Raw genomic sequence first — 115343 nt, 5'->3', positions numbered from 1 at the left:
GCGGATTGACGACCAGCAAGTTTTTCTCGGTCCTGCTTGGCTTTTTAATCGCTTCTGCTAAAATAGCCCGAATTTTAGAAATCTGGACGGCTATTAGCCCGGTGAAGTATGCAGGCATTTGAGTATTTACAACAAAGTGGTTTATTGGCTGAGTATGGCGATATCAGCGCTGATATTGAGCAAAACCGGGTGGCGCTTTCGCACTATCTGCAAACGGCAACGGGCCCGGTTAGCTGGCATTTTCAGGTGCCGGAACTGGGCGAAGGGGGCGCGTGCAGCTTGTTTGGTCACCTGGCTGCGGAGCCCTATAGGCTGGCGCCTATCCTGGGTGGCGAAACCCCGGTCAATGCGCTGGCACTTAGCAAACTCAGTGCTATTGCCAGCTATTATCAGCAGCATAGCAACCAGGACTGGTTTGGTATTTACCAGGCCCGCGCCAATACTGATGGTGAGCAGGTACTGGTTAAACTGGCTTATTATGGCGCGGCATCGCGGGCTGAGTTTCCGCTGAACAGCGAGTTTGCCCAAATCAGCAACAATAGTACGGTGGGCCTAACCGGTCAGGGCCGGGTTATCAATAGTGTGCCTGAATATTTAGCGGCTGGCGGCGAGTATTACACCTGCGATCCGAAAGTGCAGGCCGAAGCATGTTTGCCTCTGTTTGACCAATCAGGCAAAATAGCCGGTATTGTCGATGCTGAACATTTTCAGCAAGCTATTTTTACGCCTGCTGCCATGGCGTTACTGGTAGCGGTGTGCTTGGTAGTGCCGGATTATTTGCCCTAACAAGTTACCCTAGCAAGTAGGCTGTCGGCTTACTTTTATTGCAACACTATATAATCAGGTAGAACCTTATGTTTTCTCAGTTACAAACGGTTGCCACTGACCCCATTCTTGGCCTGATGGCCGAATACAAAGCCGATCCTAATCCGAACAAGGTTGATTTGGGCGTAGGGGTATATAAAGACGAGCAGGGTCATACCGCAGTACTCAAGTGTGTAAAAGAAGCTGAAGCCTTACGTTTACGCCAGGAAGACAGCAAAACCTACATTGGTATGGCGGGGGATCTGAATTTCAATACCCATATAGAAAAACTGGCATTCGGGCCTGCGCATCAGGTGTTGCTGGCAAATCGGGTAACAACCGCTCATACCCCAGGCGGCACAGGTGCATTGCGGGTAGCGGCAGAGTTTATTAAAAGAGCCAACCCTGACGCCACCATCTGGGTAACTACTCCTACCTGGGCTAATCATATTTCGTTATTTCAGGCGGCGGGTTTAAAAGTTAAAGAATACGCCTACTACGACTATGCCACCAAAGGCCTGCAAACCGAGCAAATGTTTGCCGATTTAAATACCATTTCTGCCGGTGATGTCGTGTTGGTGCATGCTTGTTGTCATAATCCCAGCGGTATGGATTTAACCTTTGAACAATGGCAGCGTTTTACTGCCATAGCCATCGAACGTGGTTTTACCCCACTGGTCGACATGGCGTATCAGGGCTTCGGCAGTGGTCTGGACGAAGACGCCGCCGGTCTGCGCTATCTGGCTGATCATGTACCGGAGTTGTTGCTATGCAGCTCCTGTTCTAAAAACTTTGGCTTATACCGTGAGCGTATTGGAGCCATTAGCATCGTAGCAACTGATAGTAAAGTGGCTGAAATTGCCCGGGTTAATTTACTCAGTGTGGTACGTAGTATTTATTCAATGCCGCCGGCCCATGGCGCTATTATCGTTGGCCATATTCTGGATAGTCAGGAACTCACCACATTATGGCATCAGGAGCTGGCTGACATGCGCAACCGGATCAATGACTACCGGCAGCTGATCATTGATAAACTGGCGGCAGAAGGCGTTACAGACGATTTCAGTTTTATTAGCCGTCAGCATGGAATGTTCAGTTTTCTGGGGATCACTAAAGCACAAATAGACCGCTTAAAAGCTGAGTTTAGTGTTTATATGGTGGGTTCAAGCCGGATCAGCATTTCCGGCTTAAACCATAACAATATTGATTATTTCGCCCGTTCTGTTGCCACTGTGCTGAAAGGTTGAACATCGCTGCCTGGCAAGGTTTGGACGTAAAACCTTGTTCTGGTTAAGTGATATAAGCCTTATTAAACCGTCATTTTCGCTTAAATGGCGGTTTTTTTATTTTAGCAGACTGCTAAACAGTTGCCGGAACTTTGCCATTTTCGGCGCAATAATCACCTGACAGTAACCTTGTTGGGGGTTTTGCAAAAAATAACCCTGATGATAATCTTCAGCCGGATAAAAAGTGCTGGCCGGGCTTATCTCCGTCACTATCGGTTTGGCAAACCGCTGCTCGGCGGTTAATTCGTCAATGATGGCCTTTACCGTATCGGCCTGTTGTTGGTTATGGGTAAACACGACTGAGCGATACTGGGTACCAACATCGTTGCCCTGCCGATTAAGCTGGGTGGGGTCGTGTAACACGAAAAAAATCTGGCAAAGCTGCTCAAAGCTGATATGTTGCGGGTTAAACCGAACCTGCACCACTTCCGCATGGCCGGTAGACCCGGTACAAATACTGCGATAATCAGGATTATCGGTGTGCCCCCCCATATAACCGCTGAGTGCTTGCTCTACGCCTTGTATTTGGTTCAGTGCGGATTCCAGACACCAGAAACAGCCGGCGCCAAAAGTGGCAATCTCAATGCTCATTGGTACTCCGTTAAGTTTGATTACGATATTACCGATCGGGATGTCTAAGCATAACGTAATAAGTACCACAGCGGTTTGCTAATCAGGAAAGCTTTTTATGACGGTGGCAGTAATTGGTGCCGGTATGGCCGGGGCAGCAGCAGCCAAAACGCTCACTATGGCGGGTTGGCAGGTAGATGTTTTTGATAAAGGGCGCTCTGCTGGCGGCAGAATGAGTTCTAAACGCGTTGCCGGACATTATCTGGATTTAGGCGCTCAGTACTTTACTGCTCGCAGTGAATCATTTAACGAACAGGTTGGTCAGTGGCTATCTAATGGGCTGGTCAGTAAATGGCCGGCCGTCTGTTATCGGCATGAGCAAGGCCAGCTGTTGCAGTCATCTGATAGCACCGTTCGTCTGGTCGGCAATCCATCGATGCAGGCACCGGTAAAAGCACTGCTGGCAGATATTCCCGTGCTGTTAAATTGCCGGATAAGCCGGCTGCACTATGCTGCTGACAAAAATGCTGCTGACAAAAATGGTACTGACAACGTTGCTAATAAAAATGCTCAGTCAGATTCTGGCTGGTATCTGTTTGACCAGCACAACAAACGTTTTGGCCCTTATACGGCACTGATATTAGCGTTGCCACCGGTGCAGCTACATACCTTATTGGCAACTGCCGCTGCGCCGGATGGCTTGGGATACCGTGAGATTATACCGATAATGAACCAGTTGCAGGCCCAGGCCCAGGCTTTACTGCCATGTTGGGCGGTAAATCTGCAGCTGGCCAGACCGCTGACAACCGATGCCGATGCCATTTTTGTCAAAGAAGGTAATATCAGCTGGCTGGCGCGACAAAACACTAAACCAGGTAGAGATCACATGGTGGAAAACTGGTTAGTACATTTTAGTCCGCAGTGTTCAATTCTGCATTTAGAAGCACAGCCAGCCCAGGTGGCGGCGCTGGCTAAAGCCGAAATGGAGCTGATTTTTGACCAGCAGCTTAATGTCATCGATACACTAAGCCATCGATGGCTGTACGCGCAGATTAATCCCGCTGTTACTCAGAGTACGCCTGATTATCATGCGGGGCTAAAGCTGGCTTTTGCCGGCGACTGGTTAAAAGGTGGCCGGATTGAGAACGCCTGGTTAAGCGGCGTGGCTGCAGCAAAGGAGATTATGACCCATGGCTGAAAATATTCTGATTATTGGTGCCGGCAGTGGTATTGGCGTTGGGCTGGTGCAACATTACTGTAATCAGGGCCATCAGGTGCAGGCAATTAGCCGTCAGCCTTGTCCTGTTTCGATGGAAAGGGCTGACGTTAGCTGGCTGTCGCCTGCCGACGATCAAACCGATGTTACAGAGGGCGTAAGCGAGCAAGCGGTTCATAAGGTGGTTGCTGAGGCGCTTACCGCTGAACCTGCGATTATTTTTATTTGCCAGGGCTGGTTGCATGATAATCAGCATGGTCCGGAGAAAACCCTGCGTCAGCTGAACGCTGTGCAAATGCATAAAAGTTTTGACATTAACGTGTTGCAACCCGCTTTATATTTAAAAGCGTTATTCAGCTACTTAACCAGACAACCTCAGGTGAAAGTGCTGGTGCTAAGTGCTAAGGTCGGGAGCATCACAGATAACGAGTTAGGGGGCTGGTACAGCTATCGGCTAACTAAAGCTGCGGTTAATATGCTGGTGAAAACCAGCAGTATTGAAGTTAGCCGTTATAATAAAACGGCCACTGTGGTGAGTTTACATCCTGGTACTACCAACACGGCGCTATCAGCACCATTTCAGGCCAATGTCCCGTCCGGACAGCTGCAAAGCACTGCGGCCACTGCCGAGCGGCTGGCGGCAGTGGCATCAGGCTTAACCCCCCAGCTCAGCGGTAAACTGCTGAACTGGGATGGGACTGTTTTACCGTTTTAATATTTACTTCGACCCTACCTCATCGGCCGCATGCTCATCCGGTGCTTGTTGTTCCAGTCGCGCCAATTCAAGGCTGAGCGCTTTCGGTGAACCGGTGTTGCGGGCCAGAGCAATATAGGTTACCGGCACCACATACAGCGTTAGTAAGGTAGCCAGGGCCACACCGCAAAATATCACCATACCTATTACCATGCGGCTTTCAGAGCCCGGGCCGGTGGCGATAATCAGCGGTAAGCTGCTCATAATCGTGGTAAAGCAGGTCATGGTAATGGGCCGTAAGCGTTGAATCGCCGCCCGGCGGACAGACTCTTCAAATTCGACGCCCGCGTCCCGCAGCTGGTTGGCAAATTCGACAATCAGAATACCATTTTTTGCTACCAGGCCGATCAGCATGACCAGACCAATCTGGCTATAGATATTCAGTGACATATCGAAGAAATACAGGCCGGACAGGGCGCCAACCAACCCCAGTGGTACGGTAATCATTATCACCAGCGGATGAATAAAGCTTTCAAACTGGGCGGCGAGTACCAGATAGGTAATGACCAATGCCAGTAAAAATACCAGTAAGGTTGACTCACCACTTTCCTGAAACAGTTGCGACTCGCCTTTGTAATCAATACCCACCGTATCCTGGATTTCAGTTTGTACAATCGTTTCCAGATATTCTAACGCCTCACCCAGACTGTAGCCGGGTGCCAGACTGGCCGAGATAGTAATAGAGCGCATCCGGTTATAGCGATTCAGGGCAGCCGAGGTTGCTTCTTCGCGCAGGGTAACCAGGTTATCAAGTGGAATTAACTGGCCAGTACTGTCTGAGCGGATAAACACGTCTTTAATGGTGCCTGGCGCCTGGAAATCATCGTCCCAGCCTTCCAGAATAACATCATATTCGCGGCCCCGATCTAAGAAGGTGGTCACCCGTCGGCCACCGAGCATTGCTTCCAGGGCCCGGCCAATTGCGCCAACAGAGATACCAAGATCACCAGCCCGCTCTGTGTTAATTTCTACCAGTATCTGTGGCACCGTTTCTTTATAGTCATGATCCAGCATCAGCAGGTTACGGTTTTCACTTGCCTTATTGATGACGGTATCGCGCCAGCGAGCCAGCTCCTCATAAGTATTGCCCTGCAATACAAACTGCACCGGCCGGCCGCCACCGCCACCGCCGCCTAAACCACTGCGCATAAAGGTAAACGCTCGGACATCGGGCAATTCGTTGATTTTTGCCGCGACCTCTGGCATCAGTTCGGCGGTACGTCGTTTGCCATTATTCCAGTTTTCGGCACCAACAATGGCAATACCACCACTCCCTCCCCAGCCAGGAACCCGGATCAGCAAGCGGTTAAATTCGCCATCTTCGTAATAGGGCAGCAAAATATCTTCAATCAACCGCATATTACGGCTGTTACTCTGATAACTGGCGCCTTCAGCCGGGGTCATCGAGATAAAAAAAGTACCGCGATCTTCGGTCGGTGCCAGTTCGGATGGCAACATTTTAACCAGCTGATAGCTGGCAGCAAAACACAGCACCACCACTACCAACACCGGCCAACGGGTTTGGGTGACCACATCTAGTTGTTTCCGATAGCCGTTTTCCAGCTTGGCGAACCCCTGGTGTAAGGCATGGCCTAATTTAGATTCACGTTTGCGATGGCGTAATAATTTGCTACATAGCATGGGTGACAGGGTCAGGGCAGTTACGCTGGAAAACGCTACAGCAGCGGCAATCGCCAGGGCAAACTCAGTAAAAAGTTTGCCCAGCTGGCCCTGCATAAACACCAGTGGCACAAATACTGAAATTAGTACCAGTGTGGTGGCGATAACCGCAAAACCTACTTCTCTGGCACCGCGATAAGAGGCCAGTAAAGGGTTCTCTCCGGATTCTATTCTACGGTAAATATTCTCCAGCACTACGATAGAGTCATCCACCACCAGACCAATCGCCAGCACCATGGCCAGCAGGGTTAACAAGTTGATTGAAAAGTCCAGCGCAAACAACACCGTTACCGCGGCAACCAGTGCTACCGGTACTGTAATAGCGGGAATAAAAGTGGCTCTGATATTGCCAAGAAACAGGAAGATAACCAACACCACCATGCCCATCGCAATACCAAGGGTGTTATACACTTCTTTAATAGATTCAGCGATAAACAGTGATGAATCGTAGCCTGGTTCTATGGTGGTCCCCTGTGGCAGCTGGGCTTTAATTCGCTCCATTTCGGCGCGGGCGCCCTTAACGACCTCCAGCGTATTGGCTTTAGACTGTTTAATAATGCCGATACCAAGCAGGTTTTTGCCGTCACCGCGAAACTCACTTTCTTCATCTTCTGAGGTGAGCATCACATCAGCGATTTCGCCAAGACGCACCAGATAATTATTGTCGCCCCGTTTAATCACCAGCCGCCGGAAATCCTGTTCTGTTTTATAGGTGCGGATAACTCTTACCGTAAAATCGCGGTCAAATGATTTTATATTACCGGCTGGCAGTTCAACGTTCTCATTACGCAGGACACTTTCAATATCCTGCACCGTAACGCCACGGGCAGCCATTGCATCCCGGTCCAGCCAGACCCGCATGGCATAATCGCGCGAGCCCCCTAATTGAATGCGGGCTACACCATCAACCACCGAAAAGCGTTCAACAATATAACGGTTGGCATAATCGGTCAGTTCCAATGTGGTCATGTTTTCGCTGTTAAGCACAAACCAGGCAATGGTATCTTCGTCGGCATTGGCTTTGGATACTTCAGGGGGATCGGCCTGGTCAGGCAGGTTATTCAGAGCCCGTGACACTCTGTCCCTTACATCATTGGCAGCCGAGTCTATATCGCGTTCAACGTTAAATTCAATGGTAATACTGGAGCGGCCATTACGACTGTTCGAGTTGATACTTTTAATACCCTCAACACCGCTGATTCTGTCTTCCAGCAACTGAGTAATCTTGGTTTCAACAATCTCAGCAGAGGCGCCCGGATAATTAGTATTGATACTGATTATCGGCGAGTCGATGTCTGGAAATTCTCGCAGTGGCAGCATGGTAAAGCAAACAATACCGAACACCACCAGCAGCAAGTTAACAACGGTCGCAAAGACCGGACGCTTTACTGATAAATCTGATAACAGCATTATCGCGCTCCGACCCGGTTAATGACCTGACCAGGTCTCAGCTTCTGAATGCCTTCAACCACAATTTCTTCACCTGCAGAAAGGCCTGCTACGACCTCTACCCAGCCCGGGACCCGCTGACCCACTTCAATTTCACGCTGGCTCACCGTGTTGTCAGCGTTAACCACAAATACAAACTGTTTGTTTTGTTGTGGTATCAATGCGCGTTCAGATATTTGCAACGCCGGCACGTTGGCCAGCTCAACTTTGACATTGAGCAACATACCAGGACGTAAACGCAGATCGCTGTTATCCAGGGTGGCATGTACTCTGACAGAGCGGGTTACCGGGTCCAACCGGGTATCGATAGCGCTGACATCACCTTTAAAATCTACATTGCCGTAGGCAACGTTAGTAACATGCACCGGCATGCCACGTTTAATCTCGGCCAGATAGTGTTCAGCTACACTGAATTCTACTTTCAGGGTATTTAAGTCGTCCAGGGTGGTAAGTACCGTACCCGCATTAACGTAAGCGCCCTGACTGACCTGACGCAGGCCAAGATAGCCGTCAAATGGCGCACGAATTGTTAATTCGTTTAACTGAGCTTTGGCAATATCAAGTTGGGCTAAGGTGGTATTTACCCGGGTTTGTTGCTCATCAAGCAGCGACTGGGCCGTAGCCTGGGTGTTGGCCAGATTCTCCAGCCGCTGCAGCTGCCGGCGCTGGTCAGTTAGTACCGCTGATAACTCGGTTACTCTGGCCAGCTGTTGTACATTATTAAGCCTTGCGATAACGTCGCCGGCTTTAACCTGCTTACCTTCCTGAATGTTTAATTCAATTAAAAAATCACTGGCAGGTGCCACTATTTGCACTGAGTTATTGGCAATGCCACTGCCCAGCGAGGTAATTTGCCGGATTAATGGCTTTACCGATACTTCAGCAGTACTTACAGCAACCGGTGCCCCAGCGCCTCTGCCCGCTGCGGGCTCCTGTTGTTGCTGCCAATACAGATAGCCAAGAAACACTGCTAACGCTATCATGATTACCCAGATGAGACGTGAATGAGTTTTTGTCACAGTGACTCCGCTTACTGCATAAAATACTTAATGCGTATTGTATGTTTTAAATGGTGGAACAGATTATCCGTTATCGCAATCACGGCGGCGTTGGTCGTATTCTGTGGTGCCTCGTGCTGATCCAGTATAACAGTTGCCACAGTATTGACCGTTAAAGCGTAAAAATCAGAGCTTACCATGGGCAACGAGGGTTAAATGGAGCCAATGTTAGTTAGTCAGTCCAGCCATCAGGGGGGAGCCAGATTGTTATTATCCGGCCTTGGCGCCCTGCTGGGCCTGGTAATATTTACGGTGTTATTTGCAGAGCAATTTAATTTGTGGCTGGCATTGGCTTATATTGCCGCCGCAATGGCCATATTTCTGGGTTTTGCTAAGCTGGCAGAGCCAAGGCATTTTCTGAAATGTGATGAGGTCGGCGTTCATTTCTATCATCGTTATGGCAGTTGGTTGCTGCCATGGCACAGTTTTCAGTACTGCGCTGTACCGCAGTTGGAACACCAGGATCTATCCTTTATTGGTTTTAAAGTGACTGATTACGATGCGCTATTGCAACCGTTGCGCTTGCGCCTGGCGGTGCGGTTGATGACAGAGCAACGACCATTATTTTTATCGGCAATAAAACAAGGCTGTGCCGATGGCCAGTGCGCCAGCGAATTATTGGTAGAAAAAGATCTGTTCAGCACCAAGCATCACACTTATAACGGCGTGAAAGCCGTTTTTGGCCAGAGAATGCGTCGTCTGGCGCAAGCCAGTGGCTTTGAAGTATTTGTCAGCAGTTCATTAAGTGCAGAGCAAACGGCAGCGCTATGTCAGCAAATTAATCAGCTGCGCCTGCAAATGATCCAGAATACAGCGACCTAGACACACTGCCGACTGTGTATCATAATAAGCAAAACCTCTTTTTTGGCAGGATGGTGCATGAACAGCTACGATAAAGCATTTTTGGTTAGTGGGCGTAATACCCTGATCCATAAAAATAAAAAACTAGATTTAATCGTCATAAATGACGATAACGATCCGCCGCTGATCATTACCCGGCATGGTGTAAAGATGTTTCAGGAATCGGTACCCGCTAATAAGGTTGAAGCGAAAGAACGTTATATGGAAATTGTTGATATTTCCAGTACTGAAGTATTTGGTGAAACTAAAACACTATTATTTGTCCAGGCGCTTAACAACAAAGAATATAAAGTTGATTATAGTAAATCGGGAACAGATCTATTTATTCGGATCCACCAGGACAATTATATTTAATTATTTCAGCTTCTAAGGCCCTGAAATACAGTAAGGGCTTGCCTTTCTATCCATTTTTTGCTTCATTAGGCATCATACTTTTGTCGTAGTACAAGCAGACAACTTACATGCAATTTACTGAGCACGATAATACAATAAAAATAACGGTGCCGGTCTCGTTAGCGTCCATCAGTGCGGCCGAAATTCAACAGCATTTAATTAATCATGGCTACGAGCGTTGCCTGGTGCTGCAAGATCAACTGACTAATCTGCTGGTCGAATATCAGCAAATCCAGCAAAAAATTAAAGAAAACGTGCTAACAGAGCACAGCAAAGAAATAAGCTACCGTATTGCAGAAAAACGTAATGCTGAGCTCATCTTTGATATCAGTGAAGATAAAATGATGGCAACAGCCATTATTACGGCGGCCTGGGGCGGAGCGCCTGTTTCAGCCAATGAACTGGTTAAAAGTGCTCAGGCAGCAGGTATTGTGTTTGGTTTTAGTAAAGAACAAATCATTAAACTGGTTTCCTATGCCGCAAAAGCCGAGCCTGGCAGCAAGGTTAAACTACTGATCGCACGGGGGCGGGTGATGGTGCCGGGCGCCAACTCCCGCTTTAAGCCGCTACTGGCGGAGATGGAAAGTCGCCGCAACCGGCCGGTGGTTAAAACTGATGAAAAAGCAGATTTGCGCGACTTTGGGGTTATTCCTGCCATCAGAACCGGTGAAGCCATTATGCGGCGTCATCCGCCGACGGCTGGTGTCGCAGGTATGCTGGTTACTGGTGAAATGATTCCGGCCACCCCGGGGTTACCGCTGGAATGGCAACTTGGTGAGGGGGTGGAGCTTGCGCCAACTGACAAAGATTTACTGCTGGCGGCGCGGGATGGATTACCCCGGGTGATCGAAGCCGGTGCCACGGTTGACGAAGTGTTTACTGTTAAAAATGTTGACTTAGCTACCGGTCATATTGTTTTTCGCGGCTCAGTAGTGGTTAATGGCAACGTTAATGAGGGGATGAAAGTCGTTGCCGGCGGTAATATCTTTATTAGGGGCATGGTTGAGGGCACGTTAATTGAGGCAGGCGGTGATATCACTATTAATGGTTCGGTGATTGGCCATCAGCTGGCTCAGGCTGATCAGCAAAGTGAATACAGTACCGAGCTAAAAGCCGCGGGTGATATTCAATGTAATCTGGCGCAGTACAGCCGGATCAGCTGTGGTAGCAATCTTTATGTTAATAAACAACTGATGCACTGCTCAGTGGAGGCCGCCATTGTGTATGCGGGGCCGGAAGATAATCCCAATGGTAAGCTGGTTGGTGGTTATTTTTATCTGGACCAGGGGTTATTCTGTGGCAATCTCGGTGCACCATCAAGCAGCAGCGTGCTGGTAAAATTAAATCGGCAGCTCGACCCCATTATTGAAAAACAAGAGGTACTGCGGGCCAGTGTGGCAATAGAGCGTACCGAAATGGAAGACATACGCCAGCAACTGGAAAAACTGAAAAAAATTGAAGGTAATGCTCAAATTGAGATGCGCCGGCTTGAATTGATAGCAAAATTTGAAGAGCATAAAGAACTGGCAGTATCATTAATTAACGATATTAAAATTCTTGAGGTACAACGGCAGGAAAAGCTGGCTGAACTGCTGATTGTGGTACGCCAACAATTGTTTTCTGCGGTAGAAATTCATTTTGGCAAAGAACTGGTAAAAAGCCGCCGTGAATATGGGCCATCCAAAGTGGTGCTGGTTGACGGTCATCCTGCTATTGAGCCGCTGTAGTAGTGAATACGCGACCAGCGGTAGTCGTGTTGCGGCATAAGGTAGTGCCAATTTCAGCGGTATCTATTAGGCTGTAACAGTGTGGTTTAAGAGATTGTGGTTGTGAAAAGCCTGCTACTTGTATTGTTACTACTGTTTCCTGCTTCGGCGCTGGCCGACTGCAATATGGCATTTCGCTATGGCCTGGTGATAGGCCCGGAACATATCTTGTTCGTGCAGAATACCCGTACCTATGTTCAGATCAATGAAAATCGCCAGCTGTTTGTGGTGGGCGAGTGGGTACAGTTAAATGATGCCGATACCGAGTTGCTTGAACAATACAGCCAGGGGTTACGTAAGTTTGTGCCCGAAATTGTTAGTCTGGCGGTAGATGGGGTTGAGCTAGGGTTATCCAGTATTGAGTCAATGCTATCTGGCCTTGGCAGCAAGTCGCAGCAGGCGGAATGGCAGGCGCTAATTCGCGAAACCACGTTTCAGTTTATGTCGCGTTTCGTGCGTACCGGTGAGTATTTTTATCTGGCGCCGCAGAGCCTGAATGAACTTGACCACTTTTTAAATCGTGAACTGAAACCCCAACTGAACAATTTAGCCCGCCACACGGTAGGCGCGGTATGGGGCGCATTGCGTGATGCGCTGCGCCAGTCTGACAGCAACTTTGAGCGTACTGACAGCCAGGGGCTGGAGTCGGTTGAGCAATTGGTTGATAACATCAGTTTTGGTCTGGATGAAAAGGCTATAGAGCTTGAAGAAAAATCTGCGCTGTTTTGTCAGCGAATGCGCGAGCTCGACGAAATTGAAACCAGCTTGCAACAGCGGATCCCGTTGCTAAGCCAGTATGATGTCGTCACCGAGAAAAACTAGGTTTGTGCTCAACTGCTAGCGCAGTTAAACCACACCGTATTCGTCTCTAAGCGCTGCTGGCATGGCGTTATCTACCTCGTCACTAATTGCATCGAGAGTCTTTTCTGCTTCATCCAGCGAGCTCACTTCAGCCACGTGAAATAACGCCTCACCTTCGTTAACCAGGGGCAAGTTATTGCGGCCGATTACTACGCCGTCAAAGGTAGCGGGGATCGCTACTTCAAAGTCGGAGTAAGGCGAATAAATATGCGCCATAATATCGCCGGTTTTCACCGTTTGTCCCAACGTCACGTAATAGCGGGCAATACCGTCATGTTCCGCTCTTACCCAGCTGCTTTTCTTTGAGAATACCGAGCGATTTTTTGGTGCTTTGGTTTTGCCGCTGAGCATGCCTAAATCCTGCATCACATTGACAATGCCACGCACACCAATTTTAATAGACTGCTCGTCAAAGCGCAGTGCTTCGCCAGCTTCATACAGCAGCAGGGGGATGCCTAAATTGTTGGCGGTGCCACGCATGGTACCATCGCGGCTGGCGGCTTTAATAATCACCGGCGCGTTAAACACCTCGGCCATACGCAGGGCAGTTTTATCTTTGGCACTGGCCCGAACCTGCGGCAAGTTTGCCCGGTGAATCGCACCGGTATGCAAGTCTATGGCGTGAGTACAGCATTTTAGTATTTTATCGGTAAATTGATAGGCCATCCGGCTGCCAAGCGAGCCTTTTTCGCTGCCGGGAAAGCTACGATTTAAATCGCGCCGGTCGGGCAGGTAGCGCGACTGCTGCACAAAACCATAAGTATTAACAATGGGTACTACGATTAAGGTGCCCTTAATCCGGTTGAGCCTGGGTAATTTTAACAACCTCCGACAAATTTCCACGCCGTTGATTTCATCACCATGTAATGCTGCCGTTATCAGCAATACCGGCCCGTCCTGCCGACCGTGGATCACATGCGCGCCGATATTGAGTTCAGTATGGGTATACAACTTGCCAAACGGAATATCCACCACAGCCCGGCTACCTGCGGCAATTCTGTCTGTACCAAGAGTAAACGCTGGGCGGCTTTCCATTAACCCGTTCCTTTTGTTTTGGCTTTGCGCCGGGTTTTATGGTTAGCTACTTTTTTCTCTAAGAAGCTGATAATCAATCCGGCAACATCTTTAGTGGTTGCGGTTTCAATCCCTTCCAGGCCCGGTGAGCTGTTTACTTCCATCACCACCGGACCGTGGTTTGAACGCAGCAAATCCACCCCGGCCACATTTAAGCCCATAGTTTTAGCAGCATGCACTGCGGTGCTGCGCTCTTCCGGGGTTAAGCGCACCACAGTGGCAGAACCACCGCGGTGTAAATTAGAACGAAATTCACCTTCTTTGGCCTGGCGCTTCATCGCGGCAACAATTTTGTCACCCACCACAAAACAGCGTATATCGGCTCCCTTGGCTTCTTTGATGTATTCCTGGACTAAAATATTCGCATTTAGCCCCATAAAGGCCTCTATTACGCTTTCGGCAGCGGTGCGGGTTTCCGCCAGTACGACGCCAATGCCCTGAGTACCTTCCAGCAATTTAATAACCAGTGGCGCGCCGCCTACCATGTCAATTAAATCGGGAATATCACCGGGTTTATCAGCAAAACCGGTAATAGGTAAGCCGATACCTTGACGGGCCAGCAACTGCATCGATCGCAATTTGTCGCGGGCCCGGCCAATGGCTACCGATTCATTTAGTGAATATACGCCCATCATTTCAAACTGGCGCAGCACTGCGGTGCCATAAAACGTAATAGAAGCGCCAATGCGAGGGATCACGGCATCAAAGCCATCTAATACTTGCCCCTTGTAATGAATAGAAGAATTGGTGCGGTTTATGTTCATATAGCACATTAGGGGGTCGATAACCTGAACCTGATGACCCGCAGCTTCGGCTGCAGCAACCAGCCGTTTGGTCGAATATAATTCAGCGTTTCGCGATAGTATCGCAATTTTCATGTACGCTCCGTAACATTAGTGAATTTGTGGCCTGCCAATGCCTTAAAACCAAGCCAGTTAAAAATAAACCATTATTGATCAGGGTGTTAATAACTACGTTATCGGAACTAAGTCATTAGAGCTAAGTCATCAGAAATAAAGAACCCAAGCCTAAAAAGGCAAAAAAACCAATAACATCGGTAACGGTGGTTAAGATAACCGAGCCAGAAAGCGCCGGGTCGATATCCAGCTTTTCAAGCCAAATAGGAATAAATACGCCGGAAATTGCCGCCGCAATAATATTAATGACAATAGCCAGGCCAATTACCCCGCCGATAATCCAGTCTCCAAACCAAAAATAGGTGATAACGGCAATCACCAGCGCCCATAGCACGCCATTAATAGCACCGACTCCGAGCTCTTTGCGAAACAGCATCAGATAGGTTCGTGGTGTTATCTGCTCCAACGCCAAACCGCGAATCATCAGGGTTAGGGTCTGGCTGCCTGCTATACCTCCCATACTGGCAACAATCGGCATCAGCACTGCCAGAGCAACCACTTGTTGCAACGTTGCTTCAAACAGGCCAATGGTCCACGCGGCCAGGAACGCCGTTAGCAAGTTAATGCCCAGCCACAACGCCCGGCGTTTCGCACTGTCAAAAACCGGTGCAAATAAATCCTCTTCTTCGTCCAGACCGGCGGTATGCATAAACTGGCTTTCCAGCGCTCTACGCACGTTTTCCAGCGCTTCACCAATAGATAACCGGCCCAGTAATTTGTCGTCGGTATCGACAACGGCCAGCGCAGTATAACCAGAGCGCGATACAATTTCCGAGCCCTGTTCCAGCTCCATTTCGCCGGTTACCACCGGTGCCTCTTTATCCAGAAAATGTTCTACCGGCAAATGGCTCGGCTGACCCAGCAACGCCGTAGCATGCACCAGCCCGGCATAACGGCCAGTGCGGTCAATGACAAACAACGCATCCTGATACTCGGCGTCATCGGCCAATTTGCGAAACATTCTTATCGCATCACGTACCTTGGCATTTTTATTGATAATCAGTAAATCATGGTCGGCGTAACGACCACACTGATCTTCGCTGTATGTTAATGCTGTTTCTAACCAGCTGCGCTGACTGGCATCAAGTCGTGAGCAGGCATAGGCATAGATACGTTGGGGTAGCTCATCAAGTAACTCAATTAAATCATCAACTTCCATTCCCTCTACCAGAGTGCGAAGTTGTTGCTCATCCAGTTGCTTAAAAATGTTATCCCGGGCGTCTACCCGCATGTAGGTCAGGGCGGCAACCTGATCATCGGGGTGCAAATCAAGCCAGGTGCTAACCCGTTGCTCAACCGGCATGGCCTCCAGTACCAGGGCAATTTCTTCCGGCTCCAGCTGGCTGATTTTTTCAATCAGCGAGCTGCTGTCCTCATCAGTAAAGCTGTCGCGGACAATATCCTCAATATCCAGTAGCGAGTTATCTGCCATTACAAATCCTTATTACCACCAGTTTTTAAACTTAAACCAGAACAAGCCGCCTATTCCCAGTAAGGCCATGGCCAGCAGCGCATAAAAATAACCATGGGGGTTGGCTAATTCCGGTATGTTGACAAAGTTCATCCCGTATAAACCGGCGATAAAGGTCAGCGGAATAAATATGGTGCTAACCATGGTAAGTACTTTCATTCGTTCGTTAATTTGATGCGAGGTGGTCGACATATATCCTTCAACCAAATCACTCAGCTGATCGTAGTATAAATCGGTCATGCTGTGCAGGCGTTCAAATTTTTCGTAAAAATCACGGACATCCGCCGCAGTAAACTGCTGCAATAGCGGGTTTTGTTCTTCATAAAGCGCGTCGGCAAAAATGTCTTTCTGATATGCCAGGTTGCGGTTAATTTTCCGAAGTACCGAACGGTAGCGCATCATCATCGCCATTTGTTCGTCACTGCCCCGTTGCAACATATTGTCTTCAAGCTCGCTCAACACATCCTCAAAGGCAATCAGCTTTTCCAGATAGCTTCCCGATACGGTCAAAATAAGCTGTTTTACCCAATCCGTTACTGCCAGGCTTTGGCCAGCCGTAATTTTCGGGGTAAGTTGCTCCAGCAAGGTAGTGCTATGACAATGCACCAAGCTTATTAAAACCTGCTTAGAGTATAACAAGTTAACCTGAGCACTGCTGCTGTATTCGCTAAAATCCGGGTCGGCGTAACCCCGCATAATCAGTAAGCTGAAATCGGGCTGAGTTTCCAGTTTAGGCGGGTGGCGCTGGCGGCTGAAATCTTCTGCCAGAGTAGGGGCAATAGCAAATCGTCGCAGTACCTGCTGCAGCTCTTCAGAGGTGGCTTCGTTCAGGTTAAGCCACACCCTGGCATCGGCACTGAGCTGGCCGGGTAGCTTGGCAAAGTTCATTTGCTGCCAACTTTGGGTTTCTGGTTCAAAATAATTGAGCAAAATCATATTGTTTATCCAATGCCAGCAGTATGTTCTTCAGGTTGTCAGCATACTAACAAACCACGGTGCCGGGCAAATGACTTACACCGGAAATATTCTGAAATAAAAAATGTTACAGCATAAAAATGCTTGATTTACATTCAGGTGCAAGAATAGACTCAGCAACCAAAAGGCCAAGTGAAAGCTGGAAAAATAAAAAATATGGCACAAGAATACATTTCAGGAATGGGCAAGGATTCGGTTGTACCTGAGGAAATTAAAGGGTGGAATTGGGGGGCCTTCTTACTCAATTGGATATGGGGTATCGGTAACAGCACCTTTATAGCTCTCCTGATGTTGGTGCCACTGGTAAATTTGGTGATGATTTTTGTGCTGGGGGCAAAAGGGAACGAGTGGGCATGGCGAAACCGCACCTGGCGTGATGTAGCGCATTTCAAATCTACGCAGCGAAAATGGCGTAATGCCGGGTTTGTTCTTATCTTTATCATCCTTCCTGTAATGGTCATGCCACTGATGAGCATTATGAAAGGTGAAGCTTATGATTTATCAGTAAAAGCGGTTCAAGCGAATTCGCAGGTAATATCACTGGTGGGGGAGAACCCTGAACCGGGATTCTTTGTTTTGGGCCAAATTACTTACCGTGGAACAGGTGGTAGTGCCAACTTAAATTATTCGATTAAAGGCACAAAATCCGGTGCTGATGTTTATGTTTACGCCACCAGCTCAGCCGACCAATGGCAGCTCAAAGAGCTGCTGGTAATAGACAAAAAAACCGGCGAGCGGGTTATTGTACTGACGCAGTCAGAATAGTTCAGGCCATGCAATAGGTCGTAGCCATTAAAAGTATTAATAGGTAAATTGTATTACCTGCAACCATAGAGAGTTCTTATGAGTGATAATTTATACGCCCCACCACAATCAGAGTTAGTTGAAATAATTGATAATAAATATGCAACTGCCTCCAGGTGGAAAAGGCTCTGGGCATCACTAATCGACACCTTAACGATAATGGTGGTAACCATTCCGGTTATGATTTTAACGGGTGGGTTTGATGGCGTATCGGAAGGCGTAGGCCCATCCTTAAGTTATAACTTGTTAATGGGTGCAATTGGCCTAATCATATTTTTTGCCATTAACACTAATCTGTTAATTAAATCCGGGCAAACTGTCGGGAAATTGGCACTAGGGATTAAAATTGTTGATTTGAATGGCGAGAAACCAACCTTTAACCAACATCTGGTAAAACGATATGCGGTATTTTTTCTGCCAGGTCAAATACCGGTAGTAGGACAGCTTATTTCCATAGCAAACGTTTTATTTATATTTGGCAAACAGAAGCGCTGTGTGCACGACTATATTGCTGGAACCATCGTCGTTGATAGCCAACACAGCGTCAAATAAAAGCTGATTCGCTTCTACGAGCCTTACACCGCTGCCGAGGCAATACCGGCCTTAGCATTTAAATTTGAGGAGAGTAAGATGAAAGATTTATCAGCCAGGCAGTGGCTCTGGACGTTACTGGTTGTAATGCCAGTGACCTTTTACGTTGTTGAGCTTTTTGCTGGTGATGCTCAGCCAAATATATTCTCTGCAATGTCATATATTATTTCTGCCGTTTTGGGTGTGTTATTAGCTTATGGGTTGTTTAGCAAAGGTCTGGTTAAAATCAGACATGTTAACGGTTATAAATTACTAGCGTTCGTTATTATTATGGTGCTTGTTGTATTGCTTGCGCTGCTGGTCAGTTTTATTGGTATAAACCAATTAGGTATCTTAATTTTCAAGACGGTTATTTTAACATTCAGCTCATCAGCGTTTGTGCTGGCCTTTTGCAGTAAGCACAGTGAAATTGAGAACAGGCCGGGCACAGAACGATGAATGATGCATATCAAACTAATACTAAGATTGAGTGGGACTGGGGTAACGGCACTGCCGAGGGCTATACCCGGGAAGTGTTCAGAAAGAAAATAACCAAGACCATAAAAGGTACCGAGGTTACCAGAGATGCCAGTGACAACGATCCTGCCTATCTAATCGAACAATCAGACGGCGACCAGGTTTTAAAGCTGCATTCAGAAATTCGCAAAAGCGTGTAATTGCGTGGAGGCAATTTAACGTTGCCCTGAACACGTTTAGGAGCGTCAGGGCAAAGACATTACCACGCCAATTCAAGCGGGTGTCTAATTGTCTTTTTTGGTGCCAAACTTTTCATGCTCGCCTAAATCGGGCTGCTCACCTTTCATTTTAGCGGCAACTGTTTTAACGCTTTTTACCATGGCATTACTACTACTATCCCAGTGCTCGCCTTTATGAATTTTAATTTCCAGCATGCCGACATTGGGTGAGTTCTTGCCTTGCGGGAACCAGGCTGCCACAAACGAATTCCAGTATTTGTCTACCAGTGTTTTGTTCTGAATAGCGCGGCCAGTGCCGGTAAGAGAAACGAAGGTCTGGCTCTCAGGATCGGCGAAGGCCAGGCATACCTCACTATCGCGCTCCAGCTCCAGCACTTTCTCTGACTCGAGATCGGTATAAAACCATAAGGTGCCGTCATACTCATCCTGCACCAGAACCATCGGGCGGGAGCGCAGTTCGCCACCGTGGTGGGTAGTTAGCATGGCCGTTTTAATGTCTTTGATCAGGTTCCAGATTTTTTGCTTGTGCTCCGGGCTAGACATAGGGTCTCCTTATTATCTGAGATAGCCTGTGCAGGCTTTGAATGTTAAAGGTAAACCGTAGCACAAAAATCATATCTTCGCGGTAAACGCGGCAGCTAAGTAGACAAATCGTATAAAAAAAGCCGGAACAGAGTCCGGCTTTTCAGCATTGTGTTTAGCGCTTAATACTTAGTGAAGCGCACCTGCTCTCAAGGCTTGGCAGCGGCAATATATTCGTCTACCAGTTGCTCTAATACGTCTAACGGCACGGCACCATTACGGAGTACCACATCGTGAAAATCACGAATATCAAAGCTATCGCCCAGCGCCGTTCTGGCTTTTTCGCGCAGCTCCAGCATTTTAATCATGCCAATTTTGTAGGCGGTAGCCTGGCCTGGCATCACAATATAGCGCTCAATGGCTTTGGTGGCATCGGTTACCGAGTTAGGCGTATTCTCTACCAGATAGTCAATAGCTTGTTCGCGGGTCCATTCTTTCGCGTGGATACCGGTATCAACCACTAAGCGACAGGCACGCCATAGCTCCATAGCAAGCCGGCCAAAGTCAGAGTAGGGGTTCTGGTAAAGACCAATGTCTTTAGGCAGCACTTCGCTGTACAGGCCCCAGCCTTCAATGTAAGCGGTGTACCCACCAAAGCGACGAAATTTCGGCATGTCTTCCAGTTCCTGGCCTATGGCCAGCTGCATATGGTGGCCCGGAATACCTTCATGGTAGGCCAACGCCTCTAACTGGTAAGTTGGCATATCCTGCATTTGATACAAGTTAGCGTAGTACACGCCAGGGCGGCTGCCATCCATTGACGGGCGCTGATAAAACGCTTTGCCTGCGCTTTTTTCACGAAAGGGTTCTACCGCTTTTACGATCATATCTGCGCTGGGTTTTACCCGGAATAAATCATCCAGCCGGCCTTTCATATCGTCGATAACCCGGGTGGCTTCCGCCAGATAGGCAGCGCGGCCTTCATCGGTATCGGGGTAGTAGAACTGGGGATCTTCGCGCATAAACACGAAAAATTCTGCCAGGCTGCCATCAAAATTAACTTGTTGCATAATGGCGCGCATTTCATCATGAATGCGGGCAACTTCTTTTAGTCCCAGTTGATGAATTTGCTCGGCGGTTAAATCGGTAGTGGTGATCCGTTCCAGCCGGTGTTTATAAAACGCGGCGCCGTCTGTAAAGCGCCATACACCATCATCGGTAGTGGCTTGTTGCTGCAGGTTTTGCAGATAGCTAATCAGGCTTTGGTATGCCGGGCCAACACTGGTTAGCAAGGCCACATTTGCTTCATCCAGTAACAGTTTCTCTTCACCGTCACTCAGTGCCAGCGCTTGCAGCTTTTTCTTATAATCGGCCAGCAAAGTGCTGTCATCGCCCTGGTTAAAAGGGGCTCCACTTATCACGTTCTGGCTGGCGGTGATGACATGATCAAATACAAATTCGGGGATGATAATGCCTTTTTCAGCACGTTCAGTCAGTTGTTGTTGCAACTGACTGAACAGCAGCGGCACATTATTCAGACGGCTGATATAGGCTTTAGCATCACTAATATCATCAATTTTATGCTGGTTTATCAGCAGTGAAGGCACCAAAGAATGAATGCCATACATCTGATTAACCGGATAACTGTACCAGCGCCATTTGCTGTCATCCAGGCTGTTTTGTAAATCTTGTTTTAGCAGCTGATAACTTAAGGCTGTGTTTGGATCAAGCCTGGTCGGGTCGATTGCCTTTAACAAGTCAAGATGACCACGAACCATAGCAAGTTCAGCCTGATAAGCAGCTTCGCTTAAGTCCTGCCATTTGTCATAGTCGTCTTTAATACCAAGCCGGGTTTGCAGCACCGGATCCTGGCGCACCCGATCCATATAAATTTGTTCAAAAAGCTGATTCGCCTGCTCGTTGACATCAAGCTGGGCTGCTGCTGTTTGCTCAGCACTTTGCCCCGGTTGATTGGTTTTCGGGCCGCAGCCACCAAGCAGCGCCAGGCTGACTGCAAGGGGAATAAGGGCAAGGGCGCGAAACGTTGTTTTTTTCATATTAGGTCCTGTTTTGTTGTCATGAAACGATGCCTCTTATCACGGTTAATCAATGAAAAGTGTAAGCAAGTCATTCAGGTAGCGGGCACCTTTATCGGTAATTTGCCAGTGCTGCTCAGTGCTATGCAATAGCTGCTGACGCACTGCGTTATCAATCGCCAGCTGGATGCTGCTGACGGGCAGGCCGGTATAAGCCGTGAAGTCTGCCTGCGGACAGGGTTCGAGTAAGCGAAACCGGTTCATAAAAAACTCAAAAGGCCGATCTTCTGCCAACACCTGCTCTTTGCTGTCAAGATAACCCCGGCTGATATCCATGTAACCTTTTGGGTGTTTAATTTTAACCGTGCGCAAAATCGTATTGCGACCTGGCAGGGTTATCTTGCCATGGGCACCACAGCCAATGCCCAGATAATCGCCATATCGCCAGTAATTCAGGTTGTGCTGACACTGATGGCCTGGTTTGGCGTAGGCAGATATTTCATATTGCTGATAACCATGATGTTGCAGCAGTGCCAGGCCTTGTTGCTGAATATCCCACAAGGTATCGTCGGCTGGTAATACGGGCGGTCGTGAGGCAAAGGCGGTATTAGGTTCAATGGTTAGCTGATACCAGGATAAATGCGGCGGAGCCAGGTCAATAGCCTGACTTAAATCGGCAAGGGCGCCCGCGATATCCTGTTGTGGCAGACCATGCATTAAATCGAGGTTAAAACTTTGCAGGGGCAGGGCGGCGGCCAATTCAGCCGCCCGGATAGCTTCGTTGCAGTCATGAATACGGCCAAGCGCCTTTAGCTGTGCACTCTGAAAGCTTTGCACGCCAATCGAAAATCTGGTAACACCGGCGGCGACATAGCCGGCGAAGCGCTCGGCCTCAACAGTACCCGGGTTGGCCTCCATCGTGACTTCCATAGTAGCGCTGCATGCCAGGCGCTTTTTAACGCCTTGCAAGATCTGACCTATGCCGTTGGCGGAAAATACGCTGGGCGTGCCCCCCCCAATAAAGATACTGGACACCGTGCGGCCTGCCACCAGCTTCAGATCCTGGTCTAGATCTGCCAGTAAATGCGCGATGTATTCCTGCTCCGGAATACCTTGTTTCACTGCATGGGAATTAAAATCACAATAAGGGCATTTTTGAATGCACCAGGGAATGTGAATATACAGCGACAGCGGCGGTAATTGCAGGCCCACTTAACCTTGCTGCTCTGTTGATAATCGTTGCATTTGCGCGACCAGCTGGCGTAATGCCAAGCCGCGATGACTGATAGCGGCTTTCTGTTCTTTGCTTAGCTCTGCCGCACTGAGGGTGTCGCCGGTGGGTATAAATACCGGATCATAGCCAAAACCAGCGCTACCTTGCACCTGCTCACTGATCGTGCCAGACCAGACACCATGGCACACTAGCGGGGTAGGATCGCTGGCGTGGCGCAAGTAAACCAGCACACAATGAAACTGAGCACTGCGGTTTGCTGGCGGCACCTGCTGCAACGCATGTAATAACTTGCTGATATTTTCCGCGTCGGTGGCGGCTTCCCCGCTGTAGCGTGCTGAATAAATGCCAGGTTCGCCACCAATAGCATCGACCGCCAGGCCGGAATCATCGGCAATCGCGGGTAAACCGGTTGCCAGTGCAGCATGACGCGCCTTTAAGATGGCATTCTCGACAAAGGTCAGGCCGGTTTCATCGGCATCAGTTACCCCCAGCTCCTGCTGTGGTACTACCTGCAACTGATAAGGTGACAGCAGAGCTTGGAGTTCACTAATTTTGCCTTTGTTTGAGCTGGCGAGAACAAGTTTTTGCATATTTTCCGGGCTTAAATTTAAAAGTGAACGGTTTAATCAACAAAAAACGTATGGCTGAACGTCAATTGTTGCTGTTGTTCACCCTGGCCTATATTGATACTGAAATTATAAAGTTGTTCATTCTGATAGGGCACCGTGGCCAGATAATAGACGGCGTCGCCTTCTACCACCTGATTAAACTCCAGTTTGCGCTGGCGGCCAAATAAGTCTTTGGCAATACCATTAATAGCAACCTGTTGTGCCTGCTGGCTTTTACTGTCCAGCACCGAGATATTAATAACACCGTTAAATTTACTACGCTGAATGTCATATTCCACCGCTATTTCCGGCGTTAAAAAGGTCGCTGGTAAAGCAATATAATGCACATCCCAGCTCCCCAGTTGTTTCATTTGCTCAGCGCTGAGCTGTGAGCTGGCCAGTAGGGTGCAGAAACTAAAAAACAGTGCTGAAAAAACTGATATTTTCATCATATTACTCCTGTCGAACAGTTAAACTACCGAGCGGTGGTTCAGCACGCCTGCAATGGCACTCTTGATATGGGCTAAATGCCCCGGAACAGATCACTAAACAGCAAATTTATAAACTGAATGGCAATAATCAGCACGAATACCGATAAATCCAGGCCACCCATCGGCGGAATTACCCGCCTAATGGGTCTTAGCAGCGGGTCTGTCAGTTGATGCATTACCATTTCAATCGGGTTGTTACCCTGGCTGAACCAACTCAATAAGGCGCGAATAATTAAAATCCAGAACACCAGGTTAAGGGTTTCTTTAATCAGCACCAATATGCCGCTAATGAAGGTTGCAGGGATCTGAATGCTGCCAACCAGCACCATCTGTAACACTATAAGTTTAGCTACTGCCACCAAATACGCCAACAACACGGTAGCGGTATCGAGCTTGCCGATACTGGGAATAAGCTTGCGAAGTGGCAACACGACGGGGTTTGTTGCCTTAACAATAAACTGACTAAAAGGGTTATAAAAGTCGGCTCTGGCCAGTTGCAGCCATACTCTGAGAATAACCAGCATTAACAGCAAATTAAAAGCGGTATTTATTAAAAACAGCATGGCCTGCATTATGGGATCTCCGACAGCTTAAATTTGTTGTGCCATTTCTTCAGCACGCTTAATAGCCGCATACATGGCGTCTGCAACCATCTTTTCCAAGCCCTGCTCAGCAAATGTGGTTACCGCTTCATGGGTTGTGCCGCCTTTGGAGGTAACATTGGCGCGCAGCTGCGAAAAGCTTTCATCGCTTTGCAATGCCATCGTTGCCGCACCTAATGCCGTTTTAGCGACCATGGCCTTTGCTTGCTCCGGCGCAAACCCCAGTTTTTCGGCAACCTGCTGCATCGACTGCATAAAATAGAAAAAATAAGCCGGTGAACTGCCGGTTACCGCAATAATATGGTTAATCTGGGTTTCCTGCTCCAGCCAGACATTCATGCCGGTGCCACTGAACATATGATCGACAAAGGCGCGTTCATAGTTGGAACAGCGGCTTGGGAATAAGCCGGTTACACCCTGACCCACCAGAGATGGCGTGTTGGGCATAGCGCGAACCAGCCGCACCTCGCCAAGCCACTGCTCATAGCGTTTTACTTCAATGCCGGCTGCAATAGTAACAAACAGCTTTTCCTGAATTTCAGGTGCGCTTTGCAGCAAATTCTGACAAAGAGCTTCCATCATTTGTGGTTTCACAGCTAATACGATGATATCGGCTTTGCTAACCGCTTCGATGTTATCCAGCGTGGTATTGATACCATAATCTGCTGCCAGTGCCGTCAGCTTAGGCTGGCTGCGGTTGGCTGCGATAATATTGGTGGGCGGATAGCCTGCGTTTACCATGGCAGCGATAACGCAGCGTGCCATATTGCCTGCGCCGATAAAGGCGACGGTGTTGTCATTCATTTCTTTCATAAGTCCTTGCGCCAAAAATTGCGGTGCCTAATCTTATCATAGTTGCGCCGTAATGCAGAGCCAGCGGCCAGTCATCTGACATACCCATCGATAACTCCGTCGCGCCAGGATGCTGTTGTTGCAGGCTTTTTGATAACTGTGCCATGGCTTCAAACGCCCGTTTACTGTCATTTGGTGCCGGAATGGCCATCAGACCACGCAACTGCAGTTGCGGTAGCTTTGCGACGGCGTCAGCCAAACCTGGCAGCTGATCCGGATGAATACCCGCTTTACTGTCTTCGTGACTAATATTAATTTGTAGTAGCACCTGCAGCGGAGGCAGATCGGCAGGACGCTGAGCCGACAATCGCTCAGCGATTTTCAGCCGGTCAATGCTATGGACCCAGCTGGCGTGCTCGGCGATAAGCCGGGTTTTGTTCGATTGCAGTGGGCCAATAAAATGCCACTCAAGCTCTGGTAGCGCAAATAGCGTCGTCGCCTTTGCTTGCAACTCCTGGGGGTAGTTTTCGCCAAACTGGCGCTGGCCAGCCTCATACGCTGCCATTAGCGCAGCAATGGGTTTTGTTTTACTGACGGCTACTAAGCATACATCCGCCGGTTCGCGGCCAAGCTTCTGGCAATTTTCTGTTATGTTGTGATAGGCGGCGTTCAGTTGTTCTGCTATGTTATTCATATTTGTTGGCATGTTGGAGTAGATATTGTCATGGATATTACCGAATTATTAGCGTTTAGTGTTGAACACAAGGCGTCAGACTTACACCTTTCTGCTGGCGTACCGCCACTTATCCGGGTAGATGGTGACGTTCGTAAGCTGAATATCCCCCCCCTCACTCATAAAGAAGTACACGCCTTAGTGTACGAAATTATGACTGATCGGCAACGTAAGGAATACGAAGAAAATCTTGAATCGGATTTTTCATTCGAAGTGCCCAATTTAGCCCGCTTCCGGGTTAATGCGTTTGTGCAAAACCGCGGTGCTTCAGCTGTGTTTCGTACCATCCCCAGTGAAGTTCTTACGTTAGATGATTTGGGCGCGCCTGATATTTTCAAGACCATTTCAGAAAACCCCCGGGGCCTGGTGCTGGTAACCGGACCAACGGGTTCAGGTAAAAGTACCACCCTGGCAGCGATGGTAGATTACATTAACACCACCCGCCATGACCATATTCTGACCATTGAAGACCCGATAGAATTTGTTCACAACAACAAATTATGTTTGTTGAACCAGCGTGAAGTGCATCGCGATACCCATAGTTTCAGCAACGCACTACGTTCAGCATTGCGGGAAGACCCGGATGTGATCCTGGTAGGTGAATTACGGGATTTAGAAACTATCCGCCTGGCGATGACCGCAGCAGAAACCGGTCACCTGGTGTTTGGAACCCTGCACACGACCTCTGCACCGAAAACGATTGACCGGATAATTGACGTATTCCCGGGTGAAGAAAAAGACATGGTGCGTTCAATGTTATCTGAATCGCTCAGAGCCGTTATTTCGCAAACCCTATTGAAGAAAATAGGGGGCGGCCGGATTGCTGCTCATGAAATTATGGTTGGGGTACCGGCTATCCGCAACCTGATCCGGGAAGATAAAATTGCCCAGATGTATTCGGTGATTCAAACCGGTGCGGGCCATGGTATGCAAACGATGGATCAGTGCTTGCTTAACCTGGTAAACCGGGGATTAATTTCGCAAAAAGATGCGCAAGCCAAAGCTCAGGACAAAAACAGCTTTGGTGCGATGGGACGTATGTAGAGCAGTATTTAGGAAACGACGGCATGGAACTGACAGATTTTTTAAGCAAAATGGTCAAAATGGGCGCATCAGATATGTTTGTTACTGCCGGTATGCCGGTAGCAGCAAAAATCAATGGTGAAATGACGCCCATCGATCAGACCCCGTTAACTGATGCCGCCTCGTTGGAGCTGGTGCTCGATGCGATGAATGAAAAGCAGCAGCATGAGTTTAACCACAGCAAAGAGTGTAACTTCGCGATTGCCAATGATGCCGGCCGTTTCAGGATCTCGGCGTTCTGGCAACGGGATCAGGCCGGCATGGTGGTGCGGCGCATTGTGACCACTATTCCTAATGCTGATGAGCTTGGGCTACCTCCGATATTAAAAGACATTATCATGTCAAAACGCGGGCTGGTGCTTTTTGTCGGCGGAACAGGCACCGGTAAATCAACCTCACTGGCGGCGCTGCTGGGCTATCGCAACCGCAATTCAAAAGGCCACATTCTCACTATTGAAGATCCAATTGAGTTTGTGCATGAACATCAGAAAAGCCTGGTTACCCAGCGGGAAGTCGGCATTGATACCGAATCGTTTGAGGCAGCGCTTAAAAGCTCGCTGCGACAGGCTCCAGACGTTATTCTGATTGGTGAGATCCGCAGTCAGGACACCATGGAATATGCGTTGTCGTTTGCCGAAACCGGCCATTTGTGTATTGCGACGTTGCACGCTAATAACGCTAACCAGGCCATTGACCGCATTATGCATTTGGTTCCCAAAGAAATGCATGCCAAGTTGCGTTTTGATTTGTCACTGAACCTGCGCGCGATCGTTGCCCAGCAACTGATACCCACGGCTGATGGTCAGGGCCGGCTGGCGGCAATCGAAGTGTTGTTAAATTCGCCGTTGGTGGCTGATTTAATTGCCCGCGGTGAGGTAGGTGAGATAAAAGCGGTAATGAGTAAATCGCGCGAGCTGGGAATGCAGACATTTGACCAGGCATTATATGACATGTATCAGCGAGGTGACATCAGCTATGCCGATGCCATTCATCATGCCGACTCGCCAAATGATTTACGCCTGATGATTAAGTTGCGTAATAATGAAACTAAAGGTGCGGGGTTCCTCTCAGGAGTTACTTTGGAAGGTTTTGAAAACAAAGACGATAAGTAATACGGTACCTCAACCTTAACTGAGCGCAACGCTGCCATTTTAGCGAGTGCAGGCCGCCTTCAGGCGGCTTGCTGATAGCGTTTATGTAAAATTAATACCCTTTTAATATATGCCTGGGTTTCAGCAAACGGGGGCACGCCTTTATGCCGCCTGACATTGCCAGGTCCGGCGTTGTACGCGGCCAAAGTAAGGGATAAATCACCATTGTATTGTTTCAGTAAACTGGCCAGGTAGGCGCTGCCCCCTTTAATATTCTGCTCCGGTGATAATGGATCTCTGACACCAAGCATTGCCGCCGTATCCGGCATTAATTGCATTAAGCCCATCGCCCCGCGTTTAGACAAGGCCGCAGCCTGAAACGCAGATTCAGCGTGAATAACCGCCCGGATTAACGCAGCATCGAGCTGCTGCTCTGACGCTGCCCGATCAATAATCCGGTTGTAAGATCGGACAAATAATGGTGTTTTATACCAGTTAATTGCCGAGTTTGGATTGCAGGCAAAACAATCGAAATGCAATTGCTGATAAGGCCGGTTAACTGGCTTTCTGTCTGAAAAAAGTGTAGTGCCATCAGCCTGGTTAGATTTGAACACCGCAATGCTGTTGGCGGGCGCAGGGGCTTGCACCGCTTTTGGCACAGTAAGTGGTTGCTGATTAGGGCTGAGTTTCAGCTGACGCTTTGGCTCGTTCTCAGCGGCTGTCTGCTCTCTGGCCACCAGCGGTGCGCTCAGTAGCAGGCAGAGCCAACAAAGCGTTACTACAGTTTGTTGCACGTTGGTATCATCCATCTGGCAGTGAACTGCCAGTAGAGCACTAAGCGGTTTAAATCTCAAGCCGCTTAAGTCTTAAGCGACGTCAATAATAAAACATGGGTTCAGCGTGCTTTATCATGCAACGCCTGCTCTTTTTGCAGTTGCCGGCTCAGATAGGTCAGCAGCAATGCCACTGTCACTAATACCAGCGGCAGGCTGATACTGCGCCACAAGCTGACATTCAGCCCTGGCAACCAGAAAGCGACTGCTACCACCGCTTTATCGGCCAGTTGTGCCGCATAGTAGCTAATCGCGACAAAGGATAGGCCTTCTACCACCTGTTGCAGTTTTAGTTGTAATCTGGCTTTTTTATCCATCGAGACCAGCAATTGCTGGTTTTGCTGTTCCAATTTCAGGTTTATTCGGGTCCGTAATAATTCGGTAGAGCGCCCGAGCCTGGCGCTTAGGGCGGTTTGCCGGGTTTGCACCGATTCACTGGTCCGAAACGCCGGCGTTAACCGACGCTCGGTGAAGTCCTGGAGCGAAATCAGATCGCTGATCGGTGTTTCATCCAGTGCGGTTAGCCGGTCCTGCGTTAGTTGGTAGTAAGCAGAGGTGGCGGCCAGACGCGAACTGGTTTCGGCAATTAAATGCTCGGTTTGCGCGGCCAGCTGAGTGATCTGGTTCAGCAGGCTCTCGTCATTATCATGTTCCTGTTGGATCCGTTGGGTTAAACCGGACAATTGTTGTTCCAGATCGTGCAGTTTTTGCAAAGACTGACGGGCGACCGGCCAGCCAAGTAGTGCTAACTTACGGTAGTTACCAAGATCAAATAAGTGCTGAACCAGCCGACCCAGCCGGGCAGAGCTTAAGCCGTAGTCCACCAGCAACAGCCTGCCAGCACCTTCAGCATGTTTCTGAAAATCCGTCCATATCCGGGCTTTTTGCCCGGCCAGCATACTGCTGATACAGGTTTCATCGTTAAAATAGCGGTTTATTTCGCCTTTCGCGGGTAAGGCGTTAGCAGGCAGTATCGTCAGTTGCACCACCCGAAATACCTGACCTGGTAATTCATCGAACCAGTCACGACTGGGTAAAAAGCTAAGCGGATCATCAAACAGGGCCGGTGCGCTACCTGCTAAAATAAAAGTATAGCTGGAGAATTCACCATGGCGCTCCCAGCGCAGGGTACCGGCAAACAACGGAATATTAAGATCCTGATCAGTTTCGGTTAAATGGGTACCCTGTTGCTCTGCCTGCTGCTGCATCAGCGAAAATTCCAGCTGGCGGGAGGCACTGGCCACGGTAAAGGTAAAATGGCAGAGTCGGCAGGGCGCGCTAAGTGCAGGAAATGTACGCTGGCGTAATTCTTTGTCCAATACATCGCGTAGCGGGTGATTTCTAAGGGTAAGTTTACTCATCATTGGATCCTCAGTCTCAGCAAACCGTAAAGGCAATACGTCGGCTAGCGGTTAATGCATCCATTAGCAATAAGCAGGTCCTGTGCCAGTAAGCCTTGCTGCTATTGCTTATTGTCTGTTAGCTTCCAGTGTTCCCGCTTGTTGTGTCAGCGCTATGACATTGCGGTGGCAAAGTGTTGATATTGTCGTGACGTTTTAACCATGGCGCAGCGGTAAAACGCCTTATCCTGGTAGTGGTGCGCCCAAAAATATGGCAAATTGCTGCAAGATGGGGCAGTGTCAGCTAAAATAACCTTCCTGCGTTTAGCTTTGGTCTGGATTTCTGTTATGGCGCGCGCCCTCGATAAACCCCTGTTATTGGCTATCTGCTGCGTGCTGCTGGCGATGATAACGATCCAAAGCGGAGCGTCGCTTGCTAAGCAGCTCTTTCCGCTGATTGGTCCGGACGGCACCACAGCGCTGCGCCTTGGTTTTTCTGCAATTGTCTTATGGCTGGTGTTCCGGCCATGGCGTGCTATGCCGCGCAGGCATGACTGGCAGGCCATTATTGTTTATGGCCTGTGTTTGGGCGGCATGAATATTCTGTTTTATCTGGCAATTGCCCGCATCCCTCTGGGGATTGGCGTGGCACTGGAATTTACCGGCCCTTTGACGGTTGCGCTGTTGGCGTCACGGCGCAAACGGGATTTATTCTGGGTAGCATGTGCCATCGGCGGCATATTGCTATTGCTCCCTGACATGCGCGGCGCTGACGCGCTGGATCCGGTTGGGGTGATACAGGCACTGGCGGCTGGCGCTTGCTGGGCAGGTTATATCTTATTTGGTAAAAAAACCGGCTCGCAGGCATCCGGTGGTATTACGGTGGCACTGGGCATGACTGTTGCAGCAATGGTTCTGGTGCCTGTCGGGGCAATGACTCAGGGTATGGCGCTGTTGACCTGGCAGGTGCTGCCGCTGGGCTTGCTGGTGGGTATCTTATCCAGTGCTATTCCTTATTCACTGGAAATGGTAGCACTGCGCCATATGACGTCACAAAATTTTAGTGTGTTTATGAGTATGGAGCCGGCAATTGCAGCAATGGCAGGTTTTATTTTTCTCGCGGAATTATTAACACTGTGGCAGTGGCTGGCTATCTTACTGGTTATTGTTGCTTCACTTGGCAGCTCGTTAACTGCCGGCAAGGCCGGGATAGCCTCGCCGGTAATTAAAGAGCACTAATTACATTTTTGGCATAATGACACTGTCCAGCACATGGATAACGCCATTGCTGGTTTTAATGTCGGTAGCAATAACTTCAGCACCGTTGACGTACACTTTACCCATTTTTACTTCAATGGCAACGTCCTGACCCTGCACGGTAGTGGCTGAGTCTAATTTGACAACATCTGCTGCCATCACCTTACCCGCGACCACGTGATAGGTTAATACCTTGGTTAAGGCAGCTTTATCTGCTACCAACGCATTTAAATCAGCAGCGGGTATTTTGGCAAACGCGGCATCGTTAGGAGCGAACACAGTGAACGGGCCTTCTCCTTTGAGTGTTTCAACTAAATCGGCTGCTTTTACGGCGCTAACCAGAGTAGTGAAGTTGCCGGCGGCGACCGAAGTGTCAACAATATCAGCAGATTTTTTATGATTGTGCGCCTGTACAGTCAGCATTAAAGATGCGAGCAACAGCGAACCGGTAAGTACTTGTGAGACTTTCATGATGTTTCCTTCTGTTACAATATTCAGGACAAAGGTGTCGTTGCTATTAACGCGTCAGCCTGCCAAGCCGATCAGTCAGTTCAAAAAAAAGCCCGCGGGTATGCACCAGCGGGCTGCGACAATCTGATCTTTACCTATTGTCAGCCGAGCGCAGATGATGCCTCGCTGACAGCTTCTGGCTGCTGCTGATAGTCACGGGCAAGCAACAGGTACATGGCCGGAACAACATACAGGGTAAACAGTGTGCCTATGGTCATGCCACTGGCAATAACCAGCCCCATAGCATAACGCGATCCGGCACCTGCGCCGGTGGCTATCAGTAACGGGATCATTGCCAGCACCGTCGCTGCCGTTGTCATTAAAATGGGCCGCAAACGAATGGAGGTTGCTTCTTCAATGGCTTCACGTTTACTGCGACCCTCAAGTTGCAACTGGTTAGCAAACTCCACAATTAAAATACCGTGTTTGGCAATTAATCCTACCAGGGTTAACAGGCCCACCTGGGTATAAATGTTAATGCTGGTGGCACCTAAACTGGTAAAAATTAACGCACCACAAACGCTCATCGGTACCGTTACCAGGATAATAATGGCGTTTTTAAACGACTCAAACTGAGCTGCCAGAATTAAAAAAATAACAACCAGTGCAAAAAAGAAGGTCACGACCAGCTGTTGGCCTTCGGCTTTAAATTGCCGGGACTGGCCAGCGTAATCCACGCTAAAACCAGCAGGCATTTCCTCAGCGGCTATCTGGTCCAGCACGGCTAACGCATCACCCAACGGCACGCCCGGACGGGGCACGCCGGATATTTTCACTGCATTAAGCTGCTGAAAACCTCTCAACGCCTGAGGCTGCACCGACTCGGTTAAGGTAACCAGCGCCGACAGTGGCACGAGCTCACCGTCACGATTGCGGGTGTAAAAGTCTTTCAGCTGTTCAGGGTTTAACCGTTCGTTGCGTGCTACCTGCGGAATAACCCGGTAGGAACGGTTGTCGAGTGCAAAACGACCCGCATCCGCACCTGACATTAAACTGCCAAGATCGGCGGCAATTTGCTGCATCGATACTCCCATCAACGCGGCTTTTTCCCGATCAACTTCAACCGTTTGCCGGGGCCGGTTTATTTTTAAATCACTGTCGACAAAAATAAAACGACCGGAAGCCATAGCCTTGCCCAGTATCTGTTGCACCACACTTTCCAGCGCGGCAAACGGCTGGGTAGAGCCGACAATAAACTCAACCGGGGTACCGCCGCCGGGTGATGGCAGAGAAGGGGGGATTAATGCAAAACTATTAATACCGGGCAAATCCGCCATAAAAGGCTGAATATTCTGCTCCAGTACCTGAGCGGTCGTGCGCTCCCGTTTATCCCATGGCGCCAGCACAAAGCCTGCGATAGCATTGTTAGTGCTACCGGTACCGTTAATAATAAAAATATTTTTAATTTCCGGGGCTACTGTACCGAGCTTATTTAATTCACTGGTATTTTTTTCCAGGTAGTCCAGAGTGGCGAAGCTATCGGCCTCGAGAATCGAGAACACAAAACCCTGATCCTCAGGTGGCTCCAGTTCTGCCGGGCTGGTAATAAATAAAAAGTAGCAGGATACCAGCACAATAGCACCAAAGGTTAACACCACCGGCAGATAGTTGAGGGTGCTGTGCAATTGGCGCTGATAGCCGCTGCGCAATGTTTCAAAACGCTGATCAAGCCAGTGCTCTAATGAGTTATCGTTTGGGTTGTTATTATCGTGTGGTTTGAGAATATAAGCACACATCACCGGCGATAACGTCAGGGCGACGATTCCTGATAAAATAACCGACGCCGCCAGAGTGAAAGCAAATTCGACAAATAACACGCCGGTCAGGCCGCCAACAAAGCCGATGGGTAAAAATACCGCCACCAGGGTGGTCGACATGGTAATAATGGGCCAGGCCAGTTCGCGTGCCCCCAATATTGCCGCTTCTGCGCGCGACTTACCTTCTTCAATGTGGCGGTGAATGTTTTCCAGCATAATAATGGCATCGTCAACAACGATGCCTATGGCCAGTACCATTGCCAGCAAAGTCAGTAAGTTGATAGTGAATCCCAGCAGCCACATTAAAAAGAAGGTGCCAATCAACGAAACCGGAATGGCCACTGCAGGAATAATAACGCTACGCATGGAACCTAAAAAGGCATAAATCACCAGAATAACAATGACCAGTGCCAGCACGATAGAGATAACCACTTCATCTATCGCGTTTTCAATATATTCGGTAGAGTCGTACGGAATGTCGGCGTCCAGTCCCTCAGGCAGCTGTGGAATAATATCGCGATCCCAGACTTTTCTGACTTCAGCAATAACATCCAGTGCATTGGCATCCGGTGAAATTTCAATGCCGATAAAGGTTGCAGCCAGGCCGTTAAAGCTGACCGAGCTATTGTAGCTTTCGGCGCCAAGCTCAACCGTGGCCACGTCTTTTAAGCGCACCAGCGCATTGCTGTCTGCGCTAATCACCAAATCAGCAAATTGCTCAGCACTACGTAAATCGGTGGCAGCATTTAAATCAACAGCCACCATCTGGCCTTTGGTGCGGCCAAGTGCCGCCAGCACGTTATTACTGCGCAGTGCATTGCTGATGTCTGAACCGGTAATGCCAAAAGCTGCCATTTTTGCCGAATCAAGCCAGATCCGCATAGCAAAGGTACGGGCACCAAGAATTTCAGCCCGCTGCACACCCGGAATAGTGGCCAATTGTGGCTCAATCACCCGGACGATGTAGTCGGTTATCTGATTATTACCCAGCACCTCAGAATAAAACGATAGGTACATTGCCGCCGTGTCCTGGCCTACCTTCAATGAAATAACTGGGTCGCGGGCATTTTCAGGCAGTTCTGAGCGGACTTTATTAACCTGAGCTGCAATTTGGGTTAGGGCTTCATTCGGCTCGTAATCCAGCCGTAGGTAAGCTTCAACTGTGCTGGAACCGGCGACGGAAGTCGAGACCAGATAATCGATACCCTCAGCTGATGCGATTTCGCGCTCCAGGGGGGTGGTAATGAAGCCCTGAATAAGATCGGCATCTGCACCAACGTATACGGTATTTACCGTGACAACCGCGTTCTGAATTTCTGGAAATTGCCGCACATTCATATCCATGATGGCTCTTAAACCAAGCAGAATAATAAATAAGCTGACGACCGAGGCCAGGATCGGTTTTTTTATAAAGACATCAGTAAAGCGCATGGTAATTGTTCCTTACTGGTTTGCCGGGCTGGGCTTAGGATCTGCGGTCGGCGTTACCTGTTGATTGTCACTAATCTTCACCTGAGCGCCATTGCGAAGCTTCAATAAGCCAGAGGTCGCTACAACATCGCCCGCGTTAAGGCCATCGGTTATTGCAATCAGGTCGCCACGACTCTGGCCGGTGCTGACAAAACGCTGGTGGGCTGTAAGCTTGCCATCTTGGTCGCGGATCAGAAATACCGAATTACCATAGGGATTAAACTGAATGGCGGTTTGCGGTACCAGGGTGACTTCCTGGCTTTGTCCGGCGTCCATCTGTACCCGGGCAAACATTCCCGGCCGTAGTTTATGTTGCGGGTTGGCAAAGGTAGCCTGCACTTCAACACTGCGACTGGATTGGCGTACTGCCGGGGCAATAGCGGTAATTTCGCCACTAAACTGCTGATCGGCCCAGGCATCAACGTTCACATTAAGTTGCTGGCCTGGACTGATGCTGGCCAGTTGTTGTTCCGGCAAGCTGAAATTTAGATAAATAGGATCAAGCGATTGCAATGACACCACATTATCACCAGGAGATACCAGCTGGCCCAGACTTACCTGGCGAATGCCGGTCACGCCATCAAAAGGCGCATGAATGGTTTTCTGGGCAATCCGAGCCAGCTGGGAGGCAACTGCTGCTTTGGCTTGCGCCGCTTCACTCTCCCTTCGTCTTACATCCAGCTCAGAGACACCTTTGTCGCGCAGCAAGGTTTGCAACCGATCTAATTCCAGCTCTGCTAACTGTTGCGCGGCCTTTAAACGCGTAAAATCAGCCTGATCGACGCTGTCGTCCAGGGTTATCAGCAGCTGGCCTTTGCGAACCTCACTGGCGTTGTCAAACTGAATGCTGGTAATGATGCCACTGGCCTCAGTGGAGAGCTCGGCGCTGTTAATCGCAGCGAAGCTGCCGACTGCGCTGACAAAGGGTTGCCACTGTGCCGTCGTGACTTCCGTCGCTGTGATGGTGGCGACAGGCATTGGCATAGTATCAAAATATTGGTTCATATAATGATTAACTACAGCCTTGTAAGCAAAAATGCCACCAAAAATCAGGCCAGCAACGATCAGCATTATCAACATGCGCTTAAACATGGGTTCTCCTTTTAAATTAGCGGGAGTAAGTATAATGACTATCGCAGCCTTTTATTGTGAATTTTAGTAACACTTTATGTGCTGAGTGCGCTAATGCGCGCAGCTATATTAATAATACTCATGTCAAACCTGTCCAGTTTAACGATGTCTGCTGTTGATAGGTCAGTTTTGCTCAATTAAACCGGGTAAGCCGGTTCAAAACGTGATCTGAATCAGGCAAGGTCGTCAATTTTTCGCTATACCTGTAATTAACACCGCGATGACAGACCTAAAAGGAATATTTATTATGACAATGACCCACGTCGCTGAACTGATGACAGCTGATCCTTTGTGTGTGCTGCGTAGTGACCGCTTAAAAGATGCTCATGATTTAATGCGCGGCAAAAACGTGCGGCATATCCCGGTCATTGATAGCAGTGGCGAGCTGGTAGGGATGTTAACCCAGAAAATCATGATCGCCAAAGTCATGTCTTTAATGGCCCAGTACGGTGCAGTAGCACTGGAACGCAAAGAAAAGCAGTTGTTGGTTAGTGAATTAATGGCGACTGATTTTGCCACGGTGACGCCAGAGCAATCGCTGGCTGACGTTGCTGATTTTTTTGTCACCAATCGCCATGGTTGCTTACCGGTGGTCGATAGCGCCAATCGCATTGTCGGAATATTAACCTCATCAGACTTTGTAAGGCTTGCCGCCAGGTTATTAAAAGGACACATTCAGGACTGATACCAGCAAAGCTGATCTTTACCCTGGCTTTTTGCCATATACATTGCTGCATCGGCTTGCCGTAACAAATCGTCGGCTGAAGTGTGGTCACCATTGAACATAACCAGACCGATGCTGCAGCTGCATTGGTGGCTCAGTTTTTGTTCCCGCTCAATAACCAGTGGTTCATTAATCGTTGCCGCGATTTTAGTCGCTACCTGCTCAGTGCGCTGCCGGCAATGTGCTGTTGATTTGCCAATGTCATGCAGTACTACAATAAACTCATCACCACCGAAGCGGGCCACGGTATCAGCTTCCCGCACAACATTACGGATCCGTTCGCCAATCAGTAACAGCACCTGATCACCTGTTTTATGGCCATATAAATCATTGACGGGTTTAAAGTTATCCAGGTCAACGAACATCATGGCACTGTAGCTGTGGTGACGTTTGCTATTTAACATGGCGAACTGCAGCCGCTCTTCCAGCAGCCGGCGGTTTGGTAAACCGGTTAACGCGTCGTAAAATGCCAACCGGCGAATTTTTTCTGAGGATATGCTGCGGCTGATAGCCAGCTCTGCCAGATTACTGTAATTGGCTATTTTCTGACGTTGGCTGGTCGTCGGCTGGCAAGGCTGGTTATGATAAATACCAAAAGTACCGAGAACTTTACCTTCAGCATTTTTTATAGGATGTGACCAGCATGCTGCCAGCTTTGCTCTTTGTGTTAAGTGCAAAAAAGGTTGCCAGTAAGGATGACTGTCAATATTTTCAACAATCACCGGTTCGCCGGTAAAAGCGGCCGTGCCACACGAACCCTGGCCAATACCAATAGCAAGGCCATCAACTTGCTGGTTATAAAAGTCGGGCAGGGAGGGGGCCGCACCATGTTTCAAATATTGACCCGTTTCATCAAGTAATAACACGGAGCAGCGCATTTGCGGGTGCAGCAATTCAATTTGTTGCACCATATCGGTTAAAATTGTAGCCAGACTGGCACCCCGGCTTATCTGGCTTAATATCAGATTCTGTAACTCCAGTTCCTGGGTACGTTCGGAAACTTGTTGCTCTACGGAACTAATGGTTCGGGCATAGCGCTGATTAACCATACTCAGCTCAGCGATCTGCTGGGCCAGTGCGGTAAGTAAGTTTAGCAGCGCTGGCAGTTTTTCTTCTGCCACTATCGGAACTTCTGCTATGGCGCTGAGGTAGTCTTCCTGATCTAATCCAAGCTCGGTTGCTTGCGCTCTGAAAAAAGTTAAGTCGGGTTCGGTCAGAAAAAATTGCCCGATAAACAAATTAGCGACATGCACCTCGTTTATCACCAACGGTGTTGCACAATCGGTTAAACCATTGCGACATTTATAGATCGCATAGTTATTTCCCTGCTGCATTCTGCTGGCTAAGTCGATATCACTTTCATGACAGCGCTGCCGACTGGTTTCATTAACCCGGTGAAACTGAATACAGGCACGTTGCCATTTTGACGAAGCCAGTATTTTACCGTCCAGTCCAACCAGGGCGATGGCAATACCTATTGCCTGCAAAAAATGGTCAAATAATGTATTTAAACGCGAAACATTGATGTCTGCCGCAAGTTTGCTGGCGGCATTGTCGGGGGCTGAGCGCTGCGAATTATTCCAGTCAGCGGCCAGAGGATCAAGCATTTGAATTAAGCTGGATTCTTTAAGCAAATACTTACTGTGTTTATCCATGGAATTTTAATCTTAGCTGCTAAAGTTAAGGTTAACCAGCATTGGCTAATTTTTTCCAATAAAAAACCTCTGACAGGCAGAGGTTTTAACAAAATACCGTATTTACCGCGCCAAGTTTACCTGGCTAGTTAACACCAATTTCTTTTAGCAGTGCAGTGGCGTTATCAACCTGTTGCATCTGCCATAGCATAAAGCGTAAATCTACCTGAATTGACCGGGTATTGGCCGGGTTATAATCCCAATCGGAAATAATAGAATCCAGGGTGCCGTCAAACGCCAGTCCGACAAACTCAGCTTTACTGTTTAATACCGCTGAGCCTGAGTTACCGCCGGTAATATCCAGCGTAGCAAGGTAATTAACCGGTACCGAATTTAATGCTGGCACCAGATAAGGGCCGTAATTTTTGGCGTTAATTGCTGCCAGCTGTTCGGCCGGGGCATTAAATTCACCCTCGCCAGTTGCCTTGGCGGTAATGCCTCGCAACGTAGTAAAGGGTGCCCAGGCATTGCCGTCTTCGTTACCGTGCGCGCGGCCTTTAACATTACCGTACGTTACCCGTAACGTGCTGTTGGCATCCGGGTACACTGCTTGTCCTTTGGACTGCATAAACGCCATTTTTGCCCGCATATAACTGGCATAAGCCTGCTGGATTTTACCTGCCAGCTGCTCTTCCTCCGCTTCCTGTTTTAAATCACTTTTATAAAGCGCAACAGCCGCCATAACAAACGGATCTGCACTCTGGCTGAACTGTGCCGGCTCAGACTCAATTAAAGCGGTACGATTCGTTAACTCAGTTAAACCGGTTTTGGCATACCAGCTATCAATAAGCGCCATCAGCTCGCTTTGGCTCATCTTACTTTTTATACCCAGGGCATTATCAAAGTCTGCATTGCGCTGCTGCTTCGGTAATGCCACATACTTGGTCAGATTATGTAAGTCCAGGGCTTTTTCGACACTGACATCAAAGTTACGCTCCATACCGGCGACATAGGCTTTAAAGCGTGGAATATCCCGCAGCTGGTAACCTGCTTTTCGCTCTGTGTCAGGCTTGGTGCTTTCCTGAGCTAACCGGTACAATGAGCGTGCTACATTCAGCAGGCGCGGCGTGGCATTATTAAGAGCATAATCTGCGCGAGCCTTACGGTGTTGTTCTGCTAACAGCTTATCAATGGTGGTCAGGTCTTTAGCGTAAGCTTTTTTATTGTCTCGGCTGCTGTTAACCCATGCGTTAAGCGCTTTATGCTCAGCTTGTTTGCGCGCTAAGAAGTCGCTTTGTGCAAAACTGTCGAGCATGCCCTGGCGGTTTTTCATATAATTGTTAAGACCTGCAACCCGACTGGCATATTTCAGCTCGGCATCTTTGTTGGTCGAGGTTACCCGGTCAATAATAGCCAGGGTGTCTTTGAACTGCTGCACAGTATTAGGGTAGCTCCACTCGAAAGTTTCACTTACCTCCGATGGCAACCGGTGCCGGTTAGTGCGGCCGGGGTAGCCCAATGCCATCACAAAATCGCCTTCCTGCAGCCCTTCAGCTGCCAGCTTCAGGTAATGATCTGGTTGGTAAGGGACGTTATCGACATGATAATCGGCAGACTTACCTTCCGGGCTTACGTAGGCTCTTAAAAAGCCATAGTCGCCGGTATGACGCGGCCACATCCAGTTATCAGTGTCGCCGCCAAATTTACCAACGCCTTCAGCGGGAGCATGCACCAGACGTACATCTTTAATTTCCAGCTGTTTGATTAAATAATACTCCAGAGAGCCATAATAAGCAGCTACCCGGCAGCGGTGTCCCTCGTCTTGCTCGCACTGTGCTATCAACTGCTTCTGGTTTGTTTCAATCGCATCAATCCGTTGCTTACCGCTAAGTTTGGCTGTTTTGTCATCAATAACCTGGGCCGTCACATTATCTACTGCTTTGGTAACATAAACTCTGCTGCCTGGCGCAGCGGGCACTTCATCAGTCATATTTGCAGCGAGAAAGCCATTGGCCAGCAGGTCGTTATCCGGAGTGGAGTTGTGCGCAATGCTGTTGTAAACACAGTGATGGTTAGTAACCACCAAGCCGTTCGGTGAGATAAATGAGGCAGAACAGCCACCAAGGCTGACAATGGCTGCCATCGGAAACTCGGTAAGCTTAGTCAGGTTGGCCGGGTCAAGTTCTAAGCCGGCAGCTTTTAATTCATCAGCAATATCAGGCAGTTGTTGTGGCATCCACATGCCCTCATCGGCCAGAGCAACACTGCTGGCAAACGCTAGTATCAGTAAAGATTTTTTCATGATTTCTCTTTTATTTTTTTAGCTTTTAAACGCGTATGGTACGCAAGACCCAACTATACTCGTTGCCTGGATACGGCTTGTCAAGATACCGCTAAACCCGGTTGCAGATTTATCCGTTAAGTGTGCTGTTTTATGAGCTAGTTTGCTATTTCAAACGTAACTCTCGAGGTGTTGCTTTGTTCGATGCTTTCGGCAAATTGAGTTAATTCAGATTAAAGTTAACTGAGTCTGATGCCAATTTCGCATTTTATAGCCTACTCTGTACAAGATGATGGTAAAATTAAACTAAAGTAATGGTTTCATTCCGGTAATTACACTTTAAAGCGTTGATAGTGCGCGAGCTTGGGCACAGCGCATAAATAGTTCAGTGAGGTAATAATGAGAAAAAGTCTACTCGTCCTGTCACTTGCAGTTATTCTGGCTCCCGCCGCCGTATCCGCTGACACGTCTATTAATGGTTTTGCCTCAATCAAGGCTGGAATGACAACCGGCAGTGATGAGCAATTGTATGGTTATGACGATACCATTGATTTTAAAAATGAAAGTTTGATTGCCTTGCAGATCAAATCTGATTTAGGTGAAAAGCTGTCCGTAACAGCGCAGCTGCTTGGGCGGGGCCGGGACGATTTTGATGTTGGCTTCGAGTGGGCGTTTATCAGTTATCAGCTCACTGATAATATGACAATTAATGCCGGTAGGCTGCGCACACCATTTTATAAATATTCTGACTTTAAAGACGTCGGCTATGCTTATGATTGGCTGCGGGTGCCACAAGGTGTGTACGGCCTGGGTTTTGACACTATTGAGGGGCTGACGTTTTACCGGACGGCTCAGTTGGGTAGTGTCGACTCAACCTTGCAACTGATTTTTGGTAGCTACGATGGCGACGCCACGCTAAGCGGCAACTCAGTAAACGCCAGCATTGACACTATTACAGGTATCACCTGGGAGCTGGCAAAAGACTCGCTAAGTGCCCGTTTTGCCTATCTTGCCGGTAAAACCAGCATAGATACGGCGCCAGTAACCCTGGCACCGGGTTTTACTGTCGGAAATTTATATCAGGCACTTAACGCCAATGGCCTGACGCCGGTTGTTGAAGCGGTTGATATTGACGACGAAAGCTCTAATTTTATCGGCGTGGGCCTGACTTTTGATGATAGCAACTGGATAGCAGTAGCTGAATTTACCAGAGTTGAAGTCGAAAACAGTTTTATTGCTACTCAGAAAAACTGGTACGCCTCTATTGGCAAACGTTTTAATAGTTTTACTCCTTATATTTCCTATGAACGCGAAAACAATGATGCAGTAGTCAGCATTTATCAGCCCTACAGCAACGTGTTACCTCCACAACTGTTAGTGCCATTGCAGGGGTTGGTAGCAAGCCAGGAACGTGATGCCAGTACCTGGAATGTCGGTTTTCGATATGACTTCCATCCTTCGGCAGCCTTTAAAGCACAGTTCAGTTCAGAAGATCTTCAAACCACAGACCAGCGTAATGGTGTTCTGGCCTTTGGTGTCGACTTGGTTTTTTAAGGAGTCTTTATGTTAAACAGATTAATAGTCACTATGCTTGTCGTTGCCGGCGCGGTTAGTGCGTTGCCAGCTACCGCGGATATTGCCGTTATTGTAAATCCGGCCAACAACTCAACCCTGACAACTGATGAACTGACCCGGCTCTATACCGGTCGCTCATCCGCGTTGAATGCAGTAAACCTGGCAGAGAGTTCGCCACTTCGCAGCCAGTTTGATGAAAAGGGCGTGGGACGGTCCTCTGCTCAGTTAAAAGCGCATTGGTCAAAACTGATATTTACTGGCAAAGGTACGCCTCCGCTTGAATTAGCAACGGAAGCTGCAGTAATTGAGCATGTTACCCAGAACCCGAATGCGATTGGCTATGTTGATGTTGCCAGCGTAACAGATGGAGTTAAAGTTGTCCTGACCCTTAATTAACTATAAGTTAATTAATTCTGGCGCCGGTAAACAGAAGGTTTTTATGAAGAATATGTCGATAGTGATGAAAATCTGGCTGGTAATTGGCCTGGCAGTTATCGCATTCTCAACCGTAGTGGCGGTTAGCGTGTTTTTTACTGCAAAAAATAATGCCACCACCCAGAGTATGCGTGACTATATGTATGAAACGTCGAAGCTGGCGTCTCAGGTTCATTCAGGTTTTAACTCTCTGGATGAATTTTTTACCCAGGCCGTTACTTTATCTGATCCCGATTTACTGGCTACTGCGCAGCAACATAGTACCAAATTGCAGCAGAACCTGAACCGGCTAAAAACGCTTAACCCCACGCAGCAGCAATTTTTGGAAAATTTGCAGCAAGATGCCGGGAACTACGCCAGTCTGGCGGGCGGTATTGCCCAGCAATTTATCGATGGTAACGTAGACTTTTCGAAAATTCAGGCAAGCGTCGCCACGAAGACCGAGCAATTTGAAAGCTTGAACACTCGCTTTGCTCAGTTCGAACAACAGGCCGACGAACGTTTCTCACAAGCTATTGAAGATATGTCTGGCAATATGGAGTTGGCGTTAACCGTTATTTTAGCATTAGGTAGCGTGTTGATTATACTCACTGCTGGCCTGGGACACTTTATTGCCAGCAGGATCAGTAACTCAGCGAAAACACTGGGGCTATCGCTGTCAGAGTTGGCCAGTGGTAAGGGCAATCTGGCCAGTCGATTACCGGTAACCGGCAACGATGAACTTGGCGTGGTGGCTAAGCAATTTAACTTGTTTATTCAGATGTTACAGACCTCTTTTAACGATTTGGCCAAAACAATCGAGCCATTAAATCGCAGCGCCAAAGATCTGGCTTCAGGTATGAGTACCATGGAGAAGATGACTCTGGAACAGTCTGATAATTCTGAAACCGTTAGCCATAGTATGGCGGAGATGCAATTGTCGGTGCAGGATATCAGTCGGTCGGCCAATGATGCGGCCAGCGGGGCGGGTAAAGCAAACGAACTGGCCAAGCTGGGCCTGGATAAAACCAGCCATGCGGTAAAATACTCTCAGGGGTTGTCAGATGAAATAAAGCATGCGCAGGATGTTATTACCGAGCTGGCAGAGAAGACCAAAAATGTCACTGAAATTCTGAAAAGTATCAATGACATTGCGGATCAAACTAATTTGCTGGCATTAAATGCCGCGATAGAAGCGGCCAGAGCCGGTGAGCATGGCAGAGGCTTTTCGGTCGTGGCCGATGAAGTACGCAACTTATCGTCGAAGACGGCCAAATCCGTTACCATGGTGCAGGAAGTATTGCGGCAACTTAACGATAATGTCAGTGGTGCGGTCAGTATTATGAGCCAGGCGGTAAGTAATGCGGAACACTCTGCCAGTCTGGCGGCAGATGCCGGTACGTCGATTGAGCAGATTAATCAGGAAGTTCAGCAAATTAGTATGTTGAACGCACAAATTGCTGCTGCAACGGAAGAGCAAACGATGGTGGCTGAGCAAATCGCCAGTAATACCGCTAAAATGATAGGGTCCTTTGCTCAAACCAAGAGCCTGCAATTGAGTGTGCATGGTATATCCGATGATTTGCGGGTTCTTTCCGAGTCACTGGTGACCGTTAGCTCAAAATTTGAGACTTGATTTTAACGCAACCCAGGTTGCAGTGAGGAAGCACAATGAGTTCATTAATGAGTTCGGTAGACCAGAGAACAAATATTGTTGGTCAAAACCGTCTGGAATTATTGATTTTCCGTTTAACCGGTCAGCAACCTTATGGCATTAACGTATTTAAGGTACGGGAAGTTATCCAGTGTCCACAGTTAACCGATATGCCCGGCGCCAATGCCCATGTCCGGGGTATTGCTCATTTGCGGGGTACGCCGGTAACCGTTATCGATTTAAGTAAAGCGACGGGCGGTAAGGCAATTGAAGATTTAAGTAAAGCCTATATTCTGGTCACAGAATATAACCGCACCACTCAGGGGTTTCTGGTTGGTGGTATTGATCGCATCGTTAATATTAACTGGGAGCAAATTATGCCGCCGCCGAAAGGCGCTGGTCGCAATCACTACCTGACGGCAGTAACTCAGCTGGACGATAAACTGATCCAGATCCTGGATGTCGAAAAAGTATTTGCTGAGATTTCACCGCCTGATGAGGAAGTAAGCGAAACCATTAAGCAACGAAAATCAGAACGCGATCTGTCTAAGCTTACTGTTCTGGTCGCGGATGACTCCGCGGTGGCGCGGAATCAGGTGAAGCGGGCGTTAAGTTCGATTGGTATTAATGTTGAGCTGGTCAATGATGGTCGTCTGGCGCTTAATTGGTTGCTGGCGAAATCTGCAGAGTTGGGCGGCGATATATCCGAGCAGGTACCACTGCTGATTTCGGATATTGAAATGCCTGAGATGGATGGCTATACCCTTACGGCTGAAGTGAAAGCTCATGAGCATCTGAAGAATGTGCATATTGTGTTGCATTCATCGTTAAGCGGGGTATTTAACGAAGCCATGGTGAAAAAGGTAGGGGCCGACCAGTTTATTGCTAAGTTTCACCCGGATGAATTGGCCTCAGCGGTACAGCATTGGATGGCGATAGATTAAAAAACACAGGGAAGTGCCTGGCAACTTAAGCACTTCCCTGATGCATTACGTTTACTTATGGCGCTGTTGCAGTACTTTTACCACATCATTCAGTTCAAGTTTCTGGCTGCGCAGTAAAACCAGCAGGTGAAAAATTAAATCAGCTGCTTCATTCGCCAGCTCTTCTCTATCGCCAGCCATCGCTGCCAGCGCAGACTCTACGCCTTCTTCGCCTACTTTCTGTGCTATTCGTTTTACGCCTTTAGCAAACAGGCTGGCAGTGTAGCTGCTTGCAGGATCGGCGCCTTCGCGGCTTTGGATCACTTGCTCTAAATCATATAAAAAACTGAGCTGAGGACTATTGGCAGTATTGTCATGCCAGCAGGTTTCAGTGCCGACATGGCAAGTAGGCCCCTGGGGCAGGGCCAGCACCAAAATGCTATCGCTATCGCAGTCGCTGGCAATGCTAACCAGCTGCAAAGTATTACCTGAGCTTTCGCCTTTGGTCCACAGCCGCTGCTTGCTGCGACTGTAAAAGGTGACCTGGCCGCTTTGGAATGTGTGTTCAAGTGCTGCCGGGTTCACATAACCCTGCATCAGCACTTTGCCGGAAACGGCGTGCTGCACTATTGCCGGCAGTAACTGGTTTTCGGGCCAGCTAAGTTGATTAATTGTATCTTTGTTCATAAGTAACCTTATTTACGACGTCAGGGCCTGATACTGATACCATCGGCTATTAATTTCGCTTTTAGCGCGGCAATCTCAATAATTGCTTTGTGAAATACACTGGCAGCCAGCGCGCCATCAACATCGGCTTTTTCAAACACGTCACTAAAATGCTGCATGGTACCGGCACCGCCACTGGCAATTAATGGCACCTTACAGATATCCCTGATGCTTTTTAACTGGGCAATATCATACCCCTGACGCACGCCATCCTGATTCATGCAATTGAGCACTATCTCACCGGCACCACGCTGCTGCACTTCCTCTACCCAATCACGGGTAAGCCAGCGGGTTTTCTGAGTGCGGTTTTCATCACCGGTAAACTGGTATACCTGGTACTGACCTGAGGCGACATCAAAAAAGCTGTCGATACCCACCACCACACATTGTTGTCCAAAAATATGATTAAGCTCGCTAATCAATTCCGGCCGGGCCAGGGCAGGGCTGTTAACAGATATTTTATCCGCACCCATTTCCAGGATCTTACCGGCGTCAACCACACTTTTGATCCCGCCAGCGACACAAAACGGAATATCGATTACCTCGGCAATCCGCCGCACCCAGCTTTTATCCACTACCCGGCCATCGCTGGAGGCGGTAATGTCATAAAAAACCAGTTCATCGGCGCCGGCTTCGGCATAGCGCTGAGCCAAAGGCACAATATCACCAATGATTTCATGGTTACGAAACTGCACACCTTTAACCACTTTGCCATCACGTACATCTAAACAGGGGATTAACCGTTTTGCCAGCATGCAATGGCCTCCTTCAGGCTGAATTTACCTTCGAGTAGCGAACGCCCAAGAATAACGCCTGCCACACCACTGCCAATCAATGCTTTGATGTCATTCAACGAACCTATTCCGCCAGAGGCCTGCCATTGTATTTGTGGATAATGTGCCGTAAGTTCACGGTACAATCCGACATTAGAGCCACTTAGCGTGCCATCACGGCTGATATCGGTGCATAACACGTGCCTGGCACCTGCAGCAATATACTGGTCCAGCACCTGTTCCAAGGTAATCGACGATTGTTCAATCCAGCCATGGGAGGGCAGCGTTTTTTCACCCTTGTCGTTAATGGCAACATCAAGGGCCAATACAATATGTTCGCCACCGTACTTACGGATCCAGCTTTGCACCAGCTCTGGCTGACGAATGGCAAGGCTGCCGATAACCACCCGGCCAGCACCCGCATCGAGTAAATCAACCACATCTTGCTCGCTGCGAACGCCGCCACCCACCTGAATATGTAAAGGCGAGGCCGTCATCAGCTCGGTTAACAGTGCCAGCTGTCGTTTACTGGCGTCTTTGGCACCGGATAAATCAACAATATGCAACCAGTCGCTGCCATCCTGAGCATAGTTATTACGTAACGTAAGTGGGCTGAATTGATACTCAGTGGTGCTGTCGTAGCGCCCCTGATAAAGCCTTACTACGGTGCCATCAATTAAATCTATTGCCGGGATAATCACAACTGCCACTCCAGAAAATTCTGTAATAAGCGGGCGCCGGTTTTCCCGGAACGTTCCGGGTGAAACTGGGCGCCTGCTACGTTGTCTTTGCCAATAACCGCTGAAAAATCACTGCCGTAGTGACACAACGCCAGCGAATACTCACTGGGAGCTGCGGCAAAGCTGTGCACAAAATATAAGTAATCGCTGCTGCTAAAGCCCTTTAATATCGGGTGGCTGCTGATGTTATGTAAGGTATTCCAGCCCATATGCGGCAGGCGCAAACCAGCACTTTGCATCGGTAATACCGTCCCTGGGATCAGATCCAGGCAGGGCACGTCACCTTCCATACTATGGCTGGTTAACATTTGCATACCTAAGCAAATCCCCAGCAATGGTTGCTGTAAACCTTGCAGCGTCTCGATAAGTTCGCGATGCTGCAGTTGTGCCATGGCATTATGGGCGGTGCCAACACCGGGCAACACCACCTTGGCGGCGGCTTTAATAACGGCTGCATCACGACTGATGGTGGCGTCAATGCCTAAACGTTTAAACGCAAAATACACTGAGCTGATATTGGCGCAGCCGGTATCAACAATAACCAGTTGCATTACAGCACTCCCTTTGAGCTTGGCAACGCTTCGCCAGATACGGTAATTGCCTGGCGCAACGCCCGGCCAAAGGCTTTAAACAGCCCCTCTACCATATGGTGCTTATTACCACTGGAAACCGACAAGTGCAGGCTGATCAGCATGGCATCGCTGATGGAGCGGAAAAAGTGCGGCACCATTTCCAGATTCAAACCGCCAACACTGCCTTCACCTAAGTCAGCGTCGAATTTAAACAGCGGCCGGCCCGATAAATCGAGGATACATTCGGCCCGGCATTCGTCCATAGGCAACACAAAACCGAAGCGGTTAATTCCCCGTTTATTGCCCAGCGCTTGCTTCAATGCCTGGCCCAGCGCCAGTGCGGTATCTTCAACACTGTGGTGATCATCAATATGTAAATCGCCTTCAACCCTTACCTGCAGCGAAAAGCCACCGTGAGTGGCAATCTGCTCCAGCATATGGTCAAAAAAGCCGACCCCGGTATTAAAACTGTTGTTACCGCTGCTATCCAGATCAACACTGATCTCAATATCGGTTTCGCGGGTAGTCCGGCGTACACTGGCCTGACGTCCCCGGCTTAATAATTGTTTTGCTATGTCAGCCCAGCCCAGGGTTTGCCGATTGTACTGAAACGATGGCAAGCCCATATTGTCGGCCAGTTGCACATCGGTCAAACGGTCGCCAATCACGTAAGAATTGGTAAAATCGATTTTGCCCTGCTGCAGATAGTCTTTAACCAGCCCCAGCTTTGGTTTACGGCAGCTGCAGTTGTCCTGGTCAAAGTGGGGACAAATCAGCACGTCGTCAAAAACAATGCCCTGTGAGGTAAGCAGCTGCATCATTTTGTTGTGCGGCGCATCAAAGGTATCACGGGGAAAGCTTGAGGTACCCAAACCATCCTGGTTGGTTACCATAACCAGTCGGTAGCCCGCAGCCTGCAGCTTCAGCAACGCTGGAACCAAATCAGGTTCATACGCGAGCTTCTCCAGACTGTCGAGTTGTTTGTCGATTGGCGGCTCTTCCACCATGGTGCCGTCGCGGTCAATAAATAATATAGGCTGGCCACTCATGCATGTTCTCTCTTTATTTGCTGATTGGTTAAAAAATACTGCTGCATCGCCGTTGTCAGGCGCTGCATTTCGTCGGGGCTGCCGATTGACACCCTTACCACCTGCGTTAACCCCAGCTGGCTGGATTGATTGCGGATCAAAATATCGGCATCGATCAGCGCGTTGACACAGTCTGCGGCATCTGCCACTTGCAATAACACATAGTTGGCGTTGCTGGGCCACACTTTTAGCACGCCTGGCAGGGTACTGGCCAGCTTGATAAAGTCGCTGCGTAGGGTATTAATTGTCGCCACACTTTGTTTCATTTGGGCAATGCCTGCTGCGGACAGCGCCTGGGCGGCAATTTGCGCTACAGGCTCAGCAATCGGGTAGGGCGCTATCATCTTTCTCAGTGCGTTAATCACATCGGGGTTGGCCAGAGTGAAACCGCAGCGCAGACCGGCCAGACCAAAGGCTTTGGACAGGGTGCGCAGTACCACTAAATGCGGGTAGCGGTTTAATAACGGCGCAACTGAGGCTTCTGGTACAAATTCAATGTAAGCTTCGTCTACCACCACCAGAGCGCTGTTTTTAAAATGCTCCAGCACGGCAATAATTTGTTCGTGCGGGATCACATCACCGGTAGGGTTATTCGGGCTGCAAATAAACACCAGCTTGGGGTTGGTAGCAAAAATGCCATCCAGATCCAGCCGTTCACTGTTTAGTAGCAACACCTTGTTTACTGCAGTCTGGTGACTTTGGGCACTTATCGCATACATGCCATATGTTGGCGGACAGATGGTAATACTATCAGTGTTTGGTTCGCAAAAACTGCGGATCAGAAGCTCAATGCCCTCGTCTGCCCCACGGCTAACCAGCACCTGTTCGCTTTTGACCCCGGCATATGCGGCATAGGCGTTAATTACGGCTTTTGGCTGACATGAAGGATACCGGTTAAAGGTACCGTCAAGTTGATACGCCGGTGCCAACGCGTTTTCATTGGCATTCAGCCAAACGGCGCCACCACTCATACTGCTGCGGGCCGATGCGTAGGGCACCAGATCTTTAACGAGCTTTCTGGCCAGGGTATTTACTGCAGAACCATTTTGCTCTGTCATACGTTATCTCCGCCAATAATTGTGTTTAGCGCTGCTGTCTCGTCTAGTGCTGCCAGGCGCAACCTTACCGCATTGGCATGAGCTTGCAGGCTTTCTGCTTCGGCCAGTGTCACGATTGCCGGGCCGATATTGCGCATGCCGCTGGCCGACAACGTCTGAACCGTATAGCGCCGATAAAAATCAGTTAAAGACAAGCTTGATACAGTTTTACTGTAACCATAAGTCGGCAGCACATGGTTGGTGCCGCTGGCGTAGTCGCCAGCCGACTCTGGTGTCCATTGTCCGACAAAAATACTGGCGGCACTGTCAAACTGGTCTATCAGCGCATCATCATTGGCAGTTTGCACAATTAAGTGCTCTGGTGCATAGGCATTAGTAACCGCCACGGCCTGAGCCAAATCCGCAGTTAAAATATAACGGCTGTGACTCAGCGCGGCTGCAGCAATGTCTTTACGCGGTAACTGCGCCAGTTGCAGTGCTACTTCGGCCTGTACGGTCTCAATAAGTACCATGCTATCGCTGACTAAAATCACTTGCGAGTCCGGGCCATGTTCAGCCTGAGAGAGTAGGTCGGCCGCCACGAAAGCAGGATTAGCACTTTTGTCTGCCAGCACCAACACCTCTGAGGGGCCGGCTGGCATATCAATCATCGCACCTCTGACATCCTGGCTTACCTGTTGTTTTGCCTCGGTAACATAGCGATTGCCCGGGCCAAAAATTTTATCTACCTTGGCTATGCTTTCAGTACCATAGGCCAGGGCAGCTATAGCCTGTGCGCCACCAATAGTATAAATTTCAGTGATACCGCACAGCTCAGCCGCGTACAAAATTTCCGGGGCAATATCATCAGCTGCGGGTTTGCCTGGTGGCGTTACCAGCACTGACCGTGGACATCCCGCCAGTTGCGCGGGCACCCCTAGCATTAAGACGGTAGAGGGCAGCGGGGCACTGCCGCCCGGGATATACAGCCCTACCGCACCGATGGCCCGGCTTTTTAACTGACACTGCACACCGGCGCTGGTTTCTACGCTAATATCCCGTGGTAACTGCGCAGCGTGAAATTTACGAATATTATCATAGGCCAATTCGATGGCAGCTTTGCGTGCAGGTAATAAGGTCGCCAGCACAGCTTGTTTTTTACGCTCACTTAATTGCAACGCATTATTATCTAGACCATCAAACTGCTGGCTATAGGCCCGAAGTGCATTATCACCTTGCTGTCTTACGGTGTTAATAATGGCACGCACCTGCTCAGTTAAACCAGCCGAGTCAGCGAGATCCGGCCGGGCCAATGCCAATAGCTGTTCTTTGGCCGATAACTGTGGCCAGTTAATCAGGGTAGCCGAAGTAGTCGCCATAGAATTTGCCATAGTTACTCCATCATTTTTTCAATCGGCAACACTAAAATAGAGCTGGCGCCCAGTGCTTTTAATTGTTCCATGGTTTCCCAGAACAGGGTTTCGCTGCTTACCACGTGGATCGCTACCATACTGTCGTTGCCAGCCAGTGGCAGCATGGTCGGGTTTTCTGCACCAGGCAGCAAGGCAATCACTTCATCCAGTTTAGTGCGGGGCGCATGCAGCATAATATATTTGCTTTCATTGGCCTGCATTACGCCATTAATTCTCGGCATCAGCTTGGCGATCAGTTTTAGCTGCTTGCTGTCGGTTAACGCTTTACGCTGGATCAGCACAGCCTTACTGCGGTAAATGACATCCACTTCTTTTAAGCCGTTAGCTTCAAGCGTGGCGCCAGTTGACACTAAATCACAGATTGCATCAGCTAAACCAGCGCGGGGGGCCACTTCAACAGAGCCTTTTAAATTAACAACCCGGGCCTGAATACCTTGCTGCTTTAAATAGCGGCCCAGCAGTCTTGGATACGTTGTGGCAATGGTTTTACCGGCAAGTGACGCCGGGCCCTGATATTCATCTTCCTGGGGTATTGCTATTGATAAGCGACAGCCACCAAAATCGAGTCGTTTTAACACGGTGTAGTCGAAACTGTCATTATCCAGCTGCCGTTGCAGCGATTCTTCTTCAAGCACGTTTTCACCGACGATGCCTAAATCACATACACCGTCCATCACCAGGCCCGGGATATCGTCATCACGAACCCGCAGGATATCAATATCCATATTCTCAACATGGGCAATCAGCCGCTGCTCACGCAGGTTGATTTTTAAACCGCAACTGGTAAATAGAGCCTGAGAATCAACCGATAAACGGCCAGATTTCTGCATAGCGATACGTAAACGTTTACTTTCTGTTGCCGGACTCATAATGGTCTCCATGACGATATCTGAAAAAATAAATACATTAATAAACAAAAACCCCGGGCCTGAGCTCGGGGTTTTTGTTACGTTACCACCGGAGCGCCAGACCTCTGCCCTCCGAAATTTCGGACGGCTAGTACCTGTGATGATGGTGCAGCGCGATAACGTTTAGCATTTTTGTCTTTCTTGCGAATTAATATGTTATACAAGTTACCTGTGAAGCGGCAAAAGCGCAAGGGTGCTCAGCAAAATACGAGCAGCGGTGAAAAATCGCAATGATATGATATTTAAGCATTATTATTTGGTTGTTAAAAAAATAAATGAATTTATTTTTTTAATGTTTCGCGGAAACGTGAATTTAAAGGTTAAAATGCGCTCAACTTGTATAGTCAATGCACTGGTAGCTTAAGATATCGCTAGTCAGGCCGATATATAAATTAACGTCAGAGTAACAGGGACTTTTGTCAGGGGGGAATTATGGATGCTTTTATGCCATTTATACCACGTGTACCGGGTACGCCAGTCGATCCTGATCCGAGACAGGTTGTGCCGGTATTTAAAGAAGCCAGGTTAAGTCCGATAAAACAACACGAACAGAAGTTTCTGATCCTGCGCCGCCCGCCACCACGCCGGGGCAACGTGAACGAGCAATATCCTGAGCCCCCCTACACCACACCGGAAGAAGATCAGCATGTTGATAAAGATGGTCATCTGGATATTTTTGTCTGATTTTTTCTGCTGAAAAAGGCATAATAGCGCTCTTTTAACGTGCAGGCGCCGCAGTGACGATCTTGAATTCCAGTATCTACCTACCAAACGATGTATTCGCAAAACTATGACTAGTACTCTGGCCAGGCAGGTACTGGCAGCGTTTGCAGTAAAAGGCAAGCTCGCCAGCAATATCAGTGGTTTTAATCCGCGTGCTGCTCAGCTGCAGATGGCCGAAGCGGTTGCCGCTGCTATTAGCGCTAATTCAACGCTGGTAGTAGAAGCAGGCACCGGCACCGGCAAAACCTATGCTTATCTGGTACCGGCCTTGCTTGCCGGTAAAAAGGTTATCCTGTCGACCGGAACCAAAAACCTGCAGGAGCAATTGTTCTTGCGTGACTTACCAAAAGTGCAACGGGCGCTGGCCAGCCCCATTCATACTGCGCTGTTAAAGGGCCGGGCAAACTATTTATGTTTGTTCCGCTTAGAGCAACATTATAACCATGTTCCGGTACAGGATGAGCAATTAATCCAGGACTTAAGCCTGATCAAAAAATGGTCTGCAGAGACCCAGTCTGGCGATATTGGTGAGCTAAGTTATATTGCGGAAGATTCAAAAGCGCTGCCCTACGTTACCAGTACTACGGACAACTGCCTTGGCAAAGATTGTCCGGTGTATGAAGATTGCCATTTACTGAAAGCCCGCAAAAATGCGCAGGCAGCCGATTTAGTTGTGGTTAACCATCATTTATTCTTTGCCGATCTGGCCTTAAAAGACACTGGCTTTGGTGAGTTGCTGCCGCAAATGGATGTGATTATTTTTGATGAGGCGCATCAACTTCCTGATATCGCCAGTGACTATTTTGGCGAGCAGGTTTCAAGTCGTTTGCTGCTGGATTTATGTCGCGATCTGGAGCTGGCTTGCAAATCAGAGTTACGCGACCATCCGCAATTAGTAAAAGTGGCTGAAAAGCTGGCCAGTTTAGTTCGCGACTGGCGCTTAGTGTTCAGCGCCGAGCCAAGCCGCGGTAACTGGCGCGATTTAGTGCAGCAAACGCCAATGCAAACCGCACTGACCCGGGTTAATGATGCAATGGATATGCTGTATCAGGTATTGAAAGGCAGCCTGGGCCGCAGTGACACGGTAGACAGTGTATTTGAACGGCTGGCGCAGTTGAAAAACCGGTTGTTGAAAATGCAGGATTTACAGCAAACCGGGGTAAGTCTATGGTATGAAACCACTCGGTTGCATGTCAGTTTGCATTTAACCCCGTTAAGTATTGCCGCGCGCTTTAAGGCGATAGTAGCAGCCGACAAGCGGAGCTGGATTTTCACATCTGCCACCTTGTCAGTAAATGAAGGTTTCAGCCACTATACCGCTCAGATGGGACTGGACGATGCGCAAACCCTGCTGCTTGAAAGCCCCTTTGATTACGCCAGTCAGGCCATGCTTTGCCTGCCGCGTTATTTACCCGAACCTCATCAGCAGCAAATGGGGCCAGCGTTACTGGCGTTAGCAGTAAAGCTGATTAAAGCTAACAACGGACGCTGCTTTTTCTTATTTACCAGCCATCGGATGTTGCAGTGGATGGCATCGGCACTTCCTGAGCATATTAGTCAGCCCGTACTGGTGCAGGGCAGCACAGGGAAACGCTTACTGCTGGAGCAGTTTGTGACGCTGGATAATGCCGTGCTGCTCGGCACAGGTAGTTTCTGGGAAGGGGTGGATGTACGCGGAGATACCCTCAGCTGCGTGATTATTGATAAACTGCCGTTTGCATCCCCTGATGACCCGCTGTTGCAGGCGCGCAGCGAAGACTGCCAGCGTCGCGGCTTAGACCCCTTTAGCACCGTGCAGTTGCCACAGGCGGTAATTACCTTAAAGCAGGGAGTAGGGCGGCTGATAAGGGATGTCACCGACCGCGGCGTACTGGTTATTTGTGATAACCGACTGGTAACCCGGCCTTATGGCAGTGTATTTTTGAAAAGCTTACCGCCGATGCGTCGTAGTCGTTCTCTTGATGATGCGGTGGCGTTTTTACAACAAACCAGACAGGAACAATAAGGTGAAGTTACTGGCATTAGATACCTCAACTGAAGCATGTTCAGTGGCACTGCTGCATCAGAACACGATTATTGCCTTGGACGAAGTCTGTCCACAGCAACATAGTAAACGGGTGCTGCCAATGATTGATAGCATCCTGGCAGATGCAGGGCTTAGTTTACATGCGCTGGATGGCATTGTGTTTGGCCGTGGGCCCGGTAGTTTTACCGGTGTCCGGATTGGCGTGTCGGTGGCACAGGGTCTGGCGTTTGGCGCTGATTTACCGGTATACGGTATCTCTACCCTGGCAGCTATGGCCCAGGCTGCGGTGCGGCTATATCAGGCCAGACAAATCGTTGCCGCCATTGATGCCCGGATGGCGGAGGTGTATCTGGCCAGTTTCAGCTGTGACTCTGACGGTGTATTACGGCAATTAAGTGCGGAACAGGCGGTAAAACCAGAACAACTTTCGCCGCTTGGCCTGACGGGAGAGGTGATTGCGGTGGGTACCGGCTGGCAAACCTATGCCAACGCGTTGCAGCAGGCCCAGCAGGCCAGGATTGCCAATGATATTTTGTATCCTTCGGCACAGGATATGCTCAGCCTGGCGCAAATTGCTTATGTGCAAGGGCTCTTTGTCAGTGCTGATCAAGCCGAACCGGTGTATGTAAGGGATGAGGTGAGCTGGAAAAAGCTGCCTGGTCGATAAAGTTCTTGGTTAAACCTGTAAACTGGTTATAATTAAGCCAGTTTGCTTACTATGAAGAAGTTATGAGCCTGACTGTTAATCAAAGCCTGAATGCTCCAGCCAATGTTGCCAGTGTGTTTGCTGGCACAGAGCAGCGTCGTGCACCCTTGCTGGAAGAAAAGCGTGTAGTTACGCCGCAGGGTGACGGTATCAGAGCCAGTCAGCAAGCGATTAACCTGCTTGATAATGAACAAAGAGCTAAGCAAAACAATTTTCAAAACGCTAATTCCAGTCGCGGCCAGCAAGCTGTTGCGGCTTATCAAAGCCAGCAGAATGAGCAGCGCCGCGCCGAGGTTCAGTCATTACTAGGTGTAGATCTTTACGCCTGAGCCAATCCAGTCGCGCTATCGCGCCGTACCTCTCTTATAACTACTTTGTTATCTGCTGCCATGCAGCGATCTTATAAGGATGTATTATGGCTAAAACATGTCTGATAACCGGTGCCAGTTCTGGTATGGGAAAAGCAACCGCGCTGCATTATGCCGCCAATGGCTGGCAAGTATATGCAGTTGCGCGCTCGACCGACAAATTAGCTGAACTGGCTAAAGGTAACAGCCACATTAAGCCGGTAAGTTTAGACGTTACCGACAGCGTTGCGCTGGCAAACTGGACGGCTGGATTACCGGCCGGCCAAAAATTAGATGCGGTAATTCTAAATGCCGGTACCTGTGAATATGTCGAAGTGGCAGATCTTGATCTGGCAGCATTTGAACGTACCTTTGCGGTCAATGTGCAGGGAGTGGTTGCCTGCACCCGCTATCTGCTGCCACTGCTAAATAAAGGCAGTCAACCAACCCTTGCTATTGTCAGTTCGATGTCTCATTTCTTCCCTTTTACCCGCGCCGAGGCTTACGGCGCCAGTAAAGCGGCGGTAGCTTATTTTGCCGAAAGTTTACGGGTTGATCTAACAGATACCGATATCAACGTCTGCTTAATTGAACCAGGCTTTATCGACACCCCGCTTACCCGCAAGAACGAATTTGATATGCCGTTTTTGATGGCACCAGAGGATGCGGCCAAGCGCATTTTCAATGGTATTAACAATAAAAAAACACGGTTACGCTTTCCCCGTCGCTTGAGTTTTCTGTTAAAAACGCTGGGATTACTGCCATACAATCTGCGCAATAAAGTTGCCAGTAAGATGAAACAGCAATGAGTAATGTCAGCTCTTCACAATTGGCTACCGGATATTTAAGCCCGCCTAAGGGTATTCACTGGCGTTCCATTGTTGGTTTCGAGCTGGCATGGCTGGCACTGGTATATTTTCAGAGTTTGGCTATCGTTCCGGCCATTGCTTACGGAATGTATGGCATCTATTGCCTGCCGGTGCGAGCCAGGATGGCGGTGCTGTTTATTGGCCTGGCGGGTGTGGCAACAGACACCCTATTAATGACGATGAATGTTATTTCGTTCAGTGGCAACACATTATTACCCGTCTGGTTTATGTTGATTTGGGTGTTGTTCGCCCTGGCAGCAGTAGAAACCATGGCAGGTTTTTTACGGCCGTGGTGGCTGGGCTTTATTCTGGGCGCCACCGGAGGGCCACTATCTTACCTTGGTGGTGCGGCACTCAGTGGCGGGGTGTTACAGTTCCCACTGGCTCATTGGTCGTTTGTGGTGCTGGTGCTGGTATGGGGTTCCCTTGGGGTGGCATTGGGCTATAGCAGGAGGTTTTATGCACAAGGTATTAGTTAGTTTACTGGCGCTGGGTTTCAGTACCCTGGTGGTAGCCACACCAGATCTGAAAACGATAGGTGAGGGCAGTTATCGCTATTTATTCTGGCAGCTTTACGATGCCAGGCTGGCCAGTACAGATGGTACTTTCAGTGATTATCAGCAAAGCCGGCCATTGATGCTGGAACTGACATACAAGCGGGATATCAGTAAGAAAGAGTTTATAGAAGCCACCGTAGATCAATGGCAGGAGCTTGGTCACAGCACGGAGCAACAACAGCAATCTTGGGCGGCTACTCTGAATGAATTATGGCGTGACGTTGCTGATGGAGACCGGCTGGCAGCGCTGCTGACTGAACAGGGGCAGGTTCGATTTTATTTTAATGGCACCGATATCGGGGTGGTAGAGGACACTGCATTTGCGCCGGCATTTTTTGACATCTGGCTTCATCCTGAGACCACGGCACCAAAATTACGGCGCCAGCTACTGGCAGCAGAGTAACCCGGCCACGTCTGCTGACCGGGTTGGCGAGCTGGCTAATGGGGCTGAGTCTGCTGGATATACTGAATAAGTTTTTTGGCAATAGCAGTATTATCCATAAAGCCATTAAATTCGCTGGCATTTTTGCCATAGGCCATTACCGGGACATCGGCGGCGGTATGGCCGCCGCTGGTCCATCCGGTCAATGATGCTTCACTGATAAACTGCACTATCTGGCCTAGGCCAATTTTTTCGTCTTCATTTTTAAGCGCCGTCAGCAGCAAATGCAGTTGTGCTTTATTCAAACTAAGTCCCGTTAGCTCGGTAAAACGTTTGCTGATGTCCTGCTGGTTTTCGAGTTTTCGCAGCTGCTGTGCGATGGCCCGGCCCGTGGCTTTAACTTTTCGGATGACCTCAGTACGCCATTGATAAACCCCATTGGCACCCAAAGACAAGCCGCCGGTTTCATGATCAGCCGTGATAATGAGTAGCGTATCAGGATTGGCATCGACATAGGCCCTGGCAACCTGAATGGCCTGAGCGAAATCGTGCATTTCTGCCATGGCACAGGCAATGTCATTGTCGTGGCCGCACCAGTCGATCTGGCTGCCTTCAATCATTAACACGAAGCCATTATCTGCGCCTGACAATAGCTGCAACGCTTTATCGGTTAGGGTGGCCAGCATGTTAACCACCTCAGAGTTAAGCGCTGCAGGCAGGGCATCTTCAGAAAGCAAAGCAAGCGCGGGTAATCGGGTTATACTGTCAAGCTGAAGAAAGTTATCAGTGTACTGATAACCGAGCGCGCTAAAACCCTCGATTAAGTTTCGATCTTGCCGCGCAAAATATTTACTGCCACCGCCAATAATCAAATCAGCGACGGGCTTGCCGTCAATCCGGTAATCCAGATACATATCGGCAATATCGTTCATATTGCGCCGACTATTACTGTGCGCCAGAAATGAGGCTGGGGTGGCATGATTCACCTGTGAGCTGGCAACAATGCCATTGGTTTTACCCAGTCTTTTTGCCAACTGCATCATGGTGCCAATAGGTATATGTTGCCGGTTAACAGATATCGCACCATTATAGCTTTTCACTCCCGTAGCCAGGGCCGTTGCGCCTGCCGCCGAATCGGTTACCAGAGTATCGTCATCCGGGTAAGTGCTGGCCATGCCAGTCAGCAAATCGTCAAAAACCGTATTGGCAACCTTTGTCTGGTCAGGTTGATGCTGGTAATAACGGTACGCTGCAACATATGACGGTCCCATACCATCGCCAATCATATAAATAATGTTTTTCGGTGCGGCAATGGCAATCACCGGCAATAAACTTGTTAACGCAAGAGATAAAAAGACTGAACGCATGGTATAAACCTTTATCGTGTTCGATATTAAGCAGAGTGTACGGCAACAGTGTACGTTGACCAAGTGCCTTGCGACAGGCAAACATCATTTTACTTTAAGACTGTCAAATAGGTGTTTTGCTGGACAATTTTCGTCATGGCAGGCTATCTTAGAACGAATACGTAGTATTGTGGTCCAACGAGTGTGATGTATAGCAAGCTGAATAGTGGTAAAAGGAAGCTATGAAAAAAATAATAATAAACATAGTACTGACAGTAGTACTGACAATCGCATTTAGCCTGGCAGCGCAAACACAGGCAACTGAAGCTGATCCGCGGCAAAAATTAAGTGAACTGGCGCTGCATAGTGAGCGCAGTTCAGAGCATATAGCCCGTAATCAATATAGACATCCTGCTGATACCCTGCATTTTTTCGGATTAACACCTCAAATGTCAGTGCTTGAAGTGTGGCCAGGTCGGGGCTGGTATACCGAAATACTGGCACCCTATTTGAAAGAGCAGGGGCAATTCACTATTGCTCAGTTTAGTCGTGATGATGGTACGTTGAAGGACGAGAGAGCAAAATTCTGGGCGCGCTTAAGTGCCGGACTCTCTGAGCGGATTTCTGAACAGCAACAATATTTTGGTGTGGTAAATCAAGTAGAATTCGAACCTCCCTATTTTGAGCCTGCATTAGCCCCCGGCCAATTTGATATGGTGCTGTCGTTTCGTAATGCTCATATCTGGGATGAAAGAGGGCACTTATCTGCTACCTTACAAACCTTGTATGACCTGATTAAACCCGGTGGCGTGCTGGGCTTGGTTGAACACCGTGCAGCAACGTTGTCAGACACCACCAGTGTGGCGGTGGAGGGGTATCTGGACGAAGCTTATGTTATTGCAGCAGCTGAGCAAGTTGGCTTTGAGCTGGCTGAGCGCAGCGAAATTAATGCAAATTTACTTGATACTAAAGACCATCCTAAAGGGGTATATACCCTGCCACCAACTCTGGCACTGGGTAATTATGACCGGGAGCTTTATCAGGCCATTGGTGAGAGCGACAGAATGACGTTGAAGTTTATTAAACCGGCTAATTGATGTTGATTGGCGCCAACTGCAGTAAGCTAATTGTGCAAGACGGGCAATTGTGGGATGATTAGCGCTAGAGTAAATACTCAATATCAGGCTTATTACCCGGCAATAAGATACTAAAAAGTATTGCGGGTAGCCTTATTTATAACTATAAAATAATAACCTTAAAAGAAAGGAGTGGACGGTGGATAAAGTTTGGTTAAAGCGTTACCCGTCAGGTGTGCCCGCAGAAATTGATGCTGATCATTACCCTTCCCTGCTCGATATCTTCACCCAGAGCATTAGCCAGTTTGCTGATAAAACAGCATTTATCAATATGGGTAAAAGCATTAGCTATCGTGAACTGGACAAATTAAGTAAAGCCTTCGCTGCTTATCTGCAAAAAGAGCTTGGCCTGAAAAAAGGCGATGCAGTAGCCATTATGATGCCCAATTTACTGCAGTATCCGATAGTGTTAATGGGTGTACTGCGAGCGGGTTGCACCGTTGTAAATGTTAACCCCCTTTATACACCGCGTGAGTTACAACACCAGCTGTCTGATTCACAAGCAAAAGCGATTGTTATCGTTGAAAATTTTGCTCATACTCTGGCGTCAATTGAAAAACAGGTTGGGCTCGAGCATATTATACTGACTAAAATGGGTGATATGTTGGGGTTGGTGAAAGGCAGTATCGTCAATCTGGTGGTAAAACATATTAAAAAGCTGGTTCCGGCTTACTCCCTGAATAAGACTATTACTTTTAATGACGTGTTGGAAAAAGGCCAGCATTTAAAATATCAGAAGCCGGATATAATCGGTGACGATATCGCCTTTTTACAATACACCGGTGGTACCACCGGTGTATCAAAAGGTGCCATGTTGTCGCATCGTAATATGGTGGCAAACCTGGAACAATGTAGTGCTTTTCTCGATTGCTTTTTAGACAAGGGCAAAGAGCATGTTGTTACCGCGCTGCCGCTGTACCATATCTTCGCATTAACCGCTAATTTCTTTACCTTTTTTAAATATGGCGGCACTAACTTATTGATCACGAACCCGCGTGACATGCCCGCGTTTGTTAAAGAGCTGGCGAAGTTTCCGTTTACCGCTATTACCGGGGTTAATACCTTGTTTAACGGTTTACTGAACACTCCTGGTTTTGCTGAGATAGATTTCAGTCGCTTAAAATTGTCTCTGGGTGGTGGAATGGCGGTGCAACGACCCGTTGCGGAACGTTGGAAAAAAGTCACGAAAACCCGTTTGCTCGAAGGGTACGGTTTAACCGAATGCTGCCCGCTGGTAACGTTGAGTCCATTCGATTTAGACGATTTTAACGGTAGTATTGGTTTGCCTGCGCCGTCAACGTTAATTCGGTTAATTGATGAAGAAGGTAATGATGTCGCTGTTGGTGAGCCGGGCGAAATGCTGGTGCAGGGGCCACAGGTTATGTTGGGATATTTAAACCGCCCTGAAGAAACAGCTAAAACCGTTAAAGATGGCTGGTTGTATACGGGTGATATTGCCACGATGGATGAAGAGGGGTTTTTCTTCATTGTGGATCGTAAAAAAGACATGATTATTGTTTCAGGCTTCAACGTATTTCCGAATGAGATCGAGGAAGTTGTCGCCATGAATGAAAAAGTATTAGAAGTGGCTGCCGTGGGTGTGGCGAACGAAGCCTCGGGAGAAATCGTAAAAGTAGTTATTGTGAAGAAAGATAAATCGCTGACGGAACAGGAAGTGATCACTCACTGCAAACAACATTTAACGGGCTACAAGGTTCCAAAAATGGTAGAGTTCCGGGACGAGTTACCCAAAACCAATGTTGGTAAGATCCTGCGGCGCGAGCTGCGTGATTAACCCAAAACCGGCAGCAGCCGGTTTTGTTTTTTATGAGATGGATAAATGAGTTACCTGATCACTGATAATCGCGCTCTGGCACAATATTGCCAGAATGCTGCGGGCCAGAGTGTGCTGGCTGTTGATTCTGAGTTTATTCGCCAGAGTACGTTGTATCCCAAACTGGGTTTAATTCAGCTATTTGATGGTAAACAGCTGGCGTTGGTTGACCCTCTGACCATTACTGACTGGCAGCCGTTGGCTCAATTGTTTGCCGATGAAACCATCGTTAAAACGTTGCACTCCTGTACTGAGGATTTGGAAGCGCTTGCGACTATTGGTATTAACCATATCCAGCCGTTATTTGATACCCAGCTGGCAGCAGAACTACTGGGTCTGGGTAGTAGTATTGGTTATGCCAGGCTGGTTGAGCAGGCAACCGGTGCTGTGTTGGACAAAAGTGAGTCACGCACCGACTGGCTGGCCCGGCCTCTGGCCGAGAAGCAATTGGAGTATGCCGCAAACGATGTGACTTACCTGCTCCCTCTGTACCAACATCTGCTGACACAGTTTACCGATCCCGCATTGTTGCCGTTACTGCTGGCAGAAGGGCAACAGCTGCAACAACGGCGGGCAAATCCGTTACCAGCACGGTTAAAGTATCTGGAAATTAAGAATGGCACCCTACTGCGTAGCCGGGATTTAGCCGTGCTGCGCGAGTTGGTAGCATGGCGGCTGGAGTATGCTGCCAGTCGTGATCTGGCTCTGGGCCTGGTGATTAAAGACTTTCAAATGCTGGATCTGGCAAAGCGTAAACCAGGCTCGGTTGAAAGTTTATTAAATATCCCCGGGATGACTGGCCGCGATCTGCGCCGCCATGCCAAAACCCTGATTGAACTGATTGAGTTGGCAAAGCAATTACCGCAAGAGAATTGTCCACAGCCATTTTATTATCCTGAGCATTTTCCCGGTGAGAAAGCCGCGCTGGCTGAACTGACCCAGGCTATCAAAAAAACCGCTGCTGAAACCGCTATACCAGCAGCGTTTTTATCGGTCCGGCGCCAACTGCATGAATATTTTAACTGGTGTTGGCGGGTCACTGATCAAGAACGAATGTTACTGCCGGTACCCGAATACTTAACGGGCTGGCGCCGGCAGCTGCTGTTGCCAAAGTTGCCGGTACCGTTACACGTACAGCCGTAGATCAAAAATCTTGTTTAAACGTTGTTGCTAATAAATCAGATCAGTAGAAAAATTTGGTTAATTCAGATAAAAATTTGCAATAAAAAAATCTGATCCTTTTCAGTTTTTAATGGCGTAACCCTTACGCAACTATTAACTGAAGGGTAATAACCATGAAAGGAATACTAAAATTTGCCGTACCGGCTGTTTTAACTTTATCACTTGCGGGTTGTTTTGACAGTGATTCAGAATTGCCAACGCCGGTTCCGCCGCCATCGCCGCCAGTAGTGGATGCCACCTTACGGGTAGTGCATGCCTCATTTGATGCGCCAGCTGTCAATGTCAGTGTTAACGGCGATGTCGTTATTGAAAATCTGGCCTATGGTAACAGCTCGGAGAATTTCAGTTTGCCGCCAGCTGATTATGCAGTCGCGGTCGACGCAATATTGCCGGGTGAAGGTAATACTGCGACAGTGATAGATGTGCCTGAACTGGCCCTTGCCGAAGCAACCAACTACAAAGTCTTTGCCGTTGGCCTGGTGGCCGATGAAACCCTGGCGCCATTGGTAGTCACCTCAGATGTGGCTGAGCTGGCTGATGGCAACGTCCGGTTGCAGGTTGTGCATGCAGCGTCTACTGCCCCTGCGGTAGATATTCATGTCACTGCGCCAGACGCAGAGCTGGGTGCGCCGCTTACCACACTGGCCTTTACTGAATTTACCGACGCACTGGATGTGCCGGCCGGCGATTACCGGGTGCGGATCACCTTACCCGGTACTGACACCGTGGTATTTGACAGCAACACCCTGGAGCTGGCTGGAGGTACTGATTTAGTTGTAGCGGCTATCAACAGCGAGTACTCAGGTGCATCACCGGTATCGCTTATTGCGGTTACACCTGAAGGCGAGGTACTACCTATTCTGGACGATAGTTCAACCTCATCACTGCGGGTGGTGCACAATGTGTCTGACGCACCGGCGGTTGATGTCGTGGTAAACGATAACTTCACCGAGCCACTGGTATCAGACTTAGCTTTCCCTGATTTCACCGGCTATGTGACTCCGGCACCAGGTGATTACAATGTAAAAGTTACAGTAGCCAATACCGAAACCGCAGTGATTGATGCTGATGTAACCCTGGATGCAGGCGCGTTTTATACAGTGCTGGCTGTAGGCTCATTAAGCGATGCTGACGACTTTGCGATTGAGCCACTAATTCTGATCGACAATACCCGTACTGTAGCCACTGAAGCCCGGGTTCGGATTATCCATGGTTCTACTCTGGCCGGTAATGTTGATATATATGTTACTGCCGATGGTGATATCAGCGACGCTATGCCGGCTTTCAGTGATGTAGCCTTTAAAGCTGAAACGGGTTATGTGCCGCTGGCCGCGGGTGAGTACTTTGTAACGGTAACCCCAACAGGTACCAAAACCGCTGCCATTGAAACCGGTGCCCTGATGCTGGAGGCCAATAAAATTTACACCGCTATTGCCCGCGATGGTGCTGGCTTAATGGGGGTAGGTTTAACAGTAATGGATGGTTTTGTTGCTGAGTAAGCTGCAAACAAATACACCACTTTCACGGTTCTGAATAAACGGTTCTGATTAAGTAGTAACACTAAAGCCCGCAATTGCGGGCTTTATTATGGCTGAAGCGGGGTAAATACAATAATCAGATTTTTACGATGACCCGGCCCTGTAGTTTTCCCTCTAATAACGCAGAGGCGGTATCTATTACCTCATCTAACGAAATAACGTGGCTGATAGTGTCAAAGTCTTCCGGGCTGAGTATGTCACTCAGGCGCTGCCATGCCTGCACCCGATCAGCTAATGGCCGCATCACGCTATCAATACCATATAACGTCACTCCGCGCAGGATAAATGGGGCAACAGATGACGGAAAATCCATACCCTGAGCCAAACCACATGCCGCAACGGCACCGCCATAGCGGGTGCTGGCACAGGCATTAGCCAGGGTGTGGCTCCCCACACAATCTACCACACCGGCCCAGCGCTCTTTTTGCAGTGGTTTGCCGGGCTCACTGAACTGTGAGCGAGGTAAAATATCCACTGCGCCTATTTTTTTCAGGTAGTTGCTTTCCTCTGGTCGGCCTGTTGCCGCTACTACCTGGTAACCCAACTTACTTAATATACGCACAGCATAGCTGCCTACGCCACCATTCGCTCCGGTTACCAGTATTTCACCATGCGCTGGCGTAATGCCATGCTTTTGCAGTGCTAATACACACAGCATGGCGGTGTAACCTGCCGTACCTACCGCCATGGCCTGTTCCGGGGTTATGCCGGCTGGCAGTGGGATCAGCCAGTCGCTTTTCAGGCAGGCTTTCTCTGCCAGGCCGCCCCAATGCCCTTCGCCTACGCCAAAGCCATTTAGCAGTACCTTATCACCCACATTAAAACGATCGGAGTCAGATTGCAGCACTTCACCCACCAGATCAATGCCCGGCACCAGCGGGAAGCTACGCACCACCGGGGCCTTACCCGTTATCGCCAGGGCGTCTTTATAATTAATGGTACTGGCGATTACTTTAACAGTAACATCAGCCACAGGCAGTTGTTGTTCGTCCACGTCGCTTAATACTGAGCGATACCCTTGTTCGTCTTTATTAATCAGAATGGCTTTAAACATATATTTCTCCGTTGAAATGGCTTGCTTGGATGTAATGTTAAAATCAGCTTTGCAGCTGCTGCAGAAAAAACTGGCCAAACTGGCGCAGCGGTAAGTCAGAGCTCAGTAAGCGGGCACGTGATACGGCACCCTCCCAGCCTATCCAGAATACTTCTGCCAGGTATTTACACTCTTTGTCGGCAGTTATTTCGCCGCTTGTATGCGCCTCGCGCAAACAAGCGGCAACCTTGTTTTGCCAGCTTGTATAAGTATCCATAATGGCCTGGCGAAAAGCCGTGGGTAACTTTGTTACCTCACCTTCTAAATTGCCAATAAGACAGCCGCGGTTGTAGTCGTATCTGGCCATACTTGCGCTGGCATCCGTCATAAAATTATTTAACCGCTGCAGCGGCGCCACGCTGTCATCCGCAAGACTACGGTCTAACTTAGTTTCAAAATACTGCCGATATTCCTGAAGCACCTGCAAACCAAAGTCTTCCTTGTTATCAAAGTGATGATAGAAAGAGCCTTTAGGGATCCGGACTGAGCGCAAAATGCTATCAAGACTGCTTTGATTAAAACCCGAGGTTGTTAACCACTTTAAACCGGCCCGAAGCAACACAGCTTTAGTGTCAGTGGGCGCGTCTGTGCATGTTTTTGGCCTGCCGCGACCGCGTTTTAGACTGTCCATAAGTAGCCTTACTGGTTTTACTTTATTTAGACTGATTGGTCTAAAATAGGCTATGTTGTATTAGTTTGCAAGTGGGTAACGAAATGAGGTGGCGGTAAAACTGATGGGGTAAGCCAGAGCTGGCAGCTTAATGGAAGAGTAAAAACATAAAAAAACCCGCGTTGCGCGGGCTTTTCTCAATGCGTCGTCCGACGCTTAGCGCTTATCATCCGGGAAGGTGACGTTAAGCTCCAGTACCGAGATCTGGTCACCACGCTGCTCCAGCGAGACGGCAATTTGATCAGCCGGAATATCGACATATTTGCGGATAACTTCCAGAATATCGCGCTCTAACTGCGGCAGATAATCCGGGCCATTACGTCGCTTGCGCTCGTGCGCCACGATAATTTGTAACCGCTCTTTCGCAGTATTGGCGGTGTTTTTCTTAGTTGAGCGAAAATAATCCAGTAATGACATCAGTTAACCTCCAAAAATCCTTTTAATAAAGCCCTTTTTCTCCACGTTCAGAAAACGGAATGGTACCTGCTCGCCCAGTAAGCGCTTTATGGTATCGAGATAAGCCTGGCCGGCATCGCTTTCTTTATCCAGGATAACCGGCTGGCCAGAGTTAGACGCATTTAACACGGCCTGTGATTCCGGAATCACCCCCACCAGCTCAATCGCCAGGATTTCTTTTACGTCTTCAACGCTGAGCATTTCGCCTTTTTCGACCCGTTCCGGATTATAACGGGTGAGCAGTAAATGCTCCTTAATGCCTTCCAGCCCTTGTTCGGCACGGCGTGATTTACTCGATAACATACCCAGAATACGGTCTGAATCGCGCACTGACGAGACTTCCGGGTTAGTCACCACTACGGCCTCGTCGGCAAAATACAACGCCATCATGGCGCCGGATTCAATACCGGCTGGTGAGTCACAGATAATAAAGTCGAAGTCTTTCGCCAGCTCGTTTAGTACTTTTTCAACACCGTCACGGGTAAGCGCATCTTTATCGCGGGTTTGCGAGGCCGGTAAAATAAACAGGTTATCAGTACGTTTATCTTTAATCAGAGTTTGCTTTAAATTGGCTTCGCCGTTGATCACATTAACGAAGTCATATACCACCCGGCGCTCACAGCCCATAATTAAATCAAGGTTACGCAAGCCGATATCAAAATCGACAATAACGGTTTTATGGCCAGCCAGCGCCAGGCCGGTACCAATAGCCGCACTGGATGTGGTTTTGCCAACACCGCCTTTGCCCGATGTAACCACAATAATTTTTGCCATAGTGACGATCCTTACACTAATTCAGTGATGACTAAGCTATCGTCCTGCATCTTAATGCAGGCTGATTTGCCCCAAAATTTGTCCTGCAAACTGTCGCTGAGCCAGTAGTTTCCAGCAATAGACACCAGTTCTGCCTGCAGGTTATAACAATAAATACGCTTACTGGTATCGCCGTTGGCGCCGGCGATAGCCTTGCCTCTAAGCGAACCATAAATATGAATATTGCCATCGGCAATCACTTCGGCGCCGGCGCCAACAGCCCCTTTAACGATGAGATCGGTGCCTTTGGCATAGATTTGCTGGCCTGAGCGCACAGTTTGCTCCACTACTTTACTGTCCATTGTTACCGATGCAGGTACAGTGGTGCTGGTATTACTAACCTTCGCGTTATCAGTAACGTCAGTTGTGCTTAGTGTGGCAGGTTGCAGGGGGGCGGCGGATGTCTGGCTTTTACCATTCGCTTTGCCTGCTTGCAGTACTGCCAGGCCCGCAGCATGCGCGGCTGTTTTCTGCTCCGGATTGGCGGCGGTTACGCCAACCAGCACCAGTTTCAGCTCGACAAACAGGTTTTTCAAGGCAGTAAAGTCAGGGATCTGGTTAACATTGCTCAGGTTGAGCACAATTGGAGCCTGCAAAAAAAAAGCAGGCGCTTGCGCCAGCTTGGCGCTTAACAATTGCTGCAAGGTTGCTGCGCTTAAATCAGCACAATGCAACACTGACATGGGAAATAAACTTCCTTTCAGCTCTAACGAATTATCAGACATAAAACTATCGGCGCACGCGTTATTTTTATCACTGCGATAAGCAGTATTATTTATGCGCCTGGCCGTTGAGCCAGTGCGCATTACCTGTGCTTCATGTTATAGTTTCGCCCTCTGTTAGGCAAGGTAGCGAAGACCTTTTATTGATGTTATGTGTTGTTTATAAAAGCCCACGTAAAGAGGGCACTTACCTGTATGTTGAACGCCGTGATGATTTTGGCCCGGTACCGGCTGCTTTGCTGACCACATTTGGTAAACCGCAGCTGGTGACGGTATTTAATCTGGCAAAGCGGGAACATTTAGCCCTGGTGGATATTCATAAGTTACGAACTGCGCTTAGTGAGCAGGGGTTTTATTTGCAATTACCACCTCCACCTGAAAACCTGCTGGCTCAGCATAAAGCCAGTATCCAGACAGAAAAAGGTTAATATGAAATTAAAATTAGCGCTAAAACACATTGGCTTACCTGTATTAATAGCTAGCGGTCTGCTAACGGCTGGCGGCAGTTTCGCTGCTACCAGTCAAACCACTAATCAGTCTGAAACCACTAGCCAGCCTGAAACCGCGGCGGCTGAACAACCGGCAAAACCAAGCTTTGAGCAATATACCGCTGCCCTGCGTCAGGAAGCTGAGCAGAAAGGCTATGACAAGGCGCTGCTTGATGACGTATTCAGCTCGTTAACTTTTCACGAGCGGGTGGTAAAAGCCGATCAGAGCCAGCCTGAAGTTGTGGAAACACTCAGCACTTACTTACCGAAGCGGGTAAGCGAGATCAGGATCACGATGGCCCGTGGTTTTTATCAGCAATATCTGCCACAGCTGGAAAAAATAGGTGAGAAATATGGCGTGCAGCCGCGCTTTATCGTCGCCCTCTGGGGGCTGGAGAGCAGTTTTGGCCGCTTTATGGGCACTTATTCTATTCCATCGGCGTTAGCCACGCTGGCTTATGATGGCCGGCGCGAAACGTTTTTCCGGCAGGAGTTTTTTAATGCACTGGATATTCTGGCCGAGGGCCATATCAGCTTTGCCGATATGAAAGGGTCCTGGGCCGGCGCGATGGGGCAGAGCCAGTTTATGCCAAGCTCATTTTTAGCCTATGCTCAGGACGGTGATGGTGACGGCAAAAAAGACATCTGGACCAATCAGCTGGATGTGTTTGCCTCTATTGCCAATTATCTGAAAAACCAGGACTGGGATAACAGCATTACCTGGGGCAGGGAAGTAATATTGCCCGAAGGGTTTGACACCAGCCTGGCGATCCAGCGCGGCAGCCTGGCGCGCAGTGCCTGGTTAGGCCGCTGGAATGATTCGGCCCGCAGTCTGGCCAAATGGAATGAATTAGGTGTCCGGCGCTTAAATGGCACAGCGTTGCCTGAGCGTCAGATGCAGGCAGCATTAATTTTGCCAGATGGCGATGCAGGCCGGGCCTTTTTAGGCTATGACAACTATAAAAGCCTGATGCACTGGAACCGCTCTTATTATTTTGTTACCAGTGTCGGCCATCTGGCTGATCAGATTATTGCCGAGTAAACCATGAATTATTCTCATCAGCACGTTGACGGTAGCAACATCGCGTTGCCCGTGGGTAAAGTGGTGTGCATTGGTCAGAACTATCAGGACCATATTGCTGAAATGCAAAGTAAAACTGCGCCCGAAGCGTTGTTTTTTATCAAGCCCAGTACTGCGTTACGCCCTCTGGCGCCGGCTTTTACTATACCAGGTGGACGCGGCGCGGTGCATAACGAGCTGGAAATCGCGGTACTCATCAGCCAGCAATTGACGAATGCAACCTCGGAGCAGGTGACAGCGGCGATCTGGGGATATAGCCTGGCACTCGATTTAACCCTGCGTGAGGTGCAAGCCAGCCTGAAACAGTTGGGCCGGCCATGGGAAGTGGCGAAAGGTTTTGATGGTGCCTGCCCGGTTGCGGGTTTTGTGCCGGCTGCCGATGTTGCTCATCCACAGCAACTGGATTTTAGTTTGGCGGTAAACGGGGTAGAGCGACAGCATGGAAACAGTGCCAACATGATTAAAGGAATAAGCCAACTGATTAGTGAAATGACCCAACATTTTACCCTGCTGCCAGGCGACATGGTACTGACCGGCACCCCGGCGGGCGTCGGACCGCTGCAATCAGGCGATCAGCTGCAACTGCAACTGGCCGACTTTTTCATTGTTAATACAAAGGTAAGTTAGGTATGGCTTTAGCAGAGCGTTATTGGGAAACAAAAACCCTCGATGAAATGACTAACGAGGAGTGGGAAGCGCTTTGCGATGGTTGTGCCAAATGCTGCCTGAATAAATTTATTGACGATGACGAAGAACAGGGGCCAACCAGTGTTATTAAAGCTGATGAGCAGGTGCACTATACCAATATTGCCTGTCGTTATCTGAATAGTCACAAATGCGAATGTACCGAGTATAGTCAGCGAACCGTGCTGGTACCCGATTGTATTCAACTTACCAAAGGGAACCTGAAAGATATTTTCTTTATGCCCACCAGCTGCGCTTATCGGCGGCTGCATGAAGGTCGCGGCTTACCAAGCTGGCATCCGTTACTTAATAACGGTAAAAAAAGCCTGATGCATAAAAAACAAATGTCGGTACGTAATAAGGCGATTTGCGAAACTCACGTTGATCTGGATAATTTTGAAGACTATATCGTCCGCTGGCCACTGAACGATTTAGATTGAGTAGCAAGGAATTTACCGTGTCTTTTTTCGAATACAGCCAAAATTTGCTCCGCCATTTTAACCCGGTAACCATACAGCTTATTATCACCGTGTCGGTGGTAATACTGTATTTTATTATCAGTTACCGGGTTATGCCGCTACTGTATCAAATCATCGCCAACAGCCGTTTAAAGGCTGATATGAATAAGCGCGCTGCGGCGGTATTTCATATTCTGCTGGTGCTGCTGCTGATTGTAGTGCTCAGCGTGATATGGGGTGTGGATATCCGTGGCTTGCTGGTACTGGCGTCATCCATGATCGCCGTAATTGGTGTGGCATTATTTGCGGCCTGGAGTTTACTCAGCAATATCACTGCTTTTTTTATTTTGCTTGGCCAGAAAGCCTTCGCCAAAGGCATGGACGTGCGGGTGATTGATGGCGGCAACCACCTTGAAGGACGGATTGTCGAAATTAATCTGTTTAGCACGGTGCTGCAAACCAAAGATAACGAACAAGTGATTTACCCAAATAATTTGCTCGTTTCAAGGCCTGTAGTGGTGTTCGCCCGAAAAAGCCGCGCAGCGGTTAAAATCACAGTAGCAGAGAAAGCACAGCGTTGGCGCCGCAAGAGCTTTAGCACGCCGAAGTCTGACTGATTTTTGCGTGACAGGTTATTTTGCTGCTGTTACATTTTGCTGATACGCATACCAATAACAATAATACCGGGCACTGATGCGCTTAAAACATATTAAACTGGTGGGCTTCAAGTCCTTTGTCGACCCAACACAGGTGCCGTTTCCTGAGCAAATGACCGCAGTAGTTGGCCCCAATGGCTGTGGCAAATCCAATGTCATAGACGCAGTGCGCTGGGTGTTGGGTGAAAGCTCGGCTAAAAATCTGCGCGGCGATGCGATGACCGACGTTATTTTTAACGGCTCAGGCCAGCGTAAGCCGGTATCGCAGGCATCAGTCGAATTAGTATTTGAAAATACCCAGGGCCGGCTTAGCGGCAATATGGCCGATCGTAGTGAAATTTCGATTAAACGGCTGGTTACCCGTGAAGCACAATCCAGCTACTTTTTAAATGGCAGCAAGTGCCGTCGTCGTGATATTACCGATATTTTTCTGGGTACTGGTCTGGGGCCCCGTAGCTACGCCATTATTGAACAGGGTATGATCTCGCGGCTTATTGAATCAAAACCGCAGGAATTACGGGTATTTATTGAAGAAGCCGCTGGTATCTCCAAATACAAGGAGCGACGGCGCGAGACTGAGAACCGGATTAAACATACCCGTGAAAACCTTGACCGACTGGCCGATGTGCGTGAAGAACTGGCCAAAAATATCGAGAAACTTAAACGCCAGGCCAGTACCGCGCAGCGCTACAAAGAGTTAAAAGCGCAGGAACGCAAACTTAAAGCCGAACTAACAACTCTCAAGTGGCTGCGATTTAATAACCAGCTGGTGGGCTTAGAGCAGCAGTTAGCAAGCCAGGAAACCGAGCTGGAAAAATATCAGGCTGGCATGCAGGGCGAGCAACGCATCCTGATTGAGCTAAAAGAGCAAACCACAGAGGCCAGGGCGCAAGCTGAGCAACAGCAAAGCCGCTTTTATCAGCTGGGGAATACCATTAGCAGGCTCGAGCAGCAAATTTTGCATCAGCGCCAGCAGCAGCAAATACTCAGTAACCAGTTGCAGCAAAAGCAGCAGGCACTGCGCGATAGCGAACAGTTTATCGCCAGTGAGCAAGCACTACTGAACGAGCTGACTGATCAGCAGCAACAATATGGCCCGGAACTTGAGTTAGGCGAAGCACAATTGGCAGAGCTGGAGCTGCAGTTGCAGCTGGCACAAGCTACCCTGGTTGAGCATCAACAGCAGTGGCAGCAGTGGCAGCAACACCATTTTAATTTGCGCCAGCAACAGCAACAGGCTCAGCTAGCCTGGCAAAGTGCCGACAATCAGGCACGTCAGTATCAAAGCCAGCTGACATTGCGCCAGCAACAGTTAGCACAGTTACAGCAGCAACAACCTACCGCACATGCTGACGAGATGGCGTCTCGGGCGCAGCAATTAACAACGCAGCGTGACGCCACACAGCATCAGGTTGAGCTGGCATTAGTCAGCACAGAGGATACGGCCGCTCAAGTTGCAGCAATAAAGCAACAGCTGGCCGCGCTGGTTACCCGACAGCATATTTTAAATCAGGAGCAGCAACGGTTAACGGCGCTTGATGAACGTCAGCAACACAGCCAGCAGGCTTTAGTGTCGCACTTGGCGGTGGCACCAGGCTGGGCTGCTGCGGTCGCTGCGGCGCTTGGTCCGCTGCAACACGCCAGCATTGGCAATGCTGATACTCTGCAGGATGATTTTAATTATGTCAGCCCGCTACGTTTGCAGGCTGCACCTGATACCCTGGCCAGTGTCATCAGTAGCGGCCATTATCCGGATTATTTTCAAAATATTTTCCTGGCTGACTCGCTGGCTGCGGCGCAACAACGGGTTGCAGCACTTGCGCCAGGGCAGTCGGTTGTCACGACTGCCGGCCAGTGGCTGGGACAGAACTGGGGCCACAGCAGTAGTAACGACAGTACTGACTCAGGTTTACTGCGCCGTGAACGCTTAGCCGCTATCAATGCTGAACTGACTGAGCTGGCCGCCGGTCAGGCGCTGGCAGAGCAGCAATTAACTGTAGCTCAGCAGGCACAAAGCCGTGCGCGCGAGGCATTAGCACAACAACAACAGCTGCTGGCTGGTATTCGGCAGCAGTTACAACAAGCCGATACCGAGCGTCAGCTGCACGTTCAGGCACAGCAGCTGGCTTATAAACAGCAAGTGCAGCTGGAGGCTGAATGTCAGCAGCTTAGTGCTAATCATAACGGGTTGATCGCTGAATTGGCATTACTGGACGAGCGCCAGCAACAGGCACAATTTATTTTAGACGAACACGCCGAAGCGGAACAACACCTGCAGCAGACACAGCAACAGGCACAGCTATCATTGCAACACAGCCGCGAACGGGTCGATCAGCATAAAGAGCTCTGCCGGCAACTACAAACGCAGCTCACTGTGGCCGAACGACAGCAGCAGGGATTGGCGCAGAATCTGCAGCGGGCACAATTACAACTGGCGCAACTGCGTGAGCAAATATTCACCCTGGAGCAGCAGCTCAATGAAAACGACGAGCCGGAAATTCTGCTGCAGGAACAATTACAGCAGGCGCTGCTAAGCCGGCAGGACGCCGAACAGGCGATGGTGGCAGCTACTGATAAGCTGGCTGGCCTAGAGCAGAAAATGCGTGAGCTGGAGCAGGGGCAACAAGGTATAATGCAACAGCTGAATCAGAAAAGGCAGCAACTTGAATCCCTGCGCCTTGATGCTGAAGGGTGTCGGGTCCGGGCCAACAATATGCTGGAACTGCTGCGCGAACAACAGGTCAATATAAAAGAGGTCATGCCACAGCTGGCAGCAGATGCTGAGGAAACGCTCTGGCAGCAACAGTTGGATAAAACTGTTGAAGCAGTGGTTCGGCTGGGGGCCATAAATCTGGCTGCCATTGACGAATATGAGCAACAGGCTGAGCGTAAACACTATCTCGATAGTCAGCACGACGACTTAACCGGCGCACTGGATACGTTGGAAACCGCAATCCGTAAAATTGATAAAGAAACCCGACAGAAGTTTAAAGAAACTTTTGAACAGGTAAACGAAGGCTTAAAGGGACTGTTTCCAAAAGTTTTTGGTGGCGGTAGTGCCTATCTGGATCTAACCGAAGATGATTTACTGGAAACCGGTGTTACTATTATGGCCAGACCACCTGGCAAAAAAAACAGTACAATTCATTTATTATCGGGTGGTGAAAAAGCGCTAACGGCCTTATCATTGGTGTTTTCCATATTCAGACTGAATCCAGCGCCGTTTTGTATGCTGGATGAGGTAGATGCACCGTTAGACGATGCTAACGTCGGCCGGTTTTGTAATCTGGTCCGGGAGATGTCGGAAACCGTGCAGTTTATTTATATTAGCCACAATAAAATTGCCATGGAAATGGCAGCACAGCTGATGGGCGTCACCATGCAAGAGCCTGGGGTATCGCGGGTGGTGGCTGTGGATGTGGATGATGCTGTCAAGCTGGCAGTAGCCTGATAACATAAAAAGGTACAACTATGGCTGATGAGTTGAGATTAGTATTAATTATTATCGGGGCGCTGGTACTGGGCGGCCTGTTTATTCATGGACTGTGGACGGTAAGAAAAAATAACCGTCAGACAAATCATCGCTATCATCCGGACGCTACGCCGACGGCTGCGCCTGAGCAAACTGAAGGGTTTGATGATCTGGGTGTTGGCCCGGTGCGGGTAGTAAAATCACGCAGCGGCGCGCCTGCGGCTCCTGAAACGACGCGCACTGAGCCGAAAATCAACCCATCGTCAGCCCAGCCAGAGCTCGCCCCTCAGGCCGGAAATAACCGGGACGTTAGCCGGCAACAGCCAGAATTCGATTTTGACGGCGCGGACGATAAAACCGAACCGGCTATTAATTTCAGTGCCCTGGCCGAAGATGAAAGCCCACGTCGCCAGCCTGCTGATACTGTGGCGCGCCAAGCAGATGCCAAGGCCGATGCGGGTGCAGTAGCGGAGCAAAAGTCAGCACATCAGCCCTCAGAAGTATTAATTCTGTATGTATTATTACCCGAAGGCCGCGACATTAAAGGCCCTGATTTGCTGTCGGCGCTATTACCCCTGGGCTTTAAATATGGTGACATGGATATTTTCCATCGTCATCTGGACAGTGCCGGCGGCGGTGATGTGTTATTTAGCCTGGCGAATATGTTTAATCCGGGCACTTTTGATTTAGAGCAGATTGATAAAATCAGTACCCGGGGGCTGAGCTTGTTTATGACCCTGCCCGGGCCGGGTGAGCCATTGCAGAATTTTAACTTAATGCATAATGCAGCAAAAAAACTGGCTGAAGAATTCGGAGGTCAGGTACTGGATGGCCAGCGTAGTGTATTAACGGTACAGACGGTTCGCCATTATGTTGATAAAATTCGTGAATTTCAGCGTCAGCAATTGATTCACGGCTAACGTCAGATATTAATTTAATACGGCAGGGCTTTCCCTGCCGTTTTTCATTCGGTAGTGAAAGTAAATGAGCGATTCAAAAAAAGCCAGAATTCTGGAACTAACAGAGCTGTTGCACCAATACTCTCATGCGTATTACAACTTAAACACCACTAGTGTCCCTGATGCCGAATACGACGAGCTGTTCGACGAGCTGGTTGCGCTGGAAGCGGCATATCCAGATTTTATCCAGGAACATTCACCCACGCAGCGGGTTGGCGCAAAGCCCCTTGATAAATTTAGCCAGTTTGAACATACCTTGCCAATGTTGTCACTTGAGAAAGCTAAAACCGAGGAAGAGCTCAGTCAATTTAATAAGCGTATATCAGAGAGTCTGGACTCGGAAAGTGAAATAACCTTTTGTTGTGAGCCAAAACTGGATGGGGTTGCGTTGAGTTTGCATTATCAGCATGGCCTTTTAAAAAGAGCGGTTACCCGGGGGGATGGTTTTACAGGTGAAGACGTCACGCAAAATGCCAGAACAATTAAATCTGTGCCATTAAAGCTGTTGGGAGATGAACATCCGGCAATGCTTGAGATCCGCGGTGAAGCCTATATCCCTCTTAGTATGTTTGCCCAAATGAATGATCGCTCGGGTGCCAGTGGTGAAAAGTTATTTGCTAATCCGCGCAACGCCGCCTCCGGCAGCTTAAGGCAGCTCGACGCTAAGATAGCGTCCTGCAGACCGCTGTCGTTTAGTGCTTATTCAGTTGGTGACGTTGAAGATACTCACACTCAGCTTGATCAGAGTAGTCACTACGCCAGACTACAGCAGCTGCAAAGTATGGGCTTAGCGGTAAGTCCGCTACTGAAAAAAGTAAAAGGAATTAGTGCCGTTATTGCCTATTGTCATGACATTCTGAAGCAGCGGGATCAGCTTGGTTTTGAAATTGATGGTGTTGTTATCAAGGTTGATAGTCTGGCGCAGCAGCAGGCACTGGGTTTTGTGGCCAGGGCGCCACGCTGGGCTATTGCTTTTAAATTTCCGGCGCAGGAGCAACTGACCACCTTGCTGGATGTTGAGTTTCAGGTGGGCCGCACCGGCGCGATAACCCCGGTGGCACGGTTAGCGCCAGTCGAAGTAGGCGGAGTTACCGTCAGCAATGCCACCTTGCATAACCAGGACGAAATTAACCGTCTGGGTATTAAAATTGGAGACACCGTTACCGTGCGCCGGGCGGGCGATGTTATTCCACAGATTGTCGCCGTGTTGCTTGAACGCCGGCCACCTCAGGCGCACGATATTGTATTTCCTGCAGCTTGTCCGGTATGCCATTCAGCCGTAGAGCGGGTTAGTGGCGAGGCGGTGGCGCGTTGCAGTGGCGGCCTGTTTTGTCCGGCCCAGTTAAAAGAGTCTATTAAGCATTTTGTCAGCCGTAAAGCGATGGATATTGATGGCCTGGGCGACAAGCTGGTAGAGCAATTAGTCGACCAGCAGTTGGTGAAAACCCCGGCGGATATTTACACCCTGGATATGCCGGCATTAATTGGCCTGGAGCGGATGGCAGAAAAGTCGGCATTAAAGCTGTTAAATGCGATTAAATCGTCAAGCCAGACCAGTTTGCCCCGTTTTATTTATGCCCTGGGTATTCGTGAGGTGGGAGAGGCTACCGCGCTTAATCTGGCGCAGCACTTTGGCAGCCTGCCAGCTATCGCTAATGCCACTGTGGAGCAGCTGCTGGCGGTTAATGATGTCGGTAATATCGTGGCAGAGCACCTGTTGAGCTTTTTTGCTGAGCCGCATAACCAGCAGGTTATCGCTGATCTGCAGCACGTGGGAATAAACTGGCCAGACATTACGGTGCAACAGGCTTCAGCACAACCGCTGGCGGGATTTACCGTGGTGCTCACCGGAACACTCAGTGCGATGGGTCGGGATGACGCCAAAGCCCGTTTGCAGCAGCTGGGAGCGAAGGTGTCAGGCTCAGTGTCAGCGAAAACCTATGCGGTTATTGCTGGTGACAATGCAGGTTCTAAATTGGCAAAAGCTAACGATCTTAATGTGCCGGTATGGACTGAGCAGCAAATGTTAGATCTTTTTAACCGTAACGGAGTGGCCTGAGCATGGAGCTGTTGTATCAGTTGCTAACAGACTGGGGCTTATTTTTCCGACCTTATATTCGGGATATCGCGCTGGCGATGGTAGCTACATGTCTGGTGGTATTTGGTGATGATATTAATCGTTTTATTCGCCGCCAGATTAGCAGCCTGCACTTTATCTGGCGCACTGGTATTTTTATCCTGGTGTGCGCCTTTGGTTATGGTGCTATCACTATTTGGTTAACCCCGGTTGTGGCGGGCTGGCTGGTGCGCTTAACCAACATAGAATTGCCCTGGGTTTGCCTGGCAATTTTTATAGCCCTTGGTTTGTTCGCCCAGCGTAAGCGCCAGGTTTAAGATGCACAGGATTGCAACAATATGAGCGCTCAGCACTACTGGCCACTGTTGGACAATAACGGACTACTGCAAATACCAATGCGCTTTTACGGCCTGTTGCTATTGTTACTGCGGCCTTATATCTGCTGGGTTGCAGAGCTGAGTATGATGCGATCCGAGCATAGCTTGCTCGGCCAGTTTTATCCGAGGCAGCACGATTTTCTAGTGGCCTGTCTGATAGCGCTGCCGCTAATGATATTGCTCGCTGCATTAAGTCAGCGAAAACCAAAAGGCCGTCGCTTCTGGTACTATTTGTGGCGTCCCGGACTGTGGTTGCTGTGGCTGGTAACCCTGGCTGATTTTGCGCATAGTGTCAGCGGCCTGGATGCAGATGTTATTCTCGACGCGCCCTGGCGATTAATCGCCCCCTCTTTGTTAGTCGTGGCGATGCTGTGGTTAGCATGCAGTAAAACCCTGCCGTTAATTTTTCAAGAGTGGCCTGAACAAATAAAACCTGATAACGATGCGGCTGCTAACCGCCCTTAATAAGTTTGATGATGTAAATGTTTTAGTTTAAGTTGCTGATACCGCTGTTGCTGCTCCTGTTTTAAAACACTGTTTTCGATTAATACCTGGCATTGATCCAGCAAACGTTGTTTATCTGAGGGGGCGCACAATGACAGTGGACTGGTCAACAGGGTTTGCCACAAGTTCAGGGCAATACCAGCATTTTTGGGCATCACCTTATAAGCTAAGCTAAAGGCATCAAAAGCCTCCTGCCAGTTACCCTGTTTGTACAAGGTTACCGCATTATTATTCAGTTCCCGCGGGCCAAGGCGCATTGCCAGCCGCTCTTGCTGTTCCTGCTGTAAATAGCGGTTAAAAAGCGGGTCTGCCAGTTGTCGCTGACAATGGTTGCTGATCTGGCGAAATAATTCAGCAGATGCCTGGCTTAATCCCACTTCATGCAATGCTTTGGCCCGGTCCAGCGCGCCCTCAACCGAGGTTATCTCCTGTAACGGTTCCAGGGTGCTGAGCATGGCCTGAGCTTTGTCTTTATGATCCTGCAAATACAATAACCTTGCCTGCAACACCTGTTGCTGGCTTTCCAGGGCAGTGTTGCTGCCACTGGCATACTGACGCTGCGCAGTGCTGAGTGACACCGCCGCCTGGCGATTTAAGCGACTGCTTTGCTCTTCATCATCAACGCTCAGGGCGTAGTCTATACTGGCGCGGGCCAGTGTCAGATATAAATCAGGTTGCTCGTACATCGAGTAACGGGCATATTTCACCATATCACGGGCAGCCCGGTACTGATTTTCATAGTCGTGGTTTATTCGGGATAACTGCAGTAATTTCTGCTGACGAAACATATTACGTGGTGCCAGCTCGGCAGCTTGCAGTAGGTGTTGCTGTGCCTGCTGATAATGCTGTTGTTTAAATTCCAGTTCAGCTAATAAATCCAGGGCGAATAACCGGCTTTCTGAGCGTTCCAGTAAGGCTTCCAGTTCAGAAAAGGCCTGTTGCTCTTTGCCCTGGGCTAGCTGACAACGCACCAACCCCATCCGGGCCCAGCTAAACGATTGAATATTGAGCATGGCTCGGAAAAACTTCTCTGTTGCGACATCATCGGCCTGCCGCAGTAAAATATCGCCCTTGAGGCGCAGCAATAACGGGAATAATTTATGCTGCCGGGCATCGGCCAGTTGTGAGTCTATTGCGACGAGTGCTTTGTTATCGTCCCTGGCATCAAGCGCCTGATACACCTCACGTAACTGTTGTTTGCGCCGTAATACCCGTTCAATCCGCAGCTGTAAATCTTTAATCACAAAGGGCTTGGCGAGAAATTCATCCGGTTGCAGTTCGATAACACTGTGCACCAGCGACGGGTCGGTTTCGGCACTGATAAAAATAATGGCACAGCTAAGTTGCTGCAGACCTTTGGCTTTAATTTCTTCATACAGCTGAAAGCCATCTTTACCCTGTTGCTGATTATGGGCGCAGATAATCAAATCGAACTGATTGTCCCGACACAGGTTTAACGCCACGTTCGCCCTTTCGGCCAGAAAAATATTCTGATAACCCAGTTGCTCCAAAGCAAAGCGGAAAAAGCCCTGAGCCAGACTTTGATCGTCTATTACCAGAATGCGTTCATCGCGGCGCGGCGCTGTGTTCATGCAGTATAGGGTTCCGACAGGGGATTAAATCACTTTGCTTACTATAGCAAGTTTTAGCTGGGGCAACAGCAGATCAATAATTGAATGCACACGCATTGTTATCTGCCGTTACCCTTGAACTCTGGGGTAAGTGATCCAATGTAAGTTACATAGGCTAGAACTAAGCTAGAATATAACCCGGAGTCAATACTACCTGAGCAGGGTACCACTTCGGATCAATGGAGGATTAATGAAAAAAGTACTGATATTTTTAACTAACCACGGCACCCTGGGTGATACCGATGAAGCCAACGGCACTTTCTCACCTGAGCTTACTCACGCGCTGGATGTGTTTCTTAAAGCTGATGTTTATTATGATTTAGCCTCTATAAAAGGTGGCAAAGCCCCTTTGTACGGCACCGACATTGAAGATGATAAGATAAACGCCAGTATTCTGGCCAATGAGGAGTTTCAGAACCGGATTAATAATACCCTGGTGGCATCAAAAGTTAATATTGATGATTACGATGCGATTTTTTATCCGGGAGGCTTTGGCTTGTTATCCGATCTGGCCAGCGATGAAAGCGTCGCCGTGTTAAGTGCCCGCCATTATGAACAAGGTGGTATATTGGCGGCAGTTTGTCATGGTCCGGCGGGCTTATTGCCGATTACCCTGAGCGACGGCAGAAAACTGCTTGAAGATGTGGTAGTCACTGGTTTTACCCGCGAAGAAGAAGTCGACTACGGCACTATCGACAAGATCCCATTTTTGCTGGAAGAATCATTGGCCCGGGCAGCGAAGCAGTACCGTAAAGGCCAGCCATGGGGCGAGTTAGTTATTGAAAATAACCGGGTGATTACCGGTCAGAACCCGGCCAGTGCCCACGCCGTGGCAGCCGCCCTGGTCAAACAGCTGGCGTAGCGTTCACCAAGCCGGTTTACAAAGAAAAAAACGTCCCGCTTCGGGACGTTTTTTTTTAGTGAATTTTTTAAGTTGTACGCTAAAGTATCATGATGGTATAAAAATTCAGGTACAAAGTATGTCGCTAGCGTCAATTATGAGCCGAAAAGTGTGCGCAACCACCGAGGATGCCAGTATGGCAAGTTTGCGAACCTTGTTTACAGAGACAAAGTTTCAGCATGTGCCAGTAATAAACAGTATGCAGCAGCCAATTGGTATCGTATCGGTGAAAGATTACTTTAAGGCCGTAAGCTCTATTGTGGATACGGCCTCAGAAAGTACGACTGAGCTATTTATGCAAAAGCGCAAAGTAGGTCAGATAATGTCGTCACCGGTAATTAGCGTGTCGCAAGATACCGGTATTTTACAGGCTGCTACTATGCTGGTGCAGCATAATATCAGTTGTTTACTGGTGGTTGACGCACAGCAGCATTTAATTGGCATAGTGTCATGGAAAGATATTATGCGCCGGATTGTGCAGGCCCAACAGAAAAAACAACAAGCATCACTGCAAAAGAAATAATGAGCCGCTGAAGAAGTGGTGGATTGTACTGGGATCGAGCTAGTGGCAACCGTGTCTTAGTAAAGAACGGGCGGTGCTTTCTTATGGTTTTATATAAAGAAGTGGTGGATTGTACTGGGTTGGAATGAGTGGCAACCGTGTCTTAGTAAAGAGAGGGCGGTGCTTTCGTATGGTTTTATATAAAGAAGTGGTGGATTGTACTGGGTTCGAGCTAGTGGCAACCGTGTCTTGGTAAGGAGAGGGCGGTGCTTTCGTATGGTTTTATATAAAGAAGTGGTGGATTGTACTGGGTTCGAACCAGTGACCCCCGCCTTGTAAGGGCGGTGCTCTCCCAGCTGAGCTAACAATCCACGGGAGATATACTAATATATTTTAAAAAATCAAATTGGTGGATTGTACTGGCTTAAGCCAGTTATCACCGTCTCGTCGTAAAGAGCGGGCGGTGCTCTTCATGATAAGACATCAAATTGGTGGATTGTACTGGGTTCGAACCAGTGACCCCCGCCTTGTAAGGGCGGTGCTCTCCCAGCTGAGCTAACAATCCACGCTGTTTGATGGCGCTCATTATAGGGAGCATGAATTTAGTGTCAACATTATTTTTTAAAAAGCAGACCGATTGCTGTAAAAGTAAACATCCGGGTGTTTTGCGATGAATTGGCCGCCTAATGCCGTTGCACGGATGGTGCATCCTTAGCCGAGCATTGTTACAATAGTGCCAACTCAGTTTTCGCCTATGTTGGATTAATTATGTCGTTAGTTACCCGTTTTGCGCCAAGCCCTACCGGTTATTTGCATGTTGGTGGTGCCCGTACAGCATTATACAGCTGGCTCTATGCCAAAAAGCGCGGCGGTAAGTTTATTTTGCGTATTGAAGATACTGATTTAGAGCGTTCAAATCAGGCTTCAGTTGACGCCATCCTGGAGGGCATGCAATGGCTGGGATTAGCCCATGACGAAGGCCCATATTACCAGACCCAGCGTTTCGATTTATACAAAGAAGTGGTTGGCCAACTGCTGGCTGCAGGCAAAGCCTATAAGTGTTTTTGTACGGTAGAAGAAGTCGATGCAATGCGTGAAGCGCAAATGGCTGCCGGTGAAAAGCCAAAATACAATGGCATGTGGCGCGATCGTACCGACCATCCGGCAGACAAGCCGTTTGTTATCCGTTTTAAAAATCCACAACACGGCGTGGTCGTCATTGACGACATGATTAAAGGCCGGATTGAAATCGCCAACAGCGAACTGGACGATTTAATTATCGCCCGCAGCGATGGTACCCCAACTTATAATCTTACAGTGGTGGTCGATGACTGGAAAATGGGCATTACTCACGTTATCCGGGGGGATGATCACGTCAACAATACTCCACGGCAAATGAATATTCTGGCAGCCCTTGGCGCAGACATTCCTAAGTATGCGCACGTGCCGATGATCCTCGGTGATGATGGCAAACGTCTGTCAAAGCGCCATGGTGCGGTTGGCGTTATGCAATACCGGGACAATGGTTTTCTGCCCGAAGCATTAATTAACTATCTGGTGCGGTTGGGCTGGTCGCATGGCGATCAGGAAATCTTCAGTAAAGATGAGCTGATAGAACTGTTTGATTTAGCAGATTGTAACCGGGCGCCTTCAGCCTTTAATACCGAAAAACTATTATGGTTAAATCAGCATTATATTAAAACCCTGCCGCCAGCGCGGGTAGCTGCAGAACTGCACTGGCATCTGACAGCACAGCAACTGGACACCAGTAGCGGGCCAGCAATTGCTGCTGTAATCAGTGTTCAGGCCGAGCGGGTGAAAACCTTAAAAGAGCTGGTAGAAGTCAGCCGTTATTTTTATGAAGACTTCAGTGAGTTTGAAGAAAATGCGGCCAAAAAGCACTTGCGACCGGTTGCTGCCGAGCCTCTGGCATTGGTCAGACAAAAGCTGGCTGAGCTAACCGACTGGCAATTAGAACCTATCCACCACGCCATCAATACTGCTGCTGAGCAGTTGGGTCTGGGCATGGGTAAAGTTGGCATGCCAATGCGGGTAGCGGTAACCGGAGGCGGTAATTCACCAGCACTGGACCAAACGTTATTGCTTATTGGTCGTGAGCGAACGTTGGCCAGAATAGATATGGCGCTGGAATTTATTAGTAAAAGGGCAGAGGCAAGCTAATACCGTGGTAAACCTGGTTAGAGTATTTTTGCTGGCGCTGCTGCTGCCGGCAATGTTACCAGTGTCAGCCGATGATGCTGATTCTGCTGATAGCAATTCAGATGTTGATGGTGTTGCTATTGGCGATTCGCCAACGTTTCAGTTGCCGTTAGAGTTTCTTGGCACCATTGGCGGCGACATCGAGCTTGGTTTGCTGGTGAATACCGGCAATACCGAGGCGCAGGCTATCAGGGTAAACAGTGAGTTATCACATGAAATGGAGTACTTTCGTAATAAATACCAGCTGTATGGCCGGATCCAACGCAGTAAAGTATTTAATGCCATCACTGAACAAAATGACGACGTTACTACTGCCAAACGATATGGTATTACCGGCCAGAGTAACTACAAGTTTTTAATTGGCCGTCAGTCTGTGTTCGGACGTGGCGCTTATTTATACGATAAGTTCGGCGCCTTTAAAGTTCAAAGCTCGTTGGCAGTGGGTTATGCCAACCGGGTATATGAAATGCAAGCCAATTATATTGATTTAGAGACGGGGCCGGGCTTCGCGCATCAGCGCAGTGCCAGCGGCAGAACAAATACCGGTTTAATCTGGTTTCTGGCGTTTAATATGGAGCAGAAAATTTATAAAGGCAGCAGCTTCAAACAAAGCTTCGAGGGCTCAGTGTCACTCGATGGCGCCAACTCCACTTTTGTTAGTCGCAGCAGCCTTACTTCGCAGTTATTTGACAGATTATCGATGCGCTTTAGTTTTACCGCCCGGCACAACTCGCGCCCTGAAGGTGACGCAGAAACGATGGACACGGAAACCGCAGCGTCTCTGGTTTATACGTTTTAGCGATAAAAAAAGCTGCCCGCAAAGCGGACAGCTTTTTTCAGTCGTACTAACTTAGTGCAGTACCCGCGCCCTTAATGTACCCGGAATGGCTTTTAACTCGTTTAAGGCCAGTTCATGATCTTCTGAATCAACATCAATGACCACATAACCAATATCCTGCACCGTTTGTAAGTACTGGCCGGAAATATTGATATTATGTTTAGCAAAGGTTTCGTTAATTTTGGTCATCATACCCGGTTGGTTTTTATGAATATGCAGCAGACGTGAGCGGCCTTTATGTTCAGGCAGCGATACTTCCGGAAAATTTACCGCCGACAGCGTTGAGCCGTTATCACTGTATTTAACCATCTTGCCGGCCACTTCATAGCCAATGTTTTCCTGGGCTTCCTGAGTAGAACCGCCAATATGTGGTGTTAGCAGCACATTATCGAAGGCGCGCAGTGGCGAGACAAACTCTTCATCATTACCTTTGGGTTCCACCGGGAACACATCAATAGCGGCGCCAGCCAGCTTTTTGCTTTGCAAACTGGCGGTTAACGCATCGATATCAACCACGGTGCCGCGCGAGGCATTAATTAAAATGGCGCCCTGTTTCATTTGCGCTAACTCCGTTGCCGCGATCATATTTTTAGTTTGCGGTGTTTCCGGTACATGCAGACTGATCACATCTGAGGTAGCAAGCAGGGTGGCTAAGTCAACCTGATTGGCATTGCCCAGCACCAGTTTGCTCTCGATATCATAAAACTGCACCCGCATGCCGATATGCTCAGCCATAATACTTAACTGCGTACCAATGTGACCATAACCAATAATCCCCAGCGTTTTGCCCCGTGCTTCATAGGAGTTATCGGCGGTTTTTAACCATTCACCGCGATGAGCGGCGGCATTGCGCTGTGGAATACCCCGCAGCAGCATAATAATCTGGCCCAGCACTAATTCTGCTACCGAGCGGGTATTAGAGAACGGCGCATTAAACACCGGAATAGCCCGTCTCAGTGCCGCATCTAAATCGACCTGGTTAGTACCAATACAAAAACAGCCAATCGCCATCAGTTTGTTCGCCGCGTCCAGTACCCGCTCTGTTAACTGGGTCCGGGAGCGAATACCGACAAAATGTGCTTCGCTGATCCGCTCGATTAGCTGATCCTCAGGTAACGAGGTTTTCAGGTATTCGATATTAGTGTAGCCCTGATCAGTAAAGGTTTTCACTGCGCTCTGGTGCAAGCCTTCCAGCAGCAGTATTTTTATTTTGTCTTTGGCCAGCGAATATTTTTCCATTTTTTTCTCGTTGCTCTAATTTTAAAATAAGGATTTCAGGCTTCACTGCAGTTGCCGCCACTGTGGTTTATTTCATGTTCTTATTTAAGGACGCGGGTACCACTGCTGCTGCCAACCAATACTATGTCGGCGCCACGTCGGGCGAACAAGCCATTAGTCACCACACCGACGATATTATTCAGCTGCTGCTCCAGTGCCAGCGGATCAATAATCTGCAGGCCATGGGCATCAATAATCTGGTTACCATTGTCGGTTATCACACCCTGGCGCAATACCGGCTTTGCCCCCAGCTTTTCCAGCTCGCGACTGACATAGCTGCTGGCCATCGGGATCACTTCAATGGGCAGGGGAAAGCGACCTAACAGCTCAACTTGTTTAGTGCTATCAACAATACAAACAAAGGTACCGGCTACCGCAGCGACAATTTTTTCGCGGGTCAGGGCAGCGCCGCCACCCTTAATCATCTGCTTCTGGTCGTTAATTTCATCAGCACCATCAATATAGATACTCAGCTCGCTGATGTCATTTAAGTCAAACACCGTTATTCCCAGCTGTTTTAATTTGGCAGTCGATTGCTCTGAGCTGGATACGGCGCCGCGAATGTCATCTTTGATAGTGGCCAGGGCATCGATAAAATGATTAACAGTGGAACCTGTACCCACCCCGACAATGCTGTCTTTGCTGATAAATTCCAGGGCTGCCCAGGCAGCATCACGTTTCATTTCATCTTGGGTCATGGCAGTTCTCTTGTTTGAACAGGGTGTATTTAGCGTTTAGCCGTACAGATGGATATTATATCGAAAGCGACCACAGACAAAAGGGCAAAAGCCAAAAAAATGGAAAACAGTTTAACAGAGGGTTCATTGTACTGAGCGCCGGCCACAATACCCGCCCTTGCTCATCACAGCAACTCGCAGGGCTCAGACACTCTGTGATGACCAGATCGGGTTTCTGGCCTGCTTTTATAGATTTCGAAAATCAAAATACTTAGCTGGTGTTATAAGCTGTTGCAGCGGCACATCCCAGCTTTCTGTGGGTATGTTTGCTACCTGCTGGCAGTTATGGGCCAGGCCAATCACCTGGCAAAGGCTGTTAGCGGGCAGTTGCGACAAGGTCCGGTCATAAAAACCGCCGCCCATGCCCAGGCGGTTGCCTTTGGCATCAAACGCTACCAGCGGGGTAAAGACGATATCAAGCGCGGCAATAGGCATTACGTTGGCACAGTTAAGCCCAGGCTCGGGAATACCAAAGCGGTTTGGCTGCAATGCTGTGGTTTGCTGGTAATGAATAAACAGTAAATAGCCCGGGCAAAATGGGTGTAACACCGGCAGGTAAACCTGTTTACCGGCTTGCCATAACGCCTGAATTAACGGTCCGGTAGCCAGTTCAGCGTCGTTGGCCAGATAAACGGCAAAATGTTGTTTTGCCATAATACCAGGCTGGTTTAATACCTGTTCTGCCAGTTGGCTGGCGGCCTGGGATTGTGTGGTGGCAGCTAACTGCTGGCGTAACAGGCGAACATGCTGGCGTATAGCCTGCCGGGAGGGGGGCACTGCGCCCAAATCGGTCTGCTGCAGTAGTGACATCAGAATACCCTTGCTGCCCTAACGCTGAATTACTGAAGAATGAATGAAGGGTTCTCCAGGTTGCCGTTTGTTATTTAAGCCCTTGAACCCACGGTTCAAGGCGGAAGTCTCATGGTTACCGTAGGCTTCCCGGTACGAGCCGGGCCTGCACAAAAGCAACGCAGAAGAATTCCTGGATAAAACAATTATCGGCTCAGGGACGTCAATAACATTACAAACAACCCAGAGAACGCCTTAAGTATAGCAGCTGAGTTGTCAGCTTATAAGGGGCAAGCTAACAATTGCTGACTCATTGCTCAGATATCCGGCAATACGGTTTGCTGCTGCAGCTTACTGGCAGTTGGCCTGCAGCAGTGATAGGATATTAGCGTATCAATTTGTGAAGAATAAGCTATGAGTAACCCCCTGATTCAAACTTATGACCGCTGGAGTAGTGAGCTGGAGCAGGCTCATGTTATGGCCTCGGCCGCTGAGCTGCATGGTCTGCTTGCCGGCATGTTATGTGCTGGCGTTAAGGCTGATGCTAAAGCCTTATTACCGGTGCTGTACGATTTTCTGAACGATGGTCAGGCATTACCATCAGCACTGGAGAAACAGGTACAGCAGTTAGTCGATGCCACCGCCGATAGCCTTAACAAAAATGATTTCTCGTTTACTGTGTTATTGCCCAGTGATGACGATGCGCTGTTTGAGCGGTTAGAGGCGCTGGTAGAATGGTCACAGGCATTTTTAGTGGGCTTTGCCGTGCAGCAAACTGATTTGTCGCTGGTGTCAGAAGACGTGCGCGAAGCGCTGGACCAGCTGACGGAAGTGACCCGGGTTGATATTCATACCGTAACTGACGGCAGCAAACACGAGAACGAAGAAGCCTATTATCTGGTACTGGAGCATGTGCGTATGATGGTGCTGTGCTGCTTTAATGAAGTAGGTTTGAAATACAGCCCGCAGCCCCCTCATGGTAAAACGCTGCATTAGTGGCTGATCGGCGTGTCGACTGTTAACTTTTATCGTTAAGGATTAAAATGCAAAGCAGTGTATTTGTGCAGCGTCGCCGGCAGTTGATGGCGGCGTTACAGCCAGATTCGGTAGTGTTGATAAGTGCAGCCAGAGAGCAAAGCCGCAGCCGGGATACCGCGTATCCATTTCGTCAACATAGCGATTTTTGGTATTACAGTGGCTTTAACGAACCCGATGCGTTGCTGATTTTAAGCAATCGGGCCGATCTACCGGCAGCACAGCTGTTATGCCGCGAAAAAGACCCTGCCCAGGAAGTATGGCATGGCCGGCGGTTAGGGCCGGCTGCTGCAAGTGATGTTTTGCAATTGCAGGCAACCGCGCGCTCTGAGCAAGCAAGCATGCTGAACCAGGCCCTTAACGGTAGCAGAGCGGTGTACCTTAATCTAACCGAACAACCAGAGTTGCTGGCGCAAATAACCGCGCAAATGCAAGTACTGAAGCAACGCGAAAAGCGCGGTGAGCGCGCGCCGTCCCAGCTGATTGATTTAGCGCCACTTAGTGCCGCACAGCGGCTGATTAAAGACGATAATGAAATAGCCATTATGCGCCAAGCTGGCCAGATAAGTGCCCAGGCACATATCCGGGCGATGCAATGCTGCCGGCCGGGTCGATTTGAATACCAGCTGGAAGCTGAAATTTTGCATCACTTTGCTAGCAACGGTGCCCGTTATCCGGCTTATAACAGTATTGTTGGTAGTGGCAACAATGGCTGCATTTTGCATTACACCGATAACAGCAGTGAAATGACTGCCGGTGATTTAGTACTGATTGATGCTGGCTGTGAACTGCAGGGGTATGCCGCTGATATCAGTCGTACCTTTCCGGTCAATGGTAAATTCAGCGAAGATCAGGCGGCGCTTTATCAATTGGTGTTAGACGCGCAATACGCCGCGTGCAATGCGGTAAAACCGGGTGGCAATTTCGCCACCGTTACCGCCGCCGCCGAGCAGGTTTTAACTGAAGGGCTCCTTGGGCTGGGCATTTTACAGGGCGAACTCACGCAGCTTATTGCTGATAAAGCCTGCAAACAGTATTTTATCCATGGTATTGGCCACTGGCTGGGGCTGGATGTACACGATGTGGGAGCGTATAAAGCTGAAAATCCGCAAGGGCAAAGCAGCGAGCAGTCATTTGTGCCAGGCATGGTGTTAACCATCGAGCCGGGGTTGTATATTCCGGCTGGTAGCCCAACCGAGCCGCGTTGGTGGGACTTGGCGGTCCGGATTGAAGATAACCTGTTAATCACCAAAGATGGCCATGAAAATTTAACCACCGCAGTACCCAAAGAAATTGCGGCAATTGAGCAATTAATGGCAACGGCCAATGTCAGTTAGTAGTAACAGCAATTTACAGTTTGATCTGGTGATTGCCGGTGGCGGCATGGCCGGCAGTTTACTGGCGTGGTGCCTGAGCCAGGCCAGGCCGCAATGGCGCATTGCCATTATTGAACGGCAACCTAAAACGCAGGGTAGTGCGCCGGCCAGTTTTGACAGTCGCAGCATTGCCCTGGCAGCCGGTAGCGTTGGGTTATTACAGCGCTGGCAGCTGTGGCAGGACCTTGCCGCCAATGCGTGCCCGCTTGAGCAGATTTGGGTGTCAGACCGCGGCCATTTTGGCAAAACCCGCTTAACAGCCGCCGAGTATCAGCAAACGGCTCTGGGCCAGGTGTTAGAAGTGGAGCACCTGGGTAATTTACTGAGTGACCGACTGGCAAAGCAGGGCGGCGTTACCTTTTTTCAGCCCGACTATATCAGTGCGGTTACCCCGACCATTGACAGCCAGCAGATCCAACTTAACAGTGGTACTGAACTTAGCGCGAAGTTATTAGTGATTGCCGAAGGCGGTTTATCACAAACCCGGCAACTGGCAGGCTTTAGTGTTAGCAGCGATGATTACCAGCAAACGGCCATTATTGCTAACCTGGCCCTGGCGCAAAGCCATCAGCATACCGCGTTTGAACGCTTTACCGGGCATGGCCCTATTGCGCTGCTGCCGCTAAGTGGCCAGCGCTATTCGCTGGTATGGACCGTCGCACGGGATGCGGCGGCTGAGTTGCTGGCACTGGATGACGCGGGCTTTACCGCGGCTATTCAACAGGCTTTTGGTTACCGGGCCGGAATATTTACCGGTGCCGGTGCCAGAGCGACATATCCGCTGAGCTTGCGTCGGCCCGATACCATTGTGCGCCATCGTACAGCCTTACTGGGCAACAGTTTACATAATTTGCATCCGATTGCGGGTCAGGGATTTAATCTGGCCATTCGCGATATTCAGGCGTTATTGCTGGCGCTGGCTGATAGCAGCGCAGCAAACGCTGATCCCGGGGCTACTGATCCTGGAGCTACTGATCCTGGAACATATAGGGTGCTGCGTGAATACCAGCAACTGCGTGAGCAAGACATTAAACGGGTAGTCTGGTTTACCGACGCCATGGTGCGGGGCTTTTCCAATAACTCCCGGTTGGTAGCGCTGGCGCGCAATACCGGCCTAGCAGCAATGATGCTGTGTGATCCGTTAAAACGGCCGCTTGCCATGCAGGCGATGGGCCAGGGGCAATCTTATGCAAAATACTGATATCACCATTGTTGGTGGCGGTAGCGCCGGTCTTACAATGGCCTTATTACTGGCCCGCCAGCAGCTGCGGGTGGTGCTGGTCGAAAAAGGCGCTGCGCCATCATTAACCGCAGTGCCAGCACAAACCGGGGCCGCCCCGGAGTACCAGCGGGTCAGCGCGCTGAATATGGCCTCGCGCAATCTGCTTCAGCAATTAGGGATCTGGCCGCAGCTGCTGGCGGGGGCTGCAGCCTATACCGATATGCAGGTGTGGGAAGCTGACAGTTTCGGCCGCATTGGTTTTTCGGCAGCAGAGCAGCAGCTTGAAGCGCTGGGTTATATTTGCGATAACGAACATATCCGGCAGCTGCTGTATAGCCAGTTGCAGCAGTACAGTAACGTCCAGTGCTATTTTGATGTGGCGATAAGCCAGTTAAAGCAAGGTGAGCGGGAAGTGATGCTGCAACTGGATAACAACGAGCTGATTTTAAGTCAGTTACTGGTGGGCGCCGATGGCGTTAATTCGTTTGTGCGGCAGCATATGCAGCTGCCGTTAACCCACTGGGACTATCAGCATACGGCGATTGTGGCGAAAATCCGCTGCACTGAGGCTCATCAGCTTACGGCCCGCCAGGTGTTTTTAACCAGCGGTCCGCTGGCACTGCTGCCCCTGCCAGAGCCTGATCTGTGCTCTATTGTCTGGAGTGCTGAAACAGCCGAAGCGAGCAGATTAATGGCGCTGGATGACAATGCCTTTAATCAGGCATTATGCGCGGCCAGCCAGGCCGTGTTAGGGCCGGTTAAACTTGTCAGCGAGCGTCAGGCGTTTGGCTTAACCATGCGCTACGCCAGCAGCTGGCAACGGGGCAGGGTAGTACTGGTAGCGGATGCGGCGCATAGCATTCATCCGCTGGCCGGTCAGGGCATGAATTTAGGCCTGATGGATGTGGCTGCCCTGGCCCAGTTAATTGGCGAGCAGCATATGGCGGGGGATGATCTTGCTGCAACGCCAATGCTGCGCCGTTATGAGCGCTGGCGTAAAGCCGAGGCGCAAAGCATGATAGTGGCCATGGAAGCCTTTAAACGTGGCTTTACCGCCAAGCCAGCACTGCTGAAATTGCTGCGTGGCGCTGGCTTAGTCGCTGCGGATAAGTTGCCATGGCTGAAACAGCAACTGATGGCCCATGCCCTGGGGCTTAAAGGTGACTTACCCGAGCTTGTTAAAAAAACAGGGTAACCATGGCGATGCATTGCCAGACGCTTGATCCATTGCTTTGCCTTAGTTTAATTTGTAACAGCAACTGTCGCATTACAAAAAGTAATCCAAATTGGGCTGTTTGCTGCCGGGGCTATGCGGTATAATCGGCCGGTATTTTTTAGTCTCAAGCTTAGTATTTTTACGTAATAGCCTGAAAAATAAGGCTTATTGCTATTGTTGGTTTTACCGCTTGTGGCCCTCACAATAAGTAGGAAAAAATAATGGCTCAAAAAACTGCGTTACATGCCAGCCACCTTGCTGCTGGTGCCAAAATGGTCGATTTTTTTGGCTGGGACATGCCAATTAACTACGGCTCACAAATTGAAGAGCACCATAGCGTCCGTCGCGATGCCGGTATGTTTGACGTATCCCATATGACCATTGTCGACTTAACCGGTAGCCGCACCCGTGAGTTTTTGCGCTATTTACTGGCTAATGATGTGGCCAAACTTACTGTACCGGGTAAAGCACTGTATACCGGCATGCTGAATACCGCAGGCGGGGTTATTGATGACTTAATCGTCTATTTTATCCAGGACGATTTTTTCCGGTTAGTAGTCAACTCGGCTACCAGGGAAAAAGATCTGGCGCATATCAACGCTGAAGCCAAAACTTTTGCTGTAACCGTGACCGAGCGGCCGGAATTTGCGATGATTGCGGTACAAGGCCCGAATGCGAAAGCCAAAGTAGCGACCTTATTAAGCGCTGAGCAACAAGCCGCTGTTGCGGGCATGAAACCGTTTTTTGGCAAACAAGCCGGCGAGTTATTTATCGCCACTACCGGTTACACCGGTGAAGACGGCTATGAAATAGCGATGCCTGACGAGCAGGTAGCTGATTTCTGGCAAAAATTACTGAACGCCGGCGTAGCGCCAGCCGGGTTGGGCGCGCGGGATACCCTGCGTCTGGAAGCGGGCATGAACTTATATGGCCAGGATATGGACGAAACCGTATCGCCACTGGCAGCGAACATGTGCTGGACCATTGCCTGGACCCCGGAAGATCGCAACTTTATTGGCCGTGCTGCGCTTACTGAGCAAAAAGCAGCGGGTACCGATAAACTGGTTGGCCTGGTAATGGAGCAAAAAGGCGTACTGCGTCACGGCCAGCGGGTGGTGGTAGACGGTGGCGAAGGTGTTATTACTTCGGGTACCTTTTCACCTACTTTAGGTTACAGCATTGCCATGGCCCGGGTGCCGGCCAGCACGGCTGATACTGCGCAAGTGGATATTCGTGGCAAACTGGTTAGTGTTAAAGTGGTTAAACCGGCTTTTGTGCGCATGGGTAAAAAAGTCATCTAAAATAACAAACGTAGCAACCCATGTTGGTCGTTAAAATATACGTGTTAAGACAGCTAAGGAATTTACAATGAGCTCTATCCCTACAGAATTAAAGTACGCAAGCAGCCATGAATGGGTGCGCAACGACGGTGATGGCATTTACACCGTAGGCATTACCGAGCACGCGCAGGAGCTGCTGGGCGATATGGTTTTTGTTGAGCTGCCAGAAGTGGGCGATAGCGTCACTCAGGGTGATGACTGTGCGGTAGCGGAGTCAGTAAAAGCGGCTTCTGACATTTACGCGCCATTATCCGGCGAAGTGGTTGAAATTAATGACGCGCTGGCTGATTCGCCAGAGCAGGTAAACGCCAGCCCTTATACTGATGGCTGGATGTTTAAAATTAAAGTAAGCGATGAATCAGAGCTGGACGCTTTATTAGACGCGGCTGGTTACGAAAGCAGCATCGACGAAGCTTAATAAACAGATCGCTATAGCATAAAGCCCCGTACTTACCGGGGCTTTATCTTACTAACAGCTGTTCTGAACGCTGTAACAATATTAGGACATTCAAAGCATGACCCATACCGCTGTGAAAACCCTGTCGCAACTTGCGAACCACGACGAATTTATTCAACGCCACATTGGCCCGGACGAGGCGGAAACCGCTGCGATGCTGGCCGAGCTTGGCGTTGACAGCATGGAAACGCTGATTGCCCAAACCGTGCCGGCCAGTATCCGCTTACCCAAGCCACTGGCTACCGGCAACAGCCGCACTGAAAATGATGCACTAACCCATTTAAAGGCGGTGGCAGCGAAGAACAAAATGTATAAGTCATACATTGGTATGGGTTATCACCCTACGTTAACCCCGAATGTTATTTTACGTAATGTGCTGGAAAACCCGGGTTGGTACACCGCTTATACCCCGTACCAGCCAGAAATTGCCCAGGGCCGCTTAGAAGCCTTGTTAAACTTCCAGCAAATGTCGCTGGATTTAACCGGTATGGAGCTGGCCAGTGCCTCATTGCTGGATGAAGCCACCGCCGCTGCAGAAGCGATGGCATTGGCCAAGCGGGTAAGTAAAAGCAAAGCAAACCTGTATTTTATTAGTGACGACGTGCACCCGCAAACGATCGACGTGGTAAAAACCCGCGCTGAAATGTTCGGCTTTGACATTGTAGTGGGTAACGCCAGCGATGCGGCAAACCATGATGTGTTTGGTGCGTTAATTCAGTACCCAACCACCAACGGTGATATCCGTAACGACAGCGCCTTAATTGCCGCGTTACAGGCGAAAAAAGCGGTAGTAGCAGTAGCGTCTGATCCGATGGCGTTAATGCTGTTAAAATCACCAGGCGAGCTGGGTGCCGACGTGGTGCTGGGCTCGATGCAGCGCTTCGGTGTACCAATGGCCTACGGCGGCCCGCATGCCGCATTCTTTGCTACCCGCGATGCGTATAAGCGTTCTATGCCAGGGCGGATTATCGGGGTGTCGAAAGACCGTCGTGGTAATCAGGCACTACGGATGGCCATGCAAACCCGCGAGCAGCATATCCGCCGCGAGAAAGCTAACTCCAACATCTGTACCGCTCAGGTATTACTGGCCAATATCGCTTCTTTCTATGCGGTATATCATGGCCCACAAGGCTTAAAAGATATTGCAGAGCGTATTCACCGCAGTGCCGATATCTTCGCCGCCGGTATTAAAGCCAAAGGCGTTGAGTTAGTAAACAGCCACTGGTTCGATACCATTACCTTTAAAGTAACCGACCGTGCTGCTGTCGTTAAACGGGCCCTGGACGCTGGTGTTAACCTGCGTACCGACGTTACTGACAGCTTAGCGGTTAGCTTCAGTGAAGCCACCCAGGCTGCCGATATTGCACAATTATTTGATATCGTACTGGGTGCGGATCACGGCCTGGATGTTGATAAACTTGATAGCGATATCGTTAGCAATGGCTCGGCATCTATTCCGGCAGAGTTAGTGCGTACTAACCCGCTGTTAAGCCATCCGGTATTTAACCAGTATCACAGTGAAACTGAGATGCTGCGTTATATTAAAAAGCTGGAAAACAAAGATTTAGCGCTTAATCATTCAATGATTTCGTTAGGTTCGTGCACCATGAAGCTAAACGCCACCGCCGAGATGATCCCAATCACCTGGCCGGAGTTTGGTTCTTTGCACCCGTTCGTACCGCGCGATCAGGTCGATGGTTACTATGAAATGATTACTGAGCTTGGCGACTGGCTGGTAAACATCACCGGTTATGACAATATCTCAATGCAGCCTAACTCGGGTGCACAGGGCGAATACGCCGGCATGATCGCCATTCGTAAATACCATGAAAGCCGCGGTGAAGGGCATCGTAATATCTGTTTAATTCCGGTATCGGCGCACGGTACTAACCCGGCAACAGCAGCAATGGCCAGCTACGATGTAGTACTGGTTGACTGTGATAAGTCGGGCAATATCGATATGGCCGATTTAAAAGCCAAAGCCGCCGAAGTGGGCGACCGCTTAGCAGCCATCATGGTCACTTACCCGTCTACCCACGGTGTGTTTGAAGAGAGTATTCAGGAGCTGTGCGACATCGTTCACTCTTACGGTGGCCAGGTGTATATGGACGGCGCCAATATGAACGCCCAGGTGGGCTTAACCTCACCAGGCTTTATCGGCTCTGACGTATCGCACTTAAACCTGCACAAAACCTTCTGTATTCCACACGGCGGTGGCGGCCCGGGTATGGGGCCTATCGGCGTAAAAAGCCATTTAGCGCCGTTTTTACCTAACCACCCGCTGGTAAAAATTGACGGTACCGGTGAAACCAACGGTGCAGTATCGGCAGCGCCATTTGGTAGTGCTGGCATATTACCCATCAGCTGGATGTACATTGCCATGATGGGCGCTGAAGGCTTAAAACAAGCCACTGAGTTCGCGATTTTAACCGCTAACTACGTGGCCAATAAGCTGAACCCGCACTTCCCGGTATTGTACCGTGGTACCAATGGCCGGGTAGCCCACGAATGTATTATCGACATTCGTCAGCTTAAAGAAGCCAGCGGTATTACTGAAATGGATATTGCCAAGCGCTTAATGGACTATGGCTACCATTCGCCTACCATGAGCTTCCCGGTTGCGGGTACGCTGATGATTGAACCAACTGAATCAGAAAGCAAAGCCGAGCTGGATAAGTTTATTGAAGCGATGACCAGTATCCGCAGCGAGATTGCCAAGGTAGAAGCAGGCGAGTGGACAGTGGACAACAACCCACTGGCCTACGCACCGCATACCATGGCTGACATTCTCGACCCGGCATGGGACCGCGCCTACGAGCGCACCTACGGTGCCTTCCCGGTAGCCTACGTAGCCGAGAACAAGTTCTGGCCAACCGTTACCCGGATTGACGATGTATACGGTGATCGGAATTTAATGTGCGCTTGTCCAAGCCCTGAGGCTTATCGGTAAGCGTTTAGTATTAAGCTAGACGTTCAACCCAAAACCCCGGCCTTCGTGCCGGGGTTTTTTTATGTCAGAATGTTAAATATGTAAAATAAAGGTTTTAATGTTGACGTAATTGGGTCAGTATTCCTCATTAAGTTTGCTTGTATGAGGCCTGAATATGCAAATTCGTTCAATAGTTCTTTCTATGTCGCTGTTTAGTGCACTTGTGAGTTGCACAGCGTTGGGTACGGGGCAAGACAATGCCAGGGTGCCGCTTGATCGCTTGCAAGCCTTAAGTAACGGCCAGCCGGTTACACCTTTACCTCCAGCATTTTCAGCGCAGGCAACCAAAGGTATAGCCAATGACCAGTTAGCGATGTATCTGGCTGGGGTTATCGACAGTGGCGAAGGCCGAAGCTGGTGTGTTGCAACATCAGGCTTACCGCCTCATGAAGTTAATCAGCAACTATTGGCAGAACTGCAACGTGATTTGCAGCAGCAGAAAGTTACTGCCAACGCCAATTCTGCAGTTCTGCTTGCCAGCAAATTAGAAGTTTTATTTCCATGTAAATAACATTGAGTAGGGAAACACCATGTCAGTTATTAAATATCAGGCTGTTGCCGATGCATACGAAAAATACAACGCTTTTGACACTACCGAACTTTATCAGTTACTGGGCTGGGACGATCTGGTCGGCAAGCCTGAGTGGGCAAATACCTGCGCAGTGAGAATGAGCCTGGCACTGCTGGAAGCTGGCAAAACAGTTGCTGGCCGGGTACAGATTAAAAAGGGTGATCTTAAAGGCAAATGGATTGAGCCAGGGCAGAACCGCTTATCAGACTGGTTAGTACGCCAGCTTGGCGAACCTGAAGTATTCCCATTTAACAGCAGCAGCGCCGCTGGCCCGCAGTCGCTGTACGGTAAAAAAGGCATAGTGTCGTTTATGCGTATTCCAAGCTATGCCGGCGGCCATATCGACTTACTGCACCCCTCAAACGACTACCTAACCTGCAGTCGCAACTGCTACTTCACTGCTGACGAAGTACGTTTTTGGCAGCTTAACTAAGGCTGATTTATCGTTCATGCTAAATCAATTAAAGACATCAAAGAAGTGCCGGGGCAGGTCTAGAGGTGCGGGGCCATAGAGGTGCGGGGTCAGGTCTTGCCTTTTGCCAATTCAAAAAGGCAAGAAATAAGAGCTAACCCCCAAGACTCCCTAAGAATACTCCTTATGTCTTAACGCTTCGGATCATTTAGTGTTCTACCCCGGCGTTATACCCCAACAAACAAAGATAACACTCAGTAACATTGCAGAAAGGCCCAAAAGAACAAAGCCTATCAGAGTGCGCTTCCTAAGCGGCCTGGTTTTACGCGCTTTTAGGGTGAGCACAAGCGTCGCTATACCCATTACCCCGGCCAGCAGCACCAGTAATGCTCCAATACTGGCGGGTGGCGCAAAACCAGCAATAAGACTGACTTCACTGATTTCAACGGCCGCCTGCACACCCAGCCCAATTAACCCGACACCCACCAGTAAAACAAGCGTGGTGATAAACGCGATAAGCCTTGGCGTGACAGGACCAAGGCCTGGCTCGTCGATATTGCTTGAGCTAAAGCGTCGGGTAATGGCACCCCAGGAAATCATAATGAACCCTAACAAGGAAATAATGACCGGCGTAGAGGCGAGCAAGCCCGGGACAACGACGTTTTTGGGTTCATCCATTGCCCGGGAAAAAGGGGTCGGAAAAAGGGGTCGGAGCTAATATATAGGTCGTAGTCTACACTTGTTGCGGAAAAAGGGGTCGGAAAAAGGGGTCGGAGCTAATAAATAGGTCGTAGTCTACACTTGTTGCAGAATAGTAATAGTGGATTGTCAAGATGGCCCGAAAGCCCCGGTTTTACCTCAAAGGAATTCCTTGTCATATCGTACAGCGCGGCAACAATCGCCAAGCCTGTTTTTTCTGCGATGAAGATTTTGGTTTTTACATAAACAGCCTGCAGGCAGCATTGCAGCAATACAACGTGCAATTGCATGCTTTTGTGTTAATGACCAATCACGTTCACTTGTTAATGACGCCAGACGATGCAGAGGGTATCTCGCGTGTGATGCAAAGTGTCGGTCGAGACTATGTACGTTATGTTAACAAATACTACCGGCGCAGTGGCACCTTATTTGAGGGGCGACACAAAGCCAGCCTGATAGACAGTGAGCAGTATTTACTGCAATGTCAGCGTTACATAGAGCTAAACCCGGTTCGGGCAAAGATGGTGCTGCATCCAGCAGAGTATCACTGGTCAAGCTATCAGTACCATGGCTTAGGCAAACCGATTAGTTGCTTGACTCCACATCCAATGTTCCTTGGATTGGGCGATAACAGTGAAAGCCGACACCAGGCTTACCGGGCGTTGTTTTCAACAGAACTCGGTGAGGTTGAACTTAATACTATTCGCCAGAGTTTAACGCACAATTACCCATTAGGTGGCGAGCGCTTTCGGGCAGAAATAGAGCATACGTTGGGTGTGCGGCTGGGTAAATGCGGGCCAGGCAGACCTGAGGCAGAGCGGGGTGGATGCTAATTAGCTCTGACCCCTTTTCTCTGGGGTTTTTTATGTGAGATTACTTGTCTAAATATGAGATTGGCTTTTTGATAGATTGCTGTGTGCTGAAAGCAGAAGTTTTAATATGTAAAAATAATTTTAGCTGATTGATAGTAACTTAAGCGGAAATATCGTTTTAAATAACTATTTCCTTTGTCAGGAAAATTCAATTAGCATTAGATCTCCCGAAAAAGTAGAGCTATTCCATCCATTAGCTGTGCAATTGCAGTAGAACAGTGTGCCAGATAGCATTAAGAGACTTTAATCATAAAAATTGAGAAATTAATGGAAAAAGTATTTAGGTCAAGACCTTTCAAAGTACGAAATGCAGACGAGTATGATGTGTCAAACATTCTCAGTCTTTTCGTCAACCCTATCAATGGTTTAGCTACTCCTTTTGACTATGAAAACTCAATTATTAAAGGGCGAATGGGGTCTGGCAAAACAATGTATTTGCGAGCCAATCATGCATATTATTTATCAGCTCTAGTTCCAAGTTTGATCGCAAAAACTGACGAATTGATACTTCCCGTCTTTATAAGGTTAAATGATTTCCAGCATATTAAAGAACCTTCTGAAATATATCGCGCGATAATAATAAAGGTAATTGAAGAGTTGACTTCTATTTATTTGCACCTTGAAGATATGAAGCACTTGGCAGCGATACAATCTGGTATACAACAAATACCAGAGAATATGCTTGGCGCTCAAAAGTTAGCGACAAGCTTGAAGCAATTGGCACAACTTGGTAGCGACGAATATATTGAGCGGGTTAGTACAGAGTTAGGGTTCAAGGGCGGAGTAAAACCCAAGTTCTTTGAGTTATCTGCTGATTGGCGAAACAGTAGCCTAACCGAACTTAAAAGAAAACCAAACCCAGGAATAAAAGATATTGAAGAGTGTTACAAAAACCTTTTAGAAGGCCAGGAGGGTAAATTACTTCTACTTATTGATGAAGCTGGTTCTCTAGATAAAAACTTTTTCAAAAACGGTGAAGATACCTGCCTATTTGAAGTTTTAATGAATCAGTTTCGGACTGCTTCATTTATTAGAACGAAAATTGCTGTTTATCCCAACTCTTTTTCAGATATGCTTACTGAGACAAGATACGGGGATTCCGTAATACTTGAAGATGATATATTTAATGATCAGGGATATTCTCGTTTCCGCTCCAGAACAATAGAAATGATGTCTAATTATTTGAACCCAAATTCTTATGAAGATACTGAAGTATTAGCAAGTGATGTTTTTAATATAACCAACAAGTCTGATGATCCTGTAGAGCAGATTATATTTGCGTCTAATGGTAATATGCGTCGGATGATGCAGCTTCTAGATTTAACGATGGATGCTGCATATTCTGAGAATAATTGTGCTGTAAAAATTGAAAAAAGACATGCAAAGTCTGCTTTGATAAATCATGCGAATAAATCAGAGTCCGAATTTAATCATCAGGACTTGGAACTCCTCCATTCTTTGGTTACGGTATGTAAAGCAAGAGGTGCTTTTAAGTTCCAATTCCCGAATGTTCCCTTATACAAATACACTAACAAGTCCCAAGAATATAATCTGATAAACGTAGTGCAGCTTGGATCAGGAAGGAGACCTACAACGTATGCTTTTGACTATTCCTATGCGGTGGCAAAGGAAATACCTACGCATAGAATGGCTGATTCGGAAAAAATCTGCCATGACAGATCAGTAGTAGAAGGAAGGTGGCTTACTAGGTCTGCGACTATAAGCGATGAGCTTATTCAGCATGCCGCTTTACCGGGAAAGCAGGAAGGAAACGTTGAATATATAAAGGGAGAATGTGGTTTCATAACATCTGACGGCAATGAAGAATATTTCTTCGCTTGTAGTGATGTAATACAGACTGATAAAAGCAAATTGGTTGTTATTGGAAAAAGAGTTAGATTTTACCCATCAAAGCTGGGTGATGCAAAGATGGCAATATTGATTGAAGTTCTTTAAACAATGTTACAGGGTCAAGCCTTGCGTTTTGCCCAGCACTGAGCGGGTTAAGATAATGAAAAGATTGATTTTAATTTTTATCTGATTCCTAATAACTCTTTATTTTTTCGGAACCATTTTTAGCGCTGCAATTACCTGATCTCTAGCAGCTTCACCAAACAAGTGTGTATTTGCCACCAGCATATCAATGGCGGCTCCATTAGATGAAGTCTGCTTAAAGATTCGCTCTTTTGCTGCAAAAGCAGGTTTAATTCGCTGGTAAACATCTTCCCACCAGTCACGACTGTATTTTTTCAGTAGGCCGGCTTTGATTGATTTAAATCGATTTTTGCTATTGAGTCCTTCGGCAGAGGCTAGAACACTTGCCCATATCATGCGTTTTTGTAGGTCATCTGGCATCCAGTTTTGTCCACGAAGATCGGCAATCACATCAGGGTGCACGTAAAGAGTGTTTTCTGAAACCTTCCTTGCTATCCATTGAGATTGAGCGCTCTCAAAAGCAACCTTTTTCTCTTCAGGGCGATACCCTTGGCAATGTTGTATCCAAGTTTCCAGCTCATCAATCGCAGCTAACTTTTTGACTAATTCTTCCAAGAAAACTCCATAATAATTGGATCTTACCCCGAGCGTTATTAGCCATCGTAGTTTGAATTAACGTATACAGTACCGTCATACCTACGATGAATGGGGAATTTCTTTTCGCAGTCATCGCAAATACACCATGCGGTTGATTTTGCACTTACGCCAAGTTCTTTCAGGTTTTCTGCCCCACAGTCTGGGCACGAAACTTTTTCCATCAATTTCTCGCGTGTAACAGGTTTTTGGAGTGCGGAAAATGGTCTGTACTGTCTTGTTGAAATACCGTCTTTAGTTCGATGCAGGTGGAACCTATTTCCGCATGAAAGACAGGCTGGTAGTGCTGAGGATCCTGGGCTATCTGATATTTCATACTCACCAGATATACTACATTCTGGGCATGCTATAGAAACGGTACTTGCATTCTTTATCCTTACTTCTTCGGATTTTACTTCTACAACCGTACTTTCCTCAGCCTTTTTCAGCTCTAGAAGCCTACTCAATGGAACGATGTAAAAATCACTACCTTTACTTATGCGTTTGAATTCTGCCTGCAATTCATACCTCGGAAGAAATCCTCTTCCTTCCACTCCGTGCAACCAGTCAGCTTTTTCATCCCCACTAACGAAGATGAGGCTGCGCTTATTCTGTTGCCCAATGTCTAAGATTGTTTTCCATATTAGAAAATCTCCAATTCCTGCATCTGGCTTTGAAGCATCTTTATATCCTGGCGGAATAGCGTGTTCATATCTTCGATACATTTCTTCCAAGGTTTTTTCTTTATCAATGCTGGGCTCTTTAACGATATCCTTTGTGAATACCGGACGATAAGCCTGACTTACAGGATCATTGATCCCCCAATCCTTTATTTTTTGACGAACGTTTTTGGCACTTGTTTTAAGTTTTGACTTTAGTGCCGATATCTCACCAATTATCGTGTTCAGTTCATTAAACTCGGTGACAGATTCAAGTATTGGATAAGATAAATTTTCGAGAGTAGTAAGTTTACTGACTTGATCTGAAATTCCTTGATAAAGCTGCGCAAGTTTATTGGGCCGGTTTTTTACAAATTCCCTGGCCACTTGTGCAGGAATAAAAAGTCTTTTTTGCGTCTTTATCTTATTGTAAACACTGACAATTTCAACGAGACTGCTTTGACCCGCCCCGTAAGGAATAAGAAGGACATTTGTGTCTAATACAATATCTGCGTTCTCGACTGCGTTTTCAAGCCCTAGGGGTTCATCCTCGAAAAATCCAGATGCATCAGGTAAAACTTCTTCGATCAGAAATACCCTTTCTTTAGTTGGTCTATGAGTTTTATCGGACATCTAAACCTTCTCAGATAAATGGCGTGGCATGCCGAGCGAAAAAGTCCATATTTGATACTTGGCTTTTTCACCCTTATAAATTTACATTGGTTGACCTTACATCGCTTTATTAAGCTTTACAACAACTTGTCAATACAGATAGTTTATGTAGGTGTAGGGTCATGGAGGTGTAGGGTCAGGTCTTGCCTTTTGCCAATCCAGAAAGAGGTGTAGGGTCATGAGGTGTAGGGTCAGGTCTTGCCTTTTGCCACTGAAATCAAAAGGGTCAGGTTCATTGATTTTGAATACTTAGGTCGCTCTCAAAGGGAATTAAGCTCTCCACAATCAAAAGGGTCAGGTTCATTGATTTTGGATAATTGGGTTGCTCTCGAAAGATATTAAGCTCTCAAGCCGACCAATCTTCAACCTGCTACTCCGGCACATGCTTAAATTCCCTGGTGTTGTTAGTTACCAAAATACAGCCTGCGGCGATGGCATTACCGGCGATAGCACCAAACCGTAGCTCGGCATAGGTAATGGCTGGGGAGCCAAGGCAGGTGTCGCAGTTGTTCTCTCAACATGCCGGATACAACGCTCTTCCTCACTCGCCGGGGCAATTATGCAAGGCTTCCTGCCTTGCACCCAGTGGGCCAGCTAAAGCTGCTCAAATTCGTTCCTGACGAATTTGTCGCCCGTTGCCTTGCGGCAGGGCTCAGACACTCCCCGGTTCGTTCAAAAGAGGTTCCATCCTCTATTGGTTCAGCCGATACCAGAAAGAGAACGGCTGGAACCCCGTTTTGGTCGACACAGAGTGTCTGAGTGAGTGCGTAAGCGCGAGCGAGTTGCTGTGGCGAGCCAAGGCGGGTGTTGCAGTTGTTCTCCCGCCATGTCGGATACAACACTCTTCCTCACTCGCCGGGGCAACTCGCCCGCACTAAGGCTACAGGGTTAAGTCTTGCGTTCTGCCACGACTGACCCTGGAGCTTTCATTCAGCTTGCTGAAGACTTTTTCATCTCAGCAAGGACTTCCTGTCTAATATGCCAAACCTTTTGCTGGTATTGCACCAGCTGCTTAAAGCGCTGAGTACTGAATAAGACTGCGCCAATAACGCCAGCGACTATTCCTATCCATGCCAGAGCGGTGAGTAGTGATGGGGAGTATTGGTTATAAACTACTACCAGCCACAGTGCCCCTGCAACAGCGCAGCAAACGGCATATGCCTGTGTCAGCTTTATGCCGCCTAAAGAGGCTCTGCCTTGAATTAATCTGAGTAATAGCGACATCAGCACAAACATCAGGGCAGTATCAGCCAACATTACCAACGTAGAAAATTCAAACCAGGTAAAGCTGAATAACAACAGCAGCACGAAACTCGACAACAAACAGCTAAGCAAAGCTGATAGCCCGAGAGCAAAATGCGGCGGGAATAAACCGTGGTAGTCAGTGCCCATTTTTGTCTTTATTGCATGCGCAATTGAAATACCTGACAGCATAGTTTGACGCTCACTTTTCGAGGGTTTCATGACTATTGCTCAATGTTCCCATACAGACCGATGGCTAAGTGTTTCATACTGCCACCCAGGGCACTACCGCCAAAAGTAATTGAGTTTGCAACTGCTTCGTGCAGCCGAATCCTGACAGCTTCATTAATCTGTACCGTATTGTATCGTTTAGGATATTGATTCGCCCTAACCATGCGCTTTAACGCACGATTGGATACCATACTGCTGGGGTTATCAAGCCTGATAATTTCTTCGGTAATCCGTTTGCGTTCCTGCCGGTTTAAGCTGCCAAGAAATTGTTTGGGCGATAAGCCGCTGGCAGCTTTTAGTCTTTGATAGTTCTTAACTAAAGAAGCACTTGAATGGATAGCAAAACCTACGGAGATGGCATCAAGTGCTAATGTCGTATGGGTGTACCACTCGTTACTGTCTAAACTATCCAATTTTTCCGGTGCAACTGATTCTGCAATTGTACGGCCCGTTGCATTTATGCACTGAACAGTTGTAATGGCCACGCCAGCTTTGGCGATGACAACACCCGCGGCGGACACACCACCTGTAAGAGGTATTGCCGCAGAGCCACCGATTAGAACCACCCAACTTAAAACCATTGCCGAGCAGCTTAAAACCAAGCCGGCTGCTTCCCATATTACCTTGGACTCACGCTGGTCTTGTTTCAGTTTAGTCGCATATTGCTCTACCGGAACCCGGGGTGGCTCTTTCATTATCAGATATAGTGGCTCAGCACGGCATGATTCAACAAGAGTGACCGCAGTAAACTCTGAATCAATAAAAATAATACCTACACCGGAAAGATCTTGCCCTAAAGCATTGCTCTGGATAAGCCGTTGATAAAGATGCTCTGGGTTAAACATAAACTGCAAACGTGCTCTTAACGCAGCTTGTTTTTGCCTTTGCTGCTGAGCATAGCCAGGTAAATTTAGTGAGGGTAGTGTGGAAGATTGCATTTTTGAGTCCTTTCAAACCAATAAGGCAGCAGATTTCCGGGTAAAGATACTTTAGATGGTCAAAAATGTAAATTTAAATGATCTTAAATAAAAATAAAGTAAATTGGTTGGGTGGGAATAAGATGAACGTACTACTTTCAGTGTGGGTTTTACCGAATCAAAAGGGTCAGGTTCATTGATTTTGGTGTAAAAGACCCCTTTTAAAACGGACACCCTTTAACTAAGCGATAGGCATAAGCCTATCTTTAAGGAGTGTCTATGGAGCGTATTGAAATTTTAACTGGCGAACTGTAGTTGCCCCGCTAAAACGGACAGTACTACCTTGCCATTTTGAGAGCCTGACTTCGTTCAGGTAAAAGTTAGCGTTGCTTTGAATAACTTTTGCAAGCTAAAATGCTTACTTAATTTAACAAGTTAATACTATAGAATGTCGTCAGATCTTGCTTTAGTTGTATTTTTCTTGAAGCTTTTACTCGCAAGCTTTCTGATCACTGTTCGCACTGGCAACCATAAAAGTAACTGCATTCTCGGTATTTATTTGGTAGTTGCCGCTCTTGATATCAGCAATTTTGTATTTCCCGGTTTTTATAGTGCCTACTTAACACTCGACATGTTAAGAGCCAATTTAGTTGCCCTTGAAGCTCCAATACTGTTTTTTTATGTGAAATCACTTTTGCAAAGTGACTTTCATTTTAGCAAACATGACTGGCTGCATGTGTTGCCACTGGTTGTCATCAATGTAGTATTCATGCCGCGCTTTTTCCTCGCCGACGAGCAAGGAAAACAGCTGTTTTACAGTAATGCAAGTCCGATGGTAGAAGTAATTTTTACTCACATCTTCTTATATTCATTGATGGCGATTTATTTACTCTTTATATTCAGAGCGCTAAAAGTTTACAACAAGGTGATAGTAAATACCTTTTCAGAACACAGCCAGATAAGCAAGGTATGGTTAACTCGCTTTATGCAATTATTTCTGTTCAGTTTCCTTGTTATTACGTTACGAAATATTTTCAAATTCAGTGAGTTACAGCTTGCCTTTAACCAGCTCACTAACCTGATGATGTTTACAACGCTGGCGTTTATTAGCTGGATTTTATGGCAAGCGTTAAATCGGCCTGAAATATTTAAAGGTGTAAACTCCGCTTTGCTGCCTCGGGGATCTACAAAAAATACCAGGGCACTTGACCACGATCAGGCAACATATAACCTGGCATTGTTAACCGAACATATGCGAAGCAATAAGCCATTTCTGCAAGCGAACTTAAATATAGACAAACTGGCATCAGCTACAGGTTTATCAGCCCAAGACATATCACAAACCTTAAATCATCATCTTGGGCAGCATTTCTATGATTTTATCAACGCCTACAGAATCGAAGCTGCCTGCCAACAGCTTGCTGCTAGAGAACATCAAGATAAAACGGTTTTAGATATTCTTCTGTCCAGTGGGTTTAATTCTAAATCGTCTTTTAATACTGCCTTTAAAAAACACATGAAGATGACACCTTCAGAATATCGGAATACATAAAAAATTCTTAACCCATTGAAATAAAATGCGTCCGACTTTTTTATTCGGTCGAGCCCATGGGTAAAATGCCTTAAGGTTTACCTCTATTTGAACAATAAAGGTAAATGTAATGTTAGGGTACGCACTCCGGGTAATAATCATCACTTTCTTATTCTGTCAGCCAAGTTTCGCGCATTCGAGCAAGGTAAAGCTTGAGCAACAACTTCAACATGACGCAGAAATGTTTTTAGCTAACGAGCAATTTGTTTCTCTTTCCGTTGGCGTTGTTGCAGGTAAGAACTCTTATACCAAGCACTTTGGTGAACTCACGATTGGCAAAGGAAACAAGCCAAACGACGAGACTTTGTATGAAATAGGCTCGGTTAGCAAAACCATGGTCGGGCTATTAACTGCTTATGCTCTACACGACAATAAGTTAATGCTTGAGGAAAATATTAATCGTTATATACCGGAGGACCTGAGCAAGGTGAGTCCAGAAAGCAACCCGATCACCATAAAACAGTTGCTTAGCCATACCTCAGGTCTCCCCAGAAGCCTTGAAGACTTGGGGTTATCTTTTAACACTTCAGACGAACAAGCTTTTTTAATGCAACTTAGTACTTATGACACATCGGACAAAAAAGGAAGCTTTTTATATTCCAGCGTCGGCACTGAGCTATTGTGTTACTTGCTGCAAGAGTTGTATCAAATGCCGTTCGATTCTTTGTTAAAAGACGTTCTGTATCGCCTGGCAAATATGAGAAATACTCAAGTGAAGATAAGCCATCAGCAGCAACCACTTTTAGCTAAGGGTTACGATAAAAACATGGAACTTGTAGCAGTTACAAGTGAAGCCCGCATTCTTTGCGGCGGCAGTGGCTTTATTAAAAGCTCTATGTCAGATCTGGTTAAATACATGGCCTTGCAGCTGCAACAGCAAAATCCTATCGTAATCACGTCTCAACAGACGTTATTTGAAGTAAGCAAAACGGATGCATTAGCTTACTACTGGATACGCTCTACCGATGAAACCCTTGGTACTTACTTTATTCATCACGGTGGATTAATGGGTACGCAGAACTGGATGATGATTTTCCCTCAACATGAGTTAGCGATATCTGTGATCACCAATTCTGGCTCGCCAAGGGCTGCTGCGGAGCTGCGCAAAATAGGCATGAATATCGCGAAAGTGATTATTAATGCCGATAAGTAATAACCTGATGCTGAGATATGGCAAAGCGTGAGATTTATGGGATCATTTATGAATTCAATAATTGTATCGAAGTGTCCGGTTTTGACGTTTACCTGCCGAAATGCGGTCATTTTAATCAACTAGTATGAAAAATGACCACTCTAAGCTACCCAAATGTCCTGAGCTGGATTAAACGACAGTCACTAAGCATGTAGCGTTTTACTGCAATAACTAAAATCCCGGCCTAAGAGCCGGGGTTTTTCATGGATTAATGTTAAAAATGGTTTAAATAGTGGCTTTGGTAAGGCAGAATCTCAATGCGAAGTTGATGGTCAGGACCTGAATGTGCAAATTAGTTCGGTAGTAAAATAGCTATGTTAAAAATCAAGCCGGTATTCTACTCTGCCATCATTGTTATTGTTGTTTCTGCTTTGAATTTTATGGTTTTTTTGGAAGCTTACAAAAAGCTTGCTTTCCCATTTATCCATGAAGAGCAAAGAGTGGAAAACGCACCTTATATATTTTTATACATATTGCCCAGCTTTGTTCTGGTTGCTGTTATTTCATTGGTGTTAATTAAAATGACGGCTAAGAAAATGAGTAAATAAACGCTCGTGAGCGCTATTACTTCGCCTTCCCGGTAGCATACGGGCAGACAACAAGTTCTTGCCAACCGTTAACCTTTATTTTAGCGACTCAAAACAGATCTGGTTTTGGGAGGTTAGGTAATTGCTATGAAAAAACTCGCCATATATGCACTGCTTGTTGTTGTCACCTTTATCTTAAATTTTGCCATTTACAACCTGTCGTTTAATTCACAAGCCACGCCGTTCTTGCATGAAGCGCAGAGAGTTGAAAGCGGCTTACTGATGTTGAAAACCACCTTGCCCGCATACTTTATTGCCGCTGTTGTTATTGCGGCGATGTTTTATTGGCTGGGGAGACGCAGGTAGGGCTCTCTAAAATGAGGGGTGATGGATTATCTTGGAGAGAATAAGGAGTCGGAGCTAATAAACGTTAAAACTCTACCAGGCATTGAAATTAAAGGAATTAAGCTAGGAATTTTATAATTGTCTCCGACCCCTTTTCCATAATTGTCTCCGACCCCTTTTCCAAAGATTCAATGTCATTCATTTATAGCTAATTTGCTTCAGCTGAAACGTAAACAACCCTATCGATCCCTATTTATATCGCCGCACTGGTGTAAACTCTGTTTCAGGCAAAACCAGTCTCTCAATGCGTTTGCCGGGGAATTCTCCATAATAGATAAGGTTGAAGATATGGCGGAACTTAAAACTAAGGCAACAGCTGCCAGTGTGGAAGATTACATTGACTCACGGGCGTCTGACGAGCAGAAAGCTGACTGCCACGCTTTGATGTCGATGTTCCAAAAGATTACCCAGCAGAGCCCGAAAATGTGGGGGCCAAGCATCGTTGGCTACGGCTCGTATCGTTATGTCTATGACAGCGGAAGAACCGGCGAAACCTGCCTCACTGGGTTTGCGATTAGGGGGCGGGAGCTTGTCGTTTATTTGTCCTGTGAAGATGCTGAGCAGGAAAAACTGCTGACCAGGCTTGGGAAGCACAAGATGGGCAAATCCTGCCTGTATTTCAAACGGCTGGCTGATCTCGACTGCAATGTATTAGAGCAGCTAATCGTCAATTCCATTGCTGCTGTGCAGCATCGTTACGGTACACTTTAGCCAGCGGCGACTAACCAATAAAAATCAAAAGAGTCAGTGCCATTGATGCATAACTGCTTTGCTTCTGCTGTAGTATCAATGAACCTGCCCCTTTCGTGGCCCTTTCGATCGCTATCGATCCCAGCAACAAAATTTATTTTCTATTATTAAATCCAAATCAGATCCTGAGTGCATCTAAGTTTTAAATTAACTCACAGGATATGATATGACGCTTTTAAATACTGTTTCCCGGCACGTTTTTTTTGCTGCCGTACTGCTGGCAACAAGCCCTTTCGCCGCGGCAACCGATACCCACATACAAAATATGAGCCTGCATGATGAACTAGCTCAACAAGACGCTTTGTTTTTTCAGCGTGGCTTTAACGAGTGTGATATCGCTTATCTGGACGCAACTGTCAGCCCTGAGCTGAGGTTTTATCACGACAAAAGTGGTTTTCAGGATAAAGCCTTGTTTATGCAAAACACGCAAAAATATATTTGTGGTGATATGGCGAACAAGCCCATCCGCAAATTAGCCGCCGACAGTTTGAGTACCTTTCCGCTGCATCGTGACGGCATATTGTATGGTGCAGTGCAGCATGGGCAACATCAGTTTTATTTGCGTGAAGCGGGAAAACCAGACCAGCTAACCGGCACGGCACGGTTTACTTCGGTCTGGTTAAAGGCTGGAGACGATTGGCAACTTAGCGATGTACTTAGTTATGATCATCAGCCGGCTGAGGTCGTTAACAGCAATATTCAAGCGGCAGCTATTATCAGCTTGCTACAAAAAAATAAGGTGCCCGCGCTGGGCCTGGGCATTATTGAGCATGGCAAATTGGTGTCCACTCAAGTATATGGCGAGCTGACGCCAGGTACTAAAGCACCGCAAAATACCCTGTTTAAAGTGGCATCGTTAACCAAACCAGTGGTAACCATGCTGACGCTGCGGCTGGTTAATGCAGGCAAACTTCAGCTTGATGAACCCCTTGCAGCCTACTGGGTTGACCCGGATCTTAAAGCTGACCCAAAACATTTATTGCTGACACCCCGAATTGTGCTGACGCACCAAACCGGCTTTGCCAACTGGCGCTATCTGGAAACAGACAACAGGTTACGTTTTCAGTTTAAGCCCGGCACGCAACATCAGTATTCTGGTGAAGGCTTTGAATATCTTCGCCGGGCGCTGGAGCATAAATTTGGCCAATCGCTGGAAGCCCTGGCACAGCAATATGTATTTGAACCGGCAGGTATGACCGATACCTATTTTTGGTGGTCACAAGGAGTGAATGAACACCGCTACGCCCGCAACCACGACAGCAACGGCAAGGCATTTGAGACAGAGAGATACTACAAGGCAAATGCCGCCGCCAATTTGATCAGCACGGTAGACGATTACAGCAAATTTATGGTGTTTGTCATGGCGCAACAGCAAGCAATGCCGGCAGTGTATCAGGACATGCAAGCGCATCATGTCGGGATCGGGCCTCAACATTATTTCGGCTTGGGCTGGGAGATTTTCAGTGGTTTCCCGGGTGAGCAATCGTTGCTGCTGCATAGCGGCCGTGATCCCGGCGTGTCCACCTTAGCTGTGTTTTCACCGCAAAGCCAAAACGGTTATGTTATTTTTATGAATGGCGATAATGCCACAGCGGTACTTGAACAACTTCTGCCGCAGCTGTACCTTGGTGCAGAACTTTGGCAACGAAATTAAATAAGTATGAATGGACAAGAATGGGCAGAGATTTTGGTGCCGCTTATCGTCTTCAGCGCGTTGGTCGCGCTGATGGGGTTAATACTGCTGTATAACTACAAGAAAAAACGCCTGTTTTTGCAGATGATAGAACGCTCATTACAACAACAGCTAACGTTGCCGCCGGAAACAATCCGCGAAGTGGCGCGGCACTTTTTCTCAGCAAACCGTGATACCCGTAAAGGTGTATTTTTGTTGGTGTTGTCAGCCAGCATTCTGGCGTTTTCCTACTTTGCCGATTTTCGTCAAAATGGCAATCTGGATTTAAACGATGCCTTAAACGGCATTGCCATCTTGCCGGCGTTGTTAGGGCTGGCGTTTTTGCTGTTGGCCCGGCTTGATCGGCAACGGCTGTATTAAGACAATGTTGTGTCGCTAAAACAGGCCTCGGTTGAGCAACTGGTTGCCATAGTGCAGGTGTCCGGAGATACGACAGCTTTTAATGAGCTGTTCAGCCGTTATGACAATAAATTGCGCGGTTTTTTGGCGTTTAAATCTGCCGAACAACGCCACGACATTGATGATTTGGTGCAAGAAACTTACGTTAAAGCCTTTTTAAATATTCAGCAGTTTCAGCAACAAGCGCAGTTTTCTACCTGGTTACTGCGGATTGCTATCAATGAAATGTTGCAGGCTAAACGCTCAGGTAATATTTTCTCCGCCCTTAAACAGCGTTGGTTCGCTGCAGAAGCCGGTACGCTTAGCCATACTGACAACACAGCCGCACAGCTTGATGCCGCTACGCTGATTGCGTCTTTATCAACCATTCAACAGCAAGTTTTTGTTTATGCCGAGTTCTATGGTTATTCGCAAACTGAAATTGCCGATAAAATGCAGATCCCGTTGGGTAGCGTAAAAACCTATATGATGCAGGCGCGAACGACGCTGGACAGGAGTAACGCTCAATGCTGAAACTGACATTAAAACAAAAAATCAGACTCTGGCTGCGGCAGTATCGCCGCAGCGTGGTTATAGCCCTGTTTTGCTTGCCCGCCCCGCTGCTGATGTTGGCTTACAACAGCCTGCTAAACACGGAACGTACGCTGTTGCCGTTACTGACATTGACACAATTGGCGGCGGCTGCATTACTGGTTATCGTGGTTCTTATTCTCAGCGACTAGATGCATCAGCACGAATATCGTAGTGGCTTAGCGTGGTTTTTAATTTCATTAATGTTGGGGCCTATTGCCACTTTAATACTGGCTCTGGTTTCCAAGCTGCCAGAAAATCGGTAAGGGGAAAAAGAGGGCGGAGCTAATAAATAGCTCGTAGTCTACATTGAGAAATGGATTTTAACAGGCTGGCTTTTATAGCCAGCCTTAGTTCTTGCTGCGCGGTAGAACAGCTCCGGTAGTGCTTTTAGGGATTAAAGGGGCCGGTTTAGTCCATGTCAGTGTGTGGAGTAACCCTTTATATCAACAGCATTAAGTACAAAGGGTAATACACCCATTTTTAATT

At 48.4% G+C, this 115343-nt stretch carries 110 protein-coding genes, 2 tRNA genes and 1 other RNA gene; 65 read left to right on the top strand and 48 right to left on the bottom strand.

Going from position 1 to position 115343, the window contains the following annotated elements; genetic code table 11:
- Positions 1-108: 108 nt before the first annotated feature.
- Together B2Q61_RS02665 and B2Q61_RS02660 are read left to right on the top strand one after the other, a co-directional pair.
- Positions 109-786 carry a GAF domain-containing protein gene (locus tag B2Q61_RS02665; RefSeq protein WP_290621073.1) on the top strand — a complete coding sequence of 226 codons (678 nt, stop codon included), beginning with the start codon at positions 109-111 and terminating at the stop codon, positions 784-786.
- Between the two features lie 68 nt (positions 787-854).
- Complete coding sequence (locus B2Q61_RS02660) at positions 855-2051, top strand: aromatic amino acid transaminase (RefSeq protein WP_290621075.1); 1197 nt, start codon at positions 855-857, stop codon at positions 2049-2051.
- A 96-nt stretch (positions 2052-2147) separates the two neighbouring features.
- On the opposite strand, the gene msrA is transcribed toward B2Q61_RS02660, so the two are convergent.
- Positions 2148-2681 carry a peptide-methionine (S)-S-oxide reductase MsrA gene (gene msrA, locus B2Q61_RS02655; protein WP_290621077.1) on the bottom strand — a complete coding sequence of 178 codons (534 nt, stop codon included), beginning with the start codon at positions 2679-2681 and terminating at the stop codon, positions 2148-2150.
- Positions 2682-2778: 97 nt separating this feature from the next.
- Between msrA and B2Q61_RS02650 the strand changes: the two genes are divergently transcribed.
- Both B2Q61_RS02650 and B2Q61_RS02645 read left to right on the top strand, forming a co-directional pair.
- Positions 2779-3858 carry an NAD(P)/FAD-dependent oxidoreductase gene (locus tag B2Q61_RS02650; RefSeq protein WP_290621079.1) on the top strand — a complete coding sequence of 360 codons (1080 nt, stop codon included), beginning with the start codon at positions 2779-2781 and terminating at the stop codon, positions 3856-3858.
- A complete protein-coding gene (locus tag B2Q61_RS02645; protein WP_290621081.1) occupies positions 3851-4591 on the top strand; it encodes an SDR family NAD(P)-dependent oxidoreductase in 741 nt (246 codons plus the stop codon). The genes B2Q61_RS02650 and B2Q61_RS02645 overlap by 8 nt, the downstream gene beginning before the upstream one ends.
- Positions 4592-4594: 3 nt before the next feature.
- Here B2Q61_RS02645 and B2Q61_RS02640 read toward each other — a convergent pair whose 3' ends face one another.
- Entirely contained in the window at positions 4595-7720 is a 3126-nt protein-coding gene (locus B2Q61_RS02640; RefSeq protein WP_290621083.1) for an efflux RND transporter permease subunit, read from the bottom strand.
- A complete protein-coding gene (locus B2Q61_RS02635; protein ID WP_290621085.1) occupies positions 7720-8778 on the bottom strand; it encodes an efflux RND transporter periplasmic adaptor subunit in 1059 nt (352 codons plus the stop codon). Before B2Q61_RS02635 ends, B2Q61_RS02640 begins: the two co-directional genes overlap by 1 nt.
- A gap of 195 nt (positions 8779-8973) precedes the next feature.
- Here B2Q61_RS02635 and B2Q61_RS02630 point away from each other — a divergent pair, with 195 nt between their 5' ends.
- The 4 genes from B2Q61_RS02630 (at position 8974) to B2Q61_RS02615 (ending at position 12659) form a co-directional block, all read left to right on the top strand.
- Positions 8974-9639: a DUF2982 domain-containing protein gene (locus B2Q61_RS02630; protein ID WP_290622765.1), complete on the top strand. Its 666-nt coding sequence runs from the start codon at positions 8974-8976 to the stop codon at positions 9637-9639.
- Positions 9640-9696: 57 nt separating this feature from the next.
- A complete protein-coding gene (locus B2Q61_RS02625; RefSeq protein WP_290621089.1) occupies positions 9697-10032 on the top strand; it encodes a hypothetical protein in 336 nt (111 codons plus the stop codon).
- A gap of 107 nt (positions 10033-10139) precedes the next feature.
- Positions 10140-11798, top strand: coding sequence for a DUF342 domain-containing protein (locus tag B2Q61_RS02620; protein ID WP_290621091.1), 1659 nt, complete (start codon positions 10140-10142; stop codon positions 11796-11798).
- 102 nt (positions 11799-11900) lie between these two features.
- Complete coding sequence (locus tag B2Q61_RS02615) at positions 11901-12659, top strand: DUF2884 family protein (protein ID WP_290621093.1); 759 nt, start codon at positions 11901-11903, stop codon at positions 12657-12659.
- A 24-nt stretch (positions 12660-12683) separates the two neighbouring features.
- Here B2Q61_RS02615 and B2Q61_RS02610 read toward each other — a convergent pair whose 3' ends face one another.
- The 4 genes from B2Q61_RS02610 to B2Q61_RS02595 all read right to left on the bottom strand — a co-directional run bounded on the left by B2Q61_RS02610 (position 12684) and on the right by B2Q61_RS02595 (position 17096).
- Positions 12684-13733, bottom strand: a complete 1050-nt coding sequence (locus B2Q61_RS02610; RefSeq protein ID WP_290621094.1) for a succinylglutamate desuccinylase/aspartoacylase family protein — start codon at positions 13731-13733, stop codon at positions 12684-12686.
- On the bottom strand, positions 13733-14650 hold the full coding sequence (gene rimK, locus B2Q61_RS02605) for a 30S ribosomal protein S6--L-glutamate ligase (RefSeq protein WP_290621095.1): 918 nt from the start codon (positions 14648-14650) through the stop codon (positions 13733-13735). Before rimK ends, B2Q61_RS02610 begins: the two co-directional genes overlap by 1 nt.
- 121 nt (positions 14651-14771) lie before the next feature.
- On the bottom strand, positions 14772-16121 hold the full coding sequence (mgtE, locus tag B2Q61_RS02600) for a magnesium transporter (RefSeq protein ID WP_290621096.1): 1350 nt from the start codon (positions 16119-16121) through the stop codon (positions 14772-14774).
- A gap of 12 nt (positions 16122-16133) precedes the next feature.
- Positions 16134-17096 (bottom strand): magnesium transporter CorA family protein, encoded by a 963-nt coding sequence (locus B2Q61_RS02595; protein ID WP_290621097.1) that lies wholly within the window; start codon positions 17094-17096, stop codon positions 16134-16136.
- Positions 17097-17267: 171 nt separating this feature from the next.
- Here B2Q61_RS02595 and B2Q61_RS02590 point away from each other — a divergent pair, with 171 nt between their 5' ends.
- The 4 genes from B2Q61_RS02590 (at position 17268) to B2Q61_RS02575 (ending at position 19186) form a co-directional block, all read left to right on the top strand.
- A complete protein-coding gene (locus B2Q61_RS02590) occupies positions 17268-17900 on the top strand; it encodes a cytochrome c oxidase assembly factor Coa1 family protein (RefSeq protein ID WP_290621098.1) in 633 nt (210 codons plus the stop codon).
- Between the two features lie 78 nt (positions 17901-17978).
- Positions 17979-18491: an RDD family protein gene (locus tag B2Q61_RS02585; RefSeq protein WP_290621099.1), complete on the top strand. Its 513-nt coding sequence runs from the start codon at positions 17979-17981 to the stop codon at positions 18489-18491.
- A 126-nt stretch (positions 18492-18617) separates the two neighbouring features.
- Positions 18618-18968, top strand: a complete 351-nt coding sequence (locus tag B2Q61_RS02580; RefSeq protein WP_290621100.1) for a hypothetical protein — start codon at positions 18618-18620, stop codon at positions 18966-18968.
- A complete protein-coding gene (locus B2Q61_RS02575) occupies positions 18965-19186 on the top strand; it encodes a DUF2945 domain-containing protein (protein WP_290621101.1) in 222 nt (73 codons plus the stop codon). Before B2Q61_RS02580 ends, B2Q61_RS02575 begins: the two co-directional genes overlap by 4 nt.
- Positions 19187-19270: 84 nt before the next feature.
- Here B2Q61_RS02575 and B2Q61_RS02570 read toward each other — a convergent pair whose 3' ends face one another.
- From B2Q61_RS02570 to B2Q61_RS02535, 8 genes are all read right to left on the bottom strand, one after another.
- Positions 19271-19768, bottom strand: a complete 498-nt coding sequence (locus B2Q61_RS02570; RefSeq protein ID WP_290621102.1) for a pyridoxamine 5'-phosphate oxidase family protein — start codon at positions 19766-19768, stop codon at positions 19271-19273.
- 188 nt (positions 19769-19956) lie between these two features.
- On the bottom strand, positions 19957-21804 hold the full coding sequence (locus tag B2Q61_RS02565; protein WP_290621103.1) for a DUF885 domain-containing protein: 1848 nt from the start codon (positions 21802-21804) through the stop codon (positions 19957-19959).
- 45 nt (positions 21805-21849) lie between these two features.
- Positions 21850-22995 (bottom strand): radical SAM family heme chaperone HemW, encoded by a 1146-nt coding sequence (gene hemW / locus B2Q61_RS02560; RefSeq protein WP_290621104.1) that lies wholly within the window; start codon positions 22993-22995, stop codon positions 21850-21852.
- Positions 22996-23607 (bottom strand): RdgB/HAM1 family non-canonical purine NTP pyrophosphatase, encoded by a 612-nt coding sequence (gene rdgB, locus B2Q61_RS02555; RefSeq protein WP_290621105.1) that lies wholly within the window; start codon positions 23605-23607, stop codon positions 22996-22998.
- A 32-nt stretch (positions 23608-23639) separates the two neighbouring features.
- Positions 23640-24077: a DUF4426 domain-containing protein gene (locus B2Q61_RS02550; RefSeq protein ID WP_290621106.1), complete on the bottom strand. Its 438-nt coding sequence runs from the start codon at positions 24075-24077 to the stop codon at positions 23640-23642.
- Positions 24078-24148: 71 nt separating this feature from the next.
- Complete coding sequence (locus B2Q61_RS02545) at positions 24149-24688, bottom strand: YggT family protein (RefSeq protein WP_290621107.1); 540 nt, start codon at positions 24686-24688, stop codon at positions 24149-24151.
- 18 nt (positions 24689-24706) lie between these two features.
- Positions 24707-25531 carry a pyrroline-5-carboxylate reductase gene (gene proC / locus B2Q61_RS02540; RefSeq protein ID WP_290621108.1) on the bottom strand — a complete coding sequence of 275 codons (825 nt, stop codon included), beginning with the start codon at positions 25529-25531 and terminating at the stop codon, positions 24707-24709.
- On the bottom strand, positions 25515-26204 hold the full coding sequence (locus B2Q61_RS02535; protein ID WP_290621109.1) for a YggS family pyridoxal phosphate-dependent enzyme: 690 nt from the start codon (positions 26202-26204) through the stop codon (positions 25515-25517). Before B2Q61_RS02535 ends, proC begins: the two co-directional genes overlap by 17 nt.
- 30 nt (positions 26205-26234) lie before the next feature.
- On the opposite strand from B2Q61_RS02535, the gene B2Q61_RS02530 reads away from it, so the two are divergent.
- Both B2Q61_RS02530 and B2Q61_RS02525 read left to right on the top strand, forming a co-directional pair.
- Positions 26235-27287 carry a type IV pilus twitching motility protein PilT gene (locus tag B2Q61_RS02530; RefSeq protein WP_290621110.1) on the top strand — a complete coding sequence of 351 codons (1053 nt, stop codon included), beginning with the start codon at positions 26235-26237 and terminating at the stop codon, positions 27285-27287.
- A gap of 23 nt (positions 27288-27310) precedes the next feature.
- Positions 27311-28438, top strand: coding sequence for a PilT/PilU family type 4a pilus ATPase (locus tag B2Q61_RS02525; RefSeq protein ID WP_290621111.1), 1128 nt, complete (start codon positions 27311-27313; stop codon positions 28436-28438).
- A gap of 59 nt (positions 28439-28497) precedes the next feature.
- Here the strand turns inward: B2Q61_RS02525 and B2Q61_RS02520 are convergent, their stop codons facing one another.
- Both B2Q61_RS02520 and B2Q61_RS02515 read right to left on the bottom strand, forming a co-directional pair.
- Positions 28498-29226, bottom strand: coding sequence for a lytic transglycosylase domain-containing protein (locus B2Q61_RS02520; RefSeq protein WP_290621112.1), 729 nt, complete (start codon positions 29224-29226; stop codon positions 28498-28500).
- 86 nt (positions 29227-29312) lie between these two features.
- Positions 29313-30614, bottom strand: a complete 1302-nt coding sequence (locus B2Q61_RS02515) for a DUF3422 family protein (protein ID WP_290622006.1) — start codon at positions 30612-30614, stop codon at positions 29313-29315.
- A gap of 324 nt (positions 30615-30938) precedes the next feature.
- Here B2Q61_RS02515 and B2Q61_RS02510 point away from each other — a divergent pair, with 324 nt between their 5' ends.
- Complete coding sequence (locus tag B2Q61_RS02510) at positions 30939-31829, top strand: EamA family transporter (RefSeq protein WP_290621114.1); 891 nt, start codon at positions 30939-30941, stop codon at positions 31827-31829.
- Here B2Q61_RS02510 and B2Q61_RS02505 read toward each other — a convergent pair whose 3' ends face one another.
- The 3 genes from B2Q61_RS02505 to B2Q61_RS02495 all read right to left on the bottom strand — a co-directional run bounded on the left by B2Q61_RS02505 (position 31830) and on the right by B2Q61_RS02495 (position 36676).
- On the bottom strand, positions 31830-32318 hold the full coding sequence (locus B2Q61_RS02505) for a fasciclin domain-containing protein (protein ID WP_290621115.1): 489 nt from the start codon (positions 32316-32318) through the stop codon (positions 31830-31832).
- A 140-nt stretch (positions 32319-32458) separates the two neighbouring features.
- The gene (locus tag B2Q61_RS02500) at positions 32459-35545 is read right to left on the bottom strand and encodes an efflux RND transporter permease subunit (protein WP_290621116.1); all 3087 of its coding nucleotides are present in this window, start codon (positions 35543-35545) and stop codon (positions 32459-32461) included.
- Between the two features lie 12 nt (positions 35546-35557).
- Positions 35558-36676, bottom strand: coding sequence for an efflux RND transporter periplasmic adaptor subunit (locus B2Q61_RS02495; protein WP_290621117.1), 1119 nt, complete (start codon positions 36674-36676; stop codon positions 35558-35560).
- Positions 36677-36962: 286 nt separating this feature from the next.
- Between B2Q61_RS02495 and B2Q61_RS02490 the strand changes: the two genes are divergently transcribed.
- Entirely contained in the window at positions 36963-37400 is a 438-nt protein-coding gene (locus tag B2Q61_RS02490) for an HPP family protein (protein WP_290621118.1), read from the top strand.
- Here B2Q61_RS02490 and B2Q61_RS02485 read toward each other — a convergent pair.
- Both B2Q61_RS02485 and B2Q61_RS02480 read right to left on the bottom strand, forming a co-directional pair.
- On the bottom strand, positions 37391-39094 hold the full coding sequence (locus tag B2Q61_RS02485; protein WP_290621119.1) for a PocR ligand-binding domain-containing protein: 1704 nt from the start codon (positions 39092-39094) through the stop codon (positions 37391-37393). The genes B2Q61_RS02490 and B2Q61_RS02485 overlap by 10 nt on opposite strands.
- Positions 39095-39218: 124 nt before the next feature.
- Positions 39219-41375, bottom strand: coding sequence for a S46 family peptidase (locus B2Q61_RS02480; protein ID WP_290621120.1), 2157 nt, complete (start codon positions 41373-41375; stop codon positions 39219-39221).
- A 378-nt stretch (positions 41376-41753) separates the two neighbouring features.
- Between B2Q61_RS02480 and B2Q61_RS02475 the strand changes: the two genes are divergently transcribed.
- From B2Q61_RS02475 to B2Q61_RS02460, 4 genes are read left to right on the top strand one after another with little or no spacing between them, the layout of a single operon-like run.
- Positions 41754-42908 carry a porin gene (locus tag B2Q61_RS02475; RefSeq protein WP_290621121.1) on the top strand — a complete coding sequence of 385 codons (1155 nt, stop codon included), beginning with the start codon at positions 41754-41756 and terminating at the stop codon, positions 42906-42908.
- A gap of 9 nt (positions 42909-42917) precedes the next feature.
- Positions 42918-43325, top strand: coding sequence for a phosphate ABC transporter substrate-binding protein (locus B2Q61_RS02470; protein WP_290621122.1), 408 nt, complete (start codon positions 42918-42920; stop codon positions 43323-43325).
- 43 nt (positions 43326-43368) lie between these two features.
- Positions 43369-44979, top strand: coding sequence for a methyl-accepting chemotaxis protein (locus tag B2Q61_RS02465; protein ID WP_290621123.1), 1611 nt, complete (start codon positions 43369-43371; stop codon positions 44977-44979).
- Between the two features lie 35 nt (positions 44980-45014).
- Positions 45015-45941 carry a chemotaxis protein gene (locus B2Q61_RS02460; protein ID WP_290621124.1) on the top strand — a complete coding sequence of 309 codons (927 nt, stop codon included), beginning with the start codon at positions 45015-45017 and terminating at the stop codon, positions 45939-45941.
- A gap of 51 nt (positions 45942-45992) precedes the next feature.
- On the opposite strand, the gene hisIE is transcribed toward B2Q61_RS02460, so the two are convergent.
- From hisIE to hisG, 8 genes are read right to left on the bottom strand one after another with little or no spacing between them, the layout of a single operon-like run.
- Positions 45993-46607 carry a bifunctional phosphoribosyl-AMP cyclohydrolase/phosphoribosyl-ATP diphosphatase HisIE gene (gene hisIE, locus B2Q61_RS02455; RefSeq protein WP_290621125.1) on the bottom strand — a complete coding sequence of 205 codons (615 nt, stop codon included), beginning with the start codon at positions 46605-46607 and terminating at the stop codon, positions 45993-45995.
- 20 nt (positions 46608-46627) lie between these two features.
- Positions 46628-47401 carry an imidazole glycerol phosphate synthase subunit HisF gene (gene hisF, locus B2Q61_RS02450; protein ID WP_290621126.1) on the bottom strand — a complete coding sequence of 258 codons (774 nt, stop codon included), beginning with the start codon at positions 47399-47401 and terminating at the stop codon, positions 46628-46630.
- Positions 47383-48129: a 1-(5-phosphoribosyl)-5-[(5-phosphoribosylamino)methylideneamino]imidazole-4-carboxamide isomerase gene (gene hisA, locus B2Q61_RS02445; protein ID WP_290621127.1), complete on the bottom strand. Its 747-nt coding sequence runs from the start codon at positions 48127-48129 to the stop codon at positions 47383-47385. The genes hisF and hisA overlap by 19 nt, the downstream gene beginning before the upstream one ends.
- A complete protein-coding gene (gene hisH / locus B2Q61_RS02440; RefSeq protein WP_290621128.1) occupies positions 48117-48710 on the bottom strand; it encodes an imidazole glycerol phosphate synthase subunit HisH in 594 nt (197 codons plus the stop codon). The genes hisA and hisH overlap by 13 nt, the downstream gene beginning before the upstream one ends.
- Positions 48710-49780: a bifunctional histidinol-phosphatase/imidazoleglycerol-phosphate dehydratase HisB gene (gene hisB, locus B2Q61_RS02435; RefSeq protein ID WP_290621129.1), complete on the bottom strand. Its 1071-nt coding sequence runs from the start codon at positions 49778-49780 to the stop codon at positions 48710-48712. Before hisB ends, hisH begins: the two co-directional genes overlap by 1 nt.
- Positions 49777-50877, bottom strand: coding sequence for a histidinol-phosphate transaminase (hisC, locus tag B2Q61_RS02430; RefSeq protein WP_290621130.1), 1101 nt, complete (start codon positions 50875-50877; stop codon positions 49777-49779). The genes hisB and hisC overlap by 4 nt, the downstream gene beginning before the upstream one ends.
- Positions 50874-52247 carry a histidinol dehydrogenase gene (gene hisD, locus B2Q61_RS02425; RefSeq protein WP_290621131.1) on the bottom strand — a complete coding sequence of 458 codons (1374 nt, stop codon included), beginning with the start codon at positions 52245-52247 and terminating at the stop codon, positions 50874-50876. Before hisD ends, hisC begins: the two co-directional genes overlap by 4 nt.
- Before the next feature lie 2 nt (positions 52248-52249).
- Positions 52250-53158 carry an ATP phosphoribosyltransferase gene (gene hisG / locus B2Q61_RS02420; RefSeq protein ID WP_290621132.1) on the bottom strand — a complete coding sequence of 303 codons (909 nt, stop codon included), beginning with the start codon at positions 53156-53158 and terminating at the stop codon, positions 52250-52252.
- Between the two features lie 483 nt (positions 53159-53641).
- Here hisG and B2Q61_RS02415 point away from each other — a divergent pair, with 483 nt between their 5' ends.
- The 7 genes from B2Q61_RS02415 to B2Q61_RS02385 all read left to right on the top strand — a co-directional run bounded on the left by B2Q61_RS02415 (position 53642) and on the right by B2Q61_RS02385 (position 58828).
- A complete protein-coding gene (locus B2Q61_RS02415) occupies positions 53642-53881 on the top strand; it encodes a hypothetical protein (protein ID WP_290622008.1) in 240 nt (79 codons plus the stop codon).
- A 106-nt stretch (positions 53882-53987) separates the two neighbouring features.
- On the top strand, positions 53988-55925 hold the full coding sequence (locus B2Q61_RS02410; RefSeq protein ID WP_290621134.1) for an ATP-dependent DNA helicase: 1938 nt from the start codon (positions 53988-53990) through the stop codon (positions 55923-55925).
- A 1-nt stretch (position 55926) separates the two neighbouring features.
- Positions 55927-56613 (top strand): tRNA (adenosine(37)-N6)-threonylcarbamoyltransferase complex dimerization subunit type 1 TsaB, encoded by a 687-nt coding sequence (gene tsaB / locus B2Q61_RS02405; RefSeq protein ID WP_290621135.1) that lies wholly within the window; start codon positions 55927-55929, stop codon positions 56611-56613.
- Between the two features lie 62 nt (positions 56614-56675).
- Positions 56676-56981, top strand: coding sequence for a hypothetical protein (locus B2Q61_RS02400; protein ID WP_290621136.1), 306 nt, complete (start codon positions 56676-56678; stop codon positions 56979-56981).
- Positions 56982-57067: 86 nt separating this feature from the next.
- Positions 57068-57808, top strand: coding sequence for an SDR family NAD(P)-dependent oxidoreductase (locus B2Q61_RS02395; RefSeq protein WP_290621137.1), 741 nt, complete (start codon positions 57068-57070; stop codon positions 57806-57808).
- On the top strand, positions 57805-58347 hold the full coding sequence (locus tag B2Q61_RS02390) for a DUF2878 domain-containing protein (protein ID WP_290621138.1): 543 nt from the start codon (positions 57805-57807) through the stop codon (positions 58345-58347). Before B2Q61_RS02395 ends, B2Q61_RS02390 begins: the two co-directional genes overlap by 4 nt.
- Positions 58328-58828 carry a chalcone isomerase family protein gene (locus tag B2Q61_RS02385; RefSeq protein WP_290621139.1) on the top strand — a complete coding sequence of 167 codons (501 nt, stop codon included), beginning with the start codon at positions 58328-58330 and terminating at the stop codon, positions 58826-58828. Before B2Q61_RS02390 ends, B2Q61_RS02385 begins: the two co-directional genes overlap by 20 nt.
- Before the next feature lie 35 nt (positions 58829-58863).
- On the opposite strand, the gene B2Q61_RS02380 is transcribed toward B2Q61_RS02385, so the two are convergent.
- Positions 58864-60174, bottom strand: a complete 1311-nt coding sequence (locus B2Q61_RS02380) for an alkaline phosphatase (RefSeq protein WP_290621140.1) — start codon at positions 60172-60174, stop codon at positions 58864-58866.
- A gap of 221 nt (positions 60175-60395) precedes the next feature.
- Here B2Q61_RS02380 and B2Q61_RS02375 point away from each other — a divergent pair, with 221 nt between their 5' ends.
- From B2Q61_RS02375 to B2Q61_RS02360, 4 genes are all read left to right on the top strand, one after another.
- Positions 60396-61250, top strand: coding sequence for a class I SAM-dependent methyltransferase (locus B2Q61_RS02375; protein ID WP_290621141.1), 855 nt, complete (start codon positions 60396-60398; stop codon positions 61248-61250).
- 178 nt (positions 61251-61428) lie between these two features.
- Positions 61429-63084, top strand: coding sequence for a long-chain-fatty-acid--CoA ligase FadD (gene fadD / locus B2Q61_RS02370; RefSeq protein ID WP_290621142.1), 1656 nt, complete (start codon positions 61429-61431; stop codon positions 63082-63084).
- A gap of 45 nt (positions 63085-63129) precedes the next feature.
- Positions 63130-64266 carry a ribonuclease D gene (gene rnd, locus B2Q61_RS02365; protein WP_290621143.1) on the top strand — a complete coding sequence of 379 codons (1137 nt, stop codon included), beginning with the start codon at positions 63130-63132 and terminating at the stop codon, positions 64264-64266.
- A 152-nt stretch (positions 64267-64418) separates the two neighbouring features.
- Entirely contained in the window at positions 64419-65804 is a 1386-nt protein-coding gene (locus B2Q61_RS02360) for a DUF4397 domain-containing protein (protein ID WP_290621144.1), read from the top strand.
- A gap of 115 nt (positions 65805-65919) precedes the next feature.
- Here the strand turns inward: B2Q61_RS02360 and B2Q61_RS02355 are convergent, their stop codons facing one another.
- From B2Q61_RS02355 to minC, 5 genes are all read right to left on the bottom strand, one after another.
- Positions 65920-66897, bottom strand: coding sequence for an MDR family oxidoreductase (locus tag B2Q61_RS02355; RefSeq protein WP_290621145.1), 978 nt, complete (start codon positions 66895-66897; stop codon positions 65920-65922).
- A gap of 43 nt (positions 66898-66940) precedes the next feature.
- Positions 66941-67567: a TetR/AcrR family transcriptional regulator gene (locus B2Q61_RS02350; protein ID WP_290621146.1), complete on the bottom strand. Its 627-nt coding sequence runs from the start codon at positions 67565-67567 to the stop codon at positions 66941-66943.
- Between the two features lie 195 nt (positions 67568-67762).
- On the bottom strand, positions 67763-68023 hold the full coding sequence (minE, locus tag B2Q61_RS02345) for a cell division topological specificity factor MinE (protein ID WP_097110232.1): 261 nt from the start codon (positions 68021-68023) through the stop codon (positions 67763-67765).
- Between the two features lie 3 nt (positions 68024-68026).
- Entirely contained in the window at positions 68027-68836 is an 810-nt protein-coding gene (minD, locus tag B2Q61_RS02340) for a septum site-determining protein MinD (RefSeq protein ID WP_290621147.1), read from the bottom strand.
- A gap of 11 nt (positions 68837-68847) precedes the next feature.
- Positions 68848-69600: a septum site-determining protein MinC gene (gene minC, locus B2Q61_RS02335; protein ID WP_290621148.1), complete on the bottom strand. Its 753-nt coding sequence runs from the start codon at positions 69598-69600 to the stop codon at positions 68848-68850.
- Between the two features lie 143 nt (positions 69601-69743).
- Between minC and B2Q61_RS02330 the strand changes: the two genes are divergently transcribed.
- The 10 genes from B2Q61_RS02330 (at position 69744) to B2Q61_RS02285 (ending at position 80314) form a co-directional block, all read left to right on the top strand.
- Positions 69744-70025: a YcgL domain-containing protein gene (locus B2Q61_RS02330; protein WP_290621177.1), complete on the top strand. Its 282-nt coding sequence runs from the start codon at positions 69744-69746 to the stop codon at positions 70023-70025.
- A gap of 1 nt (position 70026) precedes the next feature.
- Complete coding sequence (locus B2Q61_RS02325) at positions 70027-71127, top strand: lytic murein transglycosylase (protein WP_290621149.1); 1101 nt, start codon at positions 70027-70029, stop codon at positions 71125-71127.
- Between the two features lie 3 nt (positions 71128-71130).
- The gene (locus tag B2Q61_RS02320) at positions 71131-71793 is read left to right on the top strand and encodes a fumarylacetoacetate hydrolase family protein (protein WP_290621150.1); all 663 of its coding nucleotides are present in this window, start codon (positions 71131-71133) and stop codon (positions 71791-71793) included.
- A gap of 2 nt (positions 71794-71795) precedes the next feature.
- Positions 71796-72290: a YcgN family cysteine cluster protein gene (locus B2Q61_RS02315; protein ID WP_290621151.1), complete on the top strand. Its 495-nt coding sequence runs from the start codon at positions 71796-71798 to the stop codon at positions 72288-72290.
- Positions 72291-72307: 17 nt separating this feature from the next.
- Complete coding sequence (locus B2Q61_RS02310; protein WP_290621152.1) at positions 72308-72925, top strand: mechanosensitive ion channel domain-containing protein; 618 nt, start codon at positions 72308-72310, stop codon at positions 72923-72925.
- Between the two features lie 76 nt (positions 72926-73001).
- Positions 73002-76415 (top strand): chromosome segregation protein SMC, encoded by a 3414-nt coding sequence (gene smc / locus B2Q61_RS02305; RefSeq protein WP_290621153.1) that lies wholly within the window; start codon positions 73002-73004, stop codon positions 76413-76415.
- A gap of 20 nt (positions 76416-76435) precedes the next feature.
- Positions 76436-77356 (top strand): cell division protein ZipA, encoded by a 921-nt coding sequence (zipA, locus tag B2Q61_RS02300; protein ID WP_290621154.1) that lies wholly within the window; start codon positions 76436-76438, stop codon positions 77354-77356.
- 64 nt (positions 77357-77420) lie between these two features.
- Positions 77421-79454 carry an NAD-dependent DNA ligase LigA gene (gene ligA, locus B2Q61_RS02295; protein ID WP_290621155.1) on the top strand — a complete coding sequence of 678 codons (2034 nt, stop codon included), beginning with the start codon at positions 77421-77423 and terminating at the stop codon, positions 79452-79454.
- 2 nt (positions 79455-79456) lie between these two features.
- Positions 79457-79789 carry a DUF3392 domain-containing protein gene (locus B2Q61_RS02290; protein WP_290621156.1) on the top strand — a complete coding sequence of 111 codons (333 nt, stop codon included), beginning with the start codon at positions 79457-79459 and terminating at the stop codon, positions 79787-79789.
- Between the two features lie 21 nt (positions 79790-79810).
- Positions 79811-80314 (top strand): DUF2919 family protein, encoded by a 504-nt coding sequence (locus B2Q61_RS02285; protein ID WP_290621157.1) that lies wholly within the window; start codon positions 79811-79813, stop codon positions 80312-80314.
- Here B2Q61_RS02285 and B2Q61_RS02280 read toward each other — a convergent pair.
- Positions 80311-81945, bottom strand: coding sequence for a response regulator (locus B2Q61_RS02280; RefSeq protein ID WP_290621158.1), 1635 nt, complete (start codon positions 81943-81945; stop codon positions 80311-80313). The genes B2Q61_RS02285 and B2Q61_RS02280 overlap by 4 nt on opposite strands.
- Positions 81946-82174: 229 nt before the next feature.
- On the opposite strand from B2Q61_RS02280, the gene B2Q61_RS02275 reads away from it, so the two are divergent.
- Together B2Q61_RS02275 and B2Q61_RS02270 are read left to right on the top strand one after the other, a co-directional pair.
- Positions 82175-82846 (top strand): type 1 glutamine amidotransferase domain-containing protein, encoded by a 672-nt coding sequence (locus B2Q61_RS02275; protein WP_290621159.1) that lies wholly within the window; start codon positions 82175-82177, stop codon positions 82844-82846.
- 118 nt (positions 82847-82964) lie between these two features.
- The gene (locus B2Q61_RS02270; protein WP_290621160.1) at positions 82965-83408 is read left to right on the top strand and encodes a CBS domain-containing protein; all 444 of its coding nucleotides are present in this window, start codon (positions 82965-82967) and stop codon (positions 83406-83408) included.
- A 274-nt stretch (positions 83409-83682) separates the two neighbouring features.
- Here B2Q61_RS02270 and B2Q61_RS02265 read toward each other — a convergent pair.
- Both B2Q61_RS02265 and B2Q61_RS02260 read right to left on the bottom strand, forming a co-directional pair.
- A tRNA-Val gene (locus B2Q61_RS02265) sits at positions 83683-83758 on the bottom strand.
- Positions 83759-83876: 118 nt separating this feature from the next.
- Positions 83877-83952, bottom strand: a tRNA-Val gene (locus tag B2Q61_RS02260).
- A 203-nt stretch (positions 83953-84155) separates the two neighbouring features.
- Here B2Q61_RS02260 and gltX point away from each other — a divergent pair.
- Positions 84156-85568: a glutamate--tRNA ligase gene (gltX, locus tag B2Q61_RS02255; RefSeq protein ID WP_290621161.1), complete on the top strand. Its 1413-nt coding sequence runs from the start codon at positions 84156-84158 to the stop codon at positions 85566-85568.
- A gap of 4 nt (positions 85569-85572) precedes the next feature.
- On the top strand, positions 85573-86406 hold the full coding sequence (locus B2Q61_RS02250) for a DUF481 domain-containing protein (RefSeq protein WP_290621162.1): 834 nt from the start codon (positions 85573-85575) through the stop codon (positions 86404-86406).
- 51 nt (positions 86407-86457) lie between these two features.
- Here the strand turns inward: B2Q61_RS02250 and serA are convergent, their stop codons facing one another.
- The 4 genes from serA to ssrS all read right to left on the bottom strand — a co-directional run bounded on the left by serA (position 86458) and on the right by ssrS (position 89502).
- On the bottom strand, positions 86458-87684 hold the full coding sequence (gene serA, locus B2Q61_RS02245) for a phosphoglycerate dehydrogenase (RefSeq protein WP_290621163.1): 1227 nt from the start codon (positions 87682-87684) through the stop codon (positions 86458-86460).
- A gap of 80 nt (positions 87685-87764) precedes the next feature.
- Complete coding sequence (gene rpiA, locus B2Q61_RS02240; protein ID WP_290621164.1) at positions 87765-88421, bottom strand: ribose-5-phosphate isomerase RpiA; 657 nt, start codon at positions 88419-88421, stop codon at positions 87765-87767.
- 225 nt (positions 88422-88646) lie between these two features.
- On the bottom strand, positions 88647-89270 hold the full coding sequence (locus tag B2Q61_RS02235; RefSeq protein ID WP_290621165.1) for a 5-formyltetrahydrofolate cyclo-ligase: 624 nt from the start codon (positions 89268-89270) through the stop codon (positions 88647-88649).
- 48 nt (positions 89271-89318) lie between these two features.
- Positions 89319-89502, bottom strand: a non-coding RNA gene (gene ssrS, locus B2Q61_RS02230) — 6S RNA.
- 161 nt (positions 89503-89663) lie between these two features.
- Between ssrS and B2Q61_RS02225 the strand changes: the two genes are divergently transcribed.
- From B2Q61_RS02225 to B2Q61_RS02185, 9 genes are all read left to right on the top strand, one after another.
- The gene (locus B2Q61_RS02225) at positions 89664-90245 is read left to right on the top strand and encodes a UPF0149 family protein (RefSeq protein ID WP_290621166.1); all 582 of its coding nucleotides are present in this window, start codon (positions 89664-89666) and stop codon (positions 90243-90245) included.
- Positions 90246-90292: 47 nt separating this feature from the next.
- Entirely contained in the window at positions 90293-91621 is a 1329-nt protein-coding gene (pepP, locus tag B2Q61_RS02220) for a Xaa-Pro aminopeptidase (RefSeq protein WP_290621167.1), read from the top strand.
- Positions 91611-92861: a 2-octaprenyl-6-methoxyphenyl hydroxylase gene (gene ubiH, locus B2Q61_RS02215; protein WP_290621168.1), complete on the top strand. Its 1251-nt coding sequence runs from the start codon at positions 91611-91613 to the stop codon at positions 92859-92861. The genes pepP and ubiH overlap by 11 nt, the downstream gene beginning before the upstream one ends.
- Entirely contained in the window at positions 92848-94077 is a 1230-nt protein-coding gene (locus B2Q61_RS02210; protein ID WP_290621169.1) for an FAD-dependent oxidoreductase, read from the top strand. The genes ubiH and B2Q61_RS02210 overlap by 14 nt, the downstream gene beginning before the upstream one ends.
- A 242-nt stretch (positions 94078-94319) precedes the next feature.
- Positions 94320-95399 carry a glycine cleavage system aminomethyltransferase GcvT gene (gene gcvT, locus B2Q61_RS02205; RefSeq protein WP_290621170.1) on the top strand — a complete coding sequence of 360 codons (1080 nt, stop codon included), beginning with the start codon at positions 94320-94322 and terminating at the stop codon, positions 95397-95399.
- A 67-nt stretch (positions 95400-95466) separates the two neighbouring features.
- Complete coding sequence (gene gcvH, locus B2Q61_RS02200) at positions 95467-95856, top strand: glycine cleavage system protein GcvH (protein ID WP_290621171.1); 390 nt, start codon at positions 95467-95469, stop codon at positions 95854-95856.
- A gap of 97 nt (positions 95857-95953) precedes the next feature.
- Positions 95954-98845 (top strand): aminomethyl-transferring glycine dehydrogenase, encoded by a 2892-nt coding sequence (gcvP, locus tag B2Q61_RS02195; protein ID WP_290621172.1) that lies wholly within the window; start codon positions 95954-95956, stop codon positions 98843-98845.
- Between the two features lie 154 nt (positions 98846-98999).
- The gene (locus B2Q61_RS02190; RefSeq protein ID WP_290621173.1) at positions 99000-99395 is read left to right on the top strand and encodes a Rap1a/Tai family immunity protein; all 396 of its coding nucleotides are present in this window, start codon (positions 99000-99002) and stop codon (positions 99393-99395) included.
- A 19-nt stretch (positions 99396-99414) separates the two neighbouring features.
- On the top strand, positions 99415-99888 hold the full coding sequence (locus B2Q61_RS02185; RefSeq protein WP_290621174.1) for a T6SS effector amidase Tae4 family protein: 474 nt from the start codon (positions 99415-99417) through the stop codon (positions 99886-99888).
- Between the two features lie 195 nt (positions 99889-100083).
- On the opposite strand, the gene B2Q61_RS02180 is transcribed toward B2Q61_RS02185, so the two are convergent.
- On the bottom strand, positions 100084-100545 hold the full coding sequence (locus B2Q61_RS02180; RefSeq protein WP_290622762.1) for a hypothetical protein: 462 nt from the start codon (positions 100543-100545) through the stop codon (positions 100084-100086).
- 155 nt (positions 100546-100700) lie between these two features.
- Here B2Q61_RS02180 and B2Q61_RS02175 point away from each other — a divergent pair, with 155 nt between their 5' ends.
- Positions 100701-101399: a transposase gene (locus B2Q61_RS02175; protein ID WP_290621176.1), complete on the top strand. Its 699-nt coding sequence runs from the start codon at positions 100701-100703 to the stop codon at positions 101397-101399.
- A gap of 306 nt (positions 101400-101705) precedes the next feature.
- The gene (locus B2Q61_RS02170; RefSeq protein WP_290622012.1) at positions 101706-103394 is read left to right on the top strand and encodes a hypothetical protein; all 1689 of its coding nucleotides are present in this window, start codon (positions 101706-101708) and stop codon (positions 103392-103394) included.
- 99 nt (positions 103395-103493) lie between these two features.
- Here the strand turns inward: B2Q61_RS02170 and B2Q61_RS02165 are convergent, their stop codons facing one another.
- The 4 genes from B2Q61_RS02165 to B2Q61_RS02150 all read right to left on the bottom strand — a co-directional run bounded on the left by B2Q61_RS02165 (position 103494) and on the right by B2Q61_RS02150 (position 107748).
- Entirely contained in the window at positions 103494-103988 is a 495-nt protein-coding gene (locus tag B2Q61_RS02165; protein WP_290622014.1) for a hypothetical protein, read from the bottom strand.
- Between the two features lie 38 nt (positions 103989-104026).
- Entirely contained in the window at positions 104027-105298 is a 1272-nt protein-coding gene (locus tag B2Q61_RS02160; RefSeq protein ID WP_290622016.1) for a PIN domain-containing protein, read from the bottom strand.
- 969 nt (positions 105299-106267) lie between these two features.
- The gene (locus B2Q61_RS02155; protein WP_290622018.1) at positions 106268-106801 is read right to left on the bottom strand and encodes a hypothetical protein; all 534 of its coding nucleotides are present in this window, start codon (positions 106799-106801) and stop codon (positions 106268-106270) included.
- Positions 106802-106803: 2 nt separating this feature from the next.
- The gene (locus B2Q61_RS02150) at positions 106804-107748 is read right to left on the bottom strand and encodes a hypothetical protein (RefSeq protein ID WP_290622020.1); all 945 of its coding nucleotides are present in this window, start codon (positions 107746-107748) and stop codon (positions 106804-106806) included.
- Positions 107749-108175: 427 nt separating this feature from the next.
- Between B2Q61_RS02150 and B2Q61_RS02145 the strand changes: the two genes are divergently transcribed.
- The 9 genes from B2Q61_RS02145 to B2Q61_RS02105 all read left to right on the top strand — a co-directional run bounded on the left by B2Q61_RS02145 (position 108176) and on the right by B2Q61_RS02105 (position 115006).
- Positions 108176-109279: an AraC family transcriptional regulator gene (locus B2Q61_RS02145; protein WP_290622021.1), complete on the top strand. Its 1104-nt coding sequence runs from the start codon at positions 108176-108178 to the stop codon at positions 109277-109279.
- A 109-nt stretch (positions 109280-109388) separates the two neighbouring features.
- On the top strand, positions 109389-110471 hold the full coding sequence (locus B2Q61_RS02140) for a serine hydrolase domain-containing protein (protein WP_290622023.1): 1083 nt from the start codon (positions 109389-109391) through the stop codon (positions 110469-110471).
- A 353-nt stretch (positions 110472-110824) separates the two neighbouring features.
- Positions 110825-111058, top strand: coding sequence for a hypothetical protein (locus B2Q61_RS02135; protein ID WP_290622025.1), 234 nt, complete (start codon positions 110825-110827; stop codon positions 111056-111058).
- A gap of 126 nt (positions 111059-111184) precedes the next feature.
- On the top strand, positions 111185-111403 hold the full coding sequence (locus B2Q61_RS02130; RefSeq protein WP_290622027.1) for a hypothetical protein: 219 nt from the start codon (positions 111185-111187) through the stop codon (positions 111401-111403).
- A gap of 327 nt (positions 111404-111730) precedes the next feature.
- Positions 111731-112153: a DUF1801 domain-containing protein gene (locus B2Q61_RS02125; protein WP_290622029.1), complete on the top strand. Its 423-nt coding sequence runs from the start codon at positions 111731-111733 to the stop codon at positions 112151-112153.
- 205 nt (positions 112154-112358) lie between these two features.
- Complete coding sequence (locus B2Q61_RS02120) at positions 112359-113846, top strand: class A beta-lactamase-related serine hydrolase (RefSeq protein WP_290622031.1); 1488 nt, start codon at positions 112359-112361, stop codon at positions 113844-113846.
- 6 nt (positions 113847-113852) lie between these two features.
- Positions 113853-114245 (top strand): DUF6249 domain-containing protein, encoded by a 393-nt coding sequence (locus B2Q61_RS02115; RefSeq protein WP_290622033.1) that lies wholly within the window; start codon positions 113853-113855, stop codon positions 114243-114245.
- Positions 114246-114254: 9 nt separating this feature from the next.
- A complete protein-coding gene (locus B2Q61_RS02110; RefSeq protein ID WP_290622035.1) occupies positions 114255-114797 on the top strand; it encodes an RNA polymerase sigma factor in 543 nt (180 codons plus the stop codon).
- Complete coding sequence (locus B2Q61_RS02105; protein WP_290614993.1) at positions 114791-115006, top strand: hypothetical protein; 216 nt, start codon at positions 114791-114793, stop codon at positions 115004-115006. Before B2Q61_RS02110 ends, B2Q61_RS02105 begins: the two co-directional genes overlap by 7 nt.
- Positions 115007-115343 lie beyond the last annotated feature (337 nt).

Source organism: Arsukibacterium sp. UBA5043 (assembly GCA_002415085.1).
In the GTDB taxonomy this organism is placed as follows: Bacteria; Pseudomonadota; Gammaproteobacteria; order Enterobacterales; family Alteromonadaceae; genus Alishewanella.
Note: the sequence above shows the minus strand (reverse complement) of the source record. Positions and strands in the feature narration are given on the sequence as shown.

What these genes read in the sequence shown, in the direction of transcription:
- B2Q61_RS02550 (WP_290621106.1), bottom strand. Translation starts at nt 24,077, where the DNA reads ATGATGAAAATATCAGTTTTTTCAGCACTGTTTTTTAGTTTCTGCACC.
- B2Q61_RS02135 (WP_290622025.1), top strand. Translation starts at nt 110,825, where the DNA reads ATGTTAAAAATCAAGCCGGTATTCTACTCTGCCATCATTGTTATTGTT.
- B2Q61_RS02535 (WP_290621109.1), bottom strand. Translation starts at nt 26,204, where the DNA reads ATGAATAACATAGCAGAACAACTGAACGCCGCCTATCACAACATAACA.
- B2Q61_RS02125 (WP_290622029.1), top strand. Translation starts at nt 111,731, where the DNA reads ATGGCGGAACTTAAAACTAAGGCAACAGCTGCCAGTGTGGAAGATTAC.
- ligA (WP_290621155.1), top strand. Translation starts at nt 77,421, where the DNA reads ATGAGCGATTCAAAAAAAGCCAGAATTCTGGAACTAACAGAGCTGTTG.
- B2Q61_RS02385 (WP_290621139.1), top strand. Translation starts at nt 58,328, where the DNA reads ATGCACAAGGTATTAGTTAGTTTACTGGCGCTGGGTTTCAGTACCCTG.
- B2Q61_RS02160 (WP_290622016.1), bottom strand. Translation starts at nt 105,298, where the DNA reads ATGTCCGATAAAACTCATAGACCAACTAAAGAAAGGGTATTTCTGATC.
- B2Q61_RS02585 (WP_290621099.1), top strand. Translation starts at nt 17,979, where the DNA reads ATGAGTGATAATTTATACGCCCCACCACAATCAGAGTTAGTTGAAATA.
- B2Q61_RS02660 (WP_290621075.1), top strand. Translation starts at nt 855, where the DNA reads ATGTTTTCTCAGTTACAAACGGTTGCCACTGACCCCATTCTTGGCCTG.
- hisC (WP_290621130.1), bottom strand. Translation starts at nt 50,877, where the DNA reads ATGACAGAGCAAAATGGTTCTGCAGTAAATACCCTGGCCAGAAAGCTC.
- B2Q61_RS02395 (WP_290621137.1), top strand. Translation starts at nt 57,068, where the DNA reads ATGGCTAAAACATGTCTGATAACCGGTGCCAGTTCTGGTATGGGAAAA.
- B2Q61_RS02460 (WP_290621124.1), top strand. Translation starts at nt 45,015, where the DNA reads ATGAGTTCATTAATGAGTTCGGTAGACCAGAGAACAAATATTGTTGGT.
- B2Q61_RS02325 (WP_290621149.1), top strand. Translation starts at nt 70,027, where the DNA reads ATGAAATTAAAATTAGCGCTAAAACACATTGGCTTACCTGTATTAATA.
- B2Q61_RS02525 (WP_290621111.1), top strand. Translation starts at nt 27,311, where the DNA reads ATGGAACTGACAGATTTTTTAAGCAAAATGGTCAAAATGGGCGCATCA.
- B2Q61_RS02360 (WP_290621144.1), top strand. Translation starts at nt 64,419, where the DNA reads ATGAAAGGAATACTAAAATTTGCCGTACCGGCTGTTTTAACTTTATCA.
- B2Q61_RS02185 (WP_290621174.1), top strand. Translation starts at nt 99,415, where the DNA reads ATGTCAGTTATTAAATATCAGGCTGTTGCCGATGCATACGAAAAATAC.
- B2Q61_RS02275 (WP_290621159.1), top strand. Translation starts at nt 82,175, where the DNA reads ATGAAAAAAGTACTGATATTTTTAACTAACCACGGCACCCTGGGTGAT.
- minE (WP_097110232.1), bottom strand. Translation starts at nt 68,023, where the DNA reads ATGTCATTACTGGATTATTTTCGCTCAACTAAGAAAAACACCGCCAAT.
- B2Q61_RS02575 (WP_290621101.1), top strand. Translation starts at nt 18,965, where the DNA reads ATGAATGATGCATATCAAACTAATACTAAGATTGAGTGGGACTGGGGT.
- minD (WP_290621147.1), bottom strand. Translation starts at nt 68,836, where the DNA reads ATGGCAAAAATTATTGTGGTTACATCGGGCAAAGGCGGTGTTGGCAAA.
- rnd (WP_290621143.1), top strand. Translation starts at nt 63,130, where the DNA reads ATGAGTTACCTGATCACTGATAATCGCGCTCTGGCACAATATTGCCAG.
- B2Q61_RS02595 (WP_290621097.1), bottom strand. Translation starts at nt 17,096, where the DNA reads ATGATTTTGCTCAATTATTTTGAACCAGAAACCCAAAGTTGGCAGCAA.
- B2Q61_RS02630 (WP_290622765.1), top strand. Translation starts at nt 8,974, where the DNA reads ATGGAGCCAATGTTAGTTAGTCAGTCCAGCCATCAGGGGGGAGCCAGA.
- B2Q61_RS02380 (WP_290621140.1), bottom strand. Translation starts at nt 60,174, where the DNA reads ATGCGTTCAGTCTTTTTATCTCTTGCGTTAACAAGTTTATTGCCGGTG.
- B2Q61_RS02180 (WP_290622762.1), bottom strand. Translation starts at nt 100,545, where the DNA reads ATGGATGAACCCAAAAACGTCGTTGTCCCGGGCTTGCTCGCCTCTACG.
- hisD (WP_290621131.1), bottom strand. Translation starts at nt 52,247, where the DNA reads ATGGCAAATTCTATGGCGACTACTTCGGCTACCCTGATTAACTGGCCA.
- B2Q61_RS02645 (WP_290621081.1), top strand. Translation starts at nt 3,851, where the DNA reads ATGGCTGAAAATATTCTGATTATTGGTGCCGGCAGTGGTATTGGCGTT.
- B2Q61_RS02120 (WP_290622031.1), top strand. Translation starts at nt 112,359, where the DNA reads ATGACGCTTTTAAATACTGTTTCCCGGCACGTTTTTTTTGCTGCCGTA.
- B2Q61_RS02400 (WP_290621136.1), top strand. Translation starts at nt 56,676, where the DNA reads ATGAGCCTGACTGTTAATCAAAGCCTGAATGCTCCAGCCAATGTTGCC.
- pepP (WP_290621167.1), top strand. Translation starts at nt 90,293, where the DNA reads ATGCAAAGCAGTGTATTTGTGCAGCGTCGCCGGCAGTTGATGGCGGCG.
- gltX (WP_290621161.1), top strand. Translation starts at nt 84,156, where the DNA reads ATGTCGTTAGTTACCCGTTTTGCGCCAAGCCCTACCGGTTATTTGCAT.
- B2Q61_RS02290 (WP_290621156.1), top strand. Translation starts at nt 79,457, where the DNA reads ATGGAGCTGTTGTATCAGTTGCTAACAGACTGGGGCTTATTTTTCCGA.
- rimK (WP_290621095.1), bottom strand. Translation starts at nt 14,650, where the DNA reads ATGAAAATTGCGATACTATCGCGAAACGCTGAATTATATTCGACCAAA.
- B2Q61_RS02315 (WP_290621151.1), top strand. Translation starts at nt 71,796, where the DNA reads ATGGCTTTAGCAGAGCGTTATTGGGAAACAAAAACCCTCGATGAAATG.
- B2Q61_RS02505 (WP_290621115.1), bottom strand. Translation starts at nt 32,318, where the DNA reads ATGAAAGTCTCACAAGTACTTACCGGTTCGCTGTTGCTCGCATCTTTA.
- B2Q61_RS02570 (WP_290621102.1), bottom strand. Translation starts at nt 19,768, where the DNA reads ATGTCTAGCCCGGAGCACAAGCAAAAAATCTGGAACCTGATCAAAGAC.
- B2Q61_RS02475 (WP_290621121.1), top strand. Translation starts at nt 41,754, where the DNA reads ATGAGAAAAAGTCTACTCGTCCTGTCACTTGCAGTTATTCTGGCTCCC.
- B2Q61_RS02115 (WP_290622033.1), top strand. Translation starts at nt 113,853, where the DNA reads ATGAATGGACAAGAATGGGCAGAGATTTTGGTGCCGCTTATCGTCTTC.
- hisF (WP_290621126.1), bottom strand. Translation starts at nt 47,401, where the DNA reads ATGCTGGCAAAACGGTTAATCCCCTGTTTAGATGTACGTGATGGCAAA.
- B2Q61_RS02225 (WP_290621166.1), top strand. Translation starts at nt 89,664, where the DNA reads ATGAGTAACCCCCTGATTCAAACTTATGACCGCTGGAGTAGTGAGCTG.
- B2Q61_RS02140 (WP_290622023.1), top strand. Translation starts at nt 109,389, where the DNA reads ATGTTAGGGTACGCACTCCGGGTAATAATCATCACTTTCTTATTCTGT.
- B2Q61_RS02530 (WP_290621110.1), top strand. Translation starts at nt 26,235, where the DNA reads ATGGATATTACCGAATTATTAGCGTTTAGTGTTGAACACAAGGCGTCA.
- B2Q61_RS02520 (WP_290621112.1), bottom strand. Translation starts at nt 29,226, where the DNA reads ATGGATGATACCAACGTGCAACAAACTGTAGTAACGCTTTGTTGGCTC.
- B2Q61_RS02155 (WP_290622018.1), bottom strand. Translation starts at nt 106,801, where the DNA reads ATGAAACCCTCGAAAAGTGAGCGTCAAACTATGCTGTCAGGTATTTCA.
- B2Q61_RS02480 (WP_290621120.1), bottom strand. Translation starts at nt 41,375, where the DNA reads ATGAAAAAATCTTTACTGATACTAGCGTTTGCCAGCAGTGTTGCTCTG.
- B2Q61_RS02640 (WP_290621083.1), bottom strand. Translation starts at nt 7,720, where the DNA reads ATGCTGTTATCAGATTTATCAGTAAAGCGTCCGGTCTTTGCGACCGTT.
- B2Q61_RS02210 (WP_290621169.1), top strand. Translation starts at nt 92,848, where the DNA reads ATGCAAAATACTGATATCACCATTGTTGGTGGCGGTAGCGCCGGTCTT.
- B2Q61_RS02470 (WP_290621122.1), top strand. Translation starts at nt 42,918, where the DNA reads ATGTTAAACAGATTAATAGTCACTATGCTTGTCGTTGCCGGCGCGGTT.
- ubiH (WP_290621168.1), top strand. Translation starts at nt 91,611, where the DNA reads ATGTCAGTTAGTAGTAACAGCAATTTACAGTTTGATCTGGTGATTGCC.
- B2Q61_RS02390 (WP_290621138.1), top strand. Translation starts at nt 57,805, where the DNA reads ATGAGTAATGTCAGCTCTTCACAATTGGCTACCGGATATTTAAGCCCG.
- B2Q61_RS02580 (WP_290621100.1), top strand. Translation starts at nt 18,618, where the DNA reads ATGCCAGTGACCTTTTACGTTGTTGAGCTTTTTGCTGGTGATGCTCAG.
- B2Q61_RS02105 (WP_290614993.1), top strand. Translation starts at nt 114,791, where the DNA reads ATGCTGAAACTGACATTAAAACAAAAAATCAGACTCTGGCTGCGGCAG.
- B2Q61_RS02410 (WP_290621134.1), top strand. Translation starts at nt 53,988, where the DNA reads ATGACTAGTACTCTGGCCAGGCAGGTACTGGCAGCGTTTGCAGTAAAA.
- B2Q61_RS02485 (WP_290621119.1), bottom strand. Translation starts at nt 39,094, where the DNA reads ATGGATAAACACAGTAAGTATTTGCTTAAAGAATCCAGCTTAATTCAA.
- rdgB (WP_290621105.1), bottom strand. Translation starts at nt 23,607, where the DNA reads ATGCAAAAACTTGTTCTCGCCAGCTCAAACAAAGGCAAAATTAGTGAA.
- B2Q61_RS02280 (WP_290621158.1), bottom strand. Translation starts at nt 81,945, where the DNA reads ATGAACACAGCGCCGCGCCGCGATGAACGCATTCTGGTAATAGACGAT.
- hisIE (WP_290621125.1), bottom strand. Translation starts at nt 46,607, where the DNA reads ATGAACAAAGATACAATTAATCAACTTAGCTGGCCCGAAAACCAGTTA.
- B2Q61_RS02500 (WP_290621116.1), bottom strand. Translation starts at nt 35,545, where the DNA reads ATGCGCTTTACTGATGTCTTTATAAAAAAACCGATCCTGGCCTCGGTC.
- B2Q61_RS02375 (WP_290621141.1), top strand. Translation starts at nt 60,396, where the DNA reads ATGAAAAAAATAATAATAAACATAGTACTGACAGTAGTACTGACAATC.
- B2Q61_RS02130 (WP_290622027.1), top strand. Translation starts at nt 111,185, where the DNA reads ATGAAAAAACTCGCCATATATGCACTGCTTGTTGTTGTCACCTTTATC.
- B2Q61_RS02145 (WP_290622021.1), top strand. Translation starts at nt 108,176, where the DNA reads ATGTCGTCAGATCTTGCTTTAGTTGTATTTTTCTTGAAGCTTTTACTC.
- proC (WP_290621108.1), bottom strand. Translation starts at nt 25,531, where the DNA reads ATGAAAGAAATGAATGACAACACCGTCGCCTTTATCGGCGCAGGCAAT.
- B2Q61_RS02150 (WP_290622020.1), bottom strand. Translation starts at nt 107,748, where the DNA reads ATGCAATCTTCCACACTACCCTCACTAAATTTACCTGGCTATGCTCAG.
- hisH (WP_290621128.1), bottom strand. Translation starts at nt 48,710, where the DNA reads ATGCAACTGGTTATTGTTGATACCGGCTGCGCCAATATCAGCTCAGTG.
- B2Q61_RS02355 (WP_290621145.1), bottom strand. Translation starts at nt 66,897, where the DNA reads ATGTTTAAAGCCATTCTGATTAATAAAGACGAACAAGGGTATCGCTCA.
- B2Q61_RS02515 (WP_290622006.1), bottom strand. Translation starts at nt 30,614, where the DNA reads ATGATGAGTAAACTTACCCTTAGAAATCACCCGCTACGCGATGTATTG.
- B2Q61_RS02510 (WP_290621114.1), top strand. Translation starts at nt 30,939, where the DNA reads ATGGCGCGCGCCCTCGATAAACCCCTGTTATTGGCTATCTGCTGCGTG.
- msrA (WP_290621077.1), bottom strand. Translation starts at nt 2,681, where the DNA reads ATGAGCATTGAGATTGCCACTTTTGGCGCCGGCTGTTTCTGGTGTCTG.
- B2Q61_RS02270 (WP_290621160.1), top strand. Translation starts at nt 82,965, where the DNA reads ATGTCGCTAGCGTCAATTATGAGCCGAAAAGTGTGCGCAACCACCGAG.
- B2Q61_RS02625 (WP_290621089.1), top strand. Translation starts at nt 9,697, where the DNA reads ATGAACAGCTACGATAAAGCATTTTTGGTTAGTGGGCGTAATACCCTG.
- smc (WP_290621153.1), top strand. Translation starts at nt 73,002, where the DNA reads ATGCGCTTAAAACATATTAAACTGGTGGGCTTCAAGTCCTTTGTCGAC.
- gcvP (WP_290621172.1), top strand. Translation starts at nt 95,954, where the DNA reads ATGACCCATACCGCTGTGAAAACCCTGTCGCAACTTGCGAACCACGAC.
- gcvH (WP_290621171.1), top strand. Translation starts at nt 95,467, where the DNA reads ATGAGCTCTATCCCTACAGAATTAAAGTACGCAAGCAGCCATGAATGG.
- hisB (WP_290621129.1), bottom strand. Translation starts at nt 49,780, where the DNA reads ATGAGTGGCCAGCCTATATTATTTATTGACCGCGACGGCACCATGGTG.
- B2Q61_RS02190 (WP_290621173.1), top strand. Translation starts at nt 99,000, where the DNA reads ATGCAAATTCGTTCAATAGTTCTTTCTATGTCGCTGTTTAGTGCACTT.
- B2Q61_RS02490 (WP_290621118.1), top strand. Translation starts at nt 36,963, where the DNA reads ATGACAATGACCCACGTCGCTGAACTGATGACAGCTGATCCTTTGTGT.
- B2Q61_RS02620 (WP_290621091.1), top strand. Translation starts at nt 10,140, where the DNA reads ATGCAATTTACTGAGCACGATAATACAATAAAAATAACGGTGCCGGTC.
- B2Q61_RS02545 (WP_290621107.1), bottom strand. Translation starts at nt 24,688, where the DNA reads ATGCAGGCCATGCTGTTTTTAATAAATACCGCTTTTAATTTGCTGTTA.
- B2Q61_RS02350 (WP_290621146.1), bottom strand. Translation starts at nt 67,567, where the DNA reads ATGGACAGTCTAAAACGCGGTCGCGGCAGGCCAAAAACATGCACAGAC.
- minC (WP_290621148.1), bottom strand. Translation starts at nt 69,600, where the DNA reads ATGTCTGATAATTCGTTAGAGCTGAAAGGAAGTTTATTTCCCATGTCA.
- mgtE (WP_290621096.1), bottom strand. Translation starts at nt 16,121, where the DNA reads ATGGCAGATAACTCGCTACTGGATATTGAGGATATTGTCCGCGACAGC.
- B2Q61_RS02495 (WP_290621117.1), bottom strand. Translation starts at nt 36,676, where the DNA reads ATGTTTAAGCGCATGTTGATAATGCTGATCGTTGCTGGCCTGATTTTT.
- rpiA (WP_290621164.1), bottom strand. Translation starts at nt 88,421, where the DNA reads ATGACCCAAGATGAAATGAAACGTGATGCTGCCTGGGCAGCCCTGGAA.
- B2Q61_RS02175 (WP_290621176.1), top strand. Translation starts at nt 100,701, where the DNA reads ATGGCCCGAAAGCCCCGGTTTTACCTCAAAGGAATTCCTTGTCATATC.
- B2Q61_RS02465 (WP_290621123.1), top strand. Translation starts at nt 43,369, where the DNA reads ATGAAGAATATGTCGATAGTGATGAAAATCTGGCTGGTAATTGGCCTG.
- B2Q61_RS02665 (WP_290621073.1), top strand. Translation starts at nt 109, where the DNA reads ATGCAGGCATTTGAGTATTTACAACAAAGTGGTTTATTGGCTGAGTAT.
- B2Q61_RS02320 (WP_290621150.1), top strand. Translation starts at nt 71,131, where the DNA reads ATGAATTATTCTCATCAGCACGTTGACGGTAGCAACATCGCGTTGCCC.
- B2Q61_RS02170 (WP_290622012.1), top strand. Translation starts at nt 101,706, where the DNA reads ATGGAAAAAGTATTTAGGTCAAGACCTTTCAAAGTACGAAATGCAGAC.
- B2Q61_RS02610 (WP_290621094.1), bottom strand. Translation starts at nt 13,733, where the DNA reads ATGGAAAGCCGCCCAGCGTTTACTCTTGGTACAGACAGAATTGCCGCA.
- B2Q61_RS02565 (WP_290621103.1), bottom strand. Translation starts at nt 21,804, where the DNA reads ATGAAAAAAACAACGTTTCGCGCCCTTGCCCTTATTCCCCTTGCAGTC.
- zipA (WP_290621154.1), top strand. Translation starts at nt 76,436, where the DNA reads ATGGCTGATGAGTTGAGATTAGTATTAATTATTATCGGGGCGCTGGTA.
- B2Q61_RS02285 (WP_290621157.1), top strand. Translation starts at nt 79,811, where the DNA reads ATGAGCGCTCAGCACTACTGGCCACTGTTGGACAATAACGGACTACTG.
- B2Q61_RS02235 (WP_290621165.1), bottom strand. Translation starts at nt 89,270, where the DNA reads ATGTCACTACTGCAGCAGACCGATTTGGGCGCAGTGCCCCCCTCCCGG.
- hisG (WP_290621132.1), bottom strand. Translation starts at nt 53,158, where the DNA reads ATGAGTCCGGCAACAGAAAGTAAACGTTTACGTATCGCTATGCAGAAA.
- B2Q61_RS02650 (WP_290621079.1), top strand. Translation starts at nt 2,779, where the DNA reads ATGACGGTGGCAGTAATTGGTGCCGGTATGGCCGGGGCAGCAGCAGCC.
- B2Q61_RS02330 (WP_290621177.1), top strand. Translation starts at nt 69,744, where the DNA reads ATGTTATGTGTTGTTTATAAAAGCCCACGTAAAGAGGGCACTTACCTG.
- B2Q61_RS02415 (WP_290622008.1), top strand. Translation starts at nt 53,642, where the DNA reads ATGCCATTTATACCACGTGTACCGGGTACGCCAGTCGATCCTGATCCG.
- gcvT (WP_290621170.1), top strand. Translation starts at nt 94,320, where the DNA reads ATGGCTCAAAAAACTGCGTTACATGCCAGCCACCTTGCTGCTGGTGCC.
- serA (WP_290621163.1), bottom strand. Translation starts at nt 87,684, where the DNA reads ATGGAAAAATATTCGCTGGCCAAAGACAAAATAAAAATACTGCTGCTG.